At 68.7% G+C, this 115,343-nt stretch carries 91 protein-coding genes, 1 tRNA gene and 2 pseudogenes (1 of these 94 running past the window's edge); 44 read left to right on the top strand and 50 right to left on the bottom strand.

From position 1 onward, the window contains the following. From PV762_RS00470 to argJ, 8 genes and pseudogenes are all read left to right on the top strand, one after another. A pseudogene (locus PV762_RS00470) lies at positions 1 to 161 on the top strand (GntR family transcriptional regulator) (its annotated part extends 23 nt beyond the left edge of the window); the annotation flags it as partial. A 38-nt stretch (positions 162 to 199) separates the two neighbouring features. Beyond that, the gene (gene puuE / locus PV762_RS00465; protein WP_421033065.1) at positions 200 to 1,156 is read left to right on the top strand and encodes an allantoinase PuuE; all 957 of its coding nucleotides are present in this window, start codon (positions 200 to 202) and stop codon (positions 1,154 to 1,156) included. A 17-nt stretch (positions 1,157 to 1,173) separates the two neighbouring features. Beyond that, positions 1,174 to 2,994 (top strand): 2-oxo-4-hydroxy-4-carboxy-5-ureidoimidazoline decarboxylase, encoded by a 1,821-nt coding sequence (uraD, locus tag PV762_RS00460; protein ID WP_421033064.1) that lies wholly within the window; start codon positions 1,174 to 1,176, stop codon positions 2,992 to 2,994. A 31-nt stretch (positions 2,995 to 3,025) separates the two neighbouring features. After that, the gene (locus PV762_RS00455; RefSeq protein WP_421033063.1) at positions 3,026 to 4,348 is read left to right on the top strand and encodes a M20 family metallopeptidase; all 1,323 of its coding nucleotides are present in this window, start codon (positions 3,026 to 3,028) and stop codon (positions 4,346 to 4,348) included. Positions 4,349 to 4,386: 38 nt separating this feature from the next. Continuing rightward, positions 4,387 to 4,785, top strand: coding sequence for a DUF2946 domain-containing protein (locus PV762_RS00450; RefSeq protein ID WP_421033062.1), 399 nt, complete (start codon positions 4,387 to 4,389; stop codon positions 4,783 to 4,785). Positions 4,786 to 4,842: 57 nt separating this feature from the next. Then, positions 4,843 to 7,215, top strand: coding sequence for a TonB-dependent receptor (locus PV762_RS00445; RefSeq protein WP_421033061.1), 2,373 nt, complete (start codon positions 4,843 to 4,845; stop codon positions 7,213 to 7,215). Between the two features lie 403 nt (positions 7,216 to 7,618). After that, positions 7,619 to 9,823 (top strand): prolyl oligopeptidase family serine peptidase, encoded by a 2,205-nt coding sequence (locus tag PV762_RS00440; RefSeq protein WP_421033060.1) that lies wholly within the window; start codon positions 7,619 to 7,621, stop codon positions 9,821 to 9,823. Positions 9,824 to 10,368: 545 nt separating this feature from the next. Next, entirely contained in the window at positions 10,369 to 11,598 is a 1,230-nt protein-coding gene (gene argJ, locus PV762_RS00435) for a bifunctional glutamate N-acetyltransferase/amino-acid acetyltransferase ArgJ (protein WP_421033059.1), read from the top strand. Here argJ and PV762_RS00430 read toward each other — a convergent pair. Together PV762_RS00430 and PV762_RS00425 are read right to left on the bottom strand one after the other, a co-directional pair. Continuing rightward, on the bottom strand, positions 11,586 to 12,557 hold the full coding sequence (locus PV762_RS00430; protein ID WP_421033058.1) for a hypothetical protein: 972 nt from the start codon (positions 12,555 to 12,557) through the stop codon (positions 11,586 to 11,588). The two genes, argJ and PV762_RS00430, sit on opposite strands and share 13 nt — an antisense overlap. 94 nt (positions 12,558 to 12,651) lie before the next feature. Beyond that, on the bottom strand, positions 12,652 to 14,112 hold the full coding sequence (locus PV762_RS00425; RefSeq protein WP_421033057.1) for a hypothetical protein: 1,461 nt from the start codon (positions 14,110 to 14,112) through the stop codon (positions 12,652 to 12,654). 129 nt (positions 14,113 to 14,241) lie between these two features. Between PV762_RS00425 and PV762_RS00420 the strand changes: the two genes are divergently transcribed. Both PV762_RS00420 and PV762_RS00415 read left to right on the top strand, forming a co-directional pair. Then, positions 14,242 to 14,988, top strand: coding sequence for a response regulator (locus PV762_RS00420; protein WP_421033056.1), 747 nt, complete (start codon positions 14,242 to 14,244; stop codon positions 14,986 to 14,988). Positions 14,989 to 15,045: 57 nt separating this feature from the next. Continuing rightward, a complete protein-coding gene (locus PV762_RS00415) occupies positions 15,046 to 16,407 on the top strand; it encodes a class I SAM-dependent methyltransferase (RefSeq protein WP_421033055.1) in 1,362 nt (453 codons plus the stop codon). Between the two features lie 11 nt (positions 16,408 to 16,418). On the opposite strand, the gene PV762_RS00410 is transcribed toward PV762_RS00415, so the two are convergent. Beyond that, positions 16,419 to 18,878, bottom strand: a complete 2,460-nt coding sequence (locus PV762_RS00410) for a hypothetical protein (RefSeq protein ID WP_421033054.1) — start codon at positions 18,876 to 18,878, stop codon at positions 16,419 to 16,421. A 113-nt stretch (positions 18,879 to 18,991) separates the two neighbouring features. Here PV762_RS00410 and PV762_RS00405 point away from each other — a divergent pair, with 113 nt between their 5' ends. The 7 genes from PV762_RS00405 to PV762_RS00375 all read left to right on the top strand — a co-directional run bounded on the left by PV762_RS00405 (position 18,992) and on the right by PV762_RS00375 (position 26,049). After that, positions 18,992 to 21,424 (top strand): membrane-bound PQQ-dependent dehydrogenase, glucose/quinate/shikimate family, encoded by a 2,433-nt coding sequence (locus PV762_RS00405; RefSeq protein WP_421033053.1) that lies wholly within the window; start codon positions 18,992 to 18,994, stop codon positions 21,422 to 21,424. A gap of 74 nt (positions 21,425 to 21,498) precedes the next feature. After that, positions 21,499 to 23,046 (top strand): protein adenylyltransferase SelO, encoded by a 1,548-nt coding sequence (locus PV762_RS00400; RefSeq protein ID WP_421033052.1) that lies wholly within the window; start codon positions 21,499 to 21,501, stop codon positions 23,044 to 23,046. Further along, positions 23,043 to 23,498, top strand: coding sequence for a peptide-methionine (R)-S-oxide reductase MsrB (gene msrB, locus PV762_RS00395; RefSeq protein ID WP_421033051.1), 456 nt, complete (start codon positions 23,043 to 23,045; stop codon positions 23,496 to 23,498). Before PV762_RS00400 ends, msrB begins: the two co-directional genes overlap by 4 nt. A gap of 36 nt (positions 23,499 to 23,534) precedes the next feature. Further along, positions 23,535 to 24,182, top strand: a complete 648-nt coding sequence (locus PV762_RS00390) for a septation protein A (protein WP_421033050.1) — start codon at positions 23,535 to 23,537, stop codon at positions 24,180 to 24,182. Further along, a complete protein-coding gene (locus PV762_RS00385) occupies positions 24,179 to 24,520 on the top strand; it encodes a BolA family protein (RefSeq protein WP_421033049.1) in 342 nt (113 codons plus the stop codon). Before PV762_RS00390 ends, PV762_RS00385 begins: the two co-directional genes overlap by 4 nt. A gap of 72 nt (positions 24,521 to 24,592) precedes the next feature. Continuing rightward, complete coding sequence (locus PV762_RS00380; RefSeq protein ID WP_421033048.1) at positions 24,593 to 25,390, top strand: peptidylprolyl isomerase; 798 nt, start codon at positions 24,593 to 24,595, stop codon at positions 25,388 to 25,390. 98 nt (positions 25,391 to 25,488) lie between these two features. Then, entirely contained in the window at positions 25,489 to 26,049 is a 561-nt protein-coding gene (locus tag PV762_RS00375; RefSeq protein ID WP_421033047.1) for a DUF2062 domain-containing protein, read from the top strand. Positions 26,050 to 26,053: 4 nt separating this feature from the next. Here the strand turns inward: PV762_RS00375 and PV762_RS00370 are convergent, their stop codons facing one another. Then, positions 26,054 to 26,749 carry an ABC transporter ATP-binding protein gene (locus PV762_RS00370; protein WP_421033046.1) on the bottom strand — a complete coding sequence of 232 codons (696 nt, stop codon included), beginning with the start codon at positions 26,747 to 26,749 and terminating at the stop codon, positions 26,054 to 26,056. Between the two features lie 13 nt (positions 26,750 to 26,762). On the opposite strand from PV762_RS00370, the gene PV762_RS00365 reads away from it, so the two are divergent. The 8 genes from PV762_RS00365 to PV762_RS00330 all read left to right on the top strand — a co-directional run bounded on the left by PV762_RS00365 (position 26,763) and on the right by PV762_RS00330 (position 35,027). Next, positions 26,763 to 27,443, top strand: a complete 681-nt coding sequence (locus tag PV762_RS00365; RefSeq protein ID WP_421033069.1) for an arylesterase — start codon at positions 26,763 to 26,765, stop codon at positions 27,441 to 27,443. Positions 27,444 to 27,486: 43 nt separating this feature from the next. Then, entirely contained in the window at positions 27,487 to 29,130 is a 1,644-nt protein-coding gene (locus PV762_RS00360) for a phosphoethanolamine transferase (RefSeq protein ID WP_421033045.1), read from the top strand. A gap of 78 nt (positions 29,131 to 29,208) precedes the next feature. Next, positions 29,209 to 29,970, top strand: a complete 762-nt coding sequence (locus PV762_RS00355; protein ID WP_421033044.1) for an SDR family NAD(P)-dependent oxidoreductase — start codon at positions 29,209 to 29,211, stop codon at positions 29,968 to 29,970. A 141-nt stretch (positions 29,971 to 30,111) separates the two neighbouring features. Then, a complete protein-coding gene (locus PV762_RS00350) occupies positions 30,112 to 31,209 on the top strand; it encodes a tetratricopeptide repeat protein (RefSeq protein ID WP_421033043.1) in 1,098 nt (365 codons plus the stop codon). Between the two features lie 107 nt (positions 31,210 to 31,316). Next, positions 31,317 to 32,102, top strand: a complete 786-nt coding sequence (locus tag PV762_RS00345) for a tellurite resistance TerB family protein (protein ID WP_421033042.1) — start codon at positions 31,317 to 31,319, stop codon at positions 32,100 to 32,102. A 388-nt stretch (positions 32,103 to 32,490) separates the two neighbouring features. Continuing rightward, on the top strand, positions 32,491 to 32,733 hold the full coding sequence (locus tag PV762_RS00340; RefSeq protein WP_421033041.1) for a hypothetical protein: 243 nt from the start codon (positions 32,491 to 32,493) through the stop codon (positions 32,731 to 32,733). Then, the gene (locus PV762_RS00335) at positions 32,726 to 34,714 is read left to right on the top strand and encodes an AAA family ATPase (protein WP_421033040.1); all 1,989 of its coding nucleotides are present in this window, start codon (positions 32,726 to 32,728) and stop codon (positions 34,712 to 34,714) included. The genes PV762_RS00340 and PV762_RS00335 overlap by 8 nt, the downstream gene beginning before the upstream one ends. 13 nt (positions 34,715 to 34,727) lie before the next feature. After that, positions 34,728 to 35,027, top strand: coding sequence for a hypothetical protein (locus PV762_RS00330; RefSeq protein ID WP_421033039.1), 300 nt, complete (start codon positions 34,728 to 34,730; stop codon positions 35,025 to 35,027). A 6-nt stretch (positions 35,028 to 35,033) separates the two neighbouring features. On the opposite strand, the gene PV762_RS00325 is transcribed toward PV762_RS00330, so the two are convergent. The 5 genes from PV762_RS00325 to PV762_RS00305 all read right to left on the bottom strand — a co-directional run bounded on the left by PV762_RS00325 (position 35,034) and on the right by PV762_RS00305 (position 39,184). Next, complete coding sequence (locus PV762_RS00325) at positions 35,034 to 35,171, bottom strand: hypothetical protein (protein ID WP_421033038.1); 138 nt, start codon at positions 35,169 to 35,171, stop codon at positions 35,034 to 35,036. A gap of 69 nt (positions 35,172 to 35,240) precedes the next feature. Next, on the bottom strand, positions 35,241 to 35,762 hold the full coding sequence (locus PV762_RS00320) for a GNAT family N-acetyltransferase (protein WP_421033037.1): 522 nt from the start codon (positions 35,760 to 35,762) through the stop codon (positions 35,241 to 35,243). A gap of 3 nt (positions 35,763 to 35,765) precedes the next feature. Then, positions 35,766 to 35,969 carry a hypothetical protein gene (locus PV762_RS00315; protein WP_421033036.1) on the bottom strand — a complete coding sequence of 68 codons (204 nt, stop codon included), beginning with the start codon at positions 35,967 to 35,969 and terminating at the stop codon, positions 35,766 to 35,768. Positions 35,970 to 36,151: 182 nt separating this feature from the next. Then, positions 36,152 to 38,134, bottom strand: a complete 1,983-nt coding sequence (locus PV762_RS00310; RefSeq protein ID WP_421033035.1) for a phosphatase PAP2 family protein — start codon at positions 38,132 to 38,134, stop codon at positions 36,152 to 36,154. Between the two features lie 147 nt (positions 38,135 to 38,281). Further along, a complete protein-coding gene (locus tag PV762_RS00305) occupies positions 38,282 to 39,184 on the bottom strand; it encodes an IclR family transcriptional regulator (protein WP_421033034.1) in 903 nt (300 codons plus the stop codon). Positions 39,185 to 39,302: 118 nt separating this feature from the next. On the opposite strand from PV762_RS00305, the gene PV762_RS00300 reads away from it, so the two are divergent. The 6 genes from PV762_RS00300 (at position 39,303) to PV762_RS00275 (ending at position 45,945) form a co-directional block, all read left to right on the top strand. Beyond that, complete coding sequence (locus tag PV762_RS00300) at positions 39,303 to 40,256, top strand: MBL fold metallo-hydrolase (protein WP_421033033.1); 954 nt, start codon at positions 39,303 to 39,305, stop codon at positions 40,254 to 40,256. A 15-nt stretch (positions 40,257 to 40,271) separates the two neighbouring features. Next, on the top strand, positions 40,272 to 42,005 hold the full coding sequence (locus PV762_RS00295; RefSeq protein WP_421033032.1) for an FAD-dependent oxidoreductase: 1,734 nt from the start codon (positions 40,272 to 40,274) through the stop codon (positions 42,003 to 42,005). Further along, positions 41,996 to 42,259, top strand: a complete 264-nt coding sequence (locus tag PV762_RS00290; protein WP_421033031.1) for a DUF2783 domain-containing protein — start codon at positions 41,996 to 41,998, stop codon at positions 42,257 to 42,259. Before PV762_RS00295 ends, PV762_RS00290 begins: the two co-directional genes overlap by 10 nt. Next, a complete protein-coding gene (gene hmgA / locus PV762_RS00285) occupies positions 42,256 to 43,620 on the top strand; it encodes a homogentisate 1,2-dioxygenase (RefSeq protein ID WP_421033030.1) in 1,365 nt (454 codons plus the stop codon). Before PV762_RS00290 ends, hmgA begins: the two co-directional genes overlap by 4 nt. 55 nt (positions 43,621 to 43,675) lie before the next feature. Beyond that, positions 43,676 to 44,998, top strand: a complete 1,323-nt coding sequence (gene fahA / locus PV762_RS00280) for a fumarylacetoacetase (protein ID WP_421033029.1) — start codon at positions 43,676 to 43,678, stop codon at positions 44,996 to 44,998. A gap of 161 nt (positions 44,999 to 45,159) precedes the next feature. Beyond that, on the top strand, positions 45,160 to 45,945 hold the full coding sequence (locus PV762_RS00275) for a DUF481 domain-containing protein (RefSeq protein WP_421033028.1): 786 nt from the start codon (positions 45,160 to 45,162) through the stop codon (positions 45,943 to 45,945). Between the two features lie 88 nt (positions 45,946 to 46,033). On the opposite strand, the gene PV762_RS00270 is transcribed toward PV762_RS00275, so the two are convergent. Both PV762_RS00270 and def read right to left on the bottom strand, forming a co-directional pair. After that, the gene (locus PV762_RS00270; protein WP_421033027.1) at positions 46,034 to 48,109 is read right to left on the bottom strand and encodes a DUF6600 domain-containing protein; all 2,076 of its coding nucleotides are present in this window, start codon (positions 48,107 to 48,109) and stop codon (positions 46,034 to 46,036) included. Positions 48,110 to 48,267: 158 nt separating this feature from the next. Then, positions 48,268 to 48,804, bottom strand: coding sequence for a peptide deformylase (def, locus tag PV762_RS00265; RefSeq protein WP_421033026.1), 537 nt, complete (start codon positions 48,802 to 48,804; stop codon positions 48,268 to 48,270). 55 nt (positions 48,805 to 48,859) lie between these two features. Between def and PV762_RS00260 the strand changes: the two genes are divergently transcribed. Beyond that, positions 48,860 to 49,873 carry an MBL fold metallo-hydrolase gene (locus tag PV762_RS00260; RefSeq protein WP_421033025.1) on the top strand — a complete coding sequence of 338 codons (1,014 nt, stop codon included), beginning with the start codon at positions 48,860 to 48,862 and terminating at the stop codon, positions 49,871 to 49,873. Between the two features lie 88 nt (positions 49,874 to 49,961). On the opposite strand, the gene ntrC is transcribed toward PV762_RS00260, so the two are convergent. The 10 genes from ntrC to PV762_RS00210 all read right to left on the bottom strand — a co-directional run bounded on the left by ntrC (position 49,962) and on the right by PV762_RS00210 (position 60,981). After that, the gene (gene ntrC, locus PV762_RS00255; RefSeq protein WP_421033024.1) at positions 49,962 to 51,458 is read right to left on the bottom strand and encodes a nitrogen regulation protein NR(I); all 1,497 of its coding nucleotides are present in this window, start codon (positions 51,456 to 51,458) and stop codon (positions 49,962 to 49,964) included. A gap of 42 nt (positions 51,459 to 51,500) precedes the next feature. Next, positions 51,501 to 52,625, bottom strand: a complete 1,125-nt coding sequence (gene glnL, locus PV762_RS00250; protein ID WP_421033023.1) for a nitrogen regulation protein NR(II) — start codon at positions 52,623 to 52,625, stop codon at positions 51,501 to 51,503. A gap of 69 nt (positions 52,626 to 52,694) precedes the next feature. Beyond that, entirely contained in the window at positions 52,695 to 53,237 is a 543-nt protein-coding gene (locus PV762_RS00245) for a hypothetical protein (RefSeq protein ID WP_421033022.1), read from the bottom strand. 228 nt (positions 53,238 to 53,465) lie between these two features. Further along, complete coding sequence (glnA, locus tag PV762_RS00240) at positions 53,466 to 54,884, bottom strand: type I glutamate--ammonia ligase (protein WP_421033021.1); 1,419 nt, start codon at positions 54,882 to 54,884, stop codon at positions 53,466 to 53,468. Positions 54,885 to 55,125: 241 nt separating this feature from the next. Beyond that, positions 55,126 to 55,920: a competence/damage-inducible protein A gene (locus PV762_RS00235; RefSeq protein ID WP_421033020.1), complete on the bottom strand. Its 795-nt coding sequence runs from the start codon at positions 55,918 to 55,920 to the stop codon at positions 55,126 to 55,128. Between the two features lie 43 nt (positions 55,921 to 55,963). After that, positions 55,964 to 56,941, bottom strand: coding sequence for an EI24 domain-containing protein (locus PV762_RS00230; RefSeq protein WP_421033019.1), 978 nt, complete (start codon positions 56,939 to 56,941; stop codon positions 55,964 to 55,966). Beyond that, positions 56,941 to 58,017, bottom strand: coding sequence for a sterol desaturase family protein (locus PV762_RS00225; protein WP_421033018.1), 1,077 nt, complete (start codon positions 58,015 to 58,017; stop codon positions 56,941 to 56,943). Before PV762_RS00225 ends, PV762_RS00230 begins: the two co-directional genes overlap by 1 nt. A 31-nt stretch (positions 58,018 to 58,048) precedes the next feature. Continuing rightward, positions 58,049 to 58,843 (bottom strand): polysaccharide deacetylase family protein, encoded by a 795-nt coding sequence (locus PV762_RS00220; RefSeq protein ID WP_421033068.1) that lies wholly within the window; start codon positions 58,841 to 58,843, stop codon positions 58,049 to 58,051. 97 nt (positions 58,844 to 58,940) lie between these two features. Beyond that, the gene (locus tag PV762_RS00215; RefSeq protein ID WP_421033017.1) at positions 58,941 to 59,963 is read right to left on the bottom strand and encodes a YncE family protein; all 1,023 of its coding nucleotides are present in this window, start codon (positions 59,961 to 59,963) and stop codon (positions 58,941 to 58,943) included. Between the two features lie 205 nt (positions 59,964 to 60,168). Continuing rightward, positions 60,169 to 60,981, bottom strand: a complete 813-nt coding sequence (locus PV762_RS00210) for a TIGR00266 family protein (RefSeq protein ID WP_421033067.1) — start codon at positions 60,979 to 60,981, stop codon at positions 60,169 to 60,171. An 83-nt stretch (positions 60,982 to 61,064) separates the two neighbouring features. Here PV762_RS00210 and PV762_RS00205 point away from each other — a divergent pair, with 83 nt between their 5' ends. Next, the gene (locus tag PV762_RS00205; protein ID WP_421033016.1) at positions 61,065 to 61,871 is read left to right on the top strand and encodes an IclR family transcriptional regulator domain-containing protein; all 807 of its coding nucleotides are present in this window, start codon (positions 61,065 to 61,067) and stop codon (positions 61,869 to 61,871) included. Between the two features lie 66 nt (positions 61,872 to 61,937). Here the strand turns inward: PV762_RS00205 and phbB are convergent, their stop codons facing one another. From phbB to phaC, 3 genes are all read right to left on the bottom strand, one after another. Next, positions 61,938 to 62,675 (bottom strand): acetoacetyl-CoA reductase, encoded by a 738-nt coding sequence (gene phbB / locus PV762_RS00200; protein ID WP_421033015.1) that lies wholly within the window; start codon positions 62,673 to 62,675, stop codon positions 61,938 to 61,940. Between the two features lie 115 nt (positions 62,676 to 62,790). Next, positions 62,791 to 63,978 (bottom strand): acetyl-CoA C-acetyltransferase, encoded by a 1,188-nt coding sequence (locus PV762_RS00195; RefSeq protein WP_088408985.1) that lies wholly within the window; start codon positions 63,976 to 63,978, stop codon positions 62,791 to 62,793. A gap of 113 nt (positions 63,979 to 64,091) precedes the next feature. Next, a complete protein-coding gene (phaC, locus tag PV762_RS00190; protein WP_421033014.1) occupies positions 64,092 to 65,873 on the bottom strand; it encodes a class I poly(R)-hydroxyalkanoic acid synthase in 1,782 nt (593 codons plus the stop codon). A gap of 158 nt (positions 65,874 to 66,031) precedes the next feature. Here phaC and PV762_RS00185 point away from each other — a divergent pair, with 158 nt between their 5' ends. Next, a complete protein-coding gene (locus PV762_RS00185) occupies positions 66,032 to 66,301 on the top strand; it encodes a hypothetical protein (RefSeq protein ID WP_421033013.1) in 270 nt (89 codons plus the stop codon). Here the strand turns inward: PV762_RS00185 and pgeF are convergent. Together pgeF and maiA are read right to left on the bottom strand one after the other, a co-directional pair. Then, the gene (gene pgeF, locus PV762_RS00180; RefSeq protein WP_421033012.1) at positions 66,221 to 66,964 is read right to left on the bottom strand and encodes a peptidoglycan editing factor PgeF; all 744 of its coding nucleotides are present in this window, start codon (positions 66,962 to 66,964) and stop codon (positions 66,221 to 66,223) included. The genes PV762_RS00185 and pgeF overlap by 81 nt on opposite strands. A 46-nt stretch (positions 66,965 to 67,010) precedes the next feature. Beyond that, positions 67,011 to 67,649: a maleylacetoacetate isomerase gene (gene maiA, locus PV762_RS00175; RefSeq protein ID WP_421033066.1), complete on the bottom strand. Its 639-nt coding sequence runs from the start codon at positions 67,647 to 67,649 to the stop codon at positions 67,011 to 67,013. A 51-nt stretch (positions 67,650 to 67,700) separates the two neighbouring features. Between maiA and PV762_RS00170 the strand changes: the two genes are divergently transcribed. Then, positions 67,701 to 68,249, top strand: coding sequence for an NUDIX hydrolase (locus tag PV762_RS00170; protein ID WP_421033011.1), 549 nt, complete (start codon positions 67,701 to 67,703; stop codon positions 68,247 to 68,249). Positions 68,250 to 68,348: 99 nt separating this feature from the next. Here PV762_RS00170 and PV762_RS00165 read toward each other — a convergent pair whose 3' ends face one another. Then, a complete protein-coding gene (locus PV762_RS00165) occupies positions 68,349 to 70,277 on the bottom strand; it encodes a bifunctional diguanylate cyclase/phosphodiesterase (RefSeq protein ID WP_421033010.1) in 1,929 nt (642 codons plus the stop codon). A gap of 22 nt (positions 70,278 to 70,299) precedes the next feature. Then, on the bottom strand, positions 70,300 to 70,920 hold the full coding sequence (locus PV762_RS00160; protein WP_421033009.1) for a transglutaminase-like cysteine peptidase: 621 nt from the start codon (positions 70,918 to 70,920) through the stop codon (positions 70,300 to 70,302). Positions 70,921 to 71,143: 223 nt separating this feature from the next. Here PV762_RS00160 and PV762_RS00155 point away from each other — a divergent pair, with 223 nt between their 5' ends. Further along, positions 71,144 to 72,010, top strand: a complete 867-nt coding sequence (locus PV762_RS00155) for an HDOD domain-containing protein (RefSeq protein ID WP_421033008.1) — start codon at positions 71,144 to 71,146, stop codon at positions 72,008 to 72,010. A gap of 15 nt (positions 72,011 to 72,025) precedes the next feature. On the opposite strand, the gene PV762_RS00150 is transcribed toward PV762_RS00155, so the two are convergent. From PV762_RS00150 to aceE, 4 genes are read right to left on the bottom strand one after another with little or no spacing between them, the layout of a single operon-like run. Then, positions 72,026 to 72,910 carry a delta(1)-pyrroline-2-carboxylate reductase family protein gene (locus PV762_RS00150; RefSeq protein WP_421033007.1) on the bottom strand — a complete coding sequence of 295 codons (885 nt, stop codon included), beginning with the start codon at positions 72,908 to 72,910 and terminating at the stop codon, positions 72,026 to 72,028. A 35-nt stretch (positions 72,911 to 72,945) separates the two neighbouring features. Then, entirely contained in the window at positions 72,946 to 74,793 is a 1,848-nt protein-coding gene (lpdA, locus tag PV762_RS00145) for a dihydrolipoyl dehydrogenase (RefSeq protein WP_421033006.1), read from the bottom strand. A gap of 15 nt (positions 74,794 to 74,808) precedes the next feature. Next, positions 74,809 to 76,500 carry a dihydrolipoyllysine-residue acetyltransferase gene (gene aceF / locus PV762_RS00140; protein WP_421033005.1) on the bottom strand — a complete coding sequence of 564 codons (1,692 nt, stop codon included), beginning with the start codon at positions 76,498 to 76,500 and terminating at the stop codon, positions 74,809 to 74,811. Between the two features lie 24 nt (positions 76,501 to 76,524). Further along, positions 76,525 to 79,254 (bottom strand): pyruvate dehydrogenase (acetyl-transferring), homodimeric type, encoded by a 2,730-nt coding sequence (gene aceE, locus PV762_RS00135; protein WP_421033004.1) that lies wholly within the window; start codon positions 79,252 to 79,254, stop codon positions 76,525 to 76,527. 335 nt (positions 79,255 to 79,589) lie between these two features. Here aceE and PV762_RS00130 point away from each other — a divergent pair, with 335 nt between their 5' ends. The 3 genes from PV762_RS00130 to folD all read left to right on the top strand — a co-directional run bounded on the left by PV762_RS00130 (position 79,590) and on the right by folD (position 83,862). Next, the gene (locus PV762_RS00130) at positions 79,590 to 82,253 is read left to right on the top strand and encodes a PAS domain-containing sensor histidine kinase (RefSeq protein WP_421033003.1); all 2,664 of its coding nucleotides are present in this window, start codon (positions 79,590 to 79,592) and stop codon (positions 82,251 to 82,253) included. After that, on the top strand, positions 82,250 to 82,882 hold the full coding sequence (locus PV762_RS00125; RefSeq protein ID WP_421033002.1) for a response regulator transcription factor: 633 nt from the start codon (positions 82,250 to 82,252) through the stop codon (positions 82,880 to 82,882). Before PV762_RS00130 ends, PV762_RS00125 begins: the two co-directional genes overlap by 4 nt. 122 nt (positions 82,883 to 83,004) lie before the next feature. Then, positions 83,005 to 83,862, top strand: a complete 858-nt coding sequence (gene folD / locus PV762_RS00120; protein WP_421033001.1) for a bifunctional methylenetetrahydrofolate dehydrogenase/methenyltetrahydrofolate cyclohydrolase FolD — start codon at positions 83,005 to 83,007, stop codon at positions 83,860 to 83,862. 79 nt (positions 83,863 to 83,941) lie between these two features. Here the strand turns inward: folD and PV762_RS00115 are convergent, their stop codons facing one another. After that, positions 83,942 to 86,542: an ABC transporter permease gene (locus PV762_RS00115; RefSeq protein WP_421033000.1), complete on the bottom strand. Its 2,601-nt coding sequence runs from the start codon at positions 86,540 to 86,542 to the stop codon at positions 83,942 to 83,944. A gap of 124 nt (positions 86,543 to 86,666) precedes the next feature. Here PV762_RS00115 and PV762_RS00110 point away from each other — a divergent pair, with 124 nt between their 5' ends. Next, positions 86,667 to 87,488, top strand: a complete 822-nt coding sequence (locus PV762_RS00110) for a dioxygenase (protein ID WP_421032999.1) — start codon at positions 86,667 to 86,669, stop codon at positions 87,486 to 87,488. 31 nt (positions 87,489 to 87,519) lie between these two features. On the opposite strand, the gene PV762_RS00105 is transcribed toward PV762_RS00110, so the two are convergent. The 10 genes and pseudogenes from PV762_RS00105 to PV762_RS00060 all read right to left on the bottom strand — a co-directional run bounded on the left by PV762_RS00105 (position 87,520) and on the right by PV762_RS00060 (position 95,927). After that, a complete protein-coding gene (locus PV762_RS00105) occupies positions 87,520 to 88,437 on the bottom strand; it encodes an aspartyl/asparaginyl beta-hydroxylase domain-containing protein (RefSeq protein ID WP_421032998.1) in 918 nt (305 codons plus the stop codon). A gap of 30 nt (positions 88,438 to 88,467) precedes the next feature. Then, entirely contained in the window at positions 88,468 to 89,670 is a 1,203-nt protein-coding gene (locus tag PV762_RS00100) for an MFS transporter (protein WP_421032997.1), read from the bottom strand. Positions 89,671 to 89,785: 115 nt separating this feature from the next. Next, positions 89,786 to 90,604 carry a hypothetical protein gene (locus PV762_RS00095; RefSeq protein ID WP_421032996.1) on the bottom strand — a complete coding sequence of 273 codons (819 nt, stop codon included), beginning with the start codon at positions 90,602 to 90,604 and terminating at the stop codon, positions 89,786 to 89,788. Further along, on the bottom strand, positions 90,601 to 91,740 hold the full coding sequence (locus PV762_RS00090; RefSeq protein ID WP_421032995.1) for a hypothetical protein: 1,140 nt from the start codon (positions 91,738 to 91,740) through the stop codon (positions 90,601 to 90,603). The genes PV762_RS00095 and PV762_RS00090 overlap by 4 nt, the downstream gene beginning before the upstream one ends. Positions 91,741 to 91,906: 166 nt before the next feature. Beyond that, positions 91,907 to 91,981: transfer RNA gene (locus PV762_RS00085), tRNA-Gly, on the bottom strand. 48 nt (positions 91,982 to 92,029) lie between these two features. After that, positions 92,030 to 92,548, bottom strand: coding sequence for a hypothetical protein (locus PV762_RS00080; RefSeq protein ID WP_421032994.1), 519 nt, complete (start codon positions 92,546 to 92,548; stop codon positions 92,030 to 92,032). A 108-nt stretch (positions 92,549 to 92,656) separates the two neighbouring features. Further along, the gene (locus PV762_RS00075) at positions 92,657 to 93,397 is read right to left on the bottom strand and encodes an SDR family oxidoreductase (protein WP_421032993.1); all 741 of its coding nucleotides are present in this window, start codon (positions 93,395 to 93,397) and stop codon (positions 92,657 to 92,659) included. Between the two features lie 56 nt (positions 93,398 to 93,453). Continuing rightward, on the bottom strand, positions 93,454 to 94,029 hold the full coding sequence (locus PV762_RS00070) for a TetR/AcrR family transcriptional regulator (RefSeq protein ID WP_421032992.1): 576 nt from the start codon (positions 94,027 to 94,029) through the stop codon (positions 93,454 to 93,456). A gap of 49 nt (positions 94,030 to 94,078) precedes the next feature. Then, a pseudogene (locus PV762_RS00065) lies at positions 94,079 to 94,696 on the bottom strand (aldo/keto reductase); the annotation flags it as partial. 22 nt (positions 94,697 to 94,718) lie between these two features. Next, positions 94,719 to 95,927, bottom strand: coding sequence for an MFS transporter (locus PV762_RS00060; protein WP_421032991.1), 1,209 nt, complete (start codon positions 95,925 to 95,927; stop codon positions 94,719 to 94,721). A gap of 126 nt (positions 95,928 to 96,053) precedes the next feature. Here PV762_RS00060 and PV762_RS00055 point away from each other — a divergent pair, with 126 nt between their 5' ends. Then, entirely contained in the window at positions 96,054 to 96,950 is an 897-nt protein-coding gene (locus PV762_RS00055; protein WP_421032990.1) for a LysR substrate-binding domain-containing protein, read from the top strand. Positions 96,951 to 97,013: 63 nt separating this feature from the next. Here the strand turns inward: PV762_RS00055 and PV762_RS00050 are convergent, their stop codons facing one another. Beyond that, positions 97,014 to 98,501: an NAD-dependent succinate-semialdehyde dehydrogenase gene (locus PV762_RS00050; RefSeq protein WP_421032989.1), complete on the bottom strand. Its 1,488-nt coding sequence runs from the start codon at positions 98,499 to 98,501 to the stop codon at positions 97,014 to 97,016. A 259-nt stretch (positions 98,502 to 98,760) separates the two neighbouring features. Here PV762_RS00050 and alaS point away from each other — a divergent pair, with 259 nt between their 5' ends. Beyond that, complete coding sequence (gene alaS / locus PV762_RS00045; protein ID WP_421032988.1) at positions 98,761 to 101,394, top strand: alanine--tRNA ligase; 2,634 nt, start codon at positions 98,761 to 98,763, stop codon at positions 101,392 to 101,394. Between the two features lie 123 nt (positions 101,395 to 101,517). Next, complete coding sequence (locus tag PV762_RS00040) at positions 101,518 to 102,270, top strand: UPF0149 family protein (protein WP_421032987.1); 753 nt, start codon at positions 101,518 to 101,520, stop codon at positions 102,268 to 102,270. Between the two features lie 86 nt (positions 102,271 to 102,356). Here the strand turns inward: PV762_RS00040 and PV762_RS00035 are convergent, their stop codons facing one another. Then, positions 102,357 to 102,854, bottom strand: coding sequence for an SET domain-containing protein (locus PV762_RS00035; protein ID WP_421032986.1), 498 nt, complete (start codon positions 102,852 to 102,854; stop codon positions 102,357 to 102,359). Between the two features lie 350 nt (positions 102,855 to 103,204). Between PV762_RS00035 and PV762_RS00030 the strand changes: the two genes are divergently transcribed. Continuing rightward, positions 103,205 to 103,810 carry a GNAT family N-acetyltransferase gene (locus PV762_RS00030; RefSeq protein WP_421032985.1) on the top strand — a complete coding sequence of 202 codons (606 nt, stop codon included), beginning with the start codon at positions 103,205 to 103,207 and terminating at the stop codon, positions 103,808 to 103,810. Between the two features lie 9 nt (positions 103,811 to 103,819). Here PV762_RS00030 and PV762_RS00025 read toward each other — a convergent pair whose 3' ends face one another. From PV762_RS00025 to PV762_RS00005, 5 genes are all read right to left on the bottom strand, one after another. Then, positions 103,820 to 106,453 carry a chemotaxis protein CheW gene (locus PV762_RS00025; RefSeq protein ID WP_421032984.1) on the bottom strand — a complete coding sequence of 878 codons (2,634 nt, stop codon included), beginning with the start codon at positions 106,451 to 106,453 and terminating at the stop codon, positions 103,820 to 103,822. Between the two features lie 205 nt (positions 106,454 to 106,658). Beyond that, positions 106,659 to 106,964, bottom strand: coding sequence for a hypothetical protein (locus PV762_RS00020; RefSeq protein WP_421032983.1), 306 nt, complete (start codon positions 106,962 to 106,964; stop codon positions 106,659 to 106,661). Positions 106,965 to 107,016: 52 nt separating this feature from the next. Then, a complete protein-coding gene (gene pbpC, locus PV762_RS00015) occupies positions 107,017 to 109,218 on the bottom strand; it encodes a penicillin-binding protein 1C (RefSeq protein WP_421032982.1) in 2,202 nt (733 codons plus the stop codon). A gap of 68 nt (positions 109,219 to 109,286) precedes the next feature. Next, positions 109,287 to 112,775: an alpha-2-macroglobulin family protein gene (locus tag PV762_RS00010; protein ID WP_421032981.1), complete on the bottom strand. Its 3,489-nt coding sequence runs from the start codon at positions 112,773 to 112,775 to the stop codon at positions 109,287 to 109,289. 62 nt (positions 112,776 to 112,837) lie between these two features. Then, the gene (locus PV762_RS00005; protein WP_421032980.1) at positions 112,838 to 114,628 is read right to left on the bottom strand and encodes an MG2 domain-containing protein; all 1,791 of its coding nucleotides are present in this window, start codon (positions 114,626 to 114,628) and stop codon (positions 112,838 to 112,840) included. Between the last annotated feature and the right edge of the window lie 715 nt (positions 114,629 to 115,343).

Here is a 115,343-nt window from a genome sequence, read left to right as displayed (position 1 = left end):
CCGCCGAATCCCAGGCCGAACACGACGCCATCGTCGACGCGCTCGAAGTCCGCGACAAGCGCGCGGTGCTGAAGCTGCTCGACGCGCACCTCGGCAACGTCGAGGCCAACCTGCGGCTCGATCCGCGTGTGCAGGACCTCAAGTCGGTCCTCCAGCGCTGAGCGCGCCGCCCCTCCGACATCGACAGGACGTCCGCCGCATGAAACCCGTCGTCTCCCCCGGCTACCCCCGCGACCTCATCGGCTACGGTGAGTTCCCGCCCCAGGCGAAATGGCCGGGCCAGGCGCGCATCGCCGTGCAGTTCGTCCTCAACTACGAGGAAGGCGGCGAGAACTCGGTGCTGCACGGCGACGCCGGCAGCGAGCAGTTCCTGTCCGAGATGTTCAACCCGCCGGCCTTCCCCGCGCGGCACCTGAGCATGGAAGGCGTCTACGAATACGGCTCGCGCGCCGGCGTATGGCGGCTGCTGCGCGAATTCGAGAAACGCGCGCTGCCGCTGACCGTCTTCGGCGTGTCGATGGCGCTGGAGCGGCATCCGGAGCTGACGAAGGCCTTCGTCGAGCTGAACCACGAGATCGCCTGCCACGGCTGGCGATGGATCCATTACCAGGGCGTGGATGAAGCGATCGAGCGCCAGCACATGGACATCGGCATGGACATCATCCAGCAGCTGACCGGCGAGCGCCCGTCGGGCTGGTACACCGGCCGCGACAGCCCCCACACGCGGCGGCTGGTCGCCGACTTCGGCGGCTTCGAGTACGACAGCGACTACTACGGCGACGACCTGCCGTTCTGGCTCAACGTGCGCAAGACCGACGGCGCGCTGACGCCGCACCTGATCGTGCCCTACACGCTGGACTGCAACGACATGCGCTTCGCGCTGCCGCAGGGCTTCAGCCACGGGGACGAGTTCTTCGAGTACCTGCGCGACACCTTCGACGTCCTCTACGCGGAGGGCGCCGAGGCGCCCAAGATGATGAGCATCGGCATGCACTGCCGGCTGCTCGGCCGCCCCGGGCGCATGCGGGCGCTGCAGCGCTTCCTCGACCACGTCGAGAAACACGACCGCGTCTGGGTCGCCCGCCGCATCGACATCGCCCGTCACTGGCGCGCCACGCATCCGTTCGATGCGGACAAGGCCTTCGTCTGGGGCTGATGATGAGCACCGTTTCCATGATTACCGATTCCCTCTCCCTCGATCAACTGAACGTCGCCGGCGAGGACGCGTTCGTCGCGCTGCTGGACGGCGTCTACGAACACTCGCCGTGGATCGCGCGACGCGCTTTCGCGCTGCGCGCCGCCGGCGGCTTTGCGAGCCTCGCCGCGCTGAAGCATGCGATGGCGACCGTCGTTCGCGAGGCCGCGCTCGACGAGCAGCTCGGCCTGATCCGGGCGCATCCGGAGCTCGCCGGCAAGGCGATGGTCGCGAAGTCGCTCACCGCGGAATCGACGAACGAGCAGAGCAAGGCCGGCCTCACCAACTGCACGCCGGAAGAGTTCGCCCGCCTGCAGCAGCTGAACGCCGACTACAACGCGCGCTTCGGCTGGCCCTTCATTCTGGCGGTGCGCGGCCCGCGCGGCGACGGCCTGTCGCGGCAGCAGATCATCGACACCTTCGCGCGGCGCCTGAACGGACACCCGGACATCGAGCGCGCCGAGTGCCTGCGCAACATCCACCGCATCGCGGAGATCCGGCTCAACGACAAGTTCGGCAACACGTCCGGCGTCGTGCCGACGCTCGGCAACCAGGTCTGGGACTGGGCGGAGTCGCTCGCGCGGTTCTCCGATCCCGGCTTCGCGGAGAACGGTCAGCTCACCGTCCTCTACCTGACCGAGGCGCATCGCGCCGCGGCGGCGCAACTCGCCGACTGGATGCGCGAGTGCGGGTTCGACGAAGTCGGCATCGATGCCGTCGGCAACGTCGTCGGCGTCTATCACGGCGAGCATCACGACCGGCACGGCGGACCGGCCGACGAGCCGCCGCGGCTGCTCACCGGCAGCCACTACGACACCGTCCGCAACGGCGGCAAGTACGACGGGCGGCTCGGCATCTTCGTGCCCATGGCGTGCGTGCGCGAGCTCAAGCGGCAGGGCCGCCGGCTCAAGCACGGCATCGAGGTGATCGGCTTCTCCGAGGAGGAAGGCCAGCGCTACAAGGCGACCTTCCTGGGGTCCAGCGCGCTGGTCGGGCGCTTCGATCCGGCGTGGCTGGATCAGGCCGACGCGGACGGCGTCGTGCTGCGCGACCTGATGCAAGACGCCGGACTGCCCGGCACGATGGAGGCGATTCAAGCGCTCAAGCGCGATCCCGCGCGTTACCTCGGCTTCGTCGAGGTCCACATCGAGCAGGGACCGGTGCTCAACGAGCTTGACCTGCCGCTGGGCATCGTCACCTCGATCAACGGCAGCCTGCGCTACGTCGGCGAGGTGCGCGGACTCGCCTCGCACGCCGGCACGACGCCGATGGACCGTCGGCGTGACGCAGCGGCGGCCGTGGCGGAGCTGATCCTCTATGTCGAGGAACGCGCCGGCGCCGTGCCCGAGGTCGTCGGCACCGTCGGCCAGCTGCAAGTGCCCAACGGATCGATCAACGTGATCCCGGGTCGGTGCCGATTCAGCCTGGACCTGCGCGCGACCACCGACGCCGCGCGCGACGCGCTCGACGCCGACGTGCGCGCGCGCCTGGCCGAGATCTGCGAGCGCCGCGGCGTCAGCGTCACGCTGGAGCGCACCGAAGCCGCCGCCGCCGCGCCCAGCGATGCGGCATGGCAGTCGCGCTGGGAGGCCGCCGTCGACACGCTCGGCCTGCCGGTGCACCGGATGCCTTCGGGCGCCGGCCACGACGCGATGAAGCTGCACCAGGCAATGCCGCAGGCGATGCTGTTCCAGCGCGGCTTGAACCTCGGCATCAGCCACAACCCCCTCGAAGCGATCAGCAACGACGACACCGAGCTCTGCGTGCGGGCCTTCCTCGCGCTGCTCGACCGGCTGTGAACGCCCCTCGATCTCCCGGACCCGACACCCCATGACCGCTTCCTCCCAATCCTCGTCCCAGCACGCGGCCGAGCACGCCTCCCAGGCCTCCTACGACGCGCTCGACGCGTGGATCGACGCCCACTTCGACGAGCAGGTGCGCTATCTGCAGGCGCTGGTGCGTGTGCCGACCGACACGCCACCCGGCAACAACGCGCCGCATGCGGCGCGCACCGCGGAGCTGCTCGCGGAGATGGGCTATGTCGCCGAGCAGCACCCGGTGCCGCAGGCGCAGGTGCGCGAGTACGGTCTCGAATCGCTGACCAACCTGATCGTCCGGCGCCGCTTCGGCGCCGACGGCGGCGGTCCCGTGATCGCGCTGAACGCACACGGCGACGTGGTGCCGCCGGGCGACGGCTGGACGCACGATCCCTACGGCGGCGAGGTCGTCGACGGTCAGCTCTTCGGACGCGCTTCCGCGGTCAGCAAGAGCGACTTCTCGACCTACACCTTCGCGCTGCGCGCATTGGAGGCGCTGGCCGCGCAAGGTCCCGCAAAGATCGACGCACCGGGCGTCTCGCTCAAGGGCGGCGTCGAGCTGCACTTCACCTATGACGAGGAATTCGGCGGCGAACTCGGACCCGGCTGGCTGCTGCAGCAAGGGCTGACGAAACCCGATCTGCTGATCGCCGCCGGCTTCAGCTACCAGGTGGTCACCGCGCACAACGGCTGCCTGCAGATGGAGGTGACGGTCCACGGCAAGATGGCGCATGCCGCGATCCCGGACACCGGCATCGACGCGCTGCAGGGCGCAGTCGTGATCCTGAACGCGCTCTATGCGCGCAACCTCGCCTATCGCGAGGTCACGTCCAAGGTCGAGGGGATCACGCATCCGTACCTGAACGTCGGACGCATCGAGGGCGGCACCAACACCAACGTCGTGCCGGGCAAGGTCACGCTGAAGCTGGATCGCCGGATGATTCCGGAAGAGGATCCCGTCGTCGTCGAGGCGGAGATCCGCGATGTCATCGCGAAGGCGGCGGCCTCGTGCCCGGGGGTCACGGTCGACGTGAAGCGGCTGCTGCTTGCGCGCGCGCTCAAGCCGCTGCCGGGCAACCGTCCGCTGGTGGAAGCACTGCAGCGGCACGGCGAGGCGGTGTTCGGCGAACCGATCCCGACCTCGGGCACGCCGCTCTACACCGACGTGCGCCTCTACGGCGAGCACGGCATTCCCGCGGCGATCTACGGCGCCGGACCGCGCACCGTGCTGGCGTCGCATGCCAAGCGTTCCGACGAGCGTGTCGAGCTGGAGGACCTGCGCCGGGCAACGAAGGTCGTCGCTCGCACGCTCTTCGATCTGTTGCAGTCCCGCTGAGCGCCCGCCGGCGCGGCGCGCCTAGAATCCGCCGCGTCATGCGTCTGCATTCCCCCACCGCCATTGCCCGCTGGATGACCGTCCTGGTCTTCTGGCTGGCGGCGCTGCTGCCGGCGGCGTCGATGGCGGCGCAGGCCCTGAACGGGGATCTGGCGCCGTGGACGCAGATCTGCCGATCCAGCGTGGTGGGCCCGCGAGCTGCCGAGCTGCGAGCGGGATTGGCGGACAGTGGCGTTGATGATCAGGACCACGCGCTGTTCCAGCACTGTGCGTTCTGCCACCTGCACCAGGATGCGGTGCCGCTGCCGCCGGTGCCTGCGGTGCTGCCGCTGCGCACCGAACTGCGCCACGGCCTGCCGGAGCGCTTCTTCAGCGCGACGGTCACGGCCCATGCCTGGCGCAGCGCGCCCGCGAGAGCCCCTCCCCTGACGGTCTGAAGTCTGTCGCACCGGCCTGACGCCGGTGCTCCTTCATTTCCGTTGGAGTTCCTTTCCATGCACAGCATTTCCCGTGCGCGTCGGCTTCGAGCCCGCGCGCTGACGGTGATCGCGTCCGCTTGCGCGGCCGCGTTCACCACCGTGTCCGCCGCCGAGGATGTCGCCAAGGACGCCGCCGTCGACACCTCCGTCCTCGCCCCTGCCCTGCCTCCCGCTCGCGCCCAGTCGCTGGGCATCGTCCGTGTCGACGGCGCGGCGCCGACCTCGCTGCCGAGCCGCATTCCCACGACGATGGAGAGCGTCACCGGCGAGGCGATCGCCCGCGACGTCAACGCCACCGATGCCGAGGACGCGCTCAAGTACCTGCCCAGCCTGCTGGTGCGCAAGCGCTACATCGGCGACTACAACCACGCCGTGCTCTCGACACGAGCCTCCGGCACCGGCAACAGCGCGCGGTCGCTGGTCTACGCGGACGGCATCCTGCTGTCCAACCTGCTCGGCAACGGCGCGACCTTTGCGCCGCGCTGGGGTCTGGTGTCGCCGGAGGAGATCGCGCGTGTCGACGTGATGTACGGGCCGTTCTCGGCGGCGTATTCGGGCAATGCGGTCGGCGCCGTCGTCGATTACCAGACGCGCATGCCGACCCGGTTCGAGGCGCACGCGCGGGTGGGCTACAGCCATCAGCCCAACGATCTGTACGGCCACAAACACGACTACGACGCGAAGCAGGCCAGTGCGTCGATCGGCAGCGCGGAGGGCGCGTTCTCGTGGTGGCTGCACGCCGGCCGCACCGACAGCGAGGGACAGCCTCAGACCTTCGCGACGCGGACCTTGAGTTCGTCGGCACCCGCCGCCGGCGCCGTGCCGGTCACCGGCGCAGTCGCGGGCCTCAACCGGAGCAACCAGCCGTGGCTGCTGCTGGGTAGCGGCACGCAGTACGACACGGTGCAGGATCAGGCGAAGTTGAAGCTCGCCTACGACTTCGAGCCCGGTCTGCGCGCCATGTATGTCTTCGGGTTGTGGAGCAACGACTCCGACGGTCGCTCACAGAGCTTCCTGACCGATACGAACGGGCGGACCATCGACCACCGCGCTGGCGGCGGCATCACGCAGCCGGTGACTATCGACGGCAAGGGCTACAGCTTGAGCGCGAGCGACTTCCCGCAGACACGCGACGAGCTGGAGCACCGCATGCACGCGATCTCGCTGAAGCGCCGTGTGCGCGACGGGCTCGGGTGGGAGGTGTCGGGCAGCTTGTACGACTACCTCGCCGACCGTTCGCGGGCGTACGCGCCGACGAGCACCGCGGCGAACGCAGGCCGACTCACCGACCAGGCGGGCACCGGTTGGAACACGCTGTCCGGCAAGCTCACCTGGACGCCGGACGGCAGCGATCACACGATCGACGCGGGCGTGTCGCAGGAGCGCTATCGGTTGCGCACGCGTGTCTCCGCGCTCACGGACTGGCGGTCGGGCGATGCCGGCGCGTTGACCTCGCGCTTCGACGGCGACACACGGGTGCGCGCCGTCTTCGCCCAGGATGCCTGGGCCTTCGCGCCCGACTGGACGGCGGTGCTCGGCCTGCGCGGCGAGCACTGGCAATCGTTCGACGGCGTCACGCAGTCGACGACCAACCTGCGGAACCACCCGTCACGCGCGCAGACTGCGTGGTCGCCGAAGGCGGCGCTGTCGTACGGACTGAGCGAGCAGTGGGTGATCAAGGCCAGCACCGGCCGCGCGGTGCGCTTCCCGACGGTCAGCGAGTTGTTCCAGGGCGGCTTCAACGCGGCGGGGCAGTTCATCAACAACGACCCGAACCTGAAGGCCGAGCGCAGCTGGACCAGCGAACTCAGCGCCGAATGGACCGGGCAGGATCGCGATGCGCTGCGGGTGACGCTCTTCCACGAGGACAGCCGCGATGCGCTGTACTCGCAGCTGAACGTCGCGACCAATGCGAACACGGTGCAGAACATTGACCGTATCCGCACGCGCGGTGTCGAGTTCAGCGGGACGGCGGGTCTGCCGCAACACGTGACCCTGACCGGCAGCGTGACCTTCGCCGATTCGATCATCCTGGCCAACGCCGGCTACGCGACGGTGCCGGGCGACACGATCGGCAAGTGGCAGCCGCGCGTGCCGCGCTGGCGCGCCACGGTGCTCGCGCAATGGCAGGCCCGCGACGACCTCAGCCTGAGCCTGGGCGCGCGCTACAGCGGCAAGCAGTTCAGCACGCTCGACAACAGCGACGTCAACGGCTTCGCCTACATGGCGGCGAGCAAGTACTTCACCGTCGACCTGCGGGCCCAGTGGAAGATCGACAGGCAGTGGACCCTCGCCGCCGGCGTCGACAACCTCAACAACTACCAGTACTGGAACTTCCATCCGTATCCGGGAAGGACGTTCCAGGTGGAGGCGAGGTGGGACTTCTAGCCGCAGGTCAGTCTGGCAACTCGATCCCCGGCCAGTGCCGGGAGGTATGGATGATCCGTCGAATCCAGAGGGTTGGATCGATGACTTCATCGTGCAGGCGATAGCTTCGCCTGACTGGAAGGACTCGAAGGTTGCCGCTCTTTGTGCGCGTTCCAAGACGTGGCTGACATCCCAGCATCATGAACCGAGCCAGAGCCCAAAACGACTCGGACAAGTCGGTCGATCGCGAAAGACGATCAGTTTGAGCCAGCCGCGACGGCGACACGGCGTCGCGGTTCGTCCACCCCGTAGTTCCCCGCCCTGACCAAAGGCACCCCACGGACCGCGGGGCACAATCCCCGCGCACCGCACCGCACGGCCACGAGCCGCGCGGGGCGGCTTCCCGACTCCAGGAGCACATCGCATGCATACCCGCCTCTCGTTGACCGCCGCGCTGGTGGTCGGGCTCGGCACCGGCACGGCCGTCACCGCACAGACCGCCGCGGCCCCTGCCGCCGCCACGACCTCCGCGTCGTCCCCGACCTCCCAGGGCCTGAGCTACCCGGCCACCCGCAAGGTCGACCAGACCGACAACTACCACGGCACCACCGTCGCCGACCCGTACCGCTGGCTCGAGGACGACAACAGCGCCGACACCAAGGCCTGGGTCCAGGCCGAGAACGCGGTCACCGACAAGTTCCTCGCCGCGATGCCGCAACGCCTGCCCGCGCGCAAGCTCTACACCGACCTCTACAACTTCGAGAAGTTCGGGGTCCCCTACAAGGAAGGCGGCCGCTACTTCTGGACCCGCAACAACGGCCTGCAGCAGCAGGCGGTGCTCTACACCGCCCGCAGCCTGAAGGACACGCCGCAGGTCGCGCTCGACCCCAACACGCTGTCCAAGGACGGCACCGTCGCCCTGACCGGCAGCGTCGTGTCCAACGACGGCCGCCTGATGGCCTACGGCACGGCCGGCGCCGGCTCCGACTGGCAGACCTGGAAGGTCCGCGACCTCGACGCCGGCAAGGACCTGGACGACACCATCGAATGGGTGAAGTTCTCCGGCGCGTCCTGGACGCCCGACGGCAAGGGATTCTTCTATTCGCGCTACGACGCGCCCAAGGAAGGCGCCGCCCTGACCGGCGCCAACTACTTCCAGAAGGTCTACTACCACCGCCTGGGCACGCCGCAGTCCGCCGACACGCTGGTCGCCGAGAACCCCGCCGAGAAGGAATGGGGCTTCAACGTCGACGTCACCGACGACGGCCGCCTCGCGCTGATCAACATCTGGAAGGGCTCCGCCCGCAAGAACGGCCTGATGCTGCTGCCGCTGGACGGCAAGGGCGGCTACGCCGGCGCCAAGCCCGTGCCGCTGACCGTCAGCTTCGACGCCGAGTACGCGCCCGTCGTGCTCGACGGCCAGCGCCTCATCGTCAAGACCGACAAGGACGCGCCGCGCGGCCGCCTGATCGCGATCGACCTGGACAAGGACTGGACGGCCAAGGATCCCAAGACCTGGACCACGCTGGTGCCCGAGACCAAGGACGCGCTGACCGCCGCCAGCGGCGTCGGCGGCCAGCTGGTGCTGAGCTACCTACAGGATGCCGCCACGCTGGTGCGCGTGCACGCCCCCAGCGGCAAGCATGTGCGCGACATCCAGCTGCCCGGCGTGGGCACCGCTGCCGGCTTCGGCGGCAAGTGGAACGACCCCGAGACCTTCTTCAGCTACACCAGCCTGACCACCCCCGGCGAGATCTGGCGCCTGGATGCGAAGACCGGCAAGGCCGAGCTGTTCAAGCGCACGCAGACCGCGTTCGAGGCCGACCAGTTCGAAAGCAGGCGCGTCTTCGTCACCAGCAAGGACGGCACGAAGCTGCCGATCTTCATCGCCCACCGCAAGGGCCTGAAGCTGGACGGCAGCAACCCGACCCTGCTCTACGGCTACGGCGGCTTCAACGTGCCGATGACGCCGGGTTACGGCGTCACTGCCGCGACCTGGATGAAGATGGGCGGCGTATACGTGCTGGCCGTCCTGCGCGGCGGCGGCGAGTACGGCGCCGCCTGGCACGAGGCCGGCACCAAGGCCAAGAAGCAGAACGTCTTCGACGACTTCATCGCCGCCGGCGAATACCTGGTCGCCAGCAAGTACACGCAACCCGCGAAGCTCGCCATCAACGGCGGCTCCAACGGCGGCCTGCTGGTCGGCGCGGTCGTGAACCAGCGCCCCGATCTCTTCGGCGCCGCGGTGCCGCAGGTCGGCGTGATGGACATGCTGCGCTTCCACAAGTTCACCATCGGCTGGGCGTGGACCTCGGACTACGGCAGCGCGGAGAACGCCGCCGACTTCCAGTGGCTCAAGGCCTACTCGCCGCTGCACACGATCAAGAGCGGCGCGCGGTATCCGGCCATCCTGGTGACCACCGGCGACCACGACGACCGCGTCGTCCCGGCCCACAGCTTCAAGTACACCGCGACGCTGCAGGCCGCCGACACCGGCCCCGCGCCCAAGCTGATCCGCATCGAGACGCAGGCCGGCCACGGCGCCGGCAAGCCGACCTCCAAGATCATCGAGGAACGCGCGGACATCCTGGCTTTCATCGCCAACACCTTCGGGATGACGGTCAAGTAAGGCCTGCGTGCGGCGACAGGCGCGCGGGTCGCGCCTGTTCACCCGAGACGCGGAAATGGGCGCAAATTCCGGCCACTTGTTTGGCCGGATTTGCGCCCTGTTCTTTTCGTCTCGGATTCTTTGCCAAAGGCGATGATGCAAAGCATGACGACACGCCGCACGCCCGCCAGCCCGCAGTCCACGCACCCGCGTCCCTGCCCGCAACTCCGCAAGGCCAGGCCCCTCCCGGCGCCGTCGCCTCACGGCGACTGAGTCCTCAACGATCCTCGCGCCCAGGCCGCGGCCCTTCACGGGTCGCCCGATGGCCGGCGCGCACGCGCTTCACATCCGCCACGCCGCAGCGCCACGCCCCCAGCAGTCGGGACGTTCAGGCGGCGTCACAGCGCACTTGCCCGGCCCTCTCACGAGGGACCGGGCTTTTTTTCGTCGCGCCAGGCTCGCGCCGTGGTCGCCGTCCGGTCGCGCAACGACTCCTACAATCCCGCGCATCCGTCCCGGGCGCCTGGACTGCCCGGTGAGTCCATCCCCTTTTCGATCCGACCGCCATGCCCGTCAACCTGACCGCTCCCGATCCGCAATCCCTGCTGCCCGTGCCGGGCGTGCGCCTGGGCGTCACGATGGCGGGGGTGCGCAAGGCCAACCGCCGCGACCTGACCGTGATCGCGCTCGATGAAGGCGCCAGCGTCGCCGGCGTCTTCACCGCCAACCGCTTCTGCGCCGCGCCGGTGCAGGTCTGCCGTGAGCACCTCGCCGCCGGCACCGAGATCCGCGCCATCGTCATCAACACGGGCAACGCCAACGCCGGGACCGGCGCGGACGGCCTGGCCCGCGCGCGCCAGACCTGCGACGCGCTTGCCGCCGAACTGAAGCTCGATCCGAAGCAGGTGCTGCCGTTCTCGACCGGCGTCATCATGGAAACGCTGCCGGTGGACCGCATCGTCGCCGGTCTGCCGGCCGCGATCGCCGCCCTGAAGGCCGACAACTGGGGCGAGGCCGCCGCCGGCATCATGACCACGGACACCCTGCCCAAGGCCTGCTCGAAGCAGGTCACGATCGGCGGCAGGACGGTGACCGTCTCCGGCGTCTCCAAGGGCGCCGGCATGATCCGCCCCAACATGGCGACGATGCTCGGTTTCGTCGCCACCGACGCGGTCCTCGCGCCGGAGCTGCTGCAGCCGCTGGTCAAGGAAGCCGCGGACCTGTCCTTCAACCGCATCACGATCGACGGCGACACCTCGACGAACGACTCGTTCGTGCTGATCGCGACGCATCAGGCGGGCCACGACCGCATCACCTCGCTGACCAGCGCCGAAGGCCGCGCGCTGCGCGACGCGGTGGTGGCGGTGTCGCAGCAGCTCGCGCAGGCGATCGTGCGCGACGGCGAAGGCGCGACCAAGTTCATCTCGGTCGTCGTCGAGGGCGGCAAGGACGAGGACGAGTGCCGCAAGGCGGCCTACGCGATCGCGCACTCGCCGCTGGTCAAGACCGCGTTCTTCGCCAGCGACCCCAACCTCGGTCGCATCCTGGCGGCGGTCGGTTATGCCGGCATCGACGACCTCGACCAGAGCCTGATCGACCTGCACCTGGACGACGTCCACGTCGTCACGCAGGGCGGCCGCCGTCCCGAGTACAGGGAAGAGGACGGCCAGCGCGTCATGAAGCAGAGCGAGATCACCGTGCGCGTCGGCCTGAACCGCGGTCCGGCGCAGACCACGGTCTGGACCTGCGACTTCAGCCACGAGTACGTGACGATCAACGCCGATTACCGGTCCTGATACCGGTCCCGCGCATCTGCGAGGCCATCCGCAGGGGCCAGCAGCCGGCGACGGCCCCGTGCCGCGTCGACGGGATGGTCGTGAACCATCGGAGCCTGGCGCTGCGGCGGCATGGGGGGCGCGAGCAGTCGGCGCCGATGTTTGGCTGAGTCGAGCGTCGGTCCGATGGAGCGCACGGCGGACTCGTCCAGCCGTTGCGCCATCCGGCCTGGGCGGGACGCTTGCAGGACGACGCTTGACGTCGATTCGGACCCAGGGGTCAACGCCCCGGTCAACAGGTTGAGTGAGCCGACCCGCGGCCGGACGCGCAGGTCGTGTCCCACCAGCGTCATCATCCTCACCAAGGGTGCCGACCCCAGCCAATGATCGTCATATGCCGCCCATACGCAGTGGATGAAGTAGTGCCGCCAGTCCTCCAGCGCCGATGAGTCCAGCGCCGCCGTCCTCGCCGCCGTGTCGGACCGTAGCCATCCCGTCATGAGCGACTCGAAGCCCCCGACCGTGATCCGTTCGCCGAGGAAGGCGCGGACGTAATAGAACATCAAGGCGCGATGCATCTGCCCGGACCCGCCGATCGCGATCGCCAGGGCGCTATCGCGGCCTGGCTCACTGCCTCGTCGGGCGCCATCGCCGCGCAGGAGTTCGCAGCATTGCGTGGGCGTGAGCTTGCCCTGCTTCGAACAGTGTTCGAACAGGTGCAGCAAGCCTTGGACGGTCGCCTTGTCGCCACGCTGGGTGGCCAGATGCAGGTTGCTCGGTCGGTCCGGGTCTGCGGGCCCCAGGAGCAGGCGATGAACGGCATGAGCGGAATGAGCGGAATGAGCGGGATAACGCTCGACCTGGGTCGCGAGTTCCGGTAGGTCCAATTTCCGGGAGTCGCCCCCCGGGACAGCAGCCTCCGCCGTGAAACCGATCGGTGGCGACGAGGTCCAGTACGCAGGGGCGGAAACATGGGGCATGGCGCAGCTTTCAACAAGGGAAGGCCACGCAGTCCGCGTCAGGGACGGTTCTGTTCGGCGCGAGAGGTCCGCCGGCTGGCCAGTCCCGCCGTGGTCAGAAGTCGACCGCGCGCGTCCCGCGGACGCCGCGGGCCAGCAGCGTGGCGTTGATCAGCTGCGCTTCCTCGCGGCTGCCGAAGGGCCACACGGCGGCGCGCCAGCCTTCCTTCGTCTGGAAGACGCCGCCGCTGGGCGACGTGCCGCCGGTGGTCTGCCCGACCATCTCGCGCATGCGCGCCAGCGCCGCCTCGGCCTCGGCCTTGGACTTGTAGGGCGCACCGACCAGGGCCACCACCTTCGCGCCGGGCGTGGCCGGATCGCGTTTCATCAGGCTGCTCAGGCCGGTCTCGTCGACGGCCACGCGGCTGCCGTCCGCCGCCGAGCTGCCGGGCATCGCGGCCTCCGCCCTGCCGTCGGCCTTGCCATCGACCGCCTTGCCGTCGACCGCCTTGCCGTCGTCGGCCCTGCCGCTGCCCGCCTTGACGGCGTCAGCCGCAGCCGCGGCGGCTGCGGCCTGCTCCGTGTCCCGCTGGGCGCGCCCGACGCCGCTGTGCAGCGACGGACGGATGCTGGGGATCGCCGAACTCGCCGGGGCTGAGGCCGTCGGCGCTTGCTCGGCAGGCGCCGAGGCGGCCGCGCTCGCACCGGACGCCGCTTGCGTCGCGGCCGCCGTTGCAGAAGCCGCCGAGGCCGCTTCTGCGGCAGCGGACGTGGCCAAGGCCTGCGACGCTGCATCCGACGCCGCCCGGGCGGCAGCCGCCGCCGACGCGGCCGAAGCCGCCTCCGCCGCCGCTTGCGCGGCGAGGGCCTGTTCCGAAGGCTTGGAAGACGGCCACAGCGCCCAGACGGCCGCGACCAGCAGCAGGATGGCGATGCTGCCGGCCACGCCCAGCCGCGCCGGATCCAGCGCGCGTTGCCCCAGCACCTGGTCGCGACGCCCCACGAGCACGCGGCGACGGGCCGGGCCCGCATCGAAAGCGGCGCTCAGCAGCACCAATTCCATCGGCCATGCACCAGCCTGGTTCGCCGCCGCAGCCAGGGCGCGCTCGTCGATGTCGACGCGACGCAGCGGCAGCTCGTCGGGGGCGGTGGTGAAGCCGTTGTCCAGGGCCATCGCGGCCACCGCCGTCGTCTTCAGGCCGGGAATGAATTCATCGATCCACGCCGGACGGGGGCCCGGACGCGCGCTCTTGCGCTGCCAAGGCAGACGACGCTTCGCCGGCGCCGGCGGCGCTTCGACGGCGGCGCCGCCTTCGAGACTGGGCTCCTTGGGCAAGGCCTGCGCCATGAAGGGCAGCGCCACCGCGCCGACGGTATGCACGTCGGCGATGCCCAGGCGTCGCGCCAGCGGATGCTTGTTGTGCCAGTTCACCAGCAGCCAGGCGACGACGTCGGGCGTCGGCCCCTCCCACGGCGCCGCGGGGGCCGCTGGCGTGGGCGCGGCGACAGGCGCGGCCCCCTCGCCGGCGGGCGGGGCGGTCGGGTCGATGTCGGGCGAGGCGGGGGTATCGTCCATGGCGCCGGCCATTGTGCGTCAGCGCCGGCGGCGCCGATCGCCGCGCAACCGGGGTGAACGCCCCGGAGTTCGAGGCTTGGCCGCCCCGCACGCGCCACCGGCGGGCACGGGACTTGTATGGTGGAACCTATGCCCGCCCTGCCGCCGTCCGATCCCGCTCGCCCCCCTCGCCCGCCTGGCGCGGCCCGCCCCCGCCTGCTGGTCGTGCAGGCGCTGGCGGTACAGCCGCTGGCCGCCGTGCTCGAAGAGAGCGGCTATGAGCTGCTCCGCGCCGCGGATGCGCTGGCGGCCGCCGACGGACTGGGCGCGGGACCGGCCCTCGTGATCATGGACATGGAACTGCCCGAGCTGCCCGGCGACGGCCCGCTGGCCCTGTTGCGCCGCCTGGCCGGGAGCGGCGTTCCGGTGCTGACCTTGAGCCGCGCGCGCGGCCCGCACGGGGTGGAGGCGCTGTGCGAGGCCGGCGCCTCGGAGTGCCTGGTCAAGCCGGTGCGGATGAGCGATCTGCTGCAGCGCATCGAGGGCCTCATGGCGCCGCCGCCGACGGCCGTCCCGGTCGAGCCGCGCCCGCCCACGGCCCGCATGGCGGTGCGCGAACGCGACGGCCACTGCACCTGGCAGACCCCGCAGGCGCGCACGCTCATGGCGGCGCATTTCCCGCCGCCGTGGGCGGATCACGCCCGCCTGCCGCCGGAAGTGCTGGCCTGGCTGCACCGGGAGGCGCTGCGCCGGCGCGCCGGTGCGCCGCCCTCGTCGCTGACGATCGCGCCGCGCACGGGCGACACGCGGCAGCGACTGAGCTTCACCCTGACGAACGGGGACGACGAGGTCGTCGGCGAAGGCCACTGGCTGCTGGTGCTCGACCGGCCGGCGTGACGGGGGCATGGCCCGGCGGCATGACCGGCCCGCCGGAATGGCGGGACAATCCGCCTCATGTCATCCGGAAGTCCCCTGTTCACGCCCTCCCCGTCCACGTCCGCCCCGGACGAACGCCAGCGCTTCCTGCGCCTGCTGCGCACCGCGCTGGCGGAACGCCGCTTCCAGCGCCTGCTGCTGGGCCGCCATGAGGGCGAGGACACCAGCATCGAGCGCCTGACCGTGCGCGACATCGAGCTGCGCGGCGAACGCGCGCTGAGCTTCCTGTGGCGGCACAAGACCAAGGACGTCACCAAGAACCACCCGCTGGACGAGGGCCTCGCCCTGATCGACGCCCTGCTGGGCCGCGATTTCCAGCAGGCGCATCTGGATACGCTGGCGGAAGAGGTCCAGCTGCGCTTCAGCCGCAAGGGCAAGCCGCTGCTGCAGGTGGGGAAGAAGGGCGGCACGGCCGGCGCATCCGCCGCTGACGACGCGTCAGGTCCTTCCGGTGCCGGCGCCGTGGCGGGCGCCGGCGGAGTGGCAGGTGCCGGCAGCGTGGCGGCGCCCGTCGGGCACGACCGGACCAAGCCGCGCGAGCTCTCCCCCGACCGCCCGTTCTGGCGCGACCTCGGCGTCACGCACGAGCTCAAGGGTCAGCCCGCGCTGGTGCCGGCGATGGCGCGCAAGTGGAAGCAGATCAACAAGTTCATCGAGATCTTCGGCGCGGCCGTCCGCAAGGCCGGCCTGGACGCGGCCGGGGGCGCCCCCGAGGCAACGCCGCGGCCGGTGCGGGTGGCCGACTTCGGTTCCGGCAAGGGTTACCTCACCTTCGCCATGCACGACTGGCTGCGGGCGCAAGGCCTGACCCCGTCGGTCCTGGGCGTGGAGCTCAAGCAGGACATGGTGGCGCTGGGCAACGCGGCGGCGGCGCGTCACGGACTGGAGGGCCTCCGCTTCGAACACGGCGACGTGCGCGAGCGCGGCGACCAGCCGCTGGACGTGATGGTCGCGCTGCACGCCTGCGACATCGCCACCGACTACGCGATGCACTTCGGCCTGCGCAGCGGCGCGCGCGTCATCATGTGCGCGCCGTGCTGCCACAAGGAGATCCGGCCGCAGATGACGACGCCGGCCGCCTTGCGGCCGCTGCTGCAGCACGGCATCCACCTCGGCCAGGAGGCGGAGATGGTGACCGATTCGCTGCGGGCCCTGCTGCTGGAGCTCATGGGTTACGACACGCAGGTGATCGAGTTCATCGCGCTCGAGCACACCAGCAAGAACAAGATGGTGCTGGCCGTGAAGCGCCCGCAAGACCCGACCCCGGCGCGACGCGCGGAGCTGCTGACGCAGCTCGACGAGATCAAGCGTTTCTACGGCCTGCGCAGCCAGGCGCTGGAGACGCTGCTGCGGGTGGAAGGCCGGCTGGCTCCCGCCTGACCGGCGCGTCGTCAACGGTGCTTCGAACGCCATTTCTCCAGCAGTGCGGCGGCCACCGCCCCGCCACGTTCCGCGGCGGAGCGCAGCAAGGCCCCGGGCGTGTCCGAGGACGTGCCTGCCGCCACCACCAGGTCGGAGGACTTCAGCAGACCCAGGTCGCGAGCGGTGTCCAGACGTTCCAGGTAGCGTTGCAAGGCCTGGAACACTTTACCGTTTGGCACTCGGGGCACGGCCTGCGCGGCCTCCAGCGCGTCGGGCAGGAGGACGCGCTTCGCCGCCGAGGGATCCAGCAATCCCCGTCGGAACATCTTGGTCACCCAGTCGAAGAGGCAGTCCACGAGAAACAAACGTCCCGAAAGCAACGCGGCGCTCCCGAACGGCGACGGCACGGGAATGCGATCGCGGCTGGTGACCTGCAGCAGGGTGGCGGTCTCCTCGGGGCTCAGCTCGAGCCCGATCGCGACGTTGAAGATCAGATCGAGTTCATCTTGCAAGCGCTCGGCGTTGTGCGCGAAGAACGTCGATTCCAGCGCTTCGGACAAGCCGCCGTCCTCGGCCAGCAGGGGCACGGTCAGCAGGCGCGCGGGGCCGGCGCGCACGCGGCGCAGGGCATCCAGCGTCTCGTGCAGGGAGAATCCGAAGGCCTCCTTGCGATCGCTGCCGGGCGGGTGACGCTCCCGGAACGCCTGCAGGCACACGCGCGTGGCGGCCAGGGGCGCGACGGCGCCGAGCTGTTGCTCGATGCGGGCGAGCATCTGCTGCTGGGGCGGGCGCCTGCCGCCGTCTGGGAGATCTCCGTCCGCATCACGTCCCTGGATCCGCGCGTCCGTATTGAGCGCGCGGTCGCGCACCGCCTGGTCCCGGACGCATCGCTGCCAACTGTCCGCAAATCCCTCGACCCGCCAAGCCGCCAGGAGCGCCGCCAGCGGCGCGGCGCGGCGACTGCCGATCAGCAGTTGCAACGCGTCGTCCAGGGCGGCGGCGTCCCACCGCGGCGCCGCGTCGTCGAGCCACGCCGTCAAGGCCCGGTCGTCCAGCCCCTGTCGTTCAATGACGATGCGAAGTCCTTCGACCGTCGGGTTCGCGGCGACCCGCTCGCGCGTGGCGGCCGCCGGGTCCAGGTCCTTGGTCCGCAGCGCGTCGGCGTAGGCAGTCAGCACGCGCCGGGTCGTCTCGTCGAACCGGCGCGTCGACGGACTGTGTGGTCCCGGCGCGGGGCGAAGCAGCCCGTCGATCTCGGCCGCCGTCGGAAGGCGCCGCCGCGGCGTCGAGTCCTTGCCGCTCCCGCCCTCGACGACGTACGGCCACTTGTCTTCGAACAGCATGAAGCACCGGCTATCGCCGGCGACGCCCTGCCGCTCGAGGAAGGTCTCCCTGGGCGCCGGAGCGATCTGCAGTCGCGTCATGTTCCCCCGGATCCGGAGGGTCAGGAGGCGCGTGTCGTCGGTCAGGCTCCGGGGCAAGCCGTCCTCGTCCAGGTCGACGACGTCGAGGAGTTGAAGATCGCCGTAACGCGCCGGGAGTTTCTCCATCGTTTCCTGGAGCCGCGTCCAGTGGGCGGTTCCGTCGCACAGATCGATCGCGACGCCGCTGACCTTGGCGCTCAGCGTCCGGTGGACGTCCCGCAGGCATTCCTCGGCCAGCCGTTCCGCGACCAGGGTCATGGTGAGGCGCTCCTCCAGGCGGGCTGCGCAGCGCCGGATCACCTCCCCGTAGAGACGGATGTCGAGCACGTAAGCGTCCTGCCGTTCGGACGCCCGTGAGAACCCCGGAAGGCGCAGGGCCGCGGCGAAGGGGGTCAGGGCGTGCGGCGTGGTGAAATCGTGGCCTGCGAGCTGGGGCTCGGCACGCAGCAGCTCCGTCAATTGCCCCAGGGCCAGCGCGGAGAACTTGCACCACACGGATTCCCCGAGCCCGCCCCCCATGCCCTTGAGCCATAGCGCCGCCTGTCTGAACTCATCGCGGTGGCGCGCCGGACAGGCGCCCAGACCGTCGATCCGCTGAAGGGCCTCGCAACGGACCTCCAGGGAGATGCGATCGTTGCCGAGGTGCTGGGCCACCGCTTCCATCCAGGGCTTGTAGTCGGGCCGGTAGAGCTCGATTTCGCCGCCGACGGCCGGTCCAAGGTTGTCCCGCCGGAAGTCCCGCAGCGCCACCAGTTGGTCTTGGGCTTTCTGAAGGCGGTGAGCGCGTGCGAAGTCGAGGATCGTCTCGAAGGCAACGGTCCACTCACTGCGGGCCCGCTCGGCGTCGGTGCTCTTCAGGAACTCGCCGTTGAGCTTGCGGAAATCGTTCGCGAGCATGGGCTCGTCGTAACCCGGCGGACGCTCCGGGGCGTTCGTCGGCCCGGATCCCGTCGTCACCACGGGGGATATGGCCTCCTGGGCCTGCGTGCGATCGAAGAACGCCGGTTCGAAACCGTAGGAGGTTTGGACGTCAGTCGTCCAGGGCGACAAGGAATGAAAGGTCATGAGCCGCTGGGTGGGCGCCGCGCGCCGCCCCGTTCGTCGTGTTCGCCGTGTTCGCCGGAACGCCACTTGCCGTGCCGTGGCATGGCCGCACCCGCGGCGCTTCAGGCGACTCGATGTCCAAGGTCCTTGCCCCGTCCCCCGCTCCCGTCCCCTGGCTGGCCCGCGTCCTCGGCGCCGCGCTGCTGATCCTGGGATTCGTCATGCTCGCCGCCGGCGGGTTGCTGGCCTCGCTGGGCGGCAGCTGGTACTACGCGCTGTCGGGCCTGGCCTGGGCCGTCATCGGCGCCTTGATGTGGGGTCGGCTGCGCGAGGCGGTGCTCGGCTACGCGCTGTACTTCCTCGCCACGCTCGTCTGGAGTCTGTGGGAGGTGGGTCTGGACTGGTGGCCGCTGGGTGCGCGCCTGGGCGTGCCCTTCATCATCGGCGCGGCGCTGCTCGCCCTGGTGCCGACGATGCGGCGTCATCTGCCGGTGGACGATGTCCGACGCGTCGCATGGCGCAGCCCGCCCGCGCTCGCGCTCGCGGCGGCGCTCGGGCTCTTCGTTGTCGTCGCGTTGACGTCATGGACACGCGACGTTCACGCGGTCGAAGGCACGATGCCGGCCAACGGGGCCGCACGTCCGCCGGGCGACGCGGCCTCCGGCGCGGCCTCGGTCCCCGACGGCGAGTGGCACGCCTACGGCCGCACGGGCTTCGGCCAGCGCTGGTCGCCCCTGGCGCAGATCACACCGGCCAACGTCGGCGACCTCAAGCTGGCCTGGGACTTCCGCACCGGCGACGTCCGCGGCCGTCCCGGCGATCCGGTCGAGACCACCTTCGAGGTCACGCCGCTGAAGGTCGGCGAGCGCCTGTTCCTGTGCACGCCGCATCAGACGGTGCTCGCGCTCGACGCCACCACGGGCCGCGAACTGTGGCGTTTCGACCCCAAGGTGCGGGGAGAACTCGCGCTGCAGCATCTGACCTGCCGCGGCCTGTCCTACCAGGCGCCGCCCGATGCGATGGCCGCGGCGGGCGCCCAGCCGGCGGCCTGCGCCGCCAAGCTCTTCATGCCCACGGCCGACGCGCGGCTGATCGCGCTCGATCCGGCGACAGGCAAGACCTGTCCCTCGTTCGGACAGCAGGGCGCGGTGGACCTGATGGCCGGCATGCCGAACGCCCAGCGGGGCGCGTATTACTCGACCTCGCCGGTCGTGGTCACGCGCAAGCTGGTGATCGTCGGCGGCACCGTGCTCGACAACGCGTCCACGAAGGAACAGTCCGGCGTGATCCGCGCCTACGATGTCGAGACCGGCGCGCTGGTCTGGAACTGGGACTCCGCGAATCCCGACGCCACCGCGCCGATCGCGGCCGGCCAGACCTATGCGGCCAACTCGCCCAACAGCTGGTCGGTCGCCAGCGTCGACGAGGCGCTCGGTCTGGTCTATCTGCCGATGGGCAACCAGCCGCCGGACCAGTGGGGCGGCAAGCGCCCGGCGGCGGTGGAGAAGCATTCGTCGTCGGTGGTGGCGCTCGACCTGGAGACCGGCCGCCTGCGCTGGGTCTTCCAGACGGTGCACCACGACCTGTGGGACTACGACGTGCCCGCGCAGCCCGTGCTGGTCGACCTGACGGTGAAGGGCCAGCGCGTGCCCGCGCTGGTGCAGCCGACCAAGCAGGGCGAGCTTTTCGTGCTGGACCGCCGCGACGGCAAGCCGGTGTTCCCGGTCACCGAGACGCCGGCACCGCAGGGCGCGGCGGCGGGCGACTTCAGCGCGCCGACGCAGCCGGTCTCGGCGATCTCCTTTAATCCGCCGGAACTGCGCGAGCGCGACATGTGGGGCGTGTCGATGTTCGACCAGCTCTGGTGCCGCATCGCCTTCCACCAGTTGCGCTACGAAGGCCGCTTCACCCCGCCCTCGGAGCAGGGCTCGCTGATCAACCCCGGCAACTTCGGCGTCTTCAACTGGGGCAGCATCGCCGTCGATCCGGTGCGCGGCATCGCCTTCACCACGCCGGCGGTGCTGGGCTTCACCTCGACGCTGGTGCCGCGCCGCGACGACCGCTCGCTGCTGGTGCAGGACGGCGGACCGCCCAAGGGCGCGCTGCCGGCGCTGAACGAGAACTTCGGCGCGCCCTTCGCCGCGAAGATGAAGCCCTTCACCTCGCCGCTGGGCATCCCCTGCCAGGCGCCCCCGTGGGGCACGGTGGCCGGCGTCGACCTGAACGAGGGCAAGGTCGTCTGGCGGCATCGCAACGGCACGGTGCGGGACCTCTCGCCGCTGCCGGTGCCGTTCAGGCTCGGCGTGCCCAGCCTGGGCGGACCGCTGATGACGGCGGGCGGCGTGGCCTTCCTGTCGGGCAGCATGGACGACTACGTCCGCGCCTACGACGTCAACGACGGTCGCGTCCTGTGGGAGAGCCGCCTGCCCGCCGGCGGCCAGGCCACCCCGATGAGCTACCTGGGCGCGGACGGCCGGCAGTACCTGCTGGTCATCGCGGGCGGACACGGATCGACGGGAACGACACCGGGCGACCATGTACGCGCCTATGCGCTGGACAAGCGCTGAGCCGGCGTCCGCAGGACGCCGGCATCGGGACCCCGTGGGCCGCAGGGCCATGGGGCGCTCGGTAAACTGACACGATGAATGCGCCTCTCAACGCGTCCCTCCCCGCGGACTTCCCAGGCGCCGAGCCTGAACGCTGGACCCATCGCTTCGCGACGCTCGGTCCCGACTTCTTCACCGAACTCCCCGGCACCGGACTGCCCGACCCGCACTGGGTCGCCACCAGCGCGGACTGCGCCGCCATGCTCGGCTGGCCCGGCGACTGGTGGACCCGACCCGGCGCGCTCCAGGCCTTCAGCGGCAATGCCCGATTGGACGGCATGAGGCCGCTGGCCACCGTGTACAGCGGCCATCAGTTCGGCGTGTGGGCCGGACAGCTGGGCGACGGGCGCGCGCTGCTGCTGGGCGGCGTCGACGGTCCGGACGGGCACTTCGAGCTCCAGCTCAAGGGCGCGGGACTGACGCCCTATTCGCGTCGCGGCGACGGACGCGCGGTGCTGCGCTCCTCCATCCGCGAGTTCCTCTGCTCCGAGGCCATGGCCGCGCTCGGCATCCCGACGACGCGGGCGCTCGCGATCACCGGCTCGACGGCGCTGAAGGTGCAGCGCGAGCGCGTCGAGACCGGGGCCGTCGTGACCCGCGTCGCGCCCAGCTTCCTGCGCTTCGGCCACTTCGAGCACTTCACCCATCACGGCATGGAAGCCCGCACGCGCGAGCTGTTCGAGTTCTTCGTCCGACACCACGCGCCGGACTGCGCCGACGCGCCGAATCCGGTGACTGCCGTGCTGTCCAAGGTCGCGGCGCAGACCGCCGAACTGGTCGCATCCTGGCAGGCCGTGGGCTTCATGCACGGCGTGATGAACACCGACAACATGTCGATGCTGGGCCTGACCATCGACTACGGACCCTTCGGCTTCATGGACGGCTTCGATCCGGGCCACGTGTGCAACCACTCGGACCATCAGGGCCGCTACGCCTTCGCGAGGCAGCCGCAGGTCGCGTTCTGGAACCTGCATGCGCTGGCGCAGGCGCTGCTGCCGCTGATGCCCGACATCGACACCGACGCCGAGGCGGCCGGCGACGAACTGATCGAGGCGCTGGAGATCTACCGCGAGCGCTTCGGCGCCGCGCTGCTCGGCGCCATGCGCGCGAAGCTCGGCCTCGCCGCCGAGGTGGACGAACGCGGCGAGGACGGCCCGCTGATCGACGACTGGCTGCGTCTGCTGGCCACGCATCACACCGACTACACGATCGCGCACCGCCGGCTGGCCGGCTTCGATCCGGCGCAGGCGCTGGAAGCCCCGGCGAACGCGGGCCTGCGGGACCTGTTCGTGGACCGGGCCGGATTCGACGCGTGGGCGACGCGGTATGCGGCGCGCTTGAAGATCGAGACGATGGCCGCACTTGAGACCCGTGCCCGGCGGATGAGCGCGGTCAATCCGGCGGTGGTCCTGCGGAATCACCTGGCCGAGACGGCGATCCAGCGGGCCGAGGCCGGCGACTTCAGCGAAGTGCGCCGGTTGCTGGAGGTGCTGCGACGTCCGTTCGACGAGCCCGCGCTGGCGTCCGACGCCGGCTTCCCGCCCGACTGGGCGCAAACGCTGGAGGTTTCCTGTTCATCATGAGCCGCTACGACAAGTTCACCCAAAACGCCACCGATCAGGACCGCGACCGCGACACCGAATACCCCGTCAAGAAGACGGATGCCGAGTGGCGCGAGCAGCTGGACCCGACGCAGTACCAGGTCGCCCGCCATGCCGCGACCGAACGCGCCTTCACCGGCAAGTACTGGGACCACTGGGAAGCCGGCAACTACAACTGCGTCGGCTGCGGCACGCCGCTGTTCAAGGCCGACACCAAGTTCGACGCCGGCTGCGGCTGGCCCAGCTACTACGAGCCGATCAACGCCGAGGTGGTCGAGCGCGTCGTCGACGCGACGCACGGCATGGTCCGCGTGGAGGTGCGGTGCAACAACTGCGGCACCCACCTGGGCCACGTCTTTCCCGATGGTCCGGACCCGACGGGCGAGCGGTTCTGCATCAATTCCGCCGCGATAGACTTCGAGCCCCGGCGCTGAGCGCCGCCGTACCGATCCCGACCCGATCCCGACCGAATGAAGCTTCTGCTCGATTTCCTGCCGCTCCTGCTGTTCTTCGTCACGTTCAAGTACGCCGACGGACAGCCCGACTGGGCGGCGGCCTTCGCCACCGAGCACCTGGGCTTCCTGGTCTCCGGCGGCAAGGTCGGCCCGACCGAGGCGCCGGTGCTGCTCGCCACCATCGTCGTGATGCTGGCGACCATCCTGCAGGTGATCTTCCTGAAGCTGCGCGGCCGCAAGGTCGACCTGATGCTGTGGATCAGCCTCGGCCTGGTCGCCACACTCGGTGCGGCCACCGTCTACTTCCATAACGAGACCTTCATCAAGTGGAAGCCGACGATGCTCTATTGGGCGTTCTCGACGGTGTTCCTGGTCAGCCGTTTCGTCCTGGGGCGCGACCTGCTGCGCAAGATGCTCGGCCCGCAGGTCGAACTGCCCGAGATGGCCTGGACGCGGCTCACGCTGGCGTGGATCGTCTTCTTCGCGGCCCTCGGTTTTGCCAATCTTTACGTCGCTTACTCCTTCAGCACCGAGGCCTGGGCCAACTTCAAGGTGTTCGGCGTGACCGGCCTGATCGTGCTGTTCACGCTCGGCACCGGGCTCTACATGGGCCGGCACATGCCGCAGGAATCCGAGGCGACGGTCGAGGAGCCCAAGCCATGAGCGGCGGCGGCGGAAACGGGAATCCCCCGTCGGCATCGGGGTCCCCGCCGGCCGTGGCGGCCACGCCGTCGGTCGAGATCGAGGCGCGCCTGAGGGCGGCGCTGGCGCCGGTCTCGCTGCGTCTGCGCGACGACAGCGCGCACCACGCGGGGCATGCGGGAGCCCGCGAAGGGGGCCATTACTACCTCGAAATCGTCAGCGCGCGCTTTGCCGGTTTACCCAGGGTCCATCGGCATCGGCTCGTATATGATGCCCTCGCCGATCTGATGCAGAAGGGCATCCACGCGCTAGCCATCGATGCGCGCGCGCCCGACGAACAACAGAAACCAGGTCTCTAGCAGCGCCGCCAGTCGGCGCTTTGTTTTGGAGCGTTCACGCTCACCCGAGAGTCGAAAGGCCCTTTACCCATCATGAAGAAGTTTGTGCTCGCCGCCACCGTGGCGGTCATCGGCGCCGTGTCGCTGCCGGCCCTGGCCCAGAACATCGCGATCGTGAACGGCAAGCCGGTGCCCAAGGCCCGCGCCGACGTGCTGATCAGCCAGATCACCAAGGGTGGCCAGCCGCGCAGCCCGGAGATGGAAAACAAGGTCAAGGAAGAAGTCGTCCTGCGCGAGATCTTCCTGCAGGAAGCCGAGAAGCGCGGCCTGAACAAGACCGACGACTACAAGAACCAGATGGAACTGGCGCGCCAGTCGCTGCTGATCCGTGAGCTCTTCGCCGACTACGCGAAGAAGAACCCGATCACCGACGCCGACGCCAAGGTCGAGTACGACAAGTTCAAGGCGCAGGCCTCGGGCACCGAATTCCACGCCCGCCACATCCTGGTGGAAAAGGAAGAGGACGCCAAGGCGCTGGTCAAGCAGCTCAACGGCGGCGCCAAGTTCGAGGACCTCGCGACCAAGAACTCCAAGGACACCGGTTCCGCCCAGAACGGCGGCGACCTGGGCTGGTCCGCGCCGGACGCCTACGTGCCTGAGTTCAGCGCCGCCCTGGGCAAGCTGAAGGCTGGCGAGATGACGCAGGAGCCGGTGAAGTCGCAGTTCGGCTATCACATCATCAAGCTGGAAGAGACGCGCCAGGCGCAGTTCCCGGCCTTCGACGACGTCAAGGCCCAGATCATCCAGCGCATGCAGCAGCAGAAGGTCGCGGAGTTCCAGGAAGAGCTGCGCACCAAGGCCAAGACCGACTTCAAGTTCTCCCAGAACTGATCGCCGATCCGAACAGTCTTTGCTGTACTGTTCAGAGCCCGCGCCGCTGCAGGTCAGCCGCGCGGGCTTTTCACATCTGATGATCGCTTGACGACCCCATGACGGCTTCCCGCCTTGCCCGCCGACTGCTGCCTTCGCCCGAGTCCCTGGAACAGACCCCGGGACTGAAGTGGCTGGGCCACTACCTGAAGGAGCGCCCCTGGTTGTGGGTGGCGCACCGGCGGCGCGTGGCCCTGGGCGCGGGACTGGGACTGGCCGTGGGCGTCATTCCGCTGCCCACGCAGATGCTGCTGGCGGCGGTGGTGGCGATCGCCTGCCGGGCCAACGTCGCGGCGGCGATCGCCGCGACCTGGCTGACGAATCCGTTGACGCTGGTGCCGATCTGGACGCTGGCGATCTTCCTGGGGCGTCAGGTCCTGGGCATCCACGGCCCGATCTCGGCGCCGAAGGAGCTGGCGCTGGACTGGGGCGATCCGGCGAGCTGGTGGCCCGCGCTGAGCCAATGGCTCTCCGAGCTGGGCACGCCGCTGCTGGTGGGCCTGCCGCTGGCGGGCGCCGTCCTGGGACTGGTCCTCTACGTGATCGTCTACATCGGCTGGTGGGCCGTGATCCGCTTCGAGCGCAGACGGCGTCTGCGCGAACGCGCGATGCGCGCGTGAGGCTTCAGGCGGGTAGATCCGCCATCGTGATGTCCTGAAGGTGTCCCGCCGAGATCTTGAGTTGCCGCTCGCACCGCGCCGCGATGCTCTGGTCGTGGGTGACCATCACCAGCGTGGTTCCGAGTTCCCGGTTGAGTTCGAACATGAGCGCCATGACCTGTTCGCCGGTGGCGTAGTCGAGGCTCCCGGTGGGCTCATCGGCCAGCAGCAGCGCCGGCTGCTGCACGAACGCGCGGGCGAGCGCGACGCGCTGCTGCTCCCCGCCCGACAGCACCCGCGGATAGTGCGACAGGCGCTGCCCCAGCCCCACGCGTTCCAGCATGAGCTTCGCCTGAGCCCGCGCGTCGCGTTCGCCGCGCAGTTCGAGCGGCAGCATGACGTTCTCCAGCGCCGTCAGGTGCGCCAGCAGCTGGAAACTCTGGAACACGAAACCCAGATGCGCCCCGCGCAACGCGGCGCGGCCGTCCTCGTCGAGGGCGAACATGTTCTGCCCCTGCAGGCGCACGGTGCCTTCGGAGGGCGTGTCCAGGCCCGCGAGGATGGACAGCAGCGTGCTCTTGCCCGAGCCCGAGGCGCCGACGATGGCGACGGATTCCCGTGCCTGCAGCTGGAAATTGATGTCATGCAGAATGGTCAGCACGCCGTCGGCATCCTGGACCGACTTGCTGACGTGATCGACTTCGAGGATGTTCTGAACCATGAATCAACCGCAGATGCGCCGCCGTGAATGGATGTTGCACTGTAGCGCCTGTGCCGCGACCTTCGTCGCGGCGGGGGTCCTGGCCGGGCCTGTCTCGGCGCAAGGCCGCACCGAAGGACATGCGGCGACGGCGGCCGCGCCGCGCCGCATCGTCGTGCTGGGCGACAGCCTGTCGGCCGAGTACGGGCTGGCCCGCGGCAGCGGCTGGGTCGCGCTGCTGGACCAGCGGCTGAAGGCGCAGAAGCTGCCCGCCGAGGTGGTCAACGCCAGCATCAGCGGCGACACGACCTCCGGCGGACGCTCGCGGCTGCCGGCGCTGCTCAAGCAGCATCGGCCGACCCACCTGATCATCGAACTGGGCGGCAACGACGCGCTGCGCGGTCTGCCGCTGAAGATGACCCGCGAGAACCTGAAGGCGATGGTGCAGGCCGGCAAGGAGGCGGGCGCGAAGGTGCTGCTGGTCGGCATGCAGATCCCGCCGAACATGGGCGCGAGTTACGCGCGCGACTTCGAGGGCAGCTTCAAGACCGTCGCGCAGGAGGAGAAAGTGCCGCTGCAGCCCTTCCTGCTGGCCGGCGTGGCCGACCGGCCCGACATGGCCGAGTGGTTCCAGGGCGACCGCATCCATCCGCTGGCCAAGGCGCATCCGGTGATGCTGGACAACGTCTGGAAGGTCCTGAGACCGATGTTGTGAGCGGGTGCGTAGACTCCGCGCCTTCGCTCCCTCCTCCGGTCTGATGTCCGATTCGATTTTCAAGCGCCCCGCGCTGCTGCGCCGGGGCGCCCTCGGCCTGCTCGCGCTCGCCTGTGCCGGCGCGGTGCTGGCGGGTCATGACAGCCGACGTGCGGCGCAGGTCGGGCTGCTTGCCCTCCCCGTCCTGCTCTGGCTGCCGTGGCCCCTCCAACGCCCCGCCTGGCGTCGCGTGCGCTGGGCCACGGCCTTCCTCGTGATCTCGGCGTTCCTCGTCGACGGCGCGGTGCGTGGTTTCCTGCAGCGCGAATACCAGGCGGCGCCGGACAGCTCGCTGGTGCTCGCCGCGGCGGCCAACACGACGCCGCGCGAATCGATCGAATATCTGAGCTCGCAGGCGCCCGCGATGGCCTTGGCGGTCGCCGCGCTGATCGGGATGCTCGCGCTCACCGGCGTCGCGATCACGCTCGCCACGCGCGTGACGGGGGATCGGACGGCGCTCTCGCGCGGCGCCCGCGCCGCCCTGCTGGTGGTGTTGGCCGTGTGCGCCCTCGCCCACCTGAGCAAGCCCTGGCGTCGGCATCATCCGTTGCTGTTCTGGCCGGCGTGGACACAGCAAGTCACCGACCTGCGGGCCAACTGGGCCGACCAGCAGGTCCAGCGCGAGCAGCTGATGCGCAATGCGGGGGCGGCGGCGCCCACGATGACGACGGACACGCCGTCGACCGTCGTGCTGGTGCTCGGCGAAAGCGTGAACCGCGACAACATGAGCCTCTACGGCTACGCGCGCGCCACGACGCCGGAACTGATCGCGCTGCGCGCCGAGGAGCCGTCCCGGCTGCTGACGCTGCGCCATGCCTGGTCCACGCAGGCGACGACGGTCGCGTCGCTGAGCGGCCTGTTCAGTTTCGGCGAGCGCGACGAGGACGATCCCGCCGGGAGCACGCAGCATCTGCTCGCGCTGGCGAAGCGCGCGGGCTACAAGGTCTGGTGGGTGAGCAACCACGACGACGTCGCCGTCGACCAGCAGCACGCGCGGCTGGCCGACGTGGTGGAGATGATCAACCGGCAGCCGGGGCGTTCGTCCGGCTCGCTGGACGGGGAGCTGCTGGACGAAGTCGAACAGGCGCTGGCCGATCCGGCGTCGCGCAAGCTGGTGGTCGTGCACCTGCTGGGCGCGCACCCGCATTACCGGCTGCGCATGCCGCCGGGCGAGCATCCCTTCGATGACGACGACGGCGATGCCGTGGACACCGCGATGGCGCGCGACGGTCGCGCCGCGTGGGTGCGCGAATTCCGGCAGGACTACGACTCCGCGATCCATTACCACGACCGCATCGTCGCGCAGACGTTGCGGCTCACGCGCAGTCACCTGCCGGCTGGCGGACGCGGCGCGTGGATGTTCGTGTCGGACCACGGCCAGGAGGTCGGGCACGGCGGCGACCACGCGGGCCACAGCCCCGGGACGGCCTCGGGCTACCGCATCCCGGCGCTGCTGTGGCGCAGCGAGGCGGGCTTCGATCCCGCGACGGCCTCGCGCCCGTTCCGCGTCGACTGGGCCGGATGGACGCTCGCCGAACTGCTGCAGTTGCGCTGGTCCGGCATGCATGACGAGCGCAATGTGCTCCATCGCACCTACGCGTGGCAGGCGCCGGCGCTGCCGGTGAAGGGCGTGGTGTTCGAGCAATAGCCGGCCATGGCGCCTCGTCCTTGTCCTCGCCGGCGGGCACTCGCCTTGCCTCTCCTTCCCCATTCGAAGGAGACCGGTATGGAACGATTCAAGGGCAAGACCGTCATCGTCACCGGCGCGTCGTCCGGCATCGGACGCGGCGTCGCCGAGCGCTTCTCCCAGGAGGGTGCCAACGTCGTCATCTGCGCGCGGCATGAGGACAAGCTCCAGCAGGTCGCGCAGCAGTTGCCGCAGGAGCGCACGCTGGCGCAGGCGGCGGACGTCTCGAAGTTCAACGAGGTGGAGGCCCTCGTCGCCGCCGCGGTGAAGCGCTTCGGCGGCCTCGACGTGATCGTCAACAACGCGGGCATCGGGACCGAGGGCGACGCCCTCGCCGTCTCGCTGGACGACTGGAACGAGACGCTCGCCGTCAACCTCAGCGGCGTCTTCCACGGCTGCCGCGCGGCGATGCCGGAGCTGCTCAAGCGCCAGGGCTGCATCGTCAATACCGCGTCGGTCTCGGGCCTGTCCGGCGACTGGGGGATGTGCGCCTACAACGCGGCGAAGGGCGGCGTCGTCAATCTCACGCGCTCGCTCGCGCTGGACTTCGGCGGCAAGGGTGTGCGGGTGAATGCGGTGGCACCGTCGCTCACCCGGACCGGCATGACGGAGGAGATGCTGGAGGACAAGGACCTCGTGGCCCGCTTCATGGAACGGATGCCGCTGGGCCGGCCTGCCGAGCCCGCCGACATCGCAGCGGTCGTGGCCTTCCTGGCCAGCGACGACGCGCGCTTCGTCAATGGCGTGAATCTTCCCGTAGACGGTGGGGTGATGGCCTCCAACGGCCAGCCGAAGATGTGATGACCGCCCGGCCCGACGCGACGGCCGCCTTGTCTGTCGATGCTCGCCTGGCTGGCGACCGGGGCGATGGCCGCGGCCACCATCGCAATGATCGTGCTGCAGACTTCCAGCAGGTTCCGGGGCAATCGCTAGACTGGCCCGATGACCGCACCCGCTCCCCTCCACGACGACTGGTCCCTGCGCATCGACGACGTCTGGCGTCGCGCGCCGGATCTCACCGGCTCGCAGATCGTCGACGAGGTGGACGCGCTCGCCGCTGAACGTCCCGACGGCGATGCGCGCGCCCTCTTCGAACGCGCCTGCGCGCGCGACACGGCGGGCCTCGAGGCCGAGGCCGAGACGCTCTATCGCGCCGCGCTCGACAGCGGCCGCCTCGACCCCTACCGCCGCACGCGCGCGGTCATCCAGCTCGCCAGCACGCTGCGCTGGTTGAAGCGTCTCGACGAAAGCGAGGCCCTGCTCCTGGGCGAGCTCGCACATCACATGCAGCCGGGCCATGACCGGCCGCTGCATGACGAGGCGCGATCCATCCTGGCGCTCACCTATGCGGCGCAAGGGCGTGGCAACGAGGCGGCCGGGCTGGCGCTGGCCGTGCTCGCGCCACGACTGTCGCGCTACAACCGTTCGACGCTGGCCTGCGCCAGGCAACTCGCCGGCGAGGTCTGGGACGACGACGGCGTGGTCGCGCCGGGCACGCCGGGCGTCGAACTGGTCGAGGGCCGTTTCGTTCTGCGTCCGTATCGGCCCGCCGATCTGCCGGACTTCGTCGCCGCGGTCCGCGAGTCGCATGCCGCCATCGGACGATGGATGAAATGGGCGCACGCGGGCTTCTCAGCCGCCGAGGGCGCCGAATGGCTGGACCACTGCGCGCGCGGCTGGCAGAGCGGCACCAGCTACGAGTTCGGCATCTTCGACCGCGAGACCGGCGCGTACGTCGGCGGCGGCGGGCTCAATTCGTTGCATGCGGTGCACCCGTTCTGCAACCTCGGGTACTGGGTGCGGTCGTCCTGGCAGGGCCAGGGCGCGGCCAGCTCCGCGGTGCGGGCGCTCAGCCGGCATGCGTTCGACAAGCTTCAGCTGATGCGCGTGGAGATCGTGGTGGCGGACGGCAACGAGGCCAGTCTCGCGGTGGCGCGCCGCAGCGGCGCGCACTACGAGGGCCTGCTGCGCCATCGCATCCGTGGCGTGGACGGCAAGCCGTGGGATGCGCACATGTTTTCGATAACACCGCCGAGGTGACCGAACAAGCCGGCCGGACCGCATCCGTCGACAGGACGATCGGACTGGGGATATCGCCCGACGCCCTCAACTGACAGACTCTTCTACCGTGTCGAAAGGGGCTGGCGATGAGTGCGCATGGACTTCTGGATCAACTGCTGAGATCGGGCCGTGACCTGCTTCAGGGTGGCGGCGCCGGCGTCCCGGGCAGTAGCGGCTCTGGCGGACTTGGCGGCCTGGGTGGGCTGGGCAACCTCGGGAATCTCGGCAACCTGGGCGGTCTCGGCAAGCTCGGGGCGGGTGCCGGCGTGGTCGGGGTGCTGGGTTCCCTGCTCGGCAGCAAGCGCGGGCGCAGCTACGGCGGCAAGGCGCTGAAGTACGGCAGCATCGCCGCGCTTGGGTTGATGGCGTACAAGGCCTACACGGCCTGGCAAGCGCAGCAGCGGGCGCAGGGGCAAGCCCCCGGACAGGCGCCGACGCCGGCGCCGGGCTCCACGCCCTCCTCTCAAGCGCATCTGACTGCCGAACCGCGCACCTTGGATCGCGTGCCGCAGGACGAGGCCGAGGAGCACAGCCGCGCCGTGCTGCTGGCGATGATCGCCGCGGCCAAGGCCGACGGCCATCTGGACGACCGCGAGCGCGAGTTGATCGAGCAGGCGCTCAGCCGCGTCGAGGACGATCCCGAGCTGCGCCGCTGGCAGGAGGACGTCCTTCGCCGCCCGCTGGATCCGGCCGCGGTGGCGCAAGCCGCCACGACGCCCGAGATCGCCTCCGAGATGTACCTCGCGAGCCTGCTGATGGTCGACGAGACCAGCTTCATGGAGCGCGCCTACCTCGACGAACTGGCCCGCCAGCTGAAGCTGCCGGACGGCCTCCAGGCTCAGCTGGAAGCGCAGGCGCTCGCGCAAGGTTGACGGCGACAGCCGGGCCGCGGCGGTCACGACATCAACGTCCGCCGTTGTCGCGTGCCAGGACTTGCCTGCCGGCTGTCGCGCCTGTGGCGCCTGTCGCAGGTGGTCAGCGCGTTGGCGCGCCGCAACGCATCCGCGCCTCGCAGACGAATCGCACGTGCGCGACGGGCCCGTGCTCAGCATCATCCGCGTCCACTGCTGAAGGCGCCGACGACAGCGCCCGCATGACGGAGATCCCTCTTATGTCCTCCTTGTTCATCTCGACGATCGACTGAACACGGTTCCCGAGCCCCGGCTGAACCGTGTCTGTTCACAGATACGGCCTCAGACCGCGCGGCTTATGCAAAGCCCCGCCGCCATCGAGCCGGGGCTTTTGCTTTTCGGAAACCGAATGAGTGCACAACTCCGTTCCCGCGCCCTCCAGGAGGGGCGGGTCAAGGCCCTGCGCCGCATGAAACAAGCCATGACGCTGGTGCCCGAGACGGGCCCCGGTGCGCGCGACCCCGTGGCGCGCGCGATGGCCCAACGTGGACTGCGTGGCGCCGGCCAACACATCCAGAGCCGCGGCGCGCAACGCCGCGCCGACCGCGTGGCGCTGCAGGCGCTGCTGCGACGAGAGGAATGGGATGAATGAATCCAACGACCTGCGCGCGCAGCTGGCGCAGAGAAACCGGCAGCTGCAGGACGTCGCCGCCCAGCTCAAGACCGAGCTGTTCGGCATCGACGCCATCATCGACCGCGTCATCGATTCGGTGCGCGCGTGGTACGTGCTGCCCGAGCTCGTCTCGCGGCCCGTCATCGTCTGTCTCTGGGGCCTGACCGGCACCGGCAAGACGCAGCTCGTGCGCCGCCTGACGCAGCTGCTGGGCTTCTACGACCGCTTCGTGGAAGTGCAGATGGACGGCTTCTCCAACGGCGCGGGCATGCGCGGCGCGCAGAGCATCTCCGGGATGCTGGGGCGCTCCGGCATCCGCGAGGGCGAGCCGGGCATCCTCGCGCTCGACGAGTTCCAGCGCTTCCGCACCATCAACGCCAAGCGCGACGAGGTGCGCGTCGAGCGCTACCAGGACGTGTGGGCGCTGCTCTCCGACGGCAAGCTGCCGCCGTCGCTCTCGCTGCTGGTCGACATCGAATCTTCCATCGCCGAGGCGGCCTTCGACGCCGAGCGCGTCGACGCGGATGCCGACGCGGCCAAGCTGCGCTTCAAGCTGCGCAGCTGGGAGGCGCAGGAACTGCAGCGCACGCTCAAGCTCGACATGCCGCTGATGGAGATCATGGCCTGGACGCCGGACGAGGTGCAGGCCCGCCTGCGCGCGTTCCGCGACGGTCAGCAGCAATGGGAGACCGACTACAGCCGGCTGCTCGTTTTCGTCTGCGGCAACCTCGACGAGATGTACGAGGACCTCGCCACCAGCGTGGACGACTGCGACAGCGATGCCGACACCTTCCACGCCGTGACCGGCAAGCTCAGCGTCATCGACGTCAAGCAGGCGCTCAACAAGCGTTTCAAGCCGGAGCAGGTCGCGCGGCTGGGCAACGAGCACGTGGTCTATCCCTCGCTGTCGCGGCGCGCGTACGAGCAGCTGATCGAACAGGGCTGCGACCGCTACGCCCGCGAAACCGAGGCGCGCTGCGGCCTGCGCTTCGACCTGACCGTCAGCGTGCGCGAGCAGATCTACGCCAACGCGGTGTTCCCCGCGCAGGGCACGCGGCCGCTGTTCTCGTCGCTGCACGCGATCCTGGGCGCGGGGCTGTCGAAGGCGGCGCTGTGGGCCATCGAGCGCGGCGCCCAGGCCGGTACCGAAGCGGGCGCGGACGTGCGCCTCACCGCGGACGCCCGCGGCCTGATCGCGCACTGGCGGGACGAGTCGCACGCGATCGCCGCGCCCTTCGAGATCAGCCGCCTGCGCCAGCGCAGCAACGCGGACTTCCGCGCGCTGCTGGCGGTGCACGAGGCCGGCCACGGGCTGGTGCATGCGCTGCTGTTCGGCCGCGCGCCGCGCGAGATCAAGATCCACGTCGCGAGCTTCGAAGGCGGCTACAACGCCTACACCTCGCGCAAGGTCTGGTCGCGGCGCAACCTGCTCGACAGCATCTGCACCAGTCTCGCAGGCCGCGCGGCGGAGCTGCTCGTGTTCGGGCCTGACATGAGTTCCAGCGGCGCCGAGAGCGACCTGCGCAAGGCCACCGAAAAAGCGGCGCGCATGCTGCGTCACCTCGGCCACGGCCCGCGCATCGGCCGCAGCGACGTGTGCACGTCGAGCGAGGACAACCTCTGCACCGATGTGGAAGCGAGCAACGCGCCGATCGAGACGCTGCTGCAGGCCGAGCATGCGCGGGCGACCGGATTGATCGAGACGCACCGGGGTGAGCTGCTGGCGCTGGTGGACGAACTGATCGCCGAGGGTCAGGTCACGCCGGCGCGGTTCGCCGCGGTGACGGGTCTGCCGGTGGGAACGCCGGAGGAAACGCTGGATCCCTATGCGGAACGGCTGGCGGCGTTCCGGACGGCGGCGTGGGCGCGAACGCGACGACATCCGTCTGAGGTAAGACTCGACCACGCCACCGCCGCCCTTCCACTGCCTGCGCCGCTCCCCGCGCCGCTTCTGAGGTAATACAACCATGGCCATGGATCTCTACGCTGGCGAGCATCGCGCCCACATCGAGCCGCAGGACGAGTACCTGCTGCAGTTGGCGGAGGCCGAGAACGTGCGCTTTCCGCAGCTCACCGCCCTGTGGCGGGCGTTCTACGCCAGCCCTCGCCTGTCCTCGCGACAGGCGCTCCAGCTGGTTCATGAGCTCCTGGTGCTGATGACCGCCGCCGAGGGCTCGCTCAATCCCGCGCAGTTGCGACGCGGCCTGCGCCTGGCCGCTTTCTTCAGCGCGGCCTCGCGCGAGGACCTGGAGATCAGGACGGCGAGCGACTGAGCGGATTCAGGCCCAGTCGGCCATGCGCCGGCTCGGGACGTCCGGCATCGCCTGCCGGCGTTCCAGCAGGAAGTCGGCGCCGCGATCGGTGGCGGGCGCCGGCGCGCCGACGGGCAGTTCCCAGACGGTGCGGACGAAACCCATGGGCGCTACTCTAGGCGACGCGAGGGGGCGTCGGGCGGAATCGGCGTCCTGGGGGAAGTCCGACTTTTCTCAGGCCGGCAGACGATTGAGGTCGACAAACATCGTCGTGAAGCTGCCGACCACATCTGCGGCTTCGCCCATCTTGGTGAAACCCTTGCGCTGATAGAAACCGACCGAGTTCGGTTTGGCATCAACGACGAGGAAGCGACAACCGGCGTACGGCATGATGTGCTCTTCCGCGAGGCCGACAGCGAAATCAACCAGTTGCGCTCCGACGCCTTGCCCCTGCAGCTCGCTGTCCACGGCCAAGCGCGCGAGCTTCACGGCGGGGTAATCGGCATACCTGAAACCGTCAACAGGGGCCGGACCGCCGAACTGCTGAACGGAGACATGGGTACACACCAGGGTGATGTATGCGAGTACCCGTGTCTCCCCACGCTCGACCAACACGAAGGTCTTCGCAAGGTTGTCCTTGTGAAGTCGCTTCGCTTCCTTGCGGAGGAAGGTCTTCAGCGGCACCAGCGTCTGGTCGCCAAGACTCAGCGCGTTGCAGCCATCGCCGTCGTCAAGTGCGCGCAGCTCGTAAGGCACGTGCTATTTCTTGGTCGCTGTGTTGATCGACTTCAACTTGATCGCCACAGAGCCCTTCTTTGCAAAGGCAGTGGCCAGCTTGCGACCGTTGGCGGCTGACTCCGCAGCAGCCTTGGTGCCACGCGCATGCGTGATCTTCCGGGCGAACGATTTCGCGTCGTCGCCGGAGACTTTCACGGACCCGAGAAAAGTGCTGTGGATCGCCATGGCCCAGATTTTAGCAGCCGAAGCTGCCGCCCAGGGCCATGCGGCCGGCCCATCCGATACCTCAGGTGGACCACCGCCAGGCGAACGCGAGGGAGTCCTGCGCATACAGGCCTCGACGATGGCGATCAGCCAACGCCGCCGCATCGTCGACCGATCGAAAGAACGGGAGCGAATCCGAGCGTTCAGCCGTCCAGACGCACGCTCAGCTTGTTGTTGCCGTAGCTGGGCGTGACCTTGCTGAAGCCGTCGACGGTCAGCGTGCCGTAACGGCCCGCCAGTTGCCCCGAGGTCGAGATCAGCTCGATCGTGTCGCCGGCCTTGGGCGCGAAGCCTGAAGCGAACTTCACCGTCAGCGTGGCGCCCGCTTCGATGGCGACGTCGCCGGTCACGACCAGCTTGCCCGCGCCGTTCGCGCCGGCCTGCACCTGCAGACCGGCCGCGCTGCGCTGGCTGAAGCGACCCGCGATGCCCAGCGGCGCGGCCGCGTTGCTGGCGAGCGTGCCGCCGGCCAGGTAGACGTCGCCCTTGCCCAGCGCCGAAGCGCTTTCGGCGGACAGCGTGCCGGCGTCGAGCTGCGTGCCGCCGCTGTAGACGTTCACGCCCGACAGACGCAGCGTGCCGCTGCCCTGCTTGGTGAGCTTGCCCGCGCCGGCGATGTTGTTGCGCCAAGCGTCGGCCACGTGGAATCCGCCCTTGGCCGCGTCCATCACGACCACCACGTCGCCGTTGAACGCGCCGAAGCCGTCGGCCGCGGCGAACAGGTTCAGACGGCCCCAGCCTTCCGCGTCATCCACCAGCGGCGAGCCCGACGGCAGCGCCGTGGTCTTCAGCACGACGCGGCGTTGCGCCGCGTCCAGGTACGGCAGGCGCGTCTCCAGCAGCACCTCGGCGCCCTTGGGCACGACGGCCGCCTTCGTCGCGTCGCCGACCATGGGCAGGCCGAAGGTCAGGCGACGCATCACGTCGGCCCGCACGGCCGTCGCATCGGTGAAGCGATCGTTGGCGGTCGTGCCCGCATGGGCATAGGCATTCAGCGCTTCGGCAGTGCTCACGCCGGCCGCCGTCTGCATCACCGACTGCGCCTGCTGATACGCGACCGTCTTCAGGTCGCCCTTGTTGGCGCCGGTCGCGATCGCCGCCGCCACCGAGGCCTGCGCCTGGATGCGCCCACCGATGACATCCAGCGGCGAATGCATGCCCGCGAGGATTCGGTTCTCGCCCATCTCCAGCGCGCGGGCGACCATCTCCTGATAACGCTGAGGCACCAGGTACGCGATAGCGAGAGCCTTGCGCACGCCTTCGGCGGTGTGTCCGCTGATGAAGCCGCCGTCCGTCGCCGGCGTGCTGCTGCGCGCCGGCATCAGCGCTGGCACGACCACGACGCTGCTGCTCCAGCGCCACGGACGGGCGTACTTGTAGAAGCGCTTGGCGGGTTCCGTGGACGCGTTCTCGCCGACGTTGCCGATGAAGTCCACCGCCTTGCCCAGCGTCGCGTTGGTCGCGCTGCCGGTACCGATATCGGAGCCGCCGTCGTTGTAGAGGACGGTCGTGGCATCGGCGGGGACGCCGGTGATGGTGGTGCTCATGCCCGACGACGTGCGCCAGGCCGCGGTCAGCGGGCCCAGGCCGTCGCTGATGCTCATGCCCTTGCCGCGGCGGTCGTCGAGGTAGGCGGCGAGCGACTGGACCTCGGTGCGCTTGGTGGTGGCGTCGACCACGTACTGAATGTTGGCGTTGTGCACGGCGGTGTTGAGCACCTTGCCGTCGGTGGCGTCGCCGGGGTTGCCGGTCCAGGTCGAGGCGGTCACGGCGGGGAAGCTGCCGTTGGCGGGCGCGGTCACGCCCGCGTCCACGATCGCCGTGCTCGGCTGCCACAGCGCGAGCATGCCGCTCACGACGCGCACGCCGGCGTTCGTCTCCAGCGTGGCGTAACGCGCGTCGCCGCGCTGGTTGGTGAAACCGAAGTCGACGAAAGGCAGCACCTTCGTCTCATCCTGCACCGGCGCCGTCTCGGCGGAACCCACGCCCTTGGGCGCCTCGGGCATGACCGCGACGCTCAGGTCATCGCCGTCGGATCCGCCGCCGCAGCCAGCCATCAGGAAACCCGTCAGCAGCGCGAGGCTCAGGGGACGCAGGACGAAGGGAAGACGCGGGGAAGCAGACATGTCGCGAGTGCCGGAAGAGGAAAACGCGGCACTCTAGGGAATCGGTATGTCGAGGGCGTGACGGGCTCGGTCGCCCATCGCCCATCGCCCATCGCCCATCGACATCGACATCGACATCGCCCCCTGCCCGCGGGTCGGGGTCGCGGTTCAACCGGGGAAACGCCCGCCGATCTCCCGCATCAACGCCGTCGCCGTTCCAGTGAGTCCGCGCGACACCGCGCCGTCCCACGCTGCATCGAACGCTCCTGACGGCCCGATCGCCGTCAGCGCCAGCGCCATCTGTGCGTCGCTGTCGAAGACCGGCACGGCCAGGGCGCTGACGCCTTCGACGATGCCGCCCACCGAGCGGTGCATCACCCGGCCTCGGATGTCATCCAAGGTCGCTGAAAACGCGGCCCACGTCGGCAGTTCGCGCAGGCTGTCGTGCGGTCCCACGCGCGCCAGGTCCGCGGGTCCCTTGCGGCGTGCTTCCGCCAGCATCGCCTTGATCTCGGACTCCGGCCGGTAGGCCGCGAACAGCGGCCCCGACGCCGTGTCCGACAAGGACACCACCGTCCCGTGCCGCATCGTCACGTGCACCGCCGCCGGCGACGCCGCCGTGCGCACGATCGTCGCGCCCTGCGAGCCCCACACCGCGATCGCCACCGTGTGGCCGATCTCTTCGGCCAGCGCCTCCAGACGCGCCGTCGCCAGCCGGATCGGATCGATCTGCCGCATGCCGATCAGGCCCATCTCCATCGCCAGCGGCCCCAGGCCGTAATACCCCGTCGCCGGGTCCTGCCGCATCAGACCGAGCTTGCAGAAGCTCACGAGATACGGATGCGCCTTCGCCGGGCTCATCTCCGCCGCCTGCGACAGCGCCTTCAACGGCAGCGGCTGGCCGCGCGCCGCCGCCGCCTTCAGCAGCCGGCCGCCCACCTCGATGCTCTGGATGCCGCGCCGGTCCTCGCGATCGTCCCGGTCCTCCCGGCCTTCCTGGACGTCTCGGCCTTCACTGTCTTCACGGTCGTTGGCGTCCGGCCCGTCGTCGGCGATGTCTGGCATGGTCATTTCGCTATTGTTGAACGAATTCAGCGACACAGCTATATTTGCATCCAACAAACGAATTCCGTTTTGCTGAATTTCCTCAGCACCGCCCTTCCCCCTCAGCCAACGCCCGGGACACGCCATGACCAAGCAGTTCGCCAGCCACGCCGACGTCGAGGAGAAGCAGGTCTCCTTCGTCAAGCTCAGCGACAACGCCTATGCCTACACGGCCGAGGGCGATCCCAACACCGGCATCATCATTGGCGACGACGCGGTGATGGTCATCGACACGCAGGCCACGCCCGTGATGGCGCAGGACGTCATCCGCCGCATCCGCGAGGTCACCGACAAGCCCATCAAGTACGTCGTGATGAGCCATTACCACGCGGTGCGGGTGCTGGGCGCCTCGGCGTATGAGCCCGAGCACATCATCGCCAGCCGCGACACCTACGACCTCATCGTCGAGCGCGGCGAGCAGGACAAGGCCAGCGAGATCGGCCGCTTCCCGCGGCTGTTCCGCAAAGTCGAATCGGTGCCGGCGGGGCTGACCTGGCCGACGATCACGTTCCAAGGCTCGATGAGCCTCTGGCTCGGCAAGCTGGAAGTGCAACTGCTGCAGCTCGGGCGCGGGCATACGAAGGGCGACACCGTCGCGTGGCTGCCGGAGCAGAAGATCCTGTTCTCCGGCGATTTGGTGGAGTTCGATGCCACGCCCTATGCGGGCGACGCGTACTTCAGCGACTGGCCGCAGACGCTCGACAACCTCGCCGCGCTCAAGCCGAGCGCGCTCGTTCCCGGACGCGGCGCGGCGCTGACCACGCCCGAATCCGTCGCGCAGGGACTCGCCGGCACGCGCAGCTTCATCGCCGATCTGCATGACTCGGTGAAGGCCGGCGTCGCCGCAGGCAAGGAGCTCAACGCGGTCTACAAGGACACCTACGCCGTCATGAAGCAGAAGTACGGCCACTGGGTCATCTTCGACCACTGCATGCCGTTCGACGTCACGCGCTGTTATGACGAGGTCACCCGGTTCCGCGATCCGCGCATCTGGACCGCGCAGCGCGATCAGGAGATGTGGCAGACGCTCGAAGGCTGATCGACGGAGACCGCCGTGCCGACCGATGTCGACTACCAGCGCGTCGTCTACCCCTATCGCCGCAGCGCGGACCAGGACGCACATGAGCGCGGCCAGCCTGCGCGCCATCCCGTCGTCATCGTCGGTGCGGGGCCGGTCGGGCTGACGGCGGCGATCGACCTTGCGCTGCAGGGCGTGCCCGTCGTGCTGCTCAACAACGACGGGCGGCTCTCCGTCGGCTCGCGCGCGTTGTGCTTCGCGAAGCGGACGCTGGAGATCCTCGACCGACTCGGCTGCGGTCAGCGGCTCGTCGACAAGGGCGTGTCCTGGAACGTGGGACGCGTGTTCTTCCGCAATGAGCAGGTCTATCAGTTCAACCTGCTCGCCGAGGCCGGCCATCAGCGCCCGGCCTTCGTCAACCTGCAGCAGTATTACGTCGAGGGTTTCCTCGTCGAGCGAGCGCTCGAACTCCCGTCGATCGATCTCCGCTGGCATCACGGCGTGACCGGTCTGACGCCGCACGACGACCACGTGGCGCTGGAGATCGAAACGCCCGATGGCCCGTACACGCTGCTGGCCGATCACGTCGTCGCCTGCGACGGTTCGCGCTCGACCATGCGCAAGCTGATCGGCGAGGAGAGCCACGGTCGCACCTTCAAGGACCGCTTCCTCATCGCCGATGTGCGCATGAACGCACCCTTCCCCGCCGAACGCTGGTTCTGGTTCGACCCGCCTTTCCATCCGGGACAGAGCGTGCTGCTGCACCGGCAGCCCGACGGCGTGTGGCGTATCGATTTCCAGCTCGGCTGGGAGGCTGATCCTGAGTTGGAGAAGCAGCCCGAGCGCATCCTGCCGCGCGTGCGCACGCTGATGCGCGAGGCCTCGATCGCCGCGGGCGGCGACGGCGCGGTCCCGGAGATCGAGCTCGTGTGGGCCAGCGTCTACACCTTCGCCTGCATGCGCATGGATCGTTTCCGGCATGGACGCATCGTCTTTGCGGGAGATGCGGCGCATGGCGTCTCGCCGTTCGGCGCGCGCGGGGCCAACTCGGGCATCCAGGACGCGGACAACCTCGCATGGAAGTTGGCAGCGGTCGTGCAAGGCCGCGCCCCCGAGGCGCTGCTCAACACGTATGCACGCGAGCGCGAGATGGCCGCAGACGAGAACATCTTGAACTCGACGCGTTCCACCGACTTCATCACGCCCAAGAGCGAGGTCAGCAGGATGTTCCGCGACGCCACGTTGACGCTCGCCAAGGATTTCGACTTCGCGCGGCGGCTGGTCAACAGCGGTCGGCTCTCCGTACCGACGGTGCAGTACGGCATGCCCGCGGCGGATGCGCCGATCCGCGTCAGGGAGGGCGACGACGGCGAAGGTTGGCTCCTGCGCCAGATGCAGCCGGGGCGTTTCACCTTGATGGTGTTCGACGAGGCCGGCGAAGGAAGTCGGCGTCAGCGAATGCCTGTGGGGCCGGAATGGGGCTTGGGGGTCCAGGAGGGATCCCCCATGCCCCGTGGAGCGCCCGCGCTTGGCCATGCGGCGTGTGGGATCGACGCCCCGCTCCTGCTTCAGATCGACGATGCGTTCGACGCACGCGGGCTTGTGCGGCAGCGCTACGGCGCTGCTCCTGGCGCCGTGGTGTTGCTTCGACCTGATCAGCATGTCTGCGCGTGTTGGCGCACGATGCCGCGTCGGGATGCCATCGCCACAGCGATGCGCCAGGCGCTCGGCCACGAGGTCTCCCAGGAGGAGCCCGCCGCATGCCACTGACCACCGCGCCCAACTTCGACGCCGGCGACGACTTCTACGAAGCGTTGCTGAGCGCGCATCATGGCCTCGACGTCGACGCGAGCCATGCCTTCAACGCGCGGCTGATCCTGCTGCTCGCCAATCACATCGGCCGGCAGGACGTGCTGCTTGAAGCGCTGGCCGCCGCGGCCCGCGCCAATCCCGCTGCAGCGGATTGTCCAGTTTCCATCGATGCCCCGACCACGGGCGACGCTTCCCCACGAGGACAAGCATGAACGCACCAGAACCCCTCCGTTCATCCGAGGCGACCGGCACGACGCCGGGCGCGCTGAGCTACCAGAGCGGCTTCGGCAATCAATTCGAGACCGAGTCCGTCCCCGGCGCCCTGCCCAAGGGCCGCAACAGCCCGCAGCGCGCGCCGATGGATCTGTATCCGGAGCTGCTCTCGGGCAGCGCGTTCACTGCGCCGCGCGTGGAGAACCGTCGCACCTGGCTGTATCGCCGGCAGCCGTCGGTGGTGACGGGGGCGTTCCATGCCTATGAGCAGCCCTTCTGGACGAGCGGCGCCGCAGGCGGCGTCGCCGCGCCGCCGGACCCGCTGCGCTGGCATCCGTTCCCGATGCCCGATGGCCAGGCGGATGCGCCCGGTGTCGACTTCGTCGACAGCATCAAGACCATCGTCAGCAACGGGGACCCCGACGCGCAGGTCGGCATGGCCTCGTTGATCTACGCCTTCAACCGGCCGATGACGCGCCGTGCGCTGATGAACGCCGACGGCGAGATGCTGATCGTTCCGCAGGAGGGCGGGCTGCGCCTCACGACCGAGATGGGGCTGCTCGACGTCGTGCCCGGCGAGATCGCGCTGATCCCGCGCGGGGTGAGCTTCCGCGTCGACGCGCTGGGCGGTCCGCAGAGCGCCGCCCGCGGCTACATCTGCGAGAACTACGGCGCCGCCTTCCGCCTGCCGGAGCTCGGTCCGATCGGTTCCAACGGCCTGGCCAACCCGCGCGACTTCCGCGCGCCCGTCGCGGCGCATGAGCCCGACGGGGCGCCCTACGAGGTCATCCGCAAGACCGGCGGCGCGCTGTGGCGCAACGCCCAGGCGGTGACGCCGTTCAACGTCGTCGCGTGGCACGGCAACCTGACGCCGCTGAAGTACGACACCAAGGACTTCATGACGATCGGCTCGATCAGCTTCGACCATCCCGATCCGTCGATCTTCACCGTGCTCACCTCGCCGAGCGACACGCCCGGGACGGCCAACTGCGACTTCGTGATTTTTCCGCCGCGCTGGCTGGTGCAGGAGGACACGTTCCGTCCGCCCTGGTACCACCGCAACGTGATGAGCGAATTCATGGGCCTGATCTACGGCCAGTACGATGCCAAGCCCGAAGGTTTCCGGCCTGGCGGCGCAAGCCTGCACAACTGCCTGGTGCCGCACGGCCCCGACGCCGACGCCTTCGAGGCCGCCAGCACGCGCACCCTGGCGCCGCAGAAGCTCGATCACACGCTGGCCTTCATGTTCGAGAGCCGCTGGCGCTTCCGTCCGTCGGACTGGGCGCTCAACGGCGGCGCGCTCGACTCGAACTACGCCGCCTGCTGGGGCGGGCTCAAGGACAAGTTCAAACCCGCATGACGACGAGAGGCTCCGCGACGGCGCCTCCCCTCAACAGAATTCGAAAGGCTTCCCCATGACCGACATCGACCACACCCACGACCCTGCGCTGCGCAGCTGGATCTCCTCCGCCAATACGCCCGACAGCGACTTCCCGATCCAGAACCTGCCGCTGGGCATGTTCCGCCTGGCCGGCGCGACCGGCTCGTTCCGGCCCGGCACGGCCATCGGCGACCAGGTGCTGGACCTGATCGCCGCCGCCGATCTGGGCGCTCTGTCCGACGGCCTCGGCGCGGTGCTGCGCACCTGCGAGGGCCTTGGACTGAATCCGCTGATGGCGATGGGGCCGGACCTGCGTCGGCAACTGCGGCATGAGCTCGTCGCCGCGTTGAATGCGGACGCGGGATCGGCGACTTCCAAGCAGCTCGCTCCCGCGCTCAAGCCGATGGCCGACGTCGAGATGACGCTGCCCTGCCGCATCGGCGACTACACCGACTTCTACGCCGGCATCCATCATGCGACGACGGTGGGCAAGCTGTTCCGCCCGGACAACCCGCTGCTGCCCAACTACAAGTGGGTGCCGATCGGGTACCACGGGCGCGTGTCGTCGATCGGCGTCAGCGGGCAGACCTTCCGCCGTCCCGTCGGCCAGACCAAGGCGCCCGATGCGGAACTGCCGAGCGTCGGCCCGATCAAGCGGCTCGACTATGAGCTGGAAGTCGGCGCGCTCGTCGGCACCGGCAACGAGCAGGGCCATCCGATTGCGATCGGCGACGCGGAGCGCCATCTGTTCGGGCTCGTGCTGCTGAACGACTGGTCGGCCCGCGACATCCAGGCCTGGGAGTACCAGCCGCTGGGCCCCTTCCTGTCGAAGAGCTTCGCGACGACGCTGTCGCCGTGGGTGATCACGATGGAGGCGCTCGCGCCGTTCCGCCGCGCGTTCACGCGGCCGGAAGGCGATCCGCAGCCGCTGCCGTATCTCGACGGCGACGCCAACCGCGATCGCGGCGCGATCTCCATCCGTCTGGAAGTCCATCTGCAGACGCGCGCGATGCGCGATGCGGGCGACGCTCCGGCGAAGCTGATGGCATCGGACTTCGCGGACGCGTACTGGACCGTCGCGCAGATGCTCACGCACCACGCGAGCAACGGCTGCAACCTGCAGCCGGGCGATCTGTTCGGGTCGGGCACGATGTCGGGACCGGAAGCAGGCCAGGGCGGCTCGCTGCTGGAACTCACCAACGGCGGCAAACAGGCCATCACCTTGCCCAATGGCGAACAGCGCACATTCCTTCAAGACGGCGACAGCGTCGCGCTGGTGGGTCGCTGCGAGGCGGCGGGTCGTCGTGCGATCGGCTTCGGGCCCTGCGTGGGCACCGTCATGCCCGCAGTGGCCTGATCCGTCGGATCCTCCGCGTCACACACCGACACACGATCAAGCCCCCGTTCCCAGCGCGTCATCCCGGCGGGTTGTCAGCGGAAGCCGACGGATGACGTCGGATTGATCCCCGTCCGTGCGCATTGCAGACGCACGGGATCGGAGGTTGCCGAAGTTCGCGCATGTTCACTCTCCCCAAAGGAATCGACATGCCGCCGACGCGCCTCCTTGCCGCCGCCTGCCTTGCTGCCACTCCCCTGCTCTCCTTCGCCCAGGTCACCGTCAAGGACGACGGCCAGTGGCGGGCCCTGTTCACCGCGGGCGCCAGCGTCTCGTCGGGCAACAGCGACTCGACCACCGTCAACCTCAGCGGCGAAGTCGTCAAGGCCACCAAGACCGACAAGTTCACCGCGAACGCCCGCGCGCTGTACCTGAAGAACGACGACTCGGAATCCGAGCAGCGCTACGCCTTCGGCACGCACTACCAGCGCGACGTCACCGACCGCGTGTTCGGCTTCGGACAGTTCGACGCGCTCAAGGACGAGCCCGCCAACCTGTCCTCGCGCTACTCCGTCGGCGCCGGCGGCGGTTATCACATCATCAAGCAGGACAACGTCACCTGGGATGTGTCCACCGGTCTGGGGTTCACGCAGGAACGCTACGTCGAGCCGGCGCTCCAGGACGGCGTGCTGCGCAGCAAGTACAGCAACCTCGAACTGCTGTTCGCGGAAGAGTCGAATCACAAGATCTCGGACAACACGACGCTGAAGCAGCGTCTGGCCTACCTGCCCGACCTGCGCAACAGCGGTGAGTACCGCGCCACCTTCGACGGCGGCATCTCCGTCGCGATGACCAAGCGGTTCAGCCTCACCGCCACCGTCCAGCACCGCTACGACAGCAACCCCGGCGACGGCCTGAAGAAGAACGACACGCTGTTCGTCACCGGCGTGTCGTACAGGATCGATTGATCGATTGATCGATTGATCGATTGATGGAGAGCCGGAAACGAATCGAGGGGCTCTCGCCCCTCGTTCTCGCTCACGTTCTGGCTCTCGTTCATCGCTCCATCTGACGGCCGGGACCGTCGTTGCGACGTGGCGGCTCCACCGCTCGCGGAGGTTCGGCGGCGCGAGGCGGTTCGGCGCGTGGGGCCGGACGAGGCGCCTCGACGCGCGGCTGCGGCATCGGACGCGGCGCTTCCACGCGCGGCTGTTCCACACGCGGCTGCTCCACGCGCGGTTGCTCGACTCGCGGCTGCTGCGGACGCTCGAAGCGAGGCTGCTCCGTGCGCGGCTGCTCGAAGTTCGGCCGTTCAACGCGAGGTTGCTCGACACGCGGCTGCTCCACGCGCGGTTGCTCCACGCGATCGGGACCACGATGGCGCCACTCGTTGCGATCACCTTCGCGGCGCTCCGACGGACGTTGCACATCCGGGCCGCGCTGCGGCACCACCGGCTGCGTCGACGGTGCCGGCGAGGTCTGCTGCGGTTGCGGCACCTGCGGTCGCACCGTGGCGATGTCCGGCTCCGGGCGGATCACGCCGCGGACCGGACGGCTCTCGCCGGGTCGTGCTTCGCCGGGCGCGTCCGGACGTCCATCGCCGTTGCGGTCGAAGAAGGGACGACCTTCATTCCGACCGTCGTTGCGGCCATCATTCCGTCCGCCGTTGCGACCGTCGTTCGGTCCGTCATTGCGGCCATCAGGTCGACCATCGACGCGACCGTCAGGTCGTCCATCGTGATTGCGATCAACGAACGGGCGACCCGCATCCGGGCGTCCGTCCGGGCGGCCATCAGGACGGCCTTCCGTCTGCCCGATCGGGCGCGGCGGCCACGACCGTTGCGGCTGCAGCGCGGTCGCCGGCAGCGGCGCGGCCACCGGCTTCTGCGTGTACAGCGCGCCGTGATCGCGTTCGTTGCGGTAGGCCGGCGGGCGCTGCCCGGGTCGCACCACGGTGGCGGGATTCACATCCGGATTCACGCGGCGGTAGTAGGCCTGGCTGTAGCGGAAGCCCGGGGTCCAGGCTTCGCGCGGCGCCAGCGGCACCCAGCTGCCGTAACGCGGCGGCGGCGGACGTCGACCACCGCCCACGACGACGCCGATGGAGATGCCCGGCCCCACGCCGCCGACCAGTGCCGGCGCATAGGCGGGTCGACGCACATACGCCCCCGGCACCCAGCACCAGCGATCGCGGTAATACGCCCAGCGGCCGTAATGGAAGGGCGCGAAGCCCCACGGCATGTCGTCCACCCAGGTGTAGCCCCAGCGGGCGCTCCACATCCAGCGGCCGTAGCGATACGGCGCCCAATCGGCAACGACCACCTGCGGGATCCACACGGCGCCGTATTCGGAGCTCTGCTCCCAGGCGCCATAGCGCGCCAGGTCTTCGGCGCCGGTCATCTCGGGGGACACGTACGGCACGCTCGTGCCGCTGCCGACCAGCGGCTGCACCGCGTCTCGGCTGTCCTCCAGGATCAGGCGGGCGAAGCCGTCCTGCTGCAGCGACTGGCGCTCGGTGCGCGGGCCGTTCTCCCACCAGAACTCGGCCTGCTCATTGGTGCCCAGCCAGACCGGCTGAGCGTCCGTCGCGCGCGAATCGAAACGCAGCTTGCCCTGCCAGGCCTGCGCCTCGCTGCCGCGGTCCAGCTGCGTCATGCGGTACAGGCCTTCGCGTTCGAAGCCGAAGCGGCCTTCCAGCGTGCGCACGGTCCATTCGTCGGCGGCTTCCTGGCCGCGCAGCCGCAGCCCGACCGCGCCCTTCACGATCTGCACGGCGATGCGGTTGTCCGCCAGCGCGTTGAATTCGATCTCGCTGCGCTGGTCGATCCACAGCGTCGAGGAACCGATGGTGATCGTCGCGCCGCTGCCGTCGTCGGCGCGCAGGCGATCGCCTTCGCCGACGCTCTGGTTGCGGTGCATCTGCACCCATTCGCGCTCATCGGCGTCGTACAGCCAGACAGAGCCGGCGAGGTCGGCCAGGCGCCCCGCGCGCGACGGCGCGTCGGCGTGCGCCGGGCCGTGGGCCAGCAGCGCGACCATCGCGATCAGCACCAGCGAGGTCGCCATCCACCAGCGGGACAGCGACCCGCGCCCCTGCACAGGATCCAACGAGCGAGTCTTCGAACGGGTCATCGAGTCAGTCATGGCCTTTTGCCTCCACCGGAATCCGGGGGAATGCCGGACGCGGAGTTCCGCGATCGTTTCTTAACGCCTCAGCGACGTCCCGGTGCACGCCTGCTTACAACTTGACGCCCTGTTGCGCGGAGGTCAAGCGGACGACGTATGGCAGCTCAATCGTCCGCATTCGGGTCCAGGCCCGGAAAAAGGACCTCGGTGAAGCCGAAGCGGCTGAAGTCCTTGATCCGCATCGGATACAGCGTCCCGACCAGGTGATCGCACTCATGCTGCACGACGCGGGCGTGGAAGCCCTCCGCCTCGCGGTCGATGAGGCCTCCGAAGGCGTCGAAGCCGCGATAGCGGATGCGGCTCAGCCGGGGCACGACGCCGCGCAATCCGGGGACCGACAGGCAGCCCTCCGTCCCGTCCTCGGTCTCATCGGACAGCGGCTCGATCGTCGGGTTGATCAGCACGGTCATCGGCACCGGCGGCGCCTCGGGGTAGCGCTCATTGCGCTGGAAGCCGAAGACGACGACCTGCAGGTCCACGCCGATCTGCGGAGCGGCCAGGCCGGCGCCGTTGGCCGCCTTCATCGTGTCGAACATGTCCTCGAGCAGCTGCTTGAGTTCGGGCGTGTCGAAGTCTTCCATCGGCTTGGCGTGGCGCAGCAGGCGCGCGTCGCCCATCTTCAGGATTTCTCGTACGGCCATGGCAAGGTCCTTGTAATCTGGACACCATTCTAAGAACCCGACCCGGAGACTGCCCGTGAGCGCCACCACCGCCCTGCCTTCGGCCCCGGCATCGCTGCCCTCGTACCTGGAGCCGCTGGTCCCCGGCGTCTACGCCATCGACACGGCGTTCCAGCGCGACCACTTCGACGCGTGTTTCCTGATCGTCAACGGCGGTCGCGCCGCCTTCGTCGACACGGGCACGCGGCTCGCGCTGCCGCGGCTGCTCGGCGCGCTGGCGGCGCTCGGGGTGCCGCGCGACGCGGTGGACTGGGTGATCCCCACGCACGTGCATCTGGACCATGCCGGCGGTGTCGGCCCCTTGATGGCGGAGCTGCCCTCGGCAACGATGCTGGTGCATCCGCGCGGACTGCGGCACATGGTGGACCCGTCAGCGCTGTGGGCCGGTGCGCTCGCGGTGTACGGCGAGGCGGAGATGCGCCGTTCCTACGGCGAGCTGATGGGCGTGCCGGAGTCTCGCGCCCAGGTGAGCAGCGACGAGCAACGCATCACCGTGGGAGGTCGCACGCTGCGCCTGATCGACACGCCGGGGCATGCGCGCCATCACCACTGCGTGTGGGACGAAGCGAGCGCGGGCTGGTTCACCGGCGACACCTTCGGGCTGTCGTACCGGGAGTTCGACGATCCGGAGCGCGGCGCCTGGATCATGCCGACGAGCACGCCGATCCAGTTCGAGCCGGACGCGCTGCGCGCCTCCATCGCGCGGATGATGGCGGCGCGGCCGTCGCGCATGTACCTGACGCATTACAGCGTCGTGGGTCGCGACGCGGCGGACGTCGAGCGCCTTGCGGCGCTGCTGGTCGCGCAGATCGACGAGATGGAAGCCATCGCGCTGCGGCTGAAGGACGCGCCGGATCGCCACGTCGCGCTGAAGCGCGAGCTGCTCGCGCTCTACCAACGCCGCGCGATCGAACATTGCGGCGAGCGCATGCCGCCGACACGCGTGGCCGCATTGCTGGCGATGGATGTGGAGCTCAATGCGCAGGGACTCGGCGTGTGGCTGGACAGAAAAGACCGTCCGGCCCCTTGAGACTCAGCCGCATTCCTGCGTGAGGCTGCGAGCCCTCGCCCCACCCTCTCCCGCAAGCGGGAGAGGGAGTACGTGGCGCAATGCGACGTCAGGCGTCGAGATTTAATTCCTGAATCTTCCGCGTGATGGTGTTGCGCCCGATGCCGAGCTTCTGCGCGGCTTCGATGCGGCGGCCGCGCGTGAGGTCCAGCGCGGTCAGGATCAGGCTGGCCTCGAAGCGGCGCGTCAGCACGTCCCACACGTTGGGCTCGCCGGCCGCGAGCAGGCGTCTGGCCTCGCGCGCCATCTCGGCCACCCACGCGTCCGGCGACGGCGGAATCGGCACTGCCGGCAGCGGCATCGAGTTCACCGCGGCCGAACTCGTCAACCCGCTCGCCAGCGGCATCACGTCCGACGACATGGTCGCGGAGATCGCCGAGCCGGGCGCGCCCGGCGTGACCAGCAGTTCCTGCGGCAGGTCCTTGGCCTCCACCACCAGACTGGGCGCCATCACGCTCAGCCAGTGGCAGATGTTCTCCAGCTGCCGCACGTTGCCCGGGAAGTCGAAGTTCACCAGACGCTGCAGCGCGGCCTCCGACAGGCGCTTGGGCTCGACGCCCAGCTCGCCCGCGCTGCGCTGCAGGAAGTAGCGCGCCAGCAGCGGCACATCCTCGCGGCGCTCGCGCAGCGGCGGCAATCTCAGACGGATCACGTTCAGGCGGTGGAACAGGTCCTCGCGGAAGCGGCCTTCCTTGACCAGCGTCTCGAGGTTCTGGTGCGTCGCTGCGACCACGCGCACGTTCGCCTTCTGCGGGCTGTGCCCGCCGACGCGATAGAACTGCCCGTCCGACAGCACGCGCAGCAGGCGCGTCTGCAGGTCCAGCGGCATGTCGCCGATCTCGTCGAGGAAGAGCGTGCCGCCCTCGGCCTGCTCGAAGCGGCCGCGCCGTGTCGCCTGTGCGCCGGTGAAGGCGCCGCGCTCGTGGCCGAAGAGCTCCGATTCCAGCAGGTCCTTCGGGATCGCCGCCGTGTTGATCGCGACGAACGGCCCCTCCGCGCGCGGGCTGTGCTTGTGCAGCGCCCGCGCCACCAGCTCCTTGCCCGAGCCCGACTCGCCGGTGATCAGCACCGTCACGTGGCTCTGGCTCAACCGCCCGATCGCGCGGAACACGTCCTGCATCGCCGGCGCCTGGCCCAGCATCTCGGGCATCTGCACCTGCTCGGCCTCGCCGACGGCCTCGCGCTGGCTCTCCTCCTGCGCGCGCCGGATCAGCTCCACCGCGCGCGGCAGATCGAAGGGCTTGGGCAGGTATTCGAAGGCCCCGCCCTGGAAGGCGCTCACCGCGCTGTCCAGGTCCGAGTAGGCCGTCATGATGATCACCGGCAGTCCCGGCAGCTGCTTCTTGATCGTGCTCAGCAGCTCCAGGCCCGAACCGCCCGGCATGCGGATGTCCGACACCAGCACCTGCGGCGTGTCCTCCTCCAGCGCGGCCAGCACCTCGCGGGTCTGGCTGAAGCTGCGCACCGGCAGCCCCTCGCGCGTCAACGCCTTCTCGAGAACAAAACGGATGGAATGGTCGTCGTCAACAATCCAGATCGACTTCATCTATGGCTCCCCTTTCCCTTGTTGTCGGCTTGTGGCCGCGGCTCAAGGCAAAGGCAGGGTGATTCGGAAATCGGTCCGACCCGGCTGGCTGTCGCAATCGATCATCCCCTGGTGCTGTTGGGCGATCGTCTGCGCCAGCGTCAGCCCGAGACCGGAACCGCCATCCCTCCCTGATACCAGCGGAAAGAAGATGCGGTCCTTGATCTCTTCGGGCACGCCCGGGCCGTTGTCTTCGATATGCAATTCCAATGCCAAGCGCCACCGCTGCTTGCCGATGGTCACCTGCCGGGCCACGCGTGTGCGCAGGGCGATGAAGGCATCGCCCGCATGGATGCGCTCATGCAGCGCCTGCGCGGCGTTCTGGACGATGTTGAGCACCGCCTGGATCAGCTGCTCGCGATCGCCCCGGAAATCGGGCAGCGAGATGTCGTAGTCGCGGATCATCGTCAGCCCGCGCGGGTACTGCGCCAGCACCAGCGAGCGCACCCGCTCGCAGACCTCGTGGATGTTGACGTCGCCCACCACCTGCGCGCGCCGGTGCGGCGCGAGCAGCCGGTCCACCAGCGACTGCAGCCGGTCGGCCTCGTGGATGATGACCTCGGTGTACTCCTCGAGCTCCGGCCACAGGTCGGTCGGCTGCAGCTCCAGCGCCAGCAGCTGCGCCGCGCCGCGGATGCCGCCCAGCGGATTCTTGATCTCGTGCGCGAGGTTGCGCGTCAATTCCTTGGTCGCGTGGACCTGGTCGAGGTTGCGCTCCTCGCGGTCCTGGCGCGTCTGCTGCGCGTTCTCGATCAGCTCGATCACCAGCCGCTGCGGATCGTCGGTCTGGCTGACGATCACGTGCACCGGCAGCAGGTCGTCATGCGTGCGCGGACCGCGGCGGATGGTCGCGTCGAATCGCGAACTCGAGAACGCGTTGCGGCTCACCTCCTCGAGCGCTTCGACGACACGGCCGGTGTCGATGAACCATTCGAGCAGGTTGCTGCCCTGGACCGCGCGTCGCGGCAGGTTGAACAGCGTCTCGACGGCCGTGTTGGCGAACTCGCAGGTGCCGTCGGCGCGGACCACGGCGACCAGGGTCGCGAGCAGGTCGAAGCAGGCGTACTGCGCGTTGTGCGCGTTGTGCGCGTCGGGTGGGTTCCGTGAAACGGGGGCGGGCGTCTTCATGCGGTGTCGCTCGTGTCGCCATCGTCGCGCGACACCCCGGCCTCGGCGGCCCGGCCCGCCGTTCCTCGATCAGAGGTTGGGCGGCGGCAGCTTGGCGAGCTCGCGCTTGATGGCCTGGACGTCGGCCTCCTGGCGCGAGACCGAAGCCTTGAGCTCGGTCGTGCGGTCCAGGTACTTCTGGTAATTGCGTTCGTCGCCGCGGCGCTCGGGCTGGCCGCCGTTGTATTCCTGCTGGGCCTTGGCGAGCTTGCTTTCCGCGTCGCGCAGCTCCTGCTCGAGGATGCGGCGGCGGTCGTCGTCGCGCACGCGCTGTTCCTTGCCGTCGACCTTGAGGTCACCTTGACCTCCCGAGCCCGAGGTGGGCGCGGCGGTCGTTGCCGGACGCGGCTTGATGGGTGCGATCACCGAGATCGGCGTGCCCTCGATGCTGCGGCAGCCTTTGTCGGCGGCTTCCTTGGCGGAGATCGCGTCGGTATACAGCACCGGCGGACCGGGGCAGCGATACACCACGCCCTGTGCCGACGCCTGCCCGGCCGCCATGCCCACCATGGCGGTCAGCATCGTCGCCAACCAAGAACGTCCCACCCGCTTGTGCTGCAGCGTCATCTGCATTCCCTGCTTCCAACTGACCAGAGTCGTCAAGCATTGTGACGCAATCGGTCACGCCCGGGCGAGCGCGTGCGCTCACGCGCTGTTGCCAGGTGTTCGAGTGTGGAAGTGCCGACACGGCGCTGCGGAGAAGGCAAAAGAAAAGGGACGGCGCGAGCCGTCCCTGTGCGATGCGACGAACGTGCGGAGCGGGCCGTGCCGAAGCGGTCATGGCGCACTCCGCGCGGACGATCACAGCGAGTAGTACATGTCGAACTCGACCGGGTGGGTGGTCATGCGGAAGCGCTGGACTTCCTGCATCTTCAGCTCGATGTAGGCATCGATGAAGCTGTCGGTGAACACGCCGCCCTTGGTCAGGAACGCGCGGTCCTTGTCCAGATACTCCAGCGCCTGGTCCAGCGAGTGGCAGACGGTCGGGATCTTCGCGTCTTCTTCCGGCGGCAGGTGGTACAGGTCCTTGGTGGCGGCTTCGCCCGGATGGATCTTGTTTTCCACGCCGTCCAGGCCGGCCATCAGCAGGGCCGCGAAGGCCAGGTACGGGTTGGCCGAGGGATCCGGGAAACGCGCCTCGATGCGGCGGCCCTTGGGGTTCGCCACGTACGGGATGCGGATCGAGGCCGAGCGGTTCTTGGCCGAGTAGGCCAGCTTCACCGGGGCTTCGAAGCCGGGCACCAGACGCTTGTACGAGTTGGTCCCCGGGTTGGTGATGGCGTTCAGCGCGCGGGCGTGCTTGATGATGCCGCCGATGTAGTACAGCGCGAAGTCGCTCAGGCCGGCGTAGCCGTCACCGGCGAACAGGTTCTTGCCGTCCTTCCAGACCGACTGGTGCACGTGCATGCCCGAGCCGTTGTCGCCGACGATGGGCTTCGGCATGAACGTGGCGGTCTTGCCGTAGGCGTGCGCGACGTTCTGGATGATGTACTTCTGCAGCTGCAGCCAGTCGGCGCGCTGGACCAGCGAGCTGAACTTGGTGCCGATCTCCATCTGGCCGGCGTTGGCCACTTCATGGTGGTGGACTTCGACGGGGATGCCCATCTGTTCCAGGATCAGGCACATCTCCGAGCGCATGTCCTGGCCGCTGTCGACCGGGGGCACCGGGAAGTAGCCGCCCTTGACGGTCGGACGGTAGCCGCTGTTGCCGTGCTCGTAGTCCTTGCCGGTGTTCCAGGCGGCTTCTTCCGATTCGATCTTGACGAACGAGCCGGACATGTCCACGTTCCAGCGGACGCTGTCGAAGATGAAGAACTCGGGTTCCGGACCGAAGTAGGCGGTGTCGCCCAGGCCGGAGGACTTCAGGTAGGCCTCGGCGCGACGGGCCAGCGAGCGCGGGTCGCGCTCATAGGCCTTGCCGTCGGTCGGGTCGATGACGTCGCAGGACAGGATCAGCGTCGGCTCTTCGTAGAACGGATCGATGTTGGCCGTGTTCGGATCCGGGATCAGCAGCATGTCCGACGCTTCGATGCCCTTCCAGCCGGCGATCGAGGAGCCGTCGAAGGCATGGCCGTCGGTGAACTTGTCTTCGTCGAAATGGGAGACGGGCACGGTCACGTGCTGCTCCTTGCCGCGCGTGTCGGTGAAGCGGAAGTCAACGAACTTGACTTCGTGCTCCTTGACCAGGTTCATCACGTCGGCGACGGTCTTGGTGGCCATCAATCACTCCTAGAGGGGGCTGGAAAGAAAGGAAGAGTCGTGGGGCAAGGGCCCAGCGGGGACGATTTAGCAGTTTGCATGCCAGCAGATGGTGGCACGATGACAGCCAGGCGCCAGAGCGGTGCATGACGCGCAAGCCCTTGATGCCCAACGCGCCAGACGGGGGCGGCAACCGCCGATCAGAGAGGACCGGGGTCGGGCCGCCCGTGACACGCTCCTCGCACGGGCCCGACTCGGTGCATCATCGCACCAATTCAGTGCTGATGGCGGCACCAAACTGGACAACGCCCGCCCGCAGGGCGGCGTAGGCGGCGTCCATGGCGGCGGCGTCGCCCTTGACGCCCAGTTCGATGTGGCGACCCCATTGCGGATGGTCGACGCTGGGCAGCGAGAAGACCTTGATGCCGGGGTAGTCAGCTTCGACACGTTCCATCAGCGGCGTGAGGCTGGCCTCCATCGCGCCCTGCACGATGAGCGAGCGCTCGCGCGTGCCGACCTGGCGGTGCAGGTCGGCGTGCAGGTGGTCGAGGACCCACTCGATCATCGGATGCGCCATCACCGGGAAGCCGGGGACGAAGTAGGCACGACCGACCGAGAAGCCGGGGATCTTGTTGTAGGGGTTCGGGATGATGGCGGCCCCTTGCGGGAACAAGCCCATCTCCATGCGACGCCGCGTGTCGGGGTGGTCGCGCTCGGGCGTCGTGCCCTGCTCCGCCGCCATCTGCTGGACGCGCTGCCAGATCAGTTCGGCGGCCTCGGGATGCAGGGCCAGCGGCTGGCCCAGCGCCTCCGCCGCCGCCTGCCGCGTGTGGTCGTCCGGCGTCGCGCCGATGCCGCCGCAGCTGAAGAACAGGTCGCCGCTGTCGAAGGCGGCGCGGTACTCGCGGATCAGGTGCTCGCGGTCGTCGCCGAGGTACTTCGCCCAGGCCAGCGACAGCCCGCGCGCGCTCAGCAGTTCGATCACCTTGGACAGGTGCTTGTCCTGACGCTTCCCGGACAGGATCTCGTCGCCGATGATGAAGAGGCCGATGTTCATGCGGGGTTCCTGCGGAAACGTGGGATCGGAAGTCGGGGCGGGCTCAGAGCGGCGAGGGCTTGTTCTCGATGCGGGGAGCCGCTCCGGGTGCCGGGTCTTGCCGCTCATCGATCCCTTCGACGTCGTCGGCGTCGTCGACGATGCGAGGCGGCGCGGTCGCGTAGTTCGCCGGCAGCGCGTCCATCACCGGATCGGGCGCGCGATCGGACAGGGTGTCGGCGCGACGCATTTCCTGCAACGCAGCCAGCGCGTAGTGCGCGAACCAGAGCGAGCTGAACGCGAAGACCAGCGTGTAAAGCCAGACCGAGACCAGGATGAGCACCGGCGCAAAGGCGATCGTCAGCGCGCCCAGCGCCCAGATCGCGGCGGGGGCCGCGCCGAGGTAACCGGTCGCCAGACCGAGGACGAGCAGCGGCATCCGGTGCTCGCTGATGAGGCGCCGCCGCTCAGGTCCGGAGGCATGTTCGGCAAGCACGTCGAAGGTGAAGACGCGATAGCCCAGCCAGCCCCAGATCAGGGGCGGCAGGATCAACGCCAGCGGCGGGATCAGCCAGAACGGCAGCGACGCGATCAGCAGCACGACGCACAGCACCGTGTGGCCCAGCGACCAGCTCAGGCTGGCGACGAAGCCCGCGCCGCGCTTGCGTTCCAGGCTGGCGAAACGCCGCTGCGCGACCAGGTCCACCATCGACGGCGTCATCAGCAGCGCGACCAGCAACAGGCTGAGCACGACCAGCGCCGGCACGGCCATCGCGAGCACGATGATGGGCGCGAGCACGGTGCGGAACGAGGCCGCGCCCAGGCTGTCCAGCCACTTCAGCATGCCGTCGATGAGGCTCCACGACTCCATCGTGGCGCGCACGCCGGCCACCGCCGCTTCCCAGAAGAAGTAGCCGAGTCCGAAAGCCAGTGCCGCCGAGACGATCAGCGGCAGCAAGGACAGGCCGATCACGCGCGGATGCAGGCAGTACGCGACGGCGCGCCAGAACGAGTCCGCCAGGCGGCTCATCGGCTTGATCATCAGTCGTTCCCTCCGGCCGGAACACGGCCGTTCATGTCCGCCGGCGGGCGGCCGGCGATCTCCCTGGGCGCGCCGCCGGATGGACCGGCTCCGCCTCCGGGCGCAGGGGCGATCTTGTCACGTCCGACGAGCCGCTTGAGGCCCAGCCACTGCTGCGCCCAGAAGCCGCGCCCGTAGTCGCGCCCGCCCTCTTCGGGCAGCTGGTCGCGCACACCGGTCGCGTCCCAGCGGTCCTCGAAGTTGGCGGTGCGGAAGATCACGTCCCAGATCGGGAACATGACCGCGAAGTTGTGGCCGCCCAGGGTGCCGCGACCGAAGCCTTCATGACCGATGCCGATCGAGTGATGCAGCCGGTGGAAGCGCGGGCTCACCAGCAGCCGTTCGCCGATCAGGCCGAAGGTCAGGCGCAGATTCGCGTGCTGCAGGTTCTCCAGCAATTGCGAGACCGCCACCAGCGCGACGAATTGTCCGGGACCGACACCGATCAGCCGCGCCGTGATGGCGACGGCGCTGTCGATGATCAGGTCGTCGAGCAGGTGGTTGCGGCTGTCGCTCCACATCGTCATCTGGCGCTGGCTGTGGTGCAGCGAGTGCAGCGCCCACCACCAGTTCCACGAATGCTGCGCGCGGTGCAGCCAGTACATCAGGAGGTCGAAGGCGACCAGATAGACGATGAAGCTGACCCAGGCCACGTCGGTGACGCCGGGCCACAGCGCGTCGAGCTGGAAGGTCGGGATGCCCTGCATGCGCATCTCGCCGACGGCGCCGTCGAACAGCGGCTCCAGCGAGAAGAACATGACCAGCCGGAACAGCCCCAGCCGCTGGATCAGCGTGTAGACGATGTCGATGCGGATCGCGTGGCGGTCGGTGACGGCCTCCGCCGGACGCCAGCGCTGCAGCGAGCCGATCACCGCCAGCATCACGACGATCTGGATCAGGCCGACCAGCAGCCAGCCGGTCGCGTCGAACGCGTCCTCGAGCAGGTTGCCGTACCCGAGGTTGAAGACGATCGGTTGAATGACGCTCTCGAACAGCGCCTGCTGCGCCTGTCCGAACAGATCGGTGAACCAGTCCATCACGCCGTCGGTCCTCCAGGAAAGTTCAGCCTCAGCGCCGCTGCGCAACGGCCTCTTGCGGCTTGCGCATCCATGCGACATACGCCGGATGATCGCGCAACGGCGCGAAGCACATGCCCCGGTTCTTCAATCCCTGCAGCAGCGGTTCCAGCACCGTCGGCGCCCAGGGGTCCTGGCGCGACCAGATGCCCAGGTGCGCCATCAGGATGTCGCCCGGCTTGACGCGCCGAAGCGCCTGCTCCAACAGCGCCTGGTTGGGGAACTTGTCGCTCGGCAGTTCGTCGCCGAGGAAGCCGGACGGGTTCCAGCCCACATGGCGGAAGCCGCAGGCCTGCGCCGCCGCCAGCAGCGCCGGCGAGGTGCGTCCGGCCGGCGCGCGGAAGATCATGGACATGGGCCGGCCCGTCATCTCGAGGAAGCGTCGCGCGGGGCGCTTGAGTTCCTCGCAGTATTCGGCCGCGCTCAGCACGACGTTCTGCGGCACCTGCTCGCCCGCGGCGCGCTTGAAGCGGAACCGGCCGTCCGGCAGGTCCGCGGACCAGGCGTCGTGGTACCAGGTGTGGGAGCCGAAATCGTGACCCTGCTCGGCCAACTGCTTCCACCACGGCGCCCACTTGTCGTCCAGCGTCTGGCCGCCGTCCATCGTCGGCTCCTGGGCCAGGAAGAACGTGGCCTTCGCGTCGAAGCGCTTGAGCGTGTCGACGATCAGCGGCGCGACGCCCATGTGGCCGGTGTCGAAGGTCAGGTAGACCGGCGTGTCGCAACGGGCGGGCGCGGACGTCCCCTGCGGCTGCGCCTGCACGACGGCCGTCAGGCCGAGCAGCATCAGCGCGCCGTGGCGCAAGACCTGGCGCCGGACGGACCGCCGCAGCGGGGAGGGAACGAACGACATCTTCACGCGGACGGGCCTGATCCGGGAGCGCTCACTGGCGCGGCATCTGGTCGAGCGTCCAGACGCCGTGCGGCGACTTGCCGACCTTGACCTGCTGCAGGATCTGCTTGGTCTGGAGGTCCATCACCGTGAGCTTGCGGGCCCAGCGCGACGTGAACATCAGCGTGCGTCCGTCGGTCAGGATCTCCATGTCGTCCGGGCCGCCGGGCGCCTTGAAGGTCTCGACGACGCTGAAGTCCGCCAGCGCGATCTTGCTGATGGTGTTGGCCGCGCGGTTGCTCACCAGCACATGCTTCCTGTCGCCGAGCGCGCGGAACGAATGCGCGCCGTCGCCGGTCTCGATGCGCTTGACCAGCCTGGGCTGGGCGGCGCCGACGTCGTAGACCTCGACGCTGCGCTCGCCGGTCAGCGCGACCAGCAGGTACTTGTCGTCCGGCGTCAGGTAGAGGTCGGCGGGCAGCTTCCCGACGGGAATCTTCCAGCGCGGGGCCATCGTGTTGAGGTCGATGGACAGCAGTTCGCTGCTGTCCTGCAGGCTCGCGTAGACGACGCTGCTCTTGCTGTTGATGGACAGGTGGCTGGGTGTCTTGGGCGCGGAGAAGCGCTTGAACAGCGCCAGCGGCTGCGCCGCGTTCTGCGGCTGCCACTTGTAGATGTCGACGTGGTCCAGCCGGTTGCCGGCCAGCACCAGCCACTTCATGTCAGGCGAGAAGCGCAGGTGGTACGGATCGGGGATGCCGCGCACGGTGCGCTGCACCTCGGCCGTCACCGGATCGAGGAAGGTCAGCGAATCGCCCAGCGCGTTGGCCACGACCATGGTCTTGCGGTCGGGCGTCAGGTAGAGGTGATGCGGCTCCTTGCCGGTCGGGATGCGCTTGACCTCGCGGAAGCCCTTCGGGTCGATCACGCTGATGTCGGCGTCCAGCGAGTTCAGCACGAAGATGGGACTGCCGACGGACGCGAAGGCGACCGGGGCCGCAGTCAGCGCGCCGAACGCGGCCACGGCGGTGGCGACCAGGGCGACCCGCACGGGCCGCACGAGGGAAGACAGCATGGAGATCCTCAACGGAGATGCGCGGCGCGCCCAGCGCCACGCAGCCTTCAAGTGTAAGGCGGGTTCACCCTAGGGTCCGGCCTGAACAGGGCCCCGGAACCCCTGCTGCCGTTGCATTCAGTTGCGCCAGACTTGCCGCCAGGGTTGCGGCAAGTCTGCGCATCGCGAACTTTCTGGGACACCCAGGAGGCGTCCCGGCAGCCCCTCATTCGTCGTCGCCGCCCAGGAGCCCACCCAGCAATCCACCGCCGGCGAGACCGGTCAGGAGACCCCCCTCCTCCCGGGAGCCCCCGCGCTGCGGGGCTGCGGCGAAGACGCGCGACGCCAGACGGGAGAAAGGCAGGCTCTGCAGCCACACTTCCCCCGGACCGGTCATCTTGGCCAGGAACAGACCTTCGCCGCCGAACAGGGCGGTCTTGATCTTGCCCACATACTGAATCTCAAAACTCACGCTGGGCGTGTAGGCGACGACGCAGCCGGTATCCACCAGCAGCGTCTGACCGGGTTGGAGCGTACGTCGAACCACGGTACCCCCCGCATGCACGAAGGCCAGCCCATCACCATCGAGCTTCTGCATGATGAACCCTTCGCCACCGAAGAAGCCTGTCGACAGGCGCTGCTGGAGAGCAATCCCCAGCGACACCCCGCGTGCCGCGCAAAGGAACGCGTCCTTCTGGCAGATGAGCGTGCCTCCGAGCTTGCCGAGATCCATCGGCAGGATCTTGCCGGGATACGGCGCCGCGAAAGCGACCCGCAACTTCCCATGACTCTGGTTCGTGTAGACCGTGGTGAACAGCGATTCCCCGGTCACCAGCCGCTTGCCGGCGCCCAGCAATTTCCCGAAGAAACCGCCCTGGCTGGCGGACCCGTCGCCGAACACCGTGTCCATGCCGATCCCGGCATCCATGAACATCATGCTGCCGGCTTCGCCGATGGCGGCTTCGCCGGGGTCGAGTTCGACCTCGACGAACTGCATTTCGGCACCCTTGATCTCGTAGTCGACAACATCCATGGCCATGGTCTTCACCTTCTGTCTTTTCACTTGGAAACGGGCGCGATATTAACGTTTCGCGGCCATCCTCTACTGCGGTCATGACGCCCATGTCTCCAGACGAAAGCGCAATCAACGCCCCCCTGAAGCCCGGCGACAGCTACGTGCAATCCTTCGCGCGCGGCCTGTCGGTGATCCGGACCTTCGACACCCACCACGCCCGGCAGACGCTCACGGAAGTCGCCAAACGCTGCGGGCTGACGCGCGCCGGCGCGCGTCGCATCCTGCTGACGTTGCAGACGCTGGGCTACGTGAGATCGGAGGGGCGGCTGTTCGAACTGACGCCGAAGATCCTCGATCTCGGCTTCGCCTACCTGTCCTCGCAGCCGCTGTGGCGCTTCGCGGAGCCGGTGGCCATCCAGCTGGCCAACGACCTGCGGGAGTCCGTCTCCATCGCGGTGCTCGACGGCGACGACGTGGTCTTCGTGCTGCGCGCGCCGCTGCGCAAGATCCTGTCCGACCCGATGGGCATCGGCAGCCGGCTGCCGGCGTGGGCGACGGCGACGGGCCGGGTGCTGCTCGCCTCGTTGCCGGTCGAGGACCGCGAGACCCGCCTGGCGCAGGTGCAGCTGGCGCGGCGCGCGAGCAACACCGTGCGCTCCCCCGAGGAGTTGCGCGCCGCGATCGAGCAGGCGCGGCGCCAGCACTGGTGCCTGGTGGACCAGGAGCTGGAGGACGGCGTGCTGAGCGTGGCCGTGCCCATCACCGGACGTGACGGTCGCGTCGTGGCCGCGATGAACGTCAGCACCCATGCGTCGCGCACGCCGCCGCAGATGCTGCTGGAGCAGGGGCTGCCGAAGCTCCAGGCCGCAGCGCAGAACCTGTCGCAGCTGCTGGTGTTGATGAAGAAGGACTGAGGAAGACGCCTCAACGACGAAGGGCTGCCGAGGCAGCCCTTTTTCATGGGAACGGGCCCGCGGCCGTCAACCCATGTGCAGCCCGCCGTTGCAGCTGAAGTCCGCGCCGGTGGTGAAGCCGGAGGTTTCGCCCGCGAGCCAGCCGACGATGGACGCGATCTCCTCGGGCTCGCCGAGGCGCTTCACCGGGATGCCGGCCACGATCTTCTCGAGCACGTCCGGGCGCACCGCCTTGACCATGTCGGTGCCGATGTAGCCCGGGCTGACGGTGTTCACCGTGATGCCCTTGGACGCCAGTTCCTGCGCCAGCGCCATCGTGAAGCCGTGCATGCCGGCCTTGGCCGCCGAGTAGTTGGTCTGCCCCGCCTGGCCCTTCTCGCCGTTGACCGACGAGATGTTGATGATGCGGCCCCAGCCCTTGTCCACCATGCCCGGCACCACCTGCTTGGTGACGTTGAACATGCTGTTGAGGTTGGTGTCGATCACGGTGTCCCACTCGTCGCGGGTCATCTTCAGGAACATGCGGTCCTTGGTGACACCCGCGTTGTTGACCAGCACGTCGATGGTGCCGTGCTCGGCGATCGTGGCTTCGAACGCGGCGACGGTCGAATCCCAGTCGGCCACGTTGCCGGCGGAGCAGAAGAAGGTGTAGCCCTGCTCCGCCTGCTCGCCCAGCCACTTGCCGCGATCGCGGGTGGGGCCGCAGCCGGCGATGACCTTGAAGCCGTCCTGGTGGAGGCGCTGGCAGATGGCGGTACCGATGCCGCCCATCCCGCCGGTGACGTATGCAACTTTCTGACTCATGCTTGCCTCCTGTATGACACCCCGGAGCGCCGCGTCCGCGGCCGGGGTGTCTGGAATGTCGAAACGGGAAAGACGCGAAGTTGATCGGAGAGATGACAGGCCGTCACTGGCGGCGTCAGCGTTCGACGCACAGGGCGACGCCCATGCCGCCGCCGATGCACAGGCTGGCGATGCCCTTCTTCGCATCGCGCTTGATCATCTCGTGCAGCAGCGTGACCAGGATGCGGGCGCCCGAGGCGCCGATCGGATGGCCCAGCGCGATCGCGCCGCCATTGACGTTGACCTTGCTGACGTCCCAGCCCATCTCCTGATGCACCGCGCAGGCCTGCGCGGCGAAGGCCTCGTTGATCTCCAGCAGGTCCAGGTCCTTGGGCTGCCAGCCGGCGCGCTGCAGCGCCTTGCGCGACGCGGGTACCGGCCCCATGCCCATGGTCTTCGGGTCGACGCCGGCGCTCGCATAGGACGCGAGGCGCGCCAGCGGCGTGAGTCCCAGCGCCTTGGCCTTGGCGTCGGTCATCAACACGAGGCCCGCGGCCCCGTCGTTCAGGCCCGAGGCATTGCCGGCGGTCACCGACCCGGCCTTGTCGAAGGCGGGTTTCAGGCCGGCCAGCGCCTCGGCGTTGGACTTGCGGTTGATGAACTCGTCGGCCGCGAACACGACCGGATCGCCCTTCTTCTGCGGGATCGTCACCGGCACGATCTCGGCGGTGAAGCGGCCCGCGTCCTGCGCCGCCGCGGCCTTCTGCTGGCTGGCGAGCGCCAGTTCATCCTGCTGCGCGCGGCTGACGTGGTACTCCTTGGCCACGTTCTCGGCGGTGATGCCCATGTGGTACTGGTTGTACACGTCCCACAGGCCGTCGGTGATCATGGTGTCGACCAGCTTCCAGTCGCCCATGCGCTGGCCTTCGCGCGAGCCCGGCAGCACGTGCGGGGCCAGACTCATGCTCTCCTGGCCGCCGGCGATGATGATGTCCGAATCGCCATCGCGGATCGCCTGCGCGGCCAGCATCACGGCCTTCAGGCCGGAGCCGCAGACCTTGTTGATCGTCATGGCCGGCACGGTCACCGGCAGGCCCGCCTTGATGACGGCCTGGCGTGCCGGGTTCTGGCCGACGCCGGCGGTCAGCACCTGGCCGAGGATGACCTCGTTGATCTGGTCGGGCTGCAGGCCGCTTCTGCGCAGCAGCTCCTGGATGACGATCGCGCCCAGCTCGCTGGCGGGGGTCTTGGACAGCGTCCCTCCAAACTTGCCGATCGGCGTGCGCGCCGCGGCGACGATGACGATGTCTTGCGGTGAACTCATGACTCGCTCCTCTTTCGAAACTGCTGAACGACGGACGTCAGCGGGTGAATGCGGGATCAACGTTGCGGGATCGACTCTGAACCGGTTGGGTTCTCATGGCGCGGGAATGGGTTTCACGCGCGCTGCTTCACATAGCGGCCTGGCGCCGGCTCGATGGCCTCGTGGCCGCGACCGCCCGGCTTGCGCGGTGCCGCCTTCTGCGGACCCGCGTGGCCGGCCAGCCACTGCGACCAGTCGGTCCACCAGCTGCCGGGATGCTCGGTGGCGGACTGCAGCCATTGCTGGTTGTCGGCCGGCAGCGCCGCGCCCTTTCCAATCCAATGGCTGCGCTTCTTCTTCTCGGGCGGATTGATGACGCCGGCGATGTGCCCGGACGCGCCGAGCACGAAACGCTTCCTGCCCTTGAACACCTGCGTGCTCCGGTAGGCGGCGTCCCACGGGACGATGTGGTCCTCGCGCGAGCCGTAGATGTACACCGGCGCCTGGATGGCGCCGAGGTCGATCCGCTCGCCGCAGACGGTCAACTGGCCCGGGATGCGCAGCTCGTTCTGCAGGTAGGTGTGGCGCAGGTACCAGCAGTACATCGGCCCCGGCAGGTTGGTCGCGTCGCCGTTCCAGTACAGCAGGTCGAAGGCCGGCGGCGCATCGCCCTTCAGGTAGTTGCCGACGACGTAGTTCCAGACGAGGTCGTTGGGACGCAGGAAGCTGAAGGTCGTCGCGAGTTCCTGCCCCTTGAGCAGGCCCGGGCCGCTCACGGCCTGGTCGCCCAGCGTCATCTCGCGCAGCTGCACGGCGGGCTCGTCGATGAACAGGTCCAGGATGCCGTTGCTGCTGAAGTCGATCAGCGTGGTCAGCAGGGTGACGCTTTCGGCGGGCTGCTCGCCGCGCGCGGCCAGCACGGCCAGCGCGGTCGCCAGGATGGTGCCGCCGACGCAGAAGCCCAGCGTGTTGATCGTGTCGGTGCCGGCGATCTCGCGCGTGACCTCGATGGCCTTGATCGCGGCCTGACCGATGTAGTCGTCCCAGGTCCAGTGCACGCAGTCGGCGTCGGGGTTGCGCCAGCTCACCACGAAGGTGCGATGGCCCTGCGCCACCGCATAGCGGATCAGCGAGTTCTCCGGCTGCAGGTCGAGGATGTAGTACTTGTTGATGCAGGGCGGCACCATCAGCAGCGGCCGCGCATGCACCTTCGCGGTGAGCGGCTTGTATTCGAGCAGCTGGAAGAACGCGTTCTCGAAGACGACGTGGCCCTCGGTGGTCGCGACATTGCGCCCGACCTCGAAGGCCGACTCGTCGGTCTGGGACACGTGACCGCGCCGGACGTCGGCCATCAGCAGCTGCAGGCCGCGCGCCAGGCTTTCTCCCTGCGTGTTCAGCGCGCGCTGCTGCGCTTCGGGATTCAGCGCGAGGAAGTTGCTCGGCGAGGACGCGTCGACGAACTGCTGCACCGCGAAGCGGACACGGGCGCGGGTCTTGTCGTCGGCCTGGACCTGATCGGCCATCCGCTGCAGCGTCTTCGCGTTGAGCAGGTAGAGCTGCGCGGTGAAGTGGGCGAGGCGGTTCTCGTTCCAGGACGCATCGGCGAAGCGGCGGTCCTTCAGCGGCGTGGTCATCGCAGTGGCCGGAGCGGCCGCGGTGGCGGCGGGCGCAGTGGAAGACGTCGCGACCTGGGACTCACCGAGCGCGGCGTTCCACAGCGCGCTGGCCTGGCTGATGTACTCGGACTGCAGCCGCGACCACGCGTCGGGCGGGATCTGCATCGCCTGCAAATGCTTGAAGGCGTCGCCGAAGCCGTGCGACAGGCTGCTGGCCGCCTGCTGGGCCTGCTGAGCCCAGTGTTCGAAACCGTGGACCGATGTGCCGGGGAATCCGGCGGCGGCGTTGTTCGCGCTCATGTGTCTCCTCTTGCCGACCTGTGCAAGAAGCTTGCCACAGCCGGTCACGCGGAAGATGCGGATCGACGGGGAGGCTTCGCATATGCTCAGGCGCTTTGTAGCTCGATCAGCTTACCCCCGCGTGACGCTGCTGTCGCGAAGACCCGAGGAAATCGTTGATGTATCTGGTGGCCATCGCGTGGATGTATGTGGTGCTGATGATGGCGATCGTCGAGGCCTTCAGCACGCAGGGCACGGTGCTGGGCGCGCTCATCACCTTCGTGCTCTACGGCGTGGTACCGCTATCGATCGTCATGTACCTGATGGGCACGCCCGGGCGGCGCGCCGCGCGCCGGCGGGCGGAGGCGTCAGCGCAACCGGATGACGGCGGCCATGCGCCCGCTGCGCCGTCCGTCGACGCGCTCGTGTCGGAACGAAAAGAACCGTGACGGCTCGCTGAGCGTGCACCAGCCGCCGCCGCTGACGGCCGCGATGCCGAGCGCTGCCAGCCGGCGCCGGGCGAGGCCGTAGAGATCGGCGCGCCAGCGCGCCTCGCCTGGTTCGTTCCGTTGGAAACGGAACATCGGTTGATCCTGATGCAGCGGCTCGGCACCGAAGGCTGCAAGCACGTCGGCGCCGACTTCGAACTGATCCGGTCCGATGCAGGCGCCCATCCACGCGCTGATGTCGTGAGGCTCGCAGCGCGCCGCGTCGCACATCGCGGCGACGGTGTTCTCGAGCACGCCGCCCGCGAGTCCCCGCCAGCCCGCGTGCGCTGCGCCGACCACGCCCGGTCCGGCGAACAGCACCGGCAGGCAGTCCGCGACCATGACCGCGCAGGCGAGCGCTGGATCGGTGCTGATCGCCGCGTCCGCCGGCTCGGGATCGGCATCGGGCAGCGCGTGCTCGGCGCGCAGGCGCAATACGGTCGTCCCATGCACCTGCTTCAGGAAGACGGGATGACCGCCGATCGCGGCGGCGACGCGCCGGCGGTTCTCGACCACATGGGCGGGGTCGTCACCGACGGAGCGCCCGAGGTTGAGGCTCGCCAATCCGCGTTGATCGTCCGGCGCCTGCGGGCCGCCGCTGACGCCGCCGGCACGCGTGGTCATGAAGGCGTCAACATGCGACGCAGCCCATGCCGGCCTCAGCCAGTCCTCATTCCGCATCGGGACAGGCGCTCGGCTGCGTCTTGCTGAAGGCGTCGAGCGCCATGCACTGCTCGAAGATCCTCGTGACCGTCGGCACGTGATCGAGCCGGCTGTCGAAGCGCTGTGCGTTGAAGATCTGCGGCACGAGCACGCAATCGGCCATCGTCGGCGTGTCGCCGACGCAGAAGCGGCCCGAACGTCCTTCTGCCTTCAAGCGCTGCTCGACGACCGCCAGCCCGCTCTCGACCCAGTGGTGGATCCAGCGGGTCTTGTTGTCGTCGCCGACGCCCAGGTCCTTCACCAGGTAGCGCAGCACGCGCAGGTTGTTCAGCGGATGGATCTCGCAGGCGATGTCCTGCGACAGCGCGCGGATGTAGGCGCGGCTCAACGCGTCGCCGGGCAGCAGGGGCGGCTCGGGATGCGTCTCGTCGAGGTACTCGATGATCGCCATCGACTGCGTGACGAGCGCGTCGCCGTCCTTGAGCAACGGGACCAGACGCGACGCGGAGACGGCGGCGTAGGATTCGTTGAACTGCTCGTTCTTCGCGAGGTGGACCGGCTTGTAATCGAAGTCCAGGCCCTTGAGCGCCATCGCGATGCGGACGCGGTAGGAGGCGGACGAACGGAAGTAGTTGTAGAGCTCCATGGCCGACGATGATGCCACGGGGTCCGCGATGGAGGCCGGTACACTGCGGCCATGTTCCAAGCGCGGCGCTTCCAGCATTGCCCTACCTGCGGCGGCCAGATCGACTACCGCATCCCGGCCGATGACAACCGGGAGCGCGCGACCTGCACGGCGTGTGGCGCGATCCATTACGAGAATCCGCTGAATGTCGTCGGCACCTTGCCGGTGTGGGGCGATCAGGTGCTGCTGTGCAAGCGCGCGATCGAACCGCGGCTCGGCAAGTGGACGCTGCCGGCGGGCTTCATGGAGCTGGGTGAGACGCTGGCCGAAGGCGCGGCGCGCGAGACGGTCGAGGAGGCCGGCGCGCAGATCGAGCTGCAGAACCTGTACTGCGTGATGAACGTGGTCCGCGTGGGGCAGGTCCACACCTTCTACCGCGCGAAGCTGCTGAGCCCGGAATTCGACCCGGGTCCGGAAACCCTCGAAGCCAGGCTGTTCCTCGAACACGAAGTGCCGTGGGACGAAATCGCCTTCCACACGATCCGCGAAGCGCTGCAGCGCTTCTTCGACGACCGCCGCAGCGGCAACGGGTATCCGCTGCATACGGCGGATATCGACTAGTTACCGCAGGGTGCGCTGACGAGCGTCTTCAATCCACTCGTCGAAGAGCTCATCCATCTGCGACTCGGTCAGCACGCGACCGTCGCGAATGTCGATGAGTCAGGGCTTGATTTCCTGTGCCGAGGCCCACGGGCCGGTGATGCCGTCGAGTTCGCAGTCCCACAGCGCCTGTGCGTCGAGCGCATCGGTGACGCCTTCCGCATAGACCTTCAGAGAGAGGCTGCGCAGCATGACCACCAGGCTGCGCACGAAGGCCGCGCGACCCACATCCGCCGACACGCCGCTGACCACCGAGCTGTCGAGCTTCACGTAGTCCAGTCCGGCCTGGAAAAGACGATCGATTTGAGCGAGTCCGGCGCCCGCGTGTTCGAGGCCGAGCTGCACGCCGAAGGGACGCAGTTGACGACCGAGTTCCTGCAGCGCCTCGAAGTGCTGCGCTGCCGCCGGCTCCGCCACTTCCAAACCGATCTGCCGCCGCGCGGCGGCCGGCGCCGCCTGCACCAGTTCGCGGGCGCGGGCGACGAAGCTGCCGTCGTTGAGCGACGCCGGCGCCACGTTGACGCAACGCATCCGCGAGTCCCGTTGCGTCGCCTGCAGCGCCAGCGCCAGGGCTTGCAAGTCAGCCTCGGCACTCAGTCGATGGCGCAACGCCAATGGCAGCCAGCGCGCGGCCGGCTCGAATTCGCCGACGGGGTTCAGCTTCAGCTGCAGCGGGCACTCCAGGTGCAAGACCTGACGCTCGCGCCCGATCAGCGGGAACTCCAGCAGCCGGCTGCGTTGATGCGCCAACGCATCGGAGATCAGCGCGCGCCACGCGCGCTCGCCCTGCGCCACCTCGTCCGACGGCGGCGCCTCGCGCAGCTCCAGAACGACGCCTTCGCCCTGCTCGGCCTTGGCCAGCGCTGCGTCGGCCGCAGCGAACCACGCGCTCATCGGCTGGTCGCGCATCAGCTCGACCGCGCCCAGCGCGACGCCGACGCCCGGCCCCAGGTTCTGCAAGCCGGCCCGCAAGGCGTCGGCCAGCGCCTGCGCCGTGTCACCGACCACGTTCGGCGCCGGCAGCCACAACGCGAAGTCCGAGCCGTTGAGCCGCCCCGCGAGGCAGCCCCGCACCTGCTCCGGATACACGCGAAGCGCCTGCGCGATCGCCATCAGGGCCTGGTCCGTCGCGCCGTGCCCGAGGCGCTGGTTCAGGCCCTGCAGATCCCGCAGACGAAGCAGCACCAGCCCCGCGCGCAACGGACCGTCGTCGCGCTCCAGCGCCGAATTCAGTTCCGCCACGAACTGCCGCCGGTGCGACAGTCCCGTGAGCTCGTCGCACAGCAGCTGGTGATGCAGCGTGCGCAGCTGCTCGGCCTGGGCCTCGAACATCTGCCGCGTGCGCAGCACCATCGTGTTCATCGCGCTCGTCAGCTTGCGCATCTCCGGCACGCGCGGCTCCAGCACGGTCTCGAAGCGACCTTGCGAAACGCCCTCGGCCTGCCGCACCGCCGTGTCCAACGGCCGGCGCAACCGCGCCAGCACCGCCGCTGCGGCCACGCCCGTCGCCAGGCCCACGGCCAGCAGCCACAGGGCCGTGCTGACCGTCGCGCGCCACAGCGCCTCGTGCACGTAGCCGGTCTGGCCGCGCAGCTCGATCTCGCCAGCGGCCTTCCAGCCGTCCGACACTTTGGCCACACCCGGCGCCACGTCCAGCCGGAGCAGCGCCACGAACCAGCGCGGCGCGTGCGAGGTCTGCGGCGTCTCCAGATGCCGTTCGAACACCGGCTTGCCGCTGCCGTCGCGCCAGCGCACGCTCTCATAGGCGCCCGCGTCGAATTGCGCCGAGATCAGCAGCGACATCAGCTCCGCATCGCCCTTCTGCTGCGACAGCGCCAGCGCCAGCGCGTTGGCGTTGTCGGCGTTCTTCAGTTGCGCCTGTGTCTGCAACAACTCCCGCAACGACCAGGTGCTCACCGCGACGCCTCCCAACGCCGACGCCAGCACCGCGCCCAGGACCAGCCACCAGATTTGTCTTATCAGGGACATGTCGTGAATTCTCCGTCGCCCATCAGAAGCCCTCCGCCTTCGCCTTCGCCAGCAGGTCGCGCCACAGCGACAGCCGCACCAGCGGATTGCCCGCCGTCGTCCCTCCGACGCCGCTCCACAAGCCCTCGCCGTTGAAGCTGAACACGGGGGTCAGGTCGGGCCTCAGCGACGCGGGGCGGATCTCCGGGTTGATATTGTCCAGAATCAAGGGCTCCGCCTCCGGCTGCGCATAGTAGGCCAGGACCATGTGCGCCTGGGGCCGGCCCTGGAACTGCGCCCTCACGTACACCATCCGCAACTTGGCCTGCGGCACGCCGGCGCTCAGCAGACTCATGTACTTCGCGATGGCGTAGTCCTCGCAGTCGCCCGCCCCCTTGTCCAGCAGCTCCAGCGGCGTGGCCCAGTAGTCGATCTGGCCCCACACGTCGATGTCGTCCTTGAACGCCACCCGCTGGTTGAAGAAACTGTTGACCGTCGCGAGCCGGTCGCGCTCCTCGGGCATCGCCGCGGCGCGGTCGGCCATCTGGATCATGGACCGTACCGACGCCTGCGTCTTCGGCGACAACTTCGCCGCGGACTCGGTCAGCTTGTCGCGGTCCCAACCCCAGGCCAGCGCGGACCACAGGCCCGCCACGCACGCCATCACCGCCAATGCCCGTTGCGCCGGCCGGATTGTCCGGCCAGCGCGCGACGCTGTGCGAGTGACGAAACGTGACATGCGCTGCAATGTAGCTGCCCCGGCGCCCCGCCTCGGGCGAAGAGCGATAGACCAGGCGCGCCTCGACACACGCCTGCGGACAAGCGGCAATTTGCCGCACCCCCTTCAAGACCCAGGTCGGAGAGCGCCGGGATAATCCGTCGCTCACATGAAGACCCAAGCCATCCGTCAGGAACTCGATCAGGCCCGCGCCCACGGCCCGTTGCGCCAGATCCAGATTCCGCCCTGCCCCGAGCTGCTGCAGCGCCTGCGCGCGGCGATGGCGTTGCCTCAACCCGATCTCAACGAGGTCGGCCGCGTCGCCGCCGCCGACGTGGCGATGTCCGCGACGCTGCTGCGCGTGGCCAACAGTCCGTTGCATCTTGTGGCAGGCCATGTGCCCTGTACGACCGTCGGCCAGGCCATGTACCGCCTGGGCCTGGACGAGAGTGTCGCGCTGATGCAGGCCTTCCTGGTCCGTCACGCAATCCCGGTCAACAGCCCGCACCTGCTGCGCTTCTGGCAACGTTCGACCAAACGCGCGGTCGCGATGGGCTTCATCGCCGGCCAGTTGCCCGGCATGCGCGTCGACCTGGCGCAAAGCTATGGGCTGTTCTGCCACGTCGGCATGCCCGTGCTGCTGCAGAGCGTGCGCGGCTATGGCGCCACCATGGTGGAAGCCGGCGCCCGCATCGACCGCCCGTTCATCGCAACGGAGAACGCCAACCACCGCACCGACCACGCCGTCGTCGGCGCGCTGGTGATCAAGGTCTGGCACCTGGCCCCGGAACTGATGACAGCCATCCGGCTGCATCACGACTTCGAAGCGCTGAAGGACGAGAGCATCGAGCCGGAAATCCGCTCGCTGATCGCCGCCGGCTTGATCGCCGAGCACCTGATGCGCCAGCACGAGGGATTGGATGAGGACGTGGATTGGGCCGCCAATCGCGAAGCCGCGCTGGCCTGGCTGCACCTGTCCGAAGACGAGCTCGAACAGTGGGACGACGCGTTGCGGCCGCTGCTGGACGAGGCCTGAGATCGGCTTGCGGGGTCAGGCGGCGCGGACAGCCACACGGGCAGCAGCCAGATCCCAACGCGCACAACCGACACTCTTGAAGAGCCGCGTGCGACCATCGTCGACAGGGCGCTGACCCAGCACGAGATCGTCGATCGCATCCTGCGGCTCGAAACGACCCGCCGCCATCAGGTCACCCGCCTCGGCCTGCGCACCGACCGGGTCGTCCACCCAGATCTGCGCGCCGCGGACCAGCTCCTGCGGAAGTTCCACCATGTCGTCGCGGAACGCGCCGACACCGATCACCACCGCGCCTTCGCCGACACCAGGACGCAGCACGGGCACGCGACTGGTCGTCGCGCACACGATGACATCCCAGTCGTGACGCGTCTGGGATTCCGCCGGCAACGGCTCGACGCCGAGCTCCTCGACAAAACCTGGCACGGTCTGATGTCCCTGCACGTGGATGGTCGCCTGCGGGTGCAGCGCCTGGAGTGCTTCCACGTGCGCCCTTGCCTGCACGCCGCCACCCACCACCAGCGCGCGGCGCGGCGCCTTGCGGACCAGGTGCTGCAGCGCCAGCATGCTGACGGCCGCTGTGCGGCGTGCAGTCAGCGCAGGGCCGTCCAGCACCGCCAGACGCTGACCGGTGCGGCTGTCCAGCACAACGACCTCCCCCGCGATCGTCGGCAGGCCGAGCGCCGCGTTGAGCGGATGCACGCTGACAAGCTTGGTGATCGACAGCGTGTCGCTCAGGCAGGGCATCACCAGCAGCACGCCGTCCTGGCGCAGCGGCAGCACCTGCCGCGGCGGACAGGTGAGCCGGCCGTCGCGGTGCTCGCGGCAGACCAGCGCGATCTCCTCCATGAGAGGAGACCACGGCAACGCGCGCGAGGTGGCGGCAGCGTCGAGAACCAGCATCCGGTCGCGAGTCCCTTGGATGGCGCGGGCCGCGCTTACTTGCGCGGCGGCGGCAGGTCGGTGCACGAGCCGTGCGCGACTTCCGCGGCCATCCCGATCGATTCGCCCAGCGTCGGATGCGGGTGGATCGTCTTGCCGATGTCGACGGCGTCCGCGCCCATCTCGATGGCCAGGGCGATCTCGCCGATCATGTCGCCGGCATGCGTGCCGACGATGCCGCCGCCGATGATGCGGTGCGTTTCCTCGTCGAAAATCAGCTTGGTGAAGCCCTCGTCGCGGCCGTTGGCGATCGCCCGCCCGGACGCCGTCCACGGGAACAGCCCCTTCTTGATCTTCAGTCCGCGGGCCTTGGCGTCGTCCTCGGTGACGCCGACCCAGGCCACTTCCGGATCGGTGTAGGCGACGCTCGGAATCACACGCGCATCGAAGCGCGATCTGGCCAGCGATTCGTCGCCGAGCAGTTCGCCGGCGATGACTTCCGCCGCGACGTGGCCCTCATGCACCGCCTTGTGCGCCAGCATGGGCTGGCCGACGATGTCGCCGATGGCGAAGATGTTGGACACGTTGGTGCGCATCTGCACGTCGACCGGGATGAAGCCGCGATCACCGACGATCACGCCGGCCTTGTCCGCGCCGATCTTCTTGCCGTTGGGCGAACGGCCCACCGCCTGCAGCACCAGGTCGTAGACCTGCGGCTCCTTCGGGGCGCCCTCGCCTTCGAAGGTCACCTTGATGCCTTCGGGCGTCGCTTCGGCGGCGACCGTCTTCGTGTTCAACATGATGTGGTCGAAGCGCGGCGCGTTCATCTTCTGCCAGACCTTGACCAGGTCGCGGTCCGCGCCGGTCATCAGCGTGGGCAGCATTTCCACGACGTCCAGGCGCGCGCCCAGCGTCGAGTAGACCGTGCCCATCTCCAGGCCGATGATGCCGCCGCCGACGATCAGCATGCGCTTGGGCTGCGTCGTCAGTTCCAGCGCGCCGGTCGAGTCGATCACGCGCGGATCGTTCGGCATGAAGGGCAGCCGCACCGCCTGCGAGCCCGCGGCGATGATGATCCTGCGGAACTTCAGCGTCTGGGTCTTGCCGGTGCGCTCCTGGGCCTCGCCGCTGGTCTCCTCGACCGACAGCTGGTTGGCGTCCAGCAGCGTGCCGTAGCCGCGCACGACGGTGACCTTGCGCATCTTGGCCATCATCGTGAGGCCGCCCGTGAGCTTGCCGACGACCTTGGACTTGTGCGCGGCCAGCTTGGGCAGCTCGACCTTGGGTTCGGCGAATTCGACGCCCAGGTCGGCGAAGTGCTTGACCTCGTCCATCACCGCCGCGACGTGCAGCAGCGCCTTGGACGGGATGCAGCCGACGTTCAGGCAGACGCCGCCCAGCGTGGCGTAGCGTTCGACGATCGCGACCTTCAGGCCCAGGTCCGCCGCGCGGAACGCGGCCGAGTAGCCGCCGGGGCCGCTGCCGAGCACGATCACGTCGTACTCGCCGTCGACCGGGGGGGTGTAGGCCGAGTCCTGCGGCGCGGCAGCGGCGGGAGCCGCAGCGGGCGCGGGCGCCGGAGCAGCCGGAGCGGGTGCAGGTGCCGCGGCGGCCGGAGCCGGAGCCGGAGCCGGCGCGGCGGCGGCAGGCGCCGGTGCGGCGGCCGCGTCGCTGTCCAGCACGACGAGCAGGTCGCCCTGGTTGAGCTTGTCGCCGAGCTTGACCTTGAGTTCCTTGACCACGCCGGCGGCGGAGGACGGGATCTCCATCGAGGCCTTGTCGGACTCGACGGTCACCAGGCTCTGCTCGGCCTTGATCGTGTCGCCGACCTTGACCAGGACTTCGATGATCGCGACGTCCTTGAAGTCCCCGATGTCGGGAACCTTGACTTCAACTTGTGCCATGTCCGGTGTTTCCGATCAAAGGACGATGCGGCGGAAGTCCGCCAGCAGGGACGCGAAGTAGACGTTGAAGCGGGCCGCGGACGCGCCGTCGATGACGCGGTGGTCCCAGCTCAGCGACAGCGGCAGGATCAGGCGCGGCTGGAACTGCTTGCCGTCCCAGACGGGCTGCGTCGAGGACTTGCACACGCCCATGATCGCGACTTCCGGCGCGTTGATGATCGGTGTGAAGTAGGTGCCGCCGATGCCGCCCAGCGACGAGATCGAGAAGCAGCCGCCGGTCATGTCGGCCGGGCCGAGCTTGCCGTCGCGGGCCTTCTTGGCCAGCTCCGACATCTCCTGGCTGATCTGGAAGATGCCCTTCTTGTCGCAGTCGCGGATCACCGGCACGACCAGGCCGTTCGGCGTGTCCGCGGCAAAGCCGATGTGGAAGTAGTTCTTCAGGACCAGCGTGTCGCCGTCGAGGGACGCGTTGAACTCGGGGAACTTCTTCAGCGCGGCCACCGTCGCCTTGATCATGAAGGCCAGCATCGTCACCTTGATGCCGGACTTCTCGTTCTCCTTGTTCAGCTGGACGCGGAAGGCTTCCAGCTCGGTAATGTCCGCGTCGTCGTGGTTGGTGACGTGCGGGATCGTGACCCAGTTGCGATGCAGGTTGGCGCCGCTGATCTTCTTGATCCGCGACAGGTCCTTGCGCTCGACCGGGCCAAACTTCTCGAAGTCGACCTTGGGCCAGGGCAGCAGGCCGGGGAAGGCGCCACCGCCGGCAGCGCCGCCGGCGGGCGCCGCGGCCTTCTGCGCGACGGTCTGCGTCGTGCCGGCCATGACGGCCTTGACGAAGCCCTGCACGTCGGATTCGGTGATGCGGCCCTTGGCGCCGGAGCCCTTCACCTCGTCGAGCGGCACGCCCAGTTCGCGGGCGATCTTGCGGATGCTCGGCGACGCGTGCGGCAGCTTGCCGGAGGGCTTGGTCGGCTCGTGCGGCGGCAGCGCGGCGGTCGGGAGCTGACGGTCCGCCGGCGCGGCGGCCGGTGCGCTCGCAGCGGCCGGAGCGGGCGCTGCGGCTGCTTGCGCCGGAGCCGGCGCGGCAGCGGCCGGTGCCGGCGCGGCAGCGCCGCCCGCGGCCTCGATCACGGCGATCTTCGAGCCCTTGGCGACCTTGTCGCCCAGCTTGACCAGCAGTTCCTTGATCACGCCGGCGTGCGACGACGGGATCTCCATCGAGGCCTTGTCGCTCTCGACGGTGATCAGGCTTTGCTCCTGCTTGACCGTGTCGCCGACCTTGACCAGCACCTCGATCACCGCGACTTCGTCGAAGTCGCCGATGTCGGGCACGACGATGTCGACGGCACCTGCCGCTGCGGCCGGAGCAGCCGGCGCGGCGGTCGGAGCCGCTGCGGGTGCGGCCTGCGGCGCGGGCGCGGCAGCCGTCGGTGCGGGCGCTGCGGCGGCCGGTGCCGGAGCGCCGGCGGCATCGCTTTCGAGCACGACGATCAGGTCACCCTGGTTGATCGTGTCGCCGAGCTTGACCTTCACTTCCTTGACGACGCCCGCCACGGAGGACGGGATCTCCATCGAGGCCTTGTCGGACTCGACCGTCAGCAGGCTCTGCTCCACTTTCACCGTGTCGCCGGGCTTGACCAGCAGCTCGATGATCGCGACGTCCTTGAAGTCCCCGATGTCGGGAACCTTGACTTCCACCAATGCCATTTGTGTTGTCTCCGGGTCCGCTACTTAGGCGTACAGGGGGTTGATCTTGTCGACGTTGATGCCGTACTTCTTCAGGGCTTCAGCCACCTTGGCCTGCGGGATCTTGCCTTCGTCGGCCAGGCTCTTCAGCGCGGCGACGACGATGTAGTGGCGGTTGATCTCGAAGTGCTCGCGCAGCTTGGAACGGAAGTCGCTGCGGCCGAAGCCGTCGGTGCCCAGCACCTTGTACGAACGGCCGGCCGGGATGAAGGCGCGGATCTGTTCCGCATAGTTCTTCATGTAGTCGGTCGACGCGATCACCGGGCCCTGCACCTTGCTCAGCTGCTGGGTCACGTAAGGCACGCAGGCCAGTTCGGTCGGGTGCAGCAGGTTCCAGCGCTCGGCGTTCTGGCCGTCGCGGGCCAGCTCGTTGAAGCTGGGGCAGGACCAGACGTTGGCGCCGACGCCCCAGTCCGATTCCAGCAGCTTCTTGGCGGCCTGGCTTTCACGCAGGATGGTGCCCGAGCCCAGCAGGTTCACCGTCAGCGGCTGCGCGCCTTGCGGCTGCACGGCCTCTTCCAGCAGGTACATGCCCTTGAGGATCTGCTCCTCGGTGCCGGCCTTCAGACCCGGCATCGGGTAGTTCTCGTTGAGCAGCGTCAGGTAGAAATAGACGTTCTCCTGGTTCTCGACCATGCGCTTCAGGCCGGAGTGCAGGATGACGGCGACTTCATGCGCGAAGGTCGGGTCGTAGCTGATGCAGTTGGGGATGGTGCCGGCCAGGATGTGGCTGTGGCCGTCCTCGTGCTGCAGGCCCTCGCCGTTCAGCGTCGTGCGTCCCGAGGTGCCGCCCAGCAGGAAGCCGCGCGCCTGCATGTCGCCCGCGGCCCAGGCCAGGTCGCCGATGCGCTGGAAGCCGAACATCGAGTAGTAGACGTAGAACGGGATCATCACGCGGTTGTTCGTCGAGTACGACGTCGCCGCGGCGATCCAGCTGGCCATGCCGCCCGCTTCGTTGATGCCTTCCTGCAGGATCTGGCCGGCCTTGTCCTCGCGGTAGTACATGACCTGGTCCTTGTCGACCGGCGTGTAGTTCTGACCCGCGGGGTTGTAGATGCCGATCTGGCGGAACAGGCCTTCCATGCCGAAGGTGCGCGCCTCGTCGACCAGGATGGGCACGGTGCGCGGACCCAGTTCCTTGTCGCGCAGCAGCGTCGTCAGGAAGCGGACGTAGGCCTGCGTCGTGGAGATCTCGCGACCTTCGGCGGTCGGGTCCAGCACGGCCTGGAAGGTCGCCAGGTCGGGCACCTTCAGCGCTTCCTCGGCCTGCGGACGGCGCTTGGGCAGGTAACCCCCCAGCGTCTTGCGGCGCTCGTGCAGGTACTGCATCTCGGGCGTGTCGTCGGCCGGCTTGTAGAACGGGATCTTGGACAGCTCGCTGTCCGGGATGGGGATGTTGAAGCGGTCGCGGAAGGCCTTGATGTCCTCGTCCTGCAGCTTCTTGGTCTGGTGCGCGGTGTTCTTGCCTTCACCGATCTTGCCCATGCCGTAACCCTTGACCGTCTTGATCAGCATGACGGTCGGCTGGCCGACGGTGTTCACCGCCTTGTGATACGCCGCGTACACCTTCTGCGGGTCGTGGCCGCCGCGGTTCAGGCGCCAGATGTCCTCGTCGGACATGTTCTCCACCATCTTCAGCAGCTCGGGATGCTTGCCGAAGAAATGCTTGCGCACGAACGCGCCGTCGTTGGCCTTGTAGGCCTGGTAGTCGCCGTCCAGCGTCTCCATCATGACCTTGCGCAGCAGCTCCTGCTTGTCGCGGGCCAGCAGCGGATCCCAGTAGGAGCCCCAGATCAGCTTGATGACGTTCCAGCCGGACCCGCGGAACTCGCCTTCGAGTTCCTGGATGATCTTGCCGTTGCCGCGCACCGGTCCGTCCAGGCGCTGCAGGTTGCAGTTGACGACGAAGATCAGGTTGTCCAGCTTCTCGCGCGCGGCCAGGCCGATCGCGCCCAGGCTTTCCGGCTCGTCCATCTCGCCGTCGCCCAGGAAGACCCAGACCTTGCGCTTGGCGGTGTCGGCGATGCCGCGGGCGTGCAGGTACTTCAGGAAACGCGCCTGGTAGATGGCCATCAGCGGGCCCAGGCCCATGGACACCGTCGGGAACTGCCAGAACTCGGGCATCAGCTTCGGATGCGGGTAGCTCGACAGACCCTTGCCTTCGACCTCCTGGCGGAAGTTGTTCAGCTGATCCTCGGTGATGCGGCCTTCCAGGAAGGCGCGGGCGTAGATGCCGGGCGCGCTGTGGCCCTGGATGTAGAGCAGGTCGCCGCCGTGCGCGCCGCCCTCGCCCGTGTCGTCGCCGTGCCAGAAGTGGTTGAAGCCGCAACCCAGCATGGTCGCCAGCGAGGCGAAGCTGGAGATGTGGCCGCCCAGGTCGCCGCCGTCTTCCGGATGCAGGCGGTTGGCGCGCACCACCATCGCCATCGCGTTCCAGCGCATGAAGGCGCGCAGGCGCTCTTCCATCTCGATGTTGCCGGGGAAGCGCTCTTCCTTGTCGGCCGGGATGGTGTTGACGTAGGCCGTGGTGGCCGAGAAGGGCACGTCGATGCCGGCCTGACGCGCGTGGTCGATCAGGGTCTCGAGCAGGAAGTGGGCGCGATCGCCGCCTTCTTCACCGATGACGGCGGACAACGCGTCCAGCCATTCCTTGGTTTCGAGGGCGTCGGTGTCATTGGCTGCTGCGCCGAGGAACGACTGGGGCTGCGCGGACATGTCTTTGTCTCCTGTGTTCAATCACGGCCTTCCTGCGGGGCAATCGCCGCGCGCGGGGCTCTCTGCGGAACGGGCCACTGTGCCCGAACTCGTGAAAACCGTCATGCGTGCGCACGCGACTGCCCCTCCGGAAGGGCTATGGCGGCGGAGTGTCGCACAAGCCTTTCATTTTCCAAATAGCGCGATGCGTTTCCACATAATGAAAAGCAATAGGCTCTGGAGGCCTCGTTTCGTGACCGATGTCTTTCACGATGCGATCCGGGAATGCCCGGATCGGGAATGCCCCGGGGCCGCCCGGGCCGGGAGGGCTTGAGCGGGCCGGGATAATCGCGCCCATGTTGTCCCGCCTCGATGTCCAAGGCTTTGCGCGCCGTGCCCTGAATCCCGTCAAACGCCTGGTGTCGGCGTGGTGGCGCCGGCAGTCTCCGTCCCGTCAGGACCGCTTCGCGACGCTGGGGCCGCTGCTGTCGGTGGTGCTGTTCCTGGCGGCGATCGTTTCGGCCTTCTGGTACCTGCGCAACGAGGAAATCGAACGCGAGGCCGAGGCCGTCAAGCGCGACACCGAGATGGCGCAGCAGCAGATCCGCTCGCGCCTGATCGAGAACGAGGACCTGCTGATCCCGCTGCAGCGCGACCTGGCCAACCGCTCGATCGACAACCTCGAATTCACGCAGCGCGCGATGGCGATCGCCCGCAACCGGCCGGAGATCACCCACATCACCTGGCTGAACGCGCGCCGCGAGAAACGCGTCAGCGTCGCGGCGATCGGCGAACAGGCCGAGTCGCTGATGACGCTGGAGGGCAGCGATCCGTCCATGCCCAACGGCCACGCCAACAGCGAACCCGAGCGCGCCTTCCAGGGCGCGCGCGACCGGCGCACGCGGACCTATTCGGCCTCCTTCGCCGACGCCAACAACTCGACCGTGTTCCAGCTGCAGCTGCCGCTGAGCGACCGCGCCGGTTTCGCCGGCGTGCTGATCGCCGAGTACGCGGTCGAGGGCCTGCTGCGCTACTCGGTCCCGAACGAAGTGACGTCGCGACACGCGGTCGCAGTGCTGGACCCGCGCGAGCAGGTCGTCGCCAGCACGGTGACGCCGATGCCGGGCAAGCGCATCACGCGCGCGCCGATCTATCACGAGGTGCCGATGGCGCCCGCGCCCGGCCTCGTGCTGCGCGGCCAGGGCTACCGCACCTCCATCGGCCTGATCTCCAACACGCTGTTCTGGATGGTGATGGCGCTGTCGGTGCTGACCGTCTGGATGCTGCTGGGCACCTGGAAGCACATGCGCCGGCGCGCACAGGTGCAGAACGCGCTCGCCGCCGAGACCAACTTCCGGCGCGCCATGGAGAACTCCATGCTCACCGGCATGCGGGCGATGGACCTGGAGACCCGCATCAGCTACGTCAACCCGGCCTTCTGCGCGATGACGGGGTTCGCCGAGTCCGAGCTGATCGGCCGCAAGCCGCCCTTCCCCTACTGGCCGCCCGACCGCTACGAGGAGAACCTGCGCCTGCTGCAGCAGGAGATGCAGGGCCGTAGCCCGGCCGGCGGCTCGGAGGTGAAGGTGATGCGCAAGGACGGCAGCATCTTCGACGCCCGCATGTACGTCTCGCCGCTGATCGACCCCAAGGGCAAGCAGAACGGCTGGATGACCTCGATGACCAACATCACCGAGGCCAAGCGGGTGCGCGACCAGCTGTCGGCGTCGCATGAGCGCTTCACCACCGTGCTGGAAGGCCTGGACGCGGCGGTGTCGGTGCTGTCGGTGCAGCAGGGCGAACTGCTCTTCGCCAACCGCAGCTACCGGCTGTGGTTCGGCGCGGATCCGAAGGGGCACGCGATGCTGGCCGGCTCGCAGCCGACCAGCCTGGCCGGCGCGACGAGCACGCAGGACGCGAGCTACGAGATCGGCGGCAGCGGCGCGGGCGCACGCGACGGTCATGGCGACCCCGGCGAGCATGGCGATGAGGAGGACGTCGACGGCTACGGCGGCCTGCCCGCGCAGCACCTGACCGAGGTCGGCGGCGATTCGCGCGAGGTCTTCATCGCGCAGCTCGACATGTGGTTCGACGTCCGCGCCCGCTACCTGCAATGGACCGACGGCCGGCTGGCGCAGATGCTGATCGCCACCGACATCACCGCGCGCCGCCACGCGGAGGCGCAACAGCAGCAGCAGACCGAGAAGGCGCAGGTCACCAGCCGGCTGATCACGATGGGCGAGATGGCGTCGAGCGTCGCGCACGAGCTCAACCAGCCGCTGACCGCGATCACCAACTACTGCAACGGCATGGTCTCGCGGGTGCGCGGCGACAACATCCAGAAGGACGACCTGATCGTCGCGCTGGAGAAGACCGCCAAGCAGGCGCAGCGCGCCGGGCAGATCATCCATCGCATCCGCGCCTTCGTGAAGAAGAGCGAGCCGCAGCGCCAGCCCGCGTTCGCGGCCTCGATCGTGGAGGACTCGGTCGAGCTCGCCGGCATCGAACTGCGCCGGCGCAACGTGCAGATCCACACCTATGTCGCGCAGCGCCTGCCGGTGATGCGCGTCGACCCGATCCTGATCGAGCAGGTGCTGCTCAACCTGCTCAAGAACGCCGCCGAGGCGATCGACAACGCGGCGCTGCCGCCCTCGCGCCGGCACATCGAGCTGCGCGTGGTGCCCAAGCACACCGCCGAGCTCGGCGCCAACATCGAGTTCTCGGTGACCGACATGGGACCGGGTCTGCCGGTCGAGGTCATCGAGCGCATGTACGAGGCCTTCTTCTCGACGAAGGCCGATGGATTGGGGATCGGACTAGGGTTATGCCGGTCCATCATCGAGTCCCACCAGGGTCGGATCCGTGCCGAGAACCTCTACAATGGACCTTCCATCGTCGGGTGCCGGTTCGCGTTCACGATCCCCGTCGACATCCCGCGTCCGGAGTCGCCTCCGACCCCGCTCGACAAGGGCGGTGAGGTCGGGACGAGCACCACTCACAACACTGCAGCCACACCATGAGCTTGATTCCGAAGAAGGGCAATGTCTACGTCGTCGACGATGACGAGGCCGTGCGAGATTCCTTGCAATGGTTGCTGGAAGGCAAGGACTACCGGGTCAAGTGCTACGACTCCGCCGAGAGCTTCCTGAGCCGCTACGACCCGCGCGAAGTCGCCTGCCTCATCGCCGACATCCGCATGGAAGGCATGAGCGGCCTGGAACTCCAGGACAAGCTGATCGAACGCAAGAGCCCGCTGCCCATCGTGTTCATCACCGGCCACGGCGACGTGCCGATGGCGGTGCAGACGATGAAGAAAGGCGCGGTCGACTTCATCGAGAAGCCGTTCAAGGAAGAGGAACTGCTGTCGCTGGTCGAGCGCATGCTGGACCAGGCCCGCGGCGCTTTCGCGACGCAGCAGGAAGCGGCCAGCCGCGACGCGCTGCTGTCGCGCCTGACGACGCGCGAGGCGCAGGTGCTCGAACGCATCGTCGCCGGCCGCCTGAACAAGCAGATCGCCGACGACCTGGGCATCAGCATCAAGACGGTGGAAGCGCATCGCGCCAACATCATGGAAAAGCTGAACGCCAACACCGTCGCCGACCTGCTGAAGATCGCGCTCGGCGCGAACACGCCGGCCAAGGCCGGCTGATCCGCCAATGACTTCCAGAGGCCGCTGAAAAGCGGCCTCTTCGCATTCCGGGCAGAGTGATCCTCTGCCCTTCCGCTTTTCTGCTTTCCGCGTTTTTGAATCACTGAATCCGGAGTACCGACATGACCGCACAACTGATCGACGGCAACGCCCTGTCCAAGCAACTGCGCGCCGAAGTGGCGACGCGCGCCGCCGCGCTGACCGCCCAGGGCGTGAAGCCCGGACTGGCCGTGGTGCTGGTCGGCGACAACCCCGCGAGCCAGGTCTACGTGCGCAACAAGGTCAAGGCCTGCGAGGACGCGGGGCTGCACTCGGTGCTGGAGAAGTACGCCGACACGATGACCGAGGCGGAGCTGCTGGCGCGTGTGGACGCGCTGAACAACGATCCCGCCATCCACGGCATCCTGGTGCAGCTGCCGCTGCCCAAGGGGATCGATGCGCACAAGGTCATCGAGGCGATCGCGCCGGAGAAGGACGTCGACGGCTTCCACGTCGCGAGCGCCGGCGCGCTGATGGTCGGCCAGGACGGCTTCAAGCCCTGCACGCCCTACGGCTGCATGAAGATGCTGGAGTTCATCGGCTATGAGACGAAGGGCAAGCACGCCGTCGTGATCGGCCGCAGCAACATCGTCGGCAAGCCGATGGCGATGCTGCTGCTGCAGGCCAACGCGACGGTGACCGTGTGCCACAGCGCGACGCCGGACCTGGCGCACTTCACACGTCAGGCCGACATCGTCGTGGCCGCCGTGGGCAAGCGCAACGTGCTGACCGCCGACATGGTCAAGCCCGGCGCGGTGGTGCTGGACGTCGGCATGAACCGCACCGAGGAGGGCAAGCTCTGCGGCGACGTCGACTTCGACAGCGTCAAGGAAGTCGCCGGCTGGATCACGCCGGTGCCGGGCGGTGTCGGACCGATGACCATCACGATGCTGCTGGTCAACACGATGGAATCGGCCGAACGCGCCGCCGCACAGCGCTGATGGATGGCACCCTCTCCCGCAGTGCGGGAGAGGGGCTTTTGCTGATCGGGCTCGGCTGTCAGCCAGACCTCAACTTCCATCAGTTGGTATCCGCCTCGCGCAGCGTCTGCACGACCGGGCGCTGCAGCACGCCGCGCAGCGCCCACCAGCCGGCCAGCTGCGCCAGCACCGCGCCGCCGAGGGTCGTGCCGATCAGCACCCAGGGCTTGAACTGCCATTCGAATTCGAAGGCGTAGTGCGTCAGCGCCCAGCCCAGCGCCTGAGCCGCCAAGCCCGCGAGGAAGCCGGCCAGCGCGCCCAGTCCGAGCAGCTCAGCGCGCTGCACCGCCGCCAGCAGCGCGCTCGACGCGCCGAAAGCGCGCATCAGCGCGAACTCCCGCGTGCGCGCATCACGTGACCCCACCGCCGCCACCAGCAGCACGACCACGCCCAGCGCCAGCGCCACCGCGAACAGCAGCTGCACGGCCATGATCACCTGCTCCAGCACCTGCTGCACCTGCTTCAGCTCGGCGGAGACGTCGATCAGCGTCAGGTTGGGGAACTCGTTGACCAGCTTGCGGTCGAGCGCCGCCGCCTCGCCCTGCCCTTGCGGCGAGCGGTACGCGGAGATGTAGCTCACCGGCAGTTCCGGCATCTGCGCCCGCGGGTACAGCACGAAGAAGTTGACCCGCATCGACCCCCAGTCGACCTTGCGCAGCGAGGTGATCTTCGAATCGACCAGCACGCCCGCGATGTCGAAACGCATCGTGTCGCCGAGCTTCAGTCCGAGCTGCTCCGCGAGGCCCTGCTCGACGCTGACCCCTTCCTTGTCCTCCGCCGTCCACCGGCCGCCGGAGATCAGGTTGTGCGACGGCAGATCCGCGCTGTGACTGAGGTTGAACTCGCGCTCCACCAGCCGTTGCGCGCGCTCCTCCGTGAAGCGGCTGGCCTTGATGGCCTCGCCGTTGATGGCGACCAGCCGGCCGCGGATCATCGGATACCAGTCGTAGTCCTTGACGCCCGCCTGGTCGAGGTCGCCGCGGAAGCCCGGGCCCTGCTCCGGCTGGATGTTGATGACGAAGCGGTCCGGCGCGTTCACCGGGGTGGCGGCGCGCCAGCTCTCGATCAGGTCGGTGCGCATCAGCACCAGCAGCGCGAGTGCGAGCAGCCCCAGCGACAAGGACCCCACCTGCAGCACCGCGAAGGCCGGACGCGCGGCGACCTGCCGCGTCGCCAGCAGCAGCCAGCGCGGCGCGCCGGCCTGCGGCACGAGCCGTCGCAGCGCCAGCACGGCGCCGTAGGCCAGCAGCGCGAAAACGCCGAGCGCGACCGCAAATCCGCCGGTGGCGAACAACCCCAGCTTCCAGTCCGCCGACAGCGCGGTCAGGACAGCGGAAAACGCCAGCACGCCGGCGACCAGCACGACGATCGAGCCCGCCTTCGGCCGACCCAGCTCGCGCCGGATCACGCGCAGCGGCGGGACCGCGGCCAGCTGCAGCACCGGCGGCAGGCCGAAGCCCAGCAGCAGGCTCATGCCCATGCCCAGGCCCAGCAGCACGGGCCAGATGCCGGGCGCCGGCAGGTTGACCTCGATCAGTCCCGCGAGCATCGCGATGAAGCCGTAATGCAGCAGGAAACCGAGCAGCACGCCGATCGCGCTGCCGATCAGCCCGACGGTGGCGAACTCCAGCGTGAACACCCAGGTGAGGCGGCGCTGCGGCTGGCCGAGCACGCGCAGCATCGCGCAGTCGTCGAGGTGGCGGTTGGCGAACTCGCGCGCCGCGAGTGCGACCGCGATCGCCGCCAGCAACGCGGCCAGCAGCGCGACGAGGTTCAGGAACTTGGTCGCGCGGTCCAGCGTCTGGCGCATCTCGGGGCGGCCGGTCTCCAGCGACTCCAGGCGCACGCCGCGCCAGTTGCCGTCCTTCTGCTGCTGGCGCGTCTGCGTGTTGAACTGCTGCACCGAGGCCGCTTCGCCGATCACCGCGAAACGGTAGGTGATGCGGCTCGCCGGCTGGATCAGCGCGGTCGCGGCGATGTCGGCCTGCGCCAGCATCACGCGCGGCGCGAAGTTCATGAAACCGGCGCCGCGGTCGGGCTCGTTGGAGATCTCGCCGGCGATCTTCAGCGTGGCGTCGCCCAGCAGCAGCGGATCGCCGATCTTCAGGCCGAGCGCGCTGAGCACGCCGGTGTCGACCCACACGGTGCCGGCGGCCGGCGCGCCGACCTGACGTCCGTCCTTCAACGACAGCGCCCCGCGCAGCGGATAACGCGGGCTGACCGACTTCACCGCCACCAGCCGGCTGCCGCCGCCCTGGTCCTCATGGGCGCGGGCCATGCTGGGGAAGTTCAGCGTCTCGACGCTGCGCAGGTTCAGGCGTTCAGCGAGCGCGCGGACCGGCGCTGGCGTCGGTTGATCGCTGGCGACGACCGCGTCGCCGCCGAGCAGTTGCGCGGCATCCCGTCGCAGGCCCTGGTCCAGCCGATCCGACAGGAACGCGACCGCGCACACGGCCGCGACGGCCAGCATCAGGGCCAGGATCAACAGGTGGAGTTCGCCCGCCCGGAAGTCGCGCCAGGTCTGCAGCCCCGTCTGGCGCCACAGCGACGGCGGTCGCCGACCCGTGGGGGAACCGGAGGCCGGTCGGGCCGCGGGCGCCCCGGCGGGGGTGGCGGACGGGGAAGACGGATGCGCGCTCATGCGCGGACTGTAGCGAACCGCATGCCCGCGCGCTGGCACAGGGGTGCGGCCATGCAATCGGCTTGAACAGTCCGTGCAAGCGGTTTTGACGATGCGGCGCGCTCACGGGAGTTCAATGGACTTCATGAACACCCCTTTCCCTCCCCTCTTCGTCTCCCATGGCTCGCCGATGATCGCGCTGGAGCCGGGCGAGGCCGGTGCCTTCATGCAACGGCTGGGCCGGACGCTGGACGCCGTCTGGGGGCGTCCGAAGGCGGTGCTGGCGATCTCCGCGCACACGACCGCGCGCGAGGCGGTCCTGCTCGGTGCCGATCGCCACGAGGCGGTGTACGACTTCGGCGGATTCCCGCCGGCGCTGTACCAGGTGCGTTACGACGCTCCCGGCGATCGCGCGCTGACCGCACAAATCGGCGAGATGCTCGCCCTCCCGGTCTTCGACCACAGCGGCCTGGACCATGGCATCTGGACTTCGCTGCGATTCCTCTACCCCGACGCCGACGTGCCGGTGATCCCGCTCACGCTGACGGCGCAGGCCTCACCGGCGCAACTGATCGCACTCGGCGGGAAACTCCAGGCGCTGTCGCGCGAAGGCGTGCTCATCCTGGGCACCGGGAGCATCACGCACAACCTGCGTCTGCTGATGCGCGCGTCGTCGGAAGACGTGCCGGAGATGGCCGAATCCGCAGCCTTCCGGACCTGGTTCGCGGACCGTTCCGCGGCCCGGGATTGGGATGCCCTGGCAGCCTACCGGACGCAGGCGCCGGCCGCCGCCCTGATGCATCCGACGGACGAGCATCTGCTGCCCTGGTACGTCGCCGCGGGCGCCGGCGGTCGCGACGACGCACCTGTCCGCATCCACGACGGCGTCACTTTCGGCGCCTTGGGAATGGACGCTTACGCGTTCGGACCGCAGGCGCAGCGCCTGTCGCAGGCGCTGGCCGGTTGAAAGGCCATCGACGGCCGATGTCGGCAGGCGCTCAGATGAAGATCGCCGCCAGGATGCCCAGGATCAGCGCCCACTTGACGACGTAGTAGCCGGTGCGCGACTTCGCCTTGAACGCCTTGAAGAACAGGCGCACCTTGTAGGCGTGATAGAAGAACTTGTTGAGGCCGCCGATGGGCTCGCTCTCCAGGTTCTGCGTGGCGGCGGAGGTCATCACCAGCTTGCCGAACGCGCGGTTCAGCCAGCGGATCGGCGCGAAGTGCACGGGACGCTCCACGTCGCAGAACAGGATCACGCGCTGATGCGTGGTCGTGTTCTCGGCATAGTGGATGAAGGTCTCGTCGAACATCACGTCCTCGCCATCCTTCCAGTGGTACTTCTCGCCGTCGACGTCGATGTAGCAACCCGGATCGTTGGGCGTCGTCAGGCCGAGGTGATAGCGCAGCGAGCCCGCGTACGGATCGCGGTGGCGCACCAGCTTCGCGCCCGGCGGCAGCGACGCGAACATCGCCGCCTTCACGCCCGGGATCTGCTTGAGCAGCTCGACGGTCTTCGGGCACAGCGCGTTCGCGGACGCCATGTCGCGGTCGTACCACTTCAGGTAGAAGCGCTTCCAGCCGGTGCGGAAGAACGAGTTGAAGCCGATGTCGTTGTAGCCCGACGCGGCCTTGATGTAGCCCTCGTCGTTGAGCTTCAGGGCCTCCTCGCGGATCACCTGCCAGTTGTCGCGCAGCAGGCTCAGCTCGGGGAAGGCCGAGGTCTTCAGATAGGGCGTCGCCGGCGCGCGCGAGAACAGGTACATGATCGCGTTGATCGGTGAGATCAACACGGTGAAGTCGGTCAGCGCGCGGGCCAGCTTGAAGCGGACGCGGCCGCGGAAGTGGGCGTACAGCGCGGAGGCGATGAAGATCGCCAGCACCCAGTAACGCGTGGGCGGCAGCCAGTCGGCCATGTGCGGAACTCCAGCAAGGGAAGCCGGCGATTATCGGCGATCGAGCGCCAGCGAGACCACCCAGAAGATCAAGCCCCCGAACGCCAGGGCGACGCCCACCCAGCCGGTGGAGGTCCATCCGTGGCCGGCGGCGATCGCCAGGCCGCCCAGCCAGGGGCCGAGCGCGTTCGCCGCGTTGAAGGCGGAGTGGTTCAGCGCCGCGGCCAGGGTCTGCGCCTCGCCCGCGACGTCCATCAGCCGGGACTGCAGCACGGTGCCCAGCCCGCCGCCGCAGCCGATCAGGAAGACCACCGGCAACAGCGTCCACAGGCTGCCGGCGGCGAAGGGATACAGCGCCAGCGAGGCGGCGCTCCACACCAGCAGCCCGCCGATGGTGGGCATCAGCGCGCGGTCGGCGGCCCAGGCGGAGACCAGCGTCCCCGCCGTCATGCCCATGCCGAACACGCTCAGCACGACCGGCAGCAGACCGGGGCCGGTGCGGGTGACTTCCAGGAGCGTCGAGCCGAGGTAGGTGTAGACGGCGAACATCCCGCCGAAGCCGATCGTCGCGATGCCCAGCGTCAGCCAGACCTGGCGGCGACCGAGCGCGCCGAGTTCGCGCATCGCGCTGGCGCCCGGCTGGACACGGTCGCGCGGCGCATGCATCGCGACCAGCGCGGCGGTCAGCAGCGCCAGCAGCGTCACCACGCCGAAGCCCCAACGCCAGCCGGCCCACTGCCCCAGCGAGTTCGCCAGCGGCACGCCGATGATGGTCGCGACGGTGAGGCCGAGCATCATGGAGCTCACCGCCTGCGCGCGCCGCGCCGGCGCGACCAGCGAGGCGGCCACCAGCGCGCCGACGCCGAAGTACGCGCCGTGCGGCAGGCCGCTGAGGAAGCGGAACAGCAGCATCGCGTGATAGCTGGGCGCGAGCGCGCTGAGGCCGTTGCCGACGGCGAAGGCCAGCATCAACGCGATCAGCAGCGTGCGCCGCGGCACCTTGGCGCCGAGCACCGCGAGCAGGGGGGCACCGACCACGACGCCCAGCGCGTAGGCGCTGATCACGTGCCCGGCGGTCGGGGCGTCGATGCCGAGGTCCGGCGCGAAGAACGGGACCAGACTCATCGCCGCGAACTCGGTCGTGCCGATGGCAAAGCCGCCGATGGCCAGCGCGAGCAGCGCCCAGCCGATGTGCGCCACGGGCGTCGGGTCGTCGGAGAGCTGGGGAGAAGCGATCGGAGAAGCGGCGGACATGTCGGACTGCTGAAAGGGAACGCTCAGTGCGCGTTCAGGAAACGTTCAGCATTGCAACACGGATCATGGCGTCCAGCCCCCACGAGGGAGATAGAAAGCGCCCGCGCGGATCCGCTCAACGGCGCCGCGACCGCCGGTCGTTCCGGCCGCTATCGGCCACGGAGGGCGCAGCCAGATCCTCTTCGCGACACAGCCATCTCGCCAGCCAGAGATGACGGCGCATCTGCGTCAATTCCTCGAACCGACTCGTTGTGAACCGCCGACCGTCACGGCGCTCCAGGACCCGGAGCGCAAGGATGCGGGCCAGGGACGGACCAAACCCTGTCGCCAGGACATAGGTGACGGTGGCGCCGAGCACGGGCATGGCCAGCCACACGATGTCATCGCCTCGCAGTCCGTTCATCTGAAGCAGCAACGGCACGTTCAATGCGAGCGCGGAGAGGAACGCGATACGGCCCATCGTGGGCTGAGTGCCGGAGGCGGGCGACGGATGCAATTGATGCCTCTGCAGATCCACCGTGGGCAGCAGTGCCACTGGCACGCCATTCTCCTTGGGCAGCAGGCGTCGCCGCTCTGCGAGGAAGCCCAGCAGCAATGCGCCGCCTCCGATGAATGCGGCCAGGCCGACCGCGAGGCCTTGCAGATCGGGCCGCGCCATCCGCCACGCCAGCGACGTCGTGGACGCCACCAGCAGGCTGCCGAAGAAGATCAATGCCAGAAGGAAACTCCACAGCGCCTCCCCCGGTGAAAACCGGCTGCGGTAGGTCATGTGGAGACCCGCCAGCAAGAACAGGAGGCCCGTGATCGGCGCCATCGTCAGGACGACACCCGGCGCCAGCAGAAACGCCCACATCGCGGGAATGACCAGCCCCCCCGCGCCGAACATGGCGATGGGCGTGCCCTTCAGGGAGTCCAGATTGTCAGGCGGCCTCACTGAGGCCCTCCAAGCGCAGCGCGCACCTGCTTCTCCGCGAAGTCCGCGCCTCCGGCCGAGTTCCAGATGACCTGGACGGCAAGGCCGGCCACCAGGCCGATCAGCACCAGCGGCGCACCGGCCACCGTCAAGCCCACCCCTGCCGCGATCGCCACTGCCGCGGGAACTGCTGCGATGCTGGCCGCCAGACCCAATGCGTTGCCGCTCTGATTGCGTGCCGACGTGATCAGGAACTTGTTGGTATCAAAGGAACGCATGCGTCGATTGCCTGCGGCGTCCATGTCGAACTCGATGCTGCTCCAGGCGTCGAGCGCCGCCGTCGGCGCGAAGGTGATCAGGCCCGTCCCAAGCTTGCCGGTCGACCAGCCCATGTTGCGCGCCCAGCGGCTTTCCGCAGCGACCGCGCCCGCTCCTCGCACCTGACCGGACGTCGGCGACGCCCAGCGCGTGGAATGGGTAGAGCCCTTGGCATTCGTTCGCCATTGCGCGCCGGCGATCGGTGCCGCCACGGTCACCGGCAGATTGCGGATCCGCAGCCGCAGGCGAGGTGCTCCCTTGCCCTGGTTGGCGTTGTACAGATCCATGAACTCGTTGATGCGCACGCTGCGGGCGGCTCCGGACGCGATCTTCTGAGCGGCGGCATGCAGCCCAGCGGCGGTCTGTCCTTGCATGCCCATCATCGCGGCGGTCTGCGCCGCGGCAAGGCCGTTTCCGGCAATGTTCCCGGGACCGACACCCGCGGAGCGGATCTCGGAGCCCACGCCGGCCCCGCCCCATTGGCCGAACAGATAGTTCCTCAACCACGGGGGCAGGTCATCTTCCGGACGCGGTCCCGGTCCGGGACGCGGCGCGGCGGTCCGCATCGGAATGCGGGCAGCCGAAACGCTGGGCTCCCACGCCCGCAAAGTATGGAGAACACTGGGCTGCTGAGCGATCAGCCGGCGCAGCAGATCCTGGCCCACGGCCGTGTCCAGATCGAATTCGCCATCGAGCAGCTCGGTGCACATGTCCCAGCCATCCGCCGCGCATTGGCCCGCGGCGAGACCTTCGCGGGCAAAGGCCTGTCGATGCGCCATGACCTGCAGCTTGCACTCGGCTGCCTTGTGTTGCGCGATCTGTTGGGCGGGACTCGACATCGACGCACTCCTGGTGACGTTGCAAGGAAGTACGGATTCTTCGTGACCGGACGATCACGACAACGGCCAAAGGTCACCTTGTCCCTTGGCCGAACGACGCAGAGGACACCAAGGGCGCCGCTCAAGGAGCGGGACCGTCGCGATCAACGGTCGACGTCTGGACACCTGGAGCGGGCGAAGGGAGTCGAACCCTCGTCATTGGCTTGGGAAGCCAAGGTAATAGCCGTTATACGACGCCCGCGGAGAAGGCAGATTATGACCCAGCCTTCGCCGGGTCCAGAGGGGCCGCTCAGCGGCCGCGTTGATCGATCAACTGGGCGAGCAGACGCTGGAGTTCCGCCTCGGCCAGCGGGTTCAGGCCCAGGAAACGGCAGCCGATGTGGACCTGCTCGCCGGCGAGGAACGACCGGAAACTGCGCCGGATGCGCACCTCCAGGTCGGCCACCAGCACGAGCTGATCACCCACCATCACCCGCGCCTGAGGCACCTTCTGGCCGAGGAACAGCCCGCGCCCTTCTTCCACCGAACCACGCAGGCCGAGGCCGCCCAACGACACGTCATCCACGTTCAAGCTGCGCGCACGGCCCAGCAGCATGAACTCGACGCGCACCGCCGGTCCGAGCGGCACGTCGCGGCGCGGTGTCGTGCGGCGCTCATCGCCGTCATCGCCGTCGGCGTCTTCCGCAGCCAGCGCGGCAGCCGCTTCGGCAGCGCTCTCCGCGTCGACCACGGCGGCAGCTTCGGCAGCGCCAGCGGCGGACGCTTCAACGACCGCAGTCGGCTTGGATCGAAAACGGAGACGGAACATGGGCAAGGTCGGAAAGCGCAGGCACCCGGGTTGTATGCGCTCCGGGTGAACGCCTTCATGTCTGGCCGACCGCGAAGCGTGATCTTTTTCACGCCGAAGAACATCCGCTTACAGCACCCATCCGCCGTCGATCGTCAGGCTCGCGCCGGTCATGTAGCCCGACTCGGGTCCGGCCAGGTAGGCGACCAGCGCGCCGATCTCGTGGGGCTGGCCCATGCGGCCCAGCTTCAGCTTGTCCTGGAGATGCTCGGCGAACGGCGCGGTCATGTCGGTGGCGATCGGCCTCGGCTGCACGTTGTTGATGGTGATGCGGCGCGGCGCGAGGTCCAGCGCCAGGTTCTGGACCATGGCCGCCACCGCCGCCTTCGTCATCGCGTAGACGCTGTTGCCCGCCATGCCGGTGCGGATCGCCGTGTTGCTGCCGATCGTGATGACGCGACCGCCGTCACGCAGGCTCGCCACGCCGGCCTGGATCGCGAGGTAGACCCCTCGCACGTTCACGTTCAGCAGGAGGTCGAGGTCCTCGATCGACAGGACGTCGATGGTCCCGTGGCGAAGCACGCCCGCGTTGACGACGACCGCGTCCAGCGGTCCCAGCCGCTCGACCGCTTCCGCCACCGCCGCGCGAATCGCGACGGGATCGGCGCTGTCGGCCTGGATCGCGAGACCGCGACGGCCGGCGGCCTCGACCGCGCCCAGCGTCGCCTGCGCCGCGTCAGGGCGCGAGACATAGGTCAAGGCCACGTCGAACCCCTCCTTCGCCAGCCGCTCCACGATGCCCGCGCCGATGCCGCGCGAGCCGCCGAAGACCAGCGCCACACGACGATGTCCTTGTTGATCCGGGTTCATGACTTCATCCTTCTTTTCTGGAACGTTCGTTCCATAATTGGTCAAAAAAAACAGGCTTACCTCAGAGCCTGCAGCGACAGCCGCGCCAACGCGCGCAATTCGGTGTCCGAAGCGCCGCCGCGCGCCGCCAGGCGCAGGCTGGCGATCTGGGAGAAGACAAACGCCACGGCGTGTTTCGCCTCGACCTCGACAGACATCTCGCCTCTGGACTGGGCATCCCGGATCCGTTCGAGCAGCGCCGCCTGCATCGCCCGACCGCCCGCTTCGCGGATCTCGACGAGCGTCGCACTGCCCTCGCTGTCCATGCCGAACTCCTGCACCGATCCCACGCCCAGGCACGGCAGGTGCGCCTCGTTCACGACCCGCTTGAGCAGCCGCTCGAGACCCTCCAGCGCGGTCCTGCCGCCCTTGAGCGTCTCGATGTGGCGGCTCGTCTCCTGCTCGGCATAACGCTGCAGCGCCGCACAGTACAGCGGCCATTTGCCGCCGTAGGTGCTGTACAGGCTCTGCTTGCCGATTCCCATCGAGGCGGTCAGCATCTCCGCGGAACTGGCCGCGTAGCCGTGCTCGCGGAACACCGCCACCGCGGCGTCCAGCGCTTCATCGGGATCGAACTGCTTCGGTCTTGCCATGCGGCGGACTGTAGCGATTCTTGAATGACCGTTCCAGAAATGAGGCTACTCAGTCCCAGGCCGGTGCGAAGTCCGGATCCGCCAGCCGTTCGCCACGATCGAGCGTGGCGATGCGCGTCATGTCCTCGTCGCTGAGGCGAAGCGTCGTGGCCGTCAGGTTGGCCGCCTGGTTCGACGGCTGGGTCGACGACGGGATCACCGCGAGACCTTGCTGCAGCAGCCACGCCAGGGCGACCTGCGCCGGCGTCGTGCCGTGGCGTGTCGCGATGTCGATCAGCACCGGCTCGGTCATGACCTTGCCGTAGGCCAGCGGCATGTAGGCGGTCAAGTGAAGATCTTGCGACTTCGCGAAGGCCACGACGCGGCGGTTCTGCAGGAACGGGTGGATCTCCACCTGGTTGGTCGCGAGCTCGCCGGCACCCACGAGCTCGATCGCTTCGCGCATTTGCGCGACGGTGAAGTTGGACAGGCCGATCGCCCGCGTCAGGCCCAGGCGCTTCGCCTCCATCAACGCATCGAGCGTCTCCTTCAACGGCACCGCGTTGCCGGGCGACGGCCAGTGGATCAGCGTCAGGTCGACCGCGTCCATGCGCAGCTTCGCGAGGCTCTCACGCAGGCTCGGGATCACCCGGTCTCCGGCCAGTTGCTCGGTCCAGATCTTGGTCGTGGTCGTGCGAGGTCGTGCGCGATCAATGGCCCACGGCGATCGGGGCGGCGCCGGCGGCGCGCGCCGGCAGGGGGAAGCGTCGGTCGAGGCGTCCCGCCAGCACGGTGAGCGCGAAGGCGCCGAGCACGACGATGGCGCCGATCCAGGGCGTGTGGATCAGCCCCAGGTGTTCGACGATCAGGCCGCCGCCCCAGGCGCCGCCGGCGATGCCCAGGTTGAACGCGGCGATGTTCAGGCCCGAGGCGACGTCGACGGCCTTGGGCGCATGCGCCTCCGCCTGCTGCACGACGTAGACCTGCAGGCCCGGCACGTTGCCGAAGGCGAAGGCGCCCCAGGCGAGCACGGTCAGCACGGCGGCGATCGGCGACTGGGCGGAGACGCTCAGCACGAACAGCACGGCGGCGAGTCCGAGGAAGATCAGCTTGAGCGCGCCGATCGGGCCGCGCTTGTCCGCGAGCTTGCCGCCCCAGACGTTGCCGACCGCGACCGAGATGCCGTACACCAGCAGCACGAGGCTGACGCCGTTGGCGGAGATGCCGCTGATCTGCTGGAGGATGGGCGCGAGATAGGTGAAGGCGATGAAGGAGCCGCCGTACCCGACGGCGGTCATCGCGTAGACCAGCAGCAGACGCGGCTGACGCAGCGGCTCCAGCTGATGCAGCAGGCTGGCCGGCGCGGGTTGGGCGAGCTTGCGCGGCACGAAGGCCAGGCTGGCGACGAAGGCGATCAGGCCGAGCGCGGCGACGACCAGGAAGGTCGCGCGCCAGCCGAAATGCTGGCCGATGAAGGTGCCCAGCGGCACGCCGGTGACCAGCGCGACCGTGAGTCCGGAGAACATCGTCGCGATGGCGCTGGCGGCCTTCTCACGCGGGACGAGGCTGGTCGCGATCGTCGAGCCGATCGAGAAGAACACGCCGTGCGCCAGGCCGGTGAGCACGCGCGCCAGGACGAGCGCGCCGTAGCCGGGGGCAAGCCATGCGAGCAGGTTGCCCGCGGTGAACAGCAGCATCAGCGCGAGCAGCAGCTGCTTGCGCGGCCAGCGGCCGGAGAGCGCGGTGAGGACGGGGGCGCCGATGGCGACACCCAGGGCGTACAGCGAGACCAGCAGGCCCGCGGACGGCAGGCTGACGCCGAGGTCGGCGGCCATGGTCGGGATCAGGCCCACGATGACGAATTCCGTGGTCCCGATGGCAAAGGCGCTGACGGTCAGCGCCCACAAGGCGATCGGCATGTTGAGGCTCCTGCGAAGCGAGGAAGGTGGAGGAATGGCCACCAGTGTTCCCGCTCTCGGTTTGCAGAAAAAGCCTCGATTGGCCAAAATATTCTTGCATCAAACGCAATGAAGGCAAGAGGCGCCATGAAAAGCTCCCTCGATGAACTCGCCGTCCTCGCCGCCATCGTCGACGCAGGATCGATCAGCGCAGCGGCGGAGCCTCTGGGGCAGACGGTCTCCGCCGTCAGCCGGTCGCTGAGCCGGCTCGAACACAAGCTCGGCACGACCTTGATGCGACGCTCCACCCGGCGACTCGAACTCACCGAGGAAGGTCAGTTCTTCCTCGCCCGGGCTCGCAGCGTGCTCGCCGCGGTGGAGGACGCCGAGGAACAACTCGCGCTGCGCCGCGACCAGCCCGCCGGACGGCTGCGCGTGAACGCGGCTTCGCCGTTCATGCTGCACGTGCTGGTGCCGTTGATCGGCGGTTTCCGCGAACGCTATCCGCAGATCGAGCTCGAACTCAACAGCAGCGACCAGATCATCGATCTGCTCGAGCAGCGCACCGACGTGGCGCTGCGCATCGGCACGCTCGCCGACTCGACGCTGCATGCGCGGCCGCTTGGCAGCTTCCGCCTGCGGGTGCTCGCGAGCCCCGCCTATCTCGCCGCGCACGGGCGACCGACGAAGGTCGAGGCACTCGCGAATCATTCGCTGCTCGGCTTCACCGCACCCGAGAGCCTCAACACCTGGCCCCTTCGCTGGTCCGGCGGCGAGGGCTATCCGATCGAGGCGGCGGTGAGCGCGTCCTCCGGCGAGACACTGCGGCAATTGGCCCTGGCCGACCAAGGCGTCGTGGCGCTGTCCGACTTCATGACCGCGCGGGACCGCGCGGACGGGACGCTGGTGCAGGTCCTCGCGACACACACCGTCGACACGCGGCAACCGGTACATGCGGTCTACTATCGCAACACCGCGCTGGCCTCGCGCATCACCTGCTTCCTCGACTACCTCGCCGTCGAGATGGCGACGCTCGCGGCCTGACCCGTCCAGGCCCTCCGAACCGCCCGCACTGCGCAGGCGCAGCCGGATGGCGTCTCGCGGCGATCACTTGTTCACGTCGCCCACGCACAGGTACTTCGTCTCGACGTATTCGTCGATGCCCTGGTGGCCGCCCTCGCGCCCCAGGCCGGACTGCTTCACGCCGCCGAACGGCACCTCCGCCGTCGAGATCAGGCCGGTGTTGATCCCGACCATGCCGTACTCCAGGCCCTCGGACACGCGCGTGATCCGGCCGATGTCGCGGGCGTAGAAGTAGCTCGCCAGGCCGAATTCCGTGGCGTTGGCCAGCGCGACGCCCTCGGCCTCCGTGCCGAAGCGGAACACCGGCGCCACCGGGCCGAAGGTCTCCTCGCGCGCGCACAGCATGTCGGCGGTCGCCTCCGACAGCACCGTCGGCTGGAAGAAGCGGTCGTGCAGCCGCGCGCCGCCGACCAGCACCTTCGCGCCCTTCTCCACCGCGTCGGCGACGTGGCGCTCGACCTTCTCGATCGCCGCATCCTCGATCAGCGGGCCCTGCGTCACGCCGGGCTCGAAGCCGTTGCCGACCTTCAGGCCGCCGACCTTCTCTGCCAGCCTGGCCACGAACGCGTCGTACACGCCGGCCTGCACGTACAGCCGGTTCGCGCACACGCAGGTCTGCCCGGCGTTGCGGTACTTGCTGGCGATGGCGCCCTCGACGGCGCTGTCGATGTCCGCGTCGTCGAAGACCAGGAACGGCGCATTGCCGCCCAGCTCCAGCGAGAGCTTCTTGATCGTCGGCGCGCATTGCGCCATCAGGATCCGGCCGACCTCCGTCGATCCGGTGAACGACAGGTGCCGCACCACGTCGCTCTCGCACAGTACCCTGCCGATGGCGATCGACTGTTCGCCGTCGCCGGTGATCACGTTCAGCACGCCCGCCGGCATGCCGGCGCGCTGCGCCAGCTCCGCCGCGGCCAGCGCGGTCAGCGGCGTCTGCTCCGCCGGCTTGATCACGACCGGGCAGCCGGCCGCCAGCGCCGGCGCCACCTTGCGCGTGATCATCGCCAGCGGGAAGTTCCACGGCGTGATGGCCGCGCACACGCCCACCGGCTGCTTGATCACCATGTAGCGCTTGGTCGCGTCGGTGCTGGGCACGATCTCGCCGCGCACGCGCTTGCCTTCCTCGGCGAACCACTCCACGAAGCTCGCGCCGTAGACGATCTCGCCGCGCGCCTCGGCCAGCGGCTTGCCTTGCTCCGCCGTCAGGATGCGCGCCAGATCGTCCGCGTGCTGGATCAGCAGGTGGTACCAGCGCATCAGGATCGAGGACCGCTCCTTGGCCGTCTTCGCCCGCCACGCTGGCCAGGCGGCATTCGCGGCCGTCACCGCCGCGTCGGCCTCGGACGCGCCCAGGTTCGCCACGTGCGTCAGCAGCACGCCGGTCGCCGGGTCGACCACGTCGAAACGGCTCGAGCCGCCCACCCACTCGCCGTTGATCAGCGCGTCGGTCTTCAGCAGGCTGGGGTCCTTGAGTTGCGCCAGCGGGGAGGTCTTGGGGTCGGGGGTCGCCATGTCGTTTCTCCGTGGAAGGCCGGCATCCTAGCGGCGGCGGCGTAACCGCCATGTCAACACCGTGTCAACGGCCCCGGCTCCTATAATCGAAAGCTTCGCGAAATCAGGTGCCGGACCCGCCATTCCACCGCCCACGGCGTCAGGAAGAGCGGCAAACCACGCACCCGTGAAGACACAAACTGATTCATGTCGCAGCCTGTGCTGCGCCACAGCGACCCGCCACACCCGACCCGCCAGGCCCATCAAGCAAAGGACAGGCATGAAAGCCGCAGAGATCCGCCACACCTTCCTGAAGTTCTTCGAGTCCAAGGGCCACCAGATCGTCGCGTCCAGCCCGGTCGTGCCCGGCGACGACCCGACGCTGCTGTTCACCAACGCGGGCATGAACCAGTTCAAGGACGTGTTCCTGGGCTTCGACAAGCGCGCCTACTCGCGCGCCACCACGGCGCAGAAGTGCATCCGCGCCGGCGGCAAGCACAACGACCTGGACAACGTCGGCTACACGGCACGCCACCACACCTTCTTCGAGATGCTGGGCAACTTCAGCTTCGGCGACTACTTCAAGAAGGACGCCATCGGCTTCGCCTGGGAACTGCTGACCGAGCACTTCAAGCTGCCGGCCGAGAAGCTGTGGGTGACGGTGTACTCCGAGGACGACGAGGCCTACGAGATCTGGAACAAGCAAGTCGGCGTGCCCGCCGAGCGCATCGTGCGCATCGGCGACAACAAGGGCGGCCGCTACATGTCCGACAACTTCTGGATGATGGGCGACACGGGTCCCTGCGGCCCCTGCACCGAGATCTTCTACGACCACGGCCCGGACGTGGCCGGCGGCCCTCCGGGCTCGGCCAATGAAGACGGCGACCGCTACATCGAGATCTGGAACAACGTCTTCATGCAGTTCAACCGGACTGAAGACGGCGTGATGCACAAGCTGCCCAAGCCCAGCGTCGACACCGGCATGGGTCTGGAGCGCCTGGCGGCCGTGCTGCAGCACGTGCATTCGAACTACGAGATCGACCTGTTCGTGAACCTGCTGGCCGCGGCCAAGCAGAGCGTCGACGCGGCCACGCCCGGCACCGGCGACTGCGACAAGGAATCGCCGTCGCTGAAGGTCATCGCCGACCACATCCGCGCCTGCTCGTTCACCGTCGTCGACGGCGTGATCCCGGGCAACGCCGGCCGTGGCTACGTGCTGCGCCGCATCGCGCGCCGCGCGATCCGCCACGGCTACAAGCTGGGCGCGCGCGCGCCCTTTTTCCACAAGCTCGTGGCCGCGCTGGCCAAGGAGATGGGCGAGGCCTATCCCGAGCTGCGCCGCGACGAGGCCCGCGTCACCGAGGTGCTGAAGCAGGAAGAGGAACGCTTCTTCAAGACCATCGCCACCGGCATGGAACTGCTGGAGTCGGCCCTGGCCGGCGGCGCGACGCAGATCGACGGCGACACCGCCTTCAAGCTGCACGACACCTACGGCTTCCCGGTCGACCTGACCGCCGACGTCTGCCGCGAGCGCGGCGTGACCGTCGACGAGGCCGAATTCAACCGCCTGCTGGAAGAGCAGAAGAACCGCGGCCGCCAGGCCGGCAAGTTCAAGATGGCGCAGGGCCTGGCCTACACCGGCGCCGCGACGACCTTCCACGGCTACGACCACCTCGCGCGCGAAGACGCCAAGGTCGTCGCGCTGTACGTCGACGGCAGCGCGGTGCAGAGCGCCGACGCGGGCGACGACGTCGTGGTCGTGCTCGACCACACGCCGTTCTACGCGGAAAGCGGCGGCCAGGTCGGCGACGCCGGCGAGCTGCGCAACGCGACGACCCGCCTGGTCGTCGACGACACGCTGAAGATCCAGGCCGACGTGTTCGGCCACCACGCGCAGGTCGTCGAAGGCATGGTCAAGGTCGGCGACGTCTTCGCCGCCAAGGTGGACGCCGAGCGCCGCGCCAAGACCATCCGCAACCACAGCGCGACCCACCTGATGCACAAGGCGCTGCGCGAAGTGCTGGGCGCGCACGTCCAGCAGAAGGGCTCGCTGGTCAACGCCGAGCGCACCCGGTTCGACTTCGCGCACACCGCGCCGATGACGGCCGAGGAGATCCGCAAGGTCGAGGCCATCGTCAACGCCGAGATCCTCGCCAACGCCGACACCCAGGCGGCCGTCATGGCGCTGGACGACGCGCAGAAGAGCGGCGCGATGATGCTGTTCGGCGAGAAGTACGGCGAGACCGTGCGCGTGCTGAGCATCGGCTCGTCCAAGGAACTCTGCGGCGGCACGCACGTGCGCCGCACCGGCGACATCGGCCTGTTCAAGATCGTCGCCGAGAGCGGCGTCGCGGCCGGCATCCGCCGCGTCGAGGCGGTCACCGGCGACAACGCCCTGCATTACCTGCAGTCGCTGGAATCGACCGTGCAGGCCGTCGCCGGCACCCTGAAGGCCGCCCCCGCCGAACTGGAACCGCGTGTCCACGCGGTGCTGGAACAGCTGCGCGCGCTGGAGAAGGAGCTCTCCGCCGCCAAGAGCAAGCTGGCCTCCGCGCAAGGCGACGAGCTGATGTCGCAGGCGGTGGACGTCAAGGGATTGAAGGTGCTGGCGGCGACGCTGGTCGGCGCCGATGCCAAGACGCTGCGCGAGACGATGGACAAGCTCAAGGACAAGCTCAAGACCGCCGCCATCGTGCTGGCCGCCGTGGACGGCGACAAGGTCCAGTTGGCCGCGGGCGTCACCCCGGACAGCATCGGCAAGGTGAAGGCCGGCGAGCTGGTCAACTTCGTCGCGCAGCAGGTCGGCGGCAAGGGCGGCGGCAAGCCGGACCTGGCCATGGCCGGCGGCACCGACGCCAAGGCCCTGCCCGCTGCGCTGGCAAGCGTGCAGGCCTGGGTCGGCGAACGCGTCTGACACATCACTCGAACAAACTCCGGACACCGGGCGGCGATCGAACCGTCCGCCCCGGAGTTCCGACGAACCACCTCTTCAAGGGCCCCGGTCGGGCCCTTGTCGTTTCAAGCCACTGGAGCAAACATGACTGACACCCCGATGGACGACGACTTCGGCGACGCGATCGACGTCGAGAACGCGCAGCGCCTCGGCGAGCTGCTGGCCGTGCTGGCCGGGCAGGCCGATCCGGATGCGCCGGCGATCACGCTGGACACGATGGACGGCTATCTCACCGCCTTGCGCGTCGGCCCCGCCGACGCCGCGCCGATCCAGGCGATGGACGCGCTGTTCGGCGAGGACTGGCCCGCCGGCCTCGACGAGCAGGACCTGACCGATGCGTTCATGGAAGCGCTGCACGTGCGCTGGAACGAGATCGGCGACAGTCTCGAGCCGCAGCCGCTGCTCGAAGCGCCCGAGCAGATGCACCTGACGCCCCTGATCTCCGAGTTCGACGAGGAGACCAAGGCCGAACTGGTGGCGCAAGGCTCGATCACGGCCGAGCTGCTGGAGCGCAGGCCCGCCCCCGGCGCGATGTGGGCGCAGGGCTTCCTGCAGGCGGTCGACGATTCGAACGCGTGGACGCTGCCCGCCGGCGACGGCGCCGACGACCTGCAGGCGATGCTCGAAGCAATCGAGGCCGTGACGCTGGCCGAGGACTCGACGCCGCGCGCCGACTACGTCCAGCGCGCCTACGAAGAGCCGGAAGGCATCGACCAGAACGCGCTGATCGACGACATGCTGTTCACGGTGCAGGACCTGCGGCTGTTCTGGATGCAGCAGCGCGTGCTGAAGGAAGCGATCTCCGGTCTGACCGCGGATCCGGACGCGACGCACTGATCCAGGGATCACTCCGATCGCCGGCGGACGCGAACCGCCTCGAACGAACGCCGGCCTCGCGCCGGCCTCGCGCCCGCGTTTCCCATTCAGAGCCGGCCCTTGCAGTTCGGCGCGCCGCAGCGGCAGCGCAGCCGGCCTTCGTGGTGGCTCTCGCCGTAGTCGGCGCAGATCTCCTCGCCCCGGTCGATGTCGCGGATCGCGTAGAACTCGGCCCGGCCCTGCCGGATGCGCAACACCGCGTTCGGCGCGCAGCTGTGGTTCACATGGCGCAGCGCGCAATCCGACTTCGTCGCATCGATCGCGGTCTTGTCCGTCACCTCGACCACGTGGATGCGGCGTCGACCCTCGATGCGACGACGGGCTTCGCGCACCGGCACGATCTCGCCGCGCATCTCGCCGATCTTGCGCCGCGCCGGAATCGATTCGGCGGCGAACACCCCGAGCCCGTCGATCGGGCTCTTGTCCACGGCCAGCGCGAAGCGCTCGGCGGGCTGCGGCTCGCCCTTCGGGCGCGCGTGCGCTCCAGCGGCGGGAGCCGCGGTGGCGAGGTCGGCGACGGCAGCGACGGAACTCAGTCGAGGCATGAAGCGGCGCGCGGCGTCGGCCGCGACGGAATGGGGAAACGCACATTGTCGCGCCGTTGCCACTGGTGTGGCGGACGGCGGGCTTGACGCCTTCAACGCGTCGCCAAGATACTGGTCCGCATGTCCCCCGCGATCCGTTCTTCCGGCCACGTCCAGATGTGCTGCATGCATCCGCTGCAGGCGCAACTGTGCGCATGCGGCCAGGGACGGCGTCGAACGCGGTAGACGCCCCCACGGATCCAGGACCCACGGTCCCGAAGCGATCCCGAATTCCCCCGACAAGGCCCGCGCAACCCGCGGGCCTTGTTCATTTCCGCCCTCGGTCCTTCCATCCCACCAGGAGACCCCCGATGCAGACCTCGACGAGACCGTCCCGCCTCCCCGACGAACGCGACCCCGGGCCACGCGCCGTGCGCATCGCCGACGGCCTCACGCTGCGCCGTCCTCGGCCCGAGGACGCTCGCGCACACGCCGAACTGATGGCGCATCCCGGCGTTCAGCCGTCGCTGCTGCAATTGCCCTACACCTCCGAACTGCTCTGGCAGGAACGCTTCTCGAAGGTGCCCGACACGAACAGCGGCGAACTGCAGCTGCTCGCCTTCGACGGCGAGCGGCTGGTAGGGTCCGCGGGCCTGCATCCGGTCGGACCTCAGGTGCGGCGCCGCCACGCCATGATGCTGGGCATCGGCGTGCATCCGGAGGCCCAGGGGCACGGCGTCGGCTCGGCCTTGATGGACGCGCTGATGCGTCAGGCGGACGACTGGCTCGGCGTGCTGCGCATCGAACTTACCGTGTTCGCCGACAACCCGCGCGCGATCCGGCTCTACGAGCGCTTCGGCTTCGAGCACGAGGGACGGCTGCGCGGGTACGCGTTGCGCGATGGTCGCTATGTCGATGCGCTCGCGATGGCACGGCTGCATCCGCGCCCGCCCGTGATCGAGCGGACCGCGGCCTGAGCCAGAAGTTCAATCGACGGTCAATGCGGGCGTCTGCGCCTCGACCACGCCGTTGACGAGGCGCCACAGGTCGTCACCGTCCAGCAGGGTCAGCATCTGCGGCCCCTGACCCTTGAGCAAGTGCACCTGGGCCTGCGCGGCCCAGCCCGGCCGTGTCGGGCTGGGCTGCAACTGCTCGGCGCCGGCGACGAAGACCTGCCCGAGCTGTTGCACGGCGAGCACCAGGCGCTGGCCGGCGCCGGTCTGGCAGACCATCAACGCGGCTTCATCACCGCACGGGCGGTGGAAGAGCAGTTGGCCCAGATCCAGCACCGGCAGCATGCGGCCTTCGAAGCCCAGCATGCCGCGCACGGCCGCCGGGGCCGTGGGCCAGGCCGTGATGCGCTGGCGCTCCAGCGCCGCGACGACCTGCATCGCGGGCAAGCCCAGCCACTGGTGATCGACGAGGAAACTGGCGACATCGACGGTCTTGGCGCCTGCCGGCGCGGTCGGCGTGAAGGCCGCGGGCATCGCGCCCGCGCCAGCCGACTCGCCTGCGGCCAGACGCTCGCCGAGCGGCAGCACCACGAGTGCCGCGAGGTCGTTTGCGTCGGGCGGCGTGAGGCGCCGGTATTCCCGGTAGCCCCCCGACATCGCCAGCCCGTAGGCATGGACGCGGCCGTCGAATTCGAGCTCGCCGGTCACGTGCTGGTCCGCCGGCAGGGCGGTCAGCGCGGGCAGCGGCAATGGCAGCCGATCGCCCGGCGACCAGCGCGCGTCGCTGCTGGCCACGACCTCACCCGCCCGCGTCACGAGCAAGGCCGCCGCGCCGGCATGATCCGGCAGCGCCGCGCGGAGCATCGCGCGGAACTGCGGCGCACCGTCGAACACGATCGCGATGCCGCCGGCCATCGCCGCACCGTCCGGATGCGGGACGCCTGCCGCGTAGACGAGACAGGGTGCGTGCCCGTCCTCGCCGTAGAGACCGCAGGGCGCGTGCGACGACACCACATATTGGCCGGCGTCGCGCAGTCCTAGCGCGCCCGAGACCCAGTCGCCTTGCAGCGAGCGTCCGACATGATGCGCCTGGCCCGGGTCCGACACGGCGACCACGCGCCCGGCGTTGTCGAAGACCAGCAGCAGCGAATAGACGGTGTAGAGCGCATGGATGCTCGCCAGGACCGATTCCGCCGAGGCGGCATCGCCGGCCGCGAGCGCGCCCTGCAGGCGCGCGTCGAGGGCCCACCAGCGGCAGTCGTTGGCGCGCTCGTACAGGTTGCGGTTGACGATGGAGATCGCCAGCTCCGCGCGGAAGCCGGCGCCGTCGAAGACCGCGTCCAGCGCGCCGTCCTCGAGCTGGGCGATCGCGCGTTCGAAGACCTGGCGCAGTTGATCGCCGGTACGTTCGACTTCATTGAGCAGCGTCACGGCGAAGGCATTGCCGCCTGGAGCCGCCGCGCCGCCCTCCCCGGTCCGGGCGCCCGGCTGGGCATGCGGTTGGGAGTGCGCGCGGCTCTTGAGCTTGCCGTTCCACAACGACCTCGACAACTCGCGCTGGATGCGGCGCGCCTCGACGGGAATGCTGCGCAGCTCGTCGTCGAACAGCTCGCGCGTGTCGAGGTCGCGGGCGCGATCGCCCTGGCGCTCCGGCGGCGCGTCCGCGAAGGCGTGCTGCAGCGGCTGCAGCATCTGCGCCCGCCAGCCCGGTCCGAAGTAGCCCTCGTAGCCGCTGGCCGCGCTCTCGCAGGCCAGGTAGTCGCGACCGGCGAAGTCCAGCCGCCATCCCTGCGCCTCACCAGCGTTCGCCAGCGGCGCGCCCAGCGGGATCTGCCAGGGATCTGACGTCAGCAGCACGCGGCCCTGCGCATCCTTGAGCACCAGCACCGATCGGGGCACGCCGGCGCACAACGCACGGAAGAGCCCCAGCATCTCGTCTTCGAGCTTGAAGGACAGGCACAGCAGCCCGCGTGCGCCGCCGGCAGTCCCGTCACCGCCCTCGCCGCTGGCCAGACCACTCACCGCCGCCGCGTAGATCAGACCGCCGCGGCCGCCGAGCAGACCGGTGGGGCCGTGCACTTCGACGAAGGCGCGTCCGGGTTCGAGAGCCTCCTGCAACCGCGGATCGTCGACGACCGCCGCGCAGCTCGACTCATCCAATGCCGCCAGCCGGCGACCATCGGCAGCCAGCAGCACGACCTGATCGTAGACCGAGTATTTGGCGACGTAGGCGGCAAACCGTTGGCGCAGGGCCTGGACGTCGCTGGCGTCGACCTCGCCGGCCGCATCCGCCTGGAGCAACGTGCGCAGCGGGCCGTCGCTGGCGAGGAAGCCGACGTCGGCGGTCCGCTCGAAGAGGTTGCGCACCAGGATGTCGATCGCGACCTGCGAGCGCCCTTGGAGGTGCCCGACCGCGTGCCGGAGCTGCCGGCGCGCCAGGCTGTCCAGCAGGCGGCCCGTCAGCGCCTCGAACGCGGTGCGGGTGTCGGCCATGTCGGTGGCCGCGCCGCTCATCTGTCCCAGCAGCGCGAGGCTGTCCCACGCGCCCTGCAGCCGCAGCAGCGGCTCGCGGTATTCCTCCAGCAACGGCATGGCAGCCAGCAACGGGGCCACTTCGGCGCTGAACGGCAGGCCTTTCCGATAGACCTTGTTCGAACCCTGCGTCATTTCTTTCCCTCCCAACGATCACACGCCCTCGTGAGGCGACGCGCGGCAGTGTGGCCCGCGTTGACGACGTTGTCAGGGGGAGAAACGCACGGTTTCCGAGACTAACTTCGTTGATCGCACGGCGATCAGGCATGAAGTGCCGCGCTGGTGCGGGGATGCCGCGATTTGGGGAGAAATCTGCCGCCAATGCGGCAGGTTGGTGCGCTCAGTCCATCGAGACGGCCGCGCCGTCCGCGCTGCGGCGCTGCGTCTGGGCGTGGACCTCGACGTCGGATGCACGGCTCTGGGGCTGGGTGCTCGCGTCGGTCCCGCGTTCCGGGGCCGCCGGTTGCGGCGCGGGCGGACGGCTCGGCTGGCGCTTGCCGGTGATCAGCAGGCGAGCCAGCTTGACCACCTCGCTGGCCTGCGCCGGCCCGGCCGGCAGCCAAAGTGCGGCGCCAAGCATGGCGACGCCCAGCACCTGCCAGAGGGGCTTGTGGGCGTTCAGCGCTTGTTGTTGTCGGCTCTGCATGGTCTCCCCGCGCGAATCTGCATCTTAGCGACGATGGGAGGAGTATCGAAAGTCAGCCCCTTGACCGCCAGGGGGTGGCGACGAACTGCGCCCTGGGGCGGTTGACTTGCGGAATGGCAGGACGGGAGTCGACGCCGGGCGCGGGCGCCTGCTTCATCCCGGCGCCGCGGACCTCGAAGCGCACCTGCTGGAGCACCCGCCCGCTGGCGTCGAGCAGTGCCAGTTCGTGGCGCCCGGGCATGGGCAGCCAATCCATCGTCGCCCCGCGGCCGATGACGCGACCGTCGAGGCGCCAGGCCGCCACACCGCGATCGAGCCGGCCCTCATGCGTGAAACGGAGTCGCTGCGCGTTCGGTGGGATGTCGGGATCCAGCGCATAGATCGCGCCGTCGACCGGATTGCGGAGCGCGACGGACGTGCCCGCCGCGCGGATGACCGCCTGCTCGGTCCCTGTCACGAACCATTCAAGGCGCGACGGCTCCTGTCCGGGTTCGAAACGCGTGTGCTGCGCGACGACGCCAGCCGGTGGACGGATCGCCGGCGGAACGCCGCTCGCATGCAGCGCGAGCATGACCTCGCGCCAGACCGGGGCGGCGCCGCTCACGCCCGACACCTGGTGCATGGCCTCGCCGCTGGAATTGCCGACCCAGACGCCGACCGTGTACAGGCTGCTCCAGCCGATGCACCAGTTGTCGCGCATGTCCTTGCTCGTGCCCGTCTTCACCGAGGCCGGGAAAGGCAGCGCCAACGCGCTCGACAGTCCGAACGTCAGCGCGCGCGCGGTGTTGTCGGCCAGGATGTCGCCGACGATGAAACTGGCCTTCGGATCCGCCACCTGCCGCAATTCCGCGTGCCGTGGCCCCGCGTCGCGACTCGGATCGCTTCGCGGTGCCAAGGCGGCGGCGTACCTCCCGCCGTTGGCGAATGCGCGATACGCATTGGTCAGCGCCAGCAAGGTGACGTCGGCGCTGCCGAGGGCCAGCGACGGCCCGTAGAAGCCGCCCGTCTCGGGCAGTTGCAGGCCCAGGGCATTGAGCCGCTCGAAGACCGCCTCCGGCGTGAGCATCAGCGACAGCCGCACCGCCGGGATGTTGAGACTGTTGCCGAGCGACGCCCGGGCGCTGATCCAGCCACGGTACTGCTTGTCATAGTTCTGCGGGAGATACAGCCCCGCCGCGGTCGCCACCTGCGCAGGCGAATCGTCCAGCAGGCTGGCCGCGGTGATCAGGCGGCGCTCGATCGCCAGCTCGTACAGGAACGGCTTCAGCGTGGAACCCGGCTGTCGACGGGCGAGCACGTGATCCACCTGGGCCGCTTCCGACAGCTGGCTGCCGCTCGATCCGACCCACACGCGCGCTTCGCCGCTCGCGTTGTCGAGCACGAGCACCGCGCCGTCCTCGACCTGCCGGCCGGACAGCTCCGCCAGATGCCGCCGCAGCGCCTGGACCGCGACGCGTTGCCACGTCGCGTCGAGCGTGCTGCGCTGAGCCGCCGGACCGTCCGCGCGAAGCGCGAGACGCGCGTAGTGTGGCGCCCATTGCGGCGCATCGCCGATCGACAGGGGCTTGCGCCGCAACACGGCCCCGACCTCGTCGACCAGCCCCTCGCAGGTCTGCCCCATCGTCCGCAAGACGCCGCAGGCGCGTGTCGAGAGGGTCTCGGCGGACGCGTTGGGGCCGCGCAGCATCGCGGCGAGCAGCGCCGACTCGCGGACATCCAACCCGCTCGGCCGTTTGCCGAAGAGCGCCTGCGCCGCAGCGGGCACGCCGACGAGTTCGCCGCGCAGCGGCACGCGGTTCAGGTAAGCCTCCAGGATCTGCGCCTTGGTCCACCGCTTCTCCAGTCGCCCCGCCACCCAGGCCTGCCCGAGCTTCTGCGCCACGCTGCGACCGCCGCGCCGGGCCAGGTCCTGATCAAGCAGGCCGGCCAACTGCATCGTCACCGTCGATGCGCCGCGTGTGCGCGTGTTCCACAGATTGGCCCAGGCGCTCGCGGCGACCGCCGACCAGTCGACGCCGCTGTGCTCGTAGAAATGCTGATCTTCCGACAGCAGCATCGCCCGCAGCAGCGCGGGAGACATTCGGTCCAGCGTCACCCACGAGAGCACACGCCGGTTGGGATCCACGCGCAAGGTCTGCAGCGGCTCGCCTCGGCGGTCGAGCAGTTGGAGGTCCGACAACGGATGCGATGCGCGTGTCTGCGCGAACGAGGGCAGTTCATCGGCCCAAGCCGGCACCGCAAGGCCACCACTCATGACGAGCATCAAGACCAGCCCCCACCCCCATTGCGCGAAGGCATGCCGTTGCGCCGACCTTGCCAAGGTCAAGGCTGGACCTCCAGGATCGCATTCGGCACCTCGCCGAAACGATCCGGCGAATACATCGCCTCGGCGCGCGTCGTCGGCATCTGGAAACGCCCCGCGTTGTTCAGCCGGACCGTGTATTCGAGGACATGCTTGCCGCGCGGCAGGTAGTCGAAGTAGGCGCGCCACGCGGAGAAGCTGCGCTCGATGAAGCTGGGCCAGGCCTGCCCCTCGGCGCGCTCGCCCTGGGTATCGATCGTGCCCTCGACGATCGCGGCGCCAGTGGGCAACGGGTCGCTGAGCACTACCCAGCTCATGTCGGCGGCGGCGTCGATCTCGACCCGCACCCGCATCACGTCGCCCCGCGACCAGCGCGGCGCGGACTTCTGCGACACGGCGGTGATCGTCCGCTTGATCGCGTAGCCCGACGTGAGCGACGCTCTCAACGGGACGGCGGACGAGGCTTGCACGGTCGCCCAGGGGCGGCCTTCGCCTGTCTGAGTCACCGTCAAGGTGCCATTGCCGGCGGCGGGCCACGGCAGGCGCAATTCGCCGCCGTCCGGCTTGGCCGCCCAATCCAGCACCACGCCCGCGCCGGCCAGCCTGGCCTCGGTCTTCCCCTTCACCGGCTGGGATTCGAAGCGCGCCGAGAACTTCTCGAGCGCCAGCGCGCCCCACAGGTTCGCCGTCGTATTGAACCAGGCGCCTCGCTCCTGGCGGGCGAGTGCGCCGACGACCAGGCGAGGGAGGTCCTCCTTCCATCCGGCATCGTCGACCAAGGCCAGGATCGCTCGCGCCGCCGTCGCATCGCCGCTCCCCATCAGCCACCACCAGGCGTCGGACTCCTCATTGACGAAGCGCAGGGTGGTGCCTGCGAAGCTCAAGCGGCTGCGCAACTGGTTCTGGGCCGCAGCGATCTGCGCGGCACGGTCCGGCGCATCGGTCATGCGCTGGTGCAGCACCAGCCAGTCGATGACGACGGAGGTCGGCCAACTGGTGAGGTTGCGACCGTCGACGGTCCCCAGCTGCCGTGACGTCGCCTTGCCGTACCGGGCCAGCGCAGCCAGCGCGGCGATCCGTCGAGGCTGATCGTCGGGGCGTGGCGACCAATGGCGACGCTCCAGCCGTCCTTCGACGAAGGCGGCCAGACCGTCAAGTGCCTTGCCCAGTTGCGCCGCCGGCAACATGCGGCCAGCTTCCTGCGCCACCGACAGCAGGTGCGCCGTCAGGACGTCGCTGCCTTGGGTCAAATGATTCGAGAGCGGGAAATACGCAAACAGTCCGTCCGCATCCTGATACGTAGACAGCTGCCCCATCAGCCCCTCCCACGCCGTGCTGTCGTGCAGCGCGATGAACTTCGAACTCTGCTGCTCGAGGCAGGTATACGGATACTGCTCGAAGTAGCGGCGAATGCCTGGCAACGCCGTCGACAGTTTTGGCTGCAACCCGATATGGAGGCCGCCCCGCTTGACGCCCTGCGCGGGCACGGCGTCGCCGGGCACGGCGACCGGGATGCTGACCGGCACGTCGAGTTGCCGCAGCGTCGCCTGCAGCACCCGCACCGGCACCGCCGGCTGCACCGCCTGCGTGGTCCGCATCGCATCTTTCGCGCTGCCACCCTGCTCCTGAGCCTGAGCTTCCCAGACGATGCGCTGGGCGCCTTCCGGGACGACGACATCCCACGTCAACTCCTGGGCCTGACCAGCGGCCAACTTCAGCGTTTTCGCATCGGCCGGGACACCCTGTTCACCGATCTCCAGTGACGCCTTGCCCGTCAACGACACCCGCAGGTCCATGGCACGGTTGGTGGCGTTGCGCAGCGTGACCATGGCCTGCACGCGATCGCCTTCGCGGACGAGCGGGGGCAGGCCGGACATCAGCTGCAGATCCTGGTTCACGTTGATGCTGCCCTCGCCCGTGCCGAAACGCTGCCCCGGCGCGTCGGCCACCGCGACCAGCCGGAAGCGCGTGAGCGAATCATTCAGCGGCACTCGCACCAGTGCCTCGCCTTTCGCGTCGACCGTCACCAGCGGTTGCCAGGTCAGCAGGGTGTCGAACAGCTCACGCGTCGCAAAACCGCCCCCGCCCCCGGCGGCCACGGCTTTGCGCCCGTAATGTCGTCGGCCGATGATTTCGCTGTGCCCGGTCGCCGTCGTCACGCCCCACGGTCGGGACTGGATCATGCCGTCGAGCAACTTCCAGCTGGGGTTGGGCGCGAGCGCCAGCAGGCCCTCGTCCACTGCGGCGAAGGCGATCTGCGCATCCGGCACCGGCTTGCCGTCCTGCGTGACCCTAAGTTTCACTTGAGCGCTTTGTCGAACGCCGTATTGCGCCTGCTGGGGCATGACTTCCACCTGCAAGCGGTGCCTCGCCTGTCCGATCTCGATGGCCGCCATGCCCAGCTTGAAGGACGGCTTCGACAGATCCACCATGGCGGTCGGCGCCTGATAGTCGCCTGACGCCCGCCACTCCCGCCACCAATTTGCCGGTTCGCGCCAACCCCATGAGAAGAACGAGTACCAGGGCACGTCGCGCAGGCGACCTCGCAGCACCATCACGCTGACGAAGGCGTTCGGCGTCCAGTCGCGGTCGATCTTCAACTCCAGCCACGGATCCCGCCCCGAGAGACGCCGGACCTCGCTGTACAACACGCCTTCCCGCTCGACGGTGACCAGTGCGGTCGCGTCGCGATAGGGCATGCGTACCTGGAACCTCGCGATCTCACCCGGCTCATAACGTCGGCGCTCCGGGATCACATCGATGCGATCGTCGTTGTCCTGCGCAAACCAGGACTCACCGGCCCTGGTCACCCACAGCGACCGGGCAGCCCGCGCGGTACGACCGCCGTCGTCCTTGGCCGAACCGATGAGTTCAATCTGTCCGCCCTGGTTCAGCTTCACCTCGCAACGCATGAGCCCGAGTGCGTCGGTGGTCCCGCTGCAAAGTTCACCCAGGTCCTTCAGGTTCCGCTGATGCTCGTAGGCATAGAAGCCTCCCACCAGCCGCTTGCGGGTACTGAGCGTCTGGATCTGGCGCGCGCCCACCCCGATCTTTTGATTGGCCACCGGCTTGCCCTGGACGTCCAGCGCGACCGCCTGAACCGACAGGGACTGGCCATTGGCCACCCAGGAAGCTGCGCGCAGGCCGATCACGACACCGGCGGGCCAGACCACCTGCGAGGCGGCGCGCGTATACGTCTGCCCGTCGGGATCGCGGTAGTTCAATTCGACGCGCAATTCTGCCGGTCGGTCGACATCGCCCTTCAAGGGCACCTTGAACGTAACGGCTCCCTTGCCGTCGGTCTGCAAGGCCAGCTTGTCCAACATCAAGCGAGCCATGCCAGGCGCATTGCCCGCAGACTCGCCGTCACCCTCGTCCATCTCCCCATCCGCTCCTGTGTCAGTCGGCCCATCGCGCGACGGCGGCTCGAAGGCAAAATCGTCGAATCCAGGGAAAGTGGTCACTCGCGGTTGCAGCATCGCGTTGACCACCACCGGCGACTTCGCCATCGGACCGCCCGCCATGTAGTTCAACTGTGCGGACCAGGACAGTTCCTGCACGCCCGGGGAATTCAGCTTCGGAGGAAGCAGGCGGACGTCGACCAGCGGCACCCTGAACTCTTCGACGCGTACGCACGCTCCATGACGAAACGGTAGCGCCCGAGCTTGGCTCCCGCCGGCACCTTCCAGGTACTCAAGGAATAGCGGCCACCCTGCCACGTCAAGTCCAGCGTCGCGACTTCCTCGCCGGTCCCTTCGAACACGACACGCGCTTTGTCCGGCAACTGGTCCGGTGCCGCATCCACCAACCCCTGGACAGTCTCCAGACGGAAGAAGTGCTTCATCGACAGGGTTTCGCCGGCGCGAAGCAACGGTCGATCGGTGATGGTATGAGCACGGGCCGCGCGCTCGGCGCCCCACGCGACCGGCACGTTGAAACGCCAAGGCTCGATGCCGCGGCTCCAGCCGCTGAACATGAACGACTGGTCCAATGCTTTTCCAGGCTGTGCGAGCCGAGCCGTGATGAAAAGACCCGACTCGGCGATGCACTCCCCGGTGCCGCTCTCACGGTCCAGATTGGGTCGATCGATGCGCGCCAAGCCGCGCGCGTCGGTCCTCCCGTTCCACAGCGACTTGCCGCGGCAGTCGTAGACCGCGATCTGGGCGCCCTCGACGGGCTGCCCCTTGTCGAGCGAGGTCACCCATACCAGGCTGTCGTCCTTTCCCAACTTGAAATGCAGCCCGAGATTGGTGACCAGCGCACCTGTCCGCACAAACATCGGCTGGCTCGGATCGAGCAGCGACTGCCCCAGGCGCGGTGACTTCAGTTCGAGCACGTGGTACCCGGGCTGCGCCAGCGGTACTCCGATCACGTCGATGACCTTCTCCGGATTCGCCGGCGGCACCGTCATGGACTGAGCGTCCGCAGCATTCTTCAGCCACTCAGCCTTGCGGTCCTCCCATTCGTTCTGCCGGTAGAGACGCCCGTACCATCGCAATATTTCGGCATCCTCCGTCAACCTCATGATTCGCAGATGCCCGCTCGCCCGAGGTTGCAGATCCGATTGCACGTGGCGCAGGCTCAAAGGAATCAGACTGGGGCCCCCCGCCTCCCACTCGACAATGCCGAAAGGAGCTGCCGCGAACTTCGCCAGCGGGGGCGACTCGGAGGTGCGGACCTTCATCGGAAAGCTGGCCGCATTGGACAGCGGTCGACCGCTCTCGTCCTTGATCCCGTTCGGCAACTCAAGCAAATAATCTTGCTGCTCAGCCAACGGCGTTGGGAAACGCACCGTCGACAGCCAATCGGCGGATTGAACTTCCTGGTCCGACGTCGCCAGCGGCGCCACGCTGCCGCCATGCGGCCCCTTCAAGCGCACCGCCAATGCCAGTTCGCGTGAAATCGGCTCGGAGAAGTTCACGGAGATCGGCCGAATGGAAAGGCATGGCGCATTCGCCCGCTCCCTCTCGCAAGACAGCTCCGCAGTCAATGGCGCTCGAACGGTGAAGTGGAATCGCCGGTCTCCTCGCGTGCGCACAGATTCGTTGGCGGCAGCCGCAATCCCAGCGCCCCAGACCAAAGTAGCCTCAGAGCGAGCTGGCAAAGGCCGAGCACAGCCAACCAGAATCCAACTCTGTCGCTTCGCTCCCTCGATCTTCAACCCACGTAGCAATGCATCTCGTTCGGAGACGCCGCGAAGTTCAACGGGAATCCGCTCACCAAGCATCTTCGATTCACACCACATGTGAGGCGCAATCGTCTCGGACTTGGCATCGCCGGAGAGCTGCAAAAGAAAGCGCTGGTTCTCCTCGATCCGGCTTCCCTCCCACGGGCTGACACGCCGTATCGTCGGTGCGCTCAACTGGAAGGAAAACTCCCGCGTACCGAGCCACCCTCCGGCGGCTCCCGGGGCGGTCGGCTGGAAAACGTTGCTCGCGGCAACCGTGCACTTTGCCCCGGACGGCAAGGGGCCCGAGAAGTCGTAAACCCACTCTCGATCACTCGTCCAACGTCCCTTGCCGTGTAGCCCAACGCTGCCGCAATCCAGCACCACAGGATCAGGAAGGCGGGGATCTCCAAAGCGAGAAGTGGGTCCCTTGAAGCGAACAACGACGTTCTGAACCTGGTCGACCTCTCCTCGCGGAGAGACCGTTGCGATCTCTACCGCGTGTGCCACTGGACACCAAAACAGCGCAGCAAGTGCCGCACGGATCGAAAAGGAAGAAAACCCCGCCCCATTCCAGAACCGCTGCATACGCTTCCCGTCCCGAACAAATGACCAAGGCAGTCTATTCGCAGCTACGCAAAAAATCAGTCCCACAAAAGGGGTGAGTTCCTCCCATCAGACGCGAGAGTGATTAGTTCAATCAGTTATTAACAACTCTTCGGCATCCGCAAGTCCAAGTGCCAAACCCATCTCGAAACCGATTGGATTTCAATTCGCCAAAGCGAATCAGAAAAGACAAAACCCCTCGATCATTGCTGATCGAGGGGTTTGGCGGTGTATTAGCCTGACGATGACCTACTTTCACACGGGAATCCGCACTATCATCGGCGCTGAGTCGTTTCACGGTCCT

The organism is Mitsuaria sp. CC2, assembly GCF_048957715.1.
In the GTDB taxonomy this organism is placed as follows: domain Bacteria; phylum Pseudomonadota; class Gammaproteobacteria; order Burkholderiales; family Burkholderiaceae_C; genus Roseateles.
This window is presented reverse-complemented; position numbering and strand designations above follow the sequence as displayed.

Excerpts from the sequence above, each read along its gene's own strand:
- puuE (WP_421033065.1), top strand. The coding sequence starts at position 200 with ATGAAACCCGTCGTCTCCCCCGGCTACCCCCGCGACCTCATCGGCTAC.
- uraD (WP_421033064.1), top strand. The coding sequence starts at position 1,174 with ATGATTACCGATTCCCTCTCCCTCGATCAACTGAACGTCGCCGGCGAG.
- PV762_RS00455 (WP_421033063.1), top strand. The coding sequence starts at position 3,026 with ATGACCGCTTCCTCCCAATCCTCGTCCCAGCACGCGGCCGAGCACGCC.
- PV762_RS00450 (WP_421033062.1), top strand. The coding sequence starts at position 4,387 with ATGCGTCTGCATTCCCCCACCGCCATTGCCCGCTGGATGACCGTCCTG.
- PV762_RS00445 (WP_421033061.1), top strand. The coding sequence starts at position 4,843 with ATGCACAGCATTTCCCGTGCGCGTCGGCTTCGAGCCCGCGCGCTGACG.
- PV762_RS00440 (WP_421033060.1), top strand. The coding sequence starts at position 7,619 with ATGCATACCCGCCTCTCGTTGACCGCCGCGCTGGTGGTCGGGCTCGGC.
- argJ (WP_421033059.1), top strand. The coding sequence starts at position 10,369 with ATGCCCGTCAACCTGACCGCTCCCGATCCGCAATCCCTGCTGCCCGTG.
- PV762_RS00430 (WP_421033058.1), bottom strand. The coding sequence starts at position 12,557 with ATGCCCCATGTTTCCGCCCCTGCGTACTGGACCTCGTCGCCACCGATC.
- PV762_RS00425 (WP_421033057.1), bottom strand. The coding sequence starts at position 14,112 with ATGGACGATACCCCCGCCTCGCCCGACATCGACCCGACCGCCCCGCCC.
- PV762_RS00420 (WP_421033056.1), top strand. The coding sequence starts at position 14,242 with ATGCCCGCCCTGCCGCCGTCCGATCCCGCTCGCCCCCCTCGCCCGCCT.
- PV762_RS00415 (WP_421033055.1), top strand. The coding sequence starts at position 15,046 with ATGTCATCCGGAAGTCCCCTGTTCACGCCCTCCCCGTCCACGTCCGCC.
- PV762_RS00410 (WP_421033054.1), bottom strand. The coding sequence starts at position 18,878 with ATGACCTTTCATTCCTTGTCGCCCTGGACGACTGACGTCCAAACCTCC.
- PV762_RS00405 (WP_421033053.1), top strand. The coding sequence starts at position 18,992 with ATGTCCAAGGTCCTTGCCCCGTCCCCCGCTCCCGTCCCCTGGCTGGCC.
- PV762_RS00400 (WP_421033052.1), top strand. The coding sequence starts at position 21,499 with ATGAATGCGCCTCTCAACGCGTCCCTCCCCGCGGACTTCCCAGGCGCC.
- msrB (WP_421033051.1), top strand. The coding sequence starts at position 23,043 with ATGAGCCGCTACGACAAGTTCACCCAAAACGCCACCGATCAGGACCGC.
- PV762_RS00390 (WP_421033050.1), top strand. The coding sequence starts at position 23,535 with ATGAAGCTTCTGCTCGATTTCCTGCCGCTCCTGCTGTTCTTCGTCACG.
- PV762_RS00385 (WP_421033049.1), top strand. The coding sequence starts at position 24,179 with ATGAGCGGCGGCGGCGGAAACGGGAATCCCCCGTCGGCATCGGGGTCC.
- PV762_RS00380 (WP_421033048.1), top strand. The coding sequence starts at position 24,593 with ATGAAGAAGTTTGTGCTCGCCGCCACCGTGGCGGTCATCGGCGCCGTG.
- PV762_RS00375 (WP_421033047.1), top strand. The coding sequence starts at position 25,489 with ATGACGGCTTCCCGCCTTGCCCGCCGACTGCTGCCTTCGCCCGAGTCC.
- PV762_RS00370 (WP_421033046.1), bottom strand. The coding sequence starts at position 26,749 with ATGGTTCAGAACATCCTCGAAGTCGATCACGTCAGCAAGTCGGTCCAG.
- PV762_RS00365 (WP_421033069.1), top strand. The coding sequence starts at position 26,763 with ATGCGCCGCCGTGAATGGATGTTGCACTGTAGCGCCTGTGCCGCGACC.
- PV762_RS00360 (WP_421033045.1), top strand. The coding sequence starts at position 27,487 with ATGTCCGATTCGATTTTCAAGCGCCCCGCGCTGCTGCGCCGGGGCGCC.
- PV762_RS00355 (WP_421033044.1), top strand. The coding sequence starts at position 29,209 with ATGGAACGATTCAAGGGCAAGACCGTCATCGTCACCGGCGCGTCGTCC.
- PV762_RS00350 (WP_421033043.1), top strand. The coding sequence starts at position 30,112 with ATGACCGCACCCGCTCCCCTCCACGACGACTGGTCCCTGCGCATCGAC.
- PV762_RS00345 (WP_421033042.1), top strand. The coding sequence starts at position 31,317 with ATGAGTGCGCATGGACTTCTGGATCAACTGCTGAGATCGGGCCGTGAC.
- PV762_RS00340 (WP_421033041.1), top strand. The coding sequence starts at position 32,491 with ATGAGTGCACAACTCCGTTCCCGCGCCCTCCAGGAGGGGCGGGTCAAG.
- PV762_RS00335 (WP_421033040.1), top strand. The coding sequence starts at position 32,726 with ATGAATGAATCCAACGACCTGCGCGCGCAGCTGGCGCAGAGAAACCGG.
- PV762_RS00330 (WP_421033039.1), top strand. The coding sequence starts at position 34,728 with ATGGATCTCTACGCTGGCGAGCATCGCGCCCACATCGAGCCGCAGGAC.
- PV762_RS00325 (WP_421033038.1), bottom strand. The coding sequence starts at position 35,171 with ATGGGTTTCGTCCGCACCGTCTGGGAACTGCCCGTCGGCGCGCCGGCG.
- PV762_RS00315 (WP_421033036.1), bottom strand. The coding sequence starts at position 35,969 with ATGGCGATCCACAGCACTTTTCTCGGGTCCGTGAAAGTCTCCGGCGAC.
- PV762_RS00310 (WP_421033035.1), bottom strand. The coding sequence starts at position 38,134 with ATGTCTGCTTCCCCGCGTCTTCCCTTCGTCCTGCGTCCCCTGAGCCTC.
- PV762_RS00305 (WP_421033034.1), bottom strand. The coding sequence starts at position 39,184 with ATGACCATGCCAGACATCGCCGACGACGGGCCGGACGCCAACGACCGT.
- PV762_RS00300 (WP_421033033.1), top strand. The coding sequence starts at position 39,303 with ATGACCAAGCAGTTCGCCAGCCACGCCGACGTCGAGGAGAAGCAGGTC.
- PV762_RS00290 (WP_421033031.1), top strand. The coding sequence starts at position 41,996 with ATGCCACTGACCACCGCGCCCAACTTCGACGCCGGCGACGACTTCTAC.
- hmgA (WP_421033030.1), top strand. The coding sequence starts at position 42,256 with ATGAACGCACCAGAACCCCTCCGTTCATCCGAGGCGACCGGCACGACG.
- fahA (WP_421033029.1), top strand. The coding sequence starts at position 43,676 with ATGACCGACATCGACCACACCCACGACCCTGCGCTGCGCAGCTGGATC.
- PV762_RS00275 (WP_421033028.1), top strand. The coding sequence starts at position 45,160 with ATGTTCACTCTCCCCAAAGGAATCGACATGCCGCCGACGCGCCTCCTT.
- PV762_RS00270 (WP_421033027.1), bottom strand. The coding sequence starts at position 48,109 with ATGACCCGTTCGAAGACTCGCTCGTTGGATCCTGTGCAGGGGCGCGGG.
- def (WP_421033026.1), bottom strand. The coding sequence starts at position 48,804 with ATGGCCGTACGAGAAATCCTGAAGATGGGCGACGCGCGCCTGCTGCGC.
- ntrC (WP_421033024.1), bottom strand. The coding sequence starts at position 51,458 with ATGAAGTCGATCTGGATTGTTGACGACGACCATTCCATCCGTTTTGTT.
- glnL (WP_421033023.1), bottom strand. The coding sequence starts at position 52,625 with ATGAAGACGCCCGCCCCCGTTTCACGGAACCCACCCGACGCGCACAAC.
- PV762_RS00245 (WP_421033022.1), bottom strand. The coding sequence starts at position 53,237 with ATGCAGATGACGCTGCAGCACAAGCGGGTGGGACGTTCTTGGTTGGCG.
- glnA (WP_421033021.1), bottom strand. The coding sequence starts at position 54,884 with ATGGCCACCAAGACCGTCGCCGACGTGATGAACCTGGTCAAGGAGCAC.
- PV762_RS00235 (WP_421033020.1), bottom strand. The coding sequence starts at position 55,920 with ATGAACATCGGCCTCTTCATCATCGGCGACGAGATCCTGTCCGGGAAG.
- PV762_RS00230 (WP_421033019.1), bottom strand. The coding sequence starts at position 56,941 with ATGATCAAGCCGATGAGCCGCCTGGCGGACTCGTTCTGGCGCGCCGTC.
- PV762_RS00225 (WP_421033018.1), bottom strand. The coding sequence starts at position 58,017 with ATGGACTGGTTCACCGATCTGTTCGGACAGGCGCAGCAGGCGCTGTTC.
- PV762_RS00220 (WP_421033068.1), bottom strand. The coding sequence starts at position 58,843 with ATGCTGCTCGGCCTGACGGCCGTCGTGCAGGCGCAGCCGCAGGGGACG.
- PV762_RS00215 (WP_421033017.1), bottom strand. The coding sequence starts at position 59,963 with ATGCTGTCTTCCCTCGTGCGGCCCGTGCGGGTCGCCCTGGTCGCCACC.
- PV762_RS00210 (WP_421033067.1), bottom strand. The coding sequence starts at position 60,981 with ATGGCCATGGATGTTGTCGACTACGAGATCAAGGGTGCCGAAATGCAG.
- PV762_RS00205 (WP_421033016.1), top strand. The coding sequence starts at position 61,065 with ATGTCTCCAGACGAAAGCGCAATCAACGCCCCCCTGAAGCCCGGCGAC.
- phbB (WP_421033015.1), bottom strand. The coding sequence starts at position 62,675 with ATGAGTCAGAAAGTTGCATACGTCACCGGCGGGATGGGCGGCATCGGT.
- PV762_RS00195 (WP_088408985.1), bottom strand. The coding sequence starts at position 63,978 with ATGAGTTCACCGCAAGACATCGTCATCGTCGCCGCGGCGCGCACGCCG.
- phaC (WP_421033014.1), bottom strand. The coding sequence starts at position 65,873 with ATGAGCGCGAACAACGCCGCCGCCGGATTCCCCGGCACATCGGTCCAC.
- PV762_RS00185 (WP_421033013.1), top strand. The coding sequence starts at position 66,032 with ATGTATCTGGTGGCCATCGCGTGGATGTATGTGGTGCTGATGATGGCG.
- pgeF (WP_421033012.1), bottom strand. The coding sequence starts at position 66,964 with ATGACCACGCGTGCCGGCGGCGTCAGCGGCGGCCCGCAGGCGCCGGAC.
- maiA (WP_421033066.1), bottom strand. The coding sequence starts at position 67,649 with ATGGAGCTCTACAACTACTTCCGTTCGTCCGCCTCCTACCGCGTCCGC.
- PV762_RS00170 (WP_421033011.1), top strand. The coding sequence starts at position 67,701 with ATGTTCCAAGCGCGGCGCTTCCAGCATTGCCCTACCTGCGGCGGCCAG.
- PV762_RS00165 (WP_421033010.1), bottom strand. The coding sequence starts at position 70,277 with ATGTCCCTGATAAGACAAATCTGGTGGCTGGTCCTGGGCGCGGTGCTG.
- PV762_RS00160 (WP_421033009.1), bottom strand. The coding sequence starts at position 70,920 with ATGGCGTGCGTGGCGGGCCTGTGGTCCGCGCTGGCCTGGGGTTGGGAC.
- PV762_RS00155 (WP_421033008.1), top strand. The coding sequence starts at position 71,144 with ATGAAGACCCAAGCCATCCGTCAGGAACTCGATCAGGCCCGCGCCCAC.
- PV762_RS00150 (WP_421033007.1), bottom strand. The coding sequence starts at position 72,910 with ATGCTGGTTCTCGACGCTGCCGCCACCTCGCGCGCGTTGCCGTGGTCT.
- lpdA (WP_421033006.1), bottom strand. The coding sequence starts at position 74,793 with ATGGCACAAGTTGAAGTCAAGGTTCCCGACATCGGGGACTTCAAGGAC.
- aceF (WP_421033005.1), bottom strand. The coding sequence starts at position 76,500 with ATGGCATTGGTGGAAGTCAAGGTTCCCGACATCGGGGACTTCAAGGAC.
- aceE (WP_421033004.1), bottom strand. The coding sequence starts at position 79,254 with ATGTCCGCGCAGCCCCAGTCGTTCCTCGGCGCAGCAGCCAATGACACC.
- PV762_RS00130 (WP_421033003.1), top strand. The coding sequence starts at position 79,590 with ATGTTGTCCCGCCTCGATGTCCAAGGCTTTGCGCGCCGTGCCCTGAAT.
- PV762_RS00125 (WP_421033002.1), top strand. The coding sequence starts at position 82,250 with ATGAGCTTGATTCCGAAGAAGGGCAATGTCTACGTCGTCGACGATGAC.
- folD (WP_421033001.1), top strand. The coding sequence starts at position 83,005 with ATGACCGCACAACTGATCGACGGCAACGCCCTGTCCAAGCAACTGCGC.
- PV762_RS00115 (WP_421033000.1), bottom strand. The coding sequence starts at position 86,542 with ATGAGCGCGCATCCGTCTTCCCCGTCCGCCACCCCCGCCGGGGCGCCC.
- PV762_RS00110 (WP_421032999.1), top strand. The coding sequence starts at position 86,667 with ATGAACACCCCTTTCCCTCCCCTCTTCGTCTCCCATGGCTCGCCGATG.
- PV762_RS00105 (WP_421032998.1), bottom strand. The coding sequence starts at position 88,437 with ATGGCCGACTGGCTGCCGCCCACGCGTTACTGGGTGCTGGCGATCTTC.
- PV762_RS00100 (WP_421032997.1), bottom strand. The coding sequence starts at position 89,670 with ATGTCCGCCGCTTCTCCGATCGCTTCTCCCCAGCTCTCCGACGACCCG.
- PV762_RS00090 (WP_421032995.1), bottom strand. The coding sequence starts at position 91,740 with ATGTCGAGTCCCGCCCAACAGATCGCGCAACACAAGGCAGCCGAGTGC.
- PV762_RS00080 (WP_421032994.1), bottom strand. The coding sequence starts at position 92,548 with ATGTTCCGTCTCCGTTTTCGATCCAAGCCGACTGCGGTCGTTGAAGCG.
- PV762_RS00075 (WP_421032993.1), bottom strand. The coding sequence starts at position 93,397 with ATGAACCCGGATCAACAAGGACATCGTCGTGTGGCGCTGGTCTTCGGC.
- PV762_RS00070 (WP_421032992.1), bottom strand. The coding sequence starts at position 94,029 with ATGGCAAGACCGAAGCAGTTCGATCCCGATGAAGCGCTGGACGCCGCG.
- PV762_RS00060 (WP_421032991.1), bottom strand. The coding sequence starts at position 95,927 with ATGCCGATCGCCTTGTGGGCGCTGACCGTCAGCGCCTTTGCCATCGGG.
- PV762_RS00055 (WP_421032990.1), top strand. The coding sequence starts at position 96,054 with ATGAAAAGCTCCCTCGATGAACTCGCCGTCCTCGCCGCCATCGTCGAC.
- PV762_RS00050 (WP_421032989.1), bottom strand. The coding sequence starts at position 98,501 with ATGGCGACCCCCGACCCCAAGACCTCCCCGCTGGCGCAACTCAAGGAC.
- alaS (WP_421032988.1), top strand. The coding sequence starts at position 98,761 with ATGAAAGCCGCAGAGATCCGCCACACCTTCCTGAAGTTCTTCGAGTCC.
- PV762_RS00040 (WP_421032987.1), top strand. The coding sequence starts at position 101,518 with ATGACTGACACCCCGATGGACGACGACTTCGGCGACGCGATCGACGTC.
- PV762_RS00035 (WP_421032986.1), bottom strand. The coding sequence starts at position 102,854 with ATGCCTCGACTGAGTTCCGTCGCTGCCGTCGCCGACCTCGCCACCGCG.
- PV762_RS00030 (WP_421032985.1), top strand. The coding sequence starts at position 103,205 with ATGCAGACCTCGACGAGACCGTCCCGCCTCCCCGACGAACGCGACCCC.
- PV762_RS00025 (WP_421032984.1), bottom strand. The coding sequence starts at position 106,453 with ATGACGCAGGGTTCGAACAAGGTCTATCGGAAAGGCCTGCCGTTCAGC.
- PV762_RS00020 (WP_421032983.1), bottom strand. The coding sequence starts at position 106,964 with ATGCAGAGCCGACAACAACAAGCGCTGAACGCCCACAAGCCCCTCTGG.
- pbpC (WP_421032982.1), bottom strand. The coding sequence starts at position 109,218 with ATGAGTGGTGGCCTTGCGGTGCCGGCTTGGGCCGATGAACTGCCCTCG.
- PV762_RS00010 (WP_421032981.1), bottom strand. The coding sequence starts at position 112,775 with ATGGCGAAGTCGCCGGTGGTGGTCAACGCGATGCTGCAACCGCGAGTG.